Raw genomic sequence first — 93,508 nt, 5'->3', positions numbered from 1 at the left:
TGGAGGCGCCTCCCGGAGTCGAACCGAGGTCCACGGATTTGCAATCCGCTGCATAGCCACTCTGCCAAGGCGCCTTTTTATTACGCTTCAGGGCTCTACCCCGTTGCGTTGGTGGCTACTTTACGGATTGAGAGAAGATAGTCAAACAAAAACATTTCATTTTCTGTTCGTTTGATTTCTTTTAAGTCAATTCGACCAAAGTTCGATCTTATTGGCTTAAAACGAAGCAATATAAATCTCGCTTTCAGTTCGTTTTGTCCCATGAAACATTAAGGCGTTTAATAGTTGCTGACCCTTTTTAGCAATCTTCCCACAACATTAGGGTGATAAGACCAAGTGTGATCAAACATCGACATTAATGCAGGATTTCCGTATTTCGATAAGCTAATCGCGTGAAAACGGTTTTTCTTCGCTTTGAGCGCATCCACTTTGGCCAGTAACTCGTCTTGTTGTTTTGGCGCGATAAAGTCGGAAATGACTACCATGTCTGCGTTTTTATATTTATCACCGCTCATCAAGTCGATAGATTTAATCAAAGTTGGCTCTAAGTCTGTACCACCATGGAAGCTATAAGTTAGAAAGTCCGCCGCCTCGCGCAGACCATCTTGTTTGGTTAGTTCGTAGGTAATGTGTTCCGTAGAAAAAATAATGACATAGCAATCACGTTGCTCCGCTAGTGCGATTTGCATCAGAGCATAAGCCATGGCTTTGGCGCATTGCTCAGGAAAGCCACTCATGGAACCGGACGCGTCCACACAAACAATGAAGGGGCCTTTTTCGATATCTACCGCTTTATGGTCAGGTCGGTGAGCTTTAACTTTACGTAACGTGCGCGATTTGCCTTGTGTACGATAGTTCATGAGCCGTTTATCAACTAAGTGTTTATAGAACACAACTTCAAGTTCAGGATACGCCAAAAACATCGTTTCGTTGGGAAGTAGCTTATTTAGATCATCGCTTTCGTGAATACCGACAATATCATCCGTCGCCTCATCACTTTTCTCTTCGACCAATTGAAGTTCTTCAGTGGGCGCACGATTTAGTTCAGGATCATTTACTTGCCCCGCCATACGACCGAGTTGCTCCGCAATTTCTTGCAAGCCTTGGTGCTTCTTCAGAAACTCAGCATGGCGTTTCATCACCGTTAAGTCTGTTTTACTCAACTTGGCAGATGCCATATCCCACAGGCGCCCTACACTTTCAGCGTCACCCGACTCCGTGACTTTATCCATATTACGCATGGTTTCCATACGTTGATACAGGTCATTCAGCACCTTTTCTTTATTGGCTTCAAGCTCGCTTACTTGCGCTTGTTTTATAGCATCGGTGAGGCTTTTGTACCATTGATCACAAAAGTAATGAGGGAACATAGGGTTATTCATCCCTTTGTTCTTTTCCATCATTCGGCGAGCTTGCATGTAAAACGCAGAGTGCCATTCCAGCTTTTTAATCACATCTTCGATGTTTTCAAAAAACGCCTCTTCATCCCAATGAATAACCTCTTGATATAAAGACAGCTCTTGTTGGAAACGCTCTGTCTCACATACCTTGGTGATCCGTTTTTTGACGCTGCCTCGCCACTTTAACAAGTGACCTTTGACCGAAGATTTAACACCTCGGTTTTCTGCCATCATCATGACTTGTGAACGAGCCATCAAATCATTAACTGCGCTATCGATGATGCCGGAGTCGGCCACCATCAGCGCGAGGTTAAGTCCGTCTGCACCTAGCATGTCGTCTCCTTATGAGAAAAACTGATTTAAGTTTTTAAAGCGTTGGATAACTTTTTCACTTTCTGCTTGGATTGATTCAAGTCTCTGACTGACCTGTTGCAGACTCGACTCCATTAGGCGGGGTAGTTCAGGATCAACAAAGCTATGCGGAAGCGCATCATGAAAGTTCGCTTTCACCTTACGCATATGGTGTTCTGCCTCACTAAGCTGATTTACGGCTTTTTCGCTCTGCGTTAACCACTTTTGGTAAAGCTCTACATCCAAGCCCTCTTGAGTCACTAGACTAACCAGAATGCCTCGGTTCGCGATATCACGGATAACTAGGTTGTTCGCCGCGTCAACGTCAAATCGTAAACGGCACATGTTGGTGTTTTGATTGACGTAACCATACACATCACCGCTTCCCTCTTTAATGACTCGATCTAACTCATCTTTGGGTACATAAACCCAGCGGCTATCACCTTTTTCTGATTCTGAAACCGACATGTTGCTTTGCAAGACAACCAATTTAACTAAGTTAACGGCTGCGCCAACTTTGTACATCTTGGCTTTAGAGGTATCAAAGCGCATGGTTTCTTTACGCAAAATACCCGTTGCCGCTTCAGACGTTAACGTCATGCGGTAGGCATCTTCAAGTTCATGTTGAACATCAACCAAAGACTCACGGCAGTACTCAATTTCCTGCTCCGCGTCTTGTTGATCAAATGCATGTTTTAAGGCGAACTCTTGAACCACTTCACGTACCACATCTCGCGATTCAGGACTGTTCCATAAACAATCTTGCAACAGTAGAAGGTCAAGCGGATTTATTCCATCGCGACCATTAAAAAACGCGCTCGCTTTTAACAACTTCACGGCTTTCTTCCAGCGGCGGTCAGAGACATACATGTCGGTATTGGCCACATCACCAAACTGAGCTTCAACTTTGCTTTCTAACATCGTTTTAAGCTGGAAAAGCTTTTCGAATGCATTGTCGGTTAGCGTCAATTTGTCGAGCTGTTGTTGCCATTGATGATATTCTTCATCAGTTATCGCTAGGCCTTCTGGTACTTGTGCCTCTTGCGATGTGCCCACAGTCAACATCGACTTAAAGTTTTGTTTATTCTGAATTCGATTCACAAACACACGTACCAACATGCGGTCGTAGAGCGCATCCAATCCACTATCTTCATCGGGTAATTCATTGGAAGCCGATACCAACAAGCGCATTGGCACACGCTCGATATCACTACCATTTTTGAATGTTTTCTCATTAACCACTGTGAGCAATGTATTAAGAATTGCAGGGCCCGCCTTCCAGATTTCATCCAAAAATACGACTTGTGCAGTTGGCAAATACCCTTTAGTTAAGCGAACATAACGGCCGTTGTCTTTTAGCTCTTGGATACTCAGTGGCCCAAACACCTCTTCAGGGGTTGAGAAGCGCGTCATCAGGTATTCGAAGTAACTGCTGTTATCGAACGCTTGGATGAGTCGTTTGGCAATTAAGCTTTTTGCAATACCAGGCGGACCTAAAAGAAAAACACTTTCACCAGCAAGTGCAGCAAGAAGGCAGAGCTTGATCGTATGTTCACGCTCATAAACGCCATCCGTTAACGCTTTCGCCAATTTATTGATGCGTTCTGAGAGAAGCGCTTTTTCGGCATTTGAGGCAAATAAGGTTTGTGTCATACGTTCTCCGGCTGCTGAAGTGGTATTGCGTTAACATTTTTATACACTTGTTATAACTTTGTTACAAATGTATTTTGTCGAATTCCCCTTATAGCAGATGCTTTTCCCCTTCTTGACGAAGCAATCAAAGTTTCCATTTATGAGACATTGCTCACTTAAAGTGCAAACGCTTTCGTCGTGTTGCAGTATTTTTTGCTTTTGTTTCCCACCATTTGTGGTTAATGTCGAAAAACGTCAAAAATGCGGTAACAGCTAGGGTTCATAACTGCATGAGCAAGATAATTCATAAATGGAAGCAAATTTCTCTGATTGAAGAAGACGTTATGCTTCCTACAGGACAGGCAATTACGCACACTACAATCCATCATCCGGGCGCTGCAGTGATTCTCCCTATTACAGCGGAGGGTGAGGTTGTCCTTGTCCACCAATTTCGGCCTTCACTTAATAAATGGCTATTGGAACTTCCTGCTGGTACCAGGGAAGGCAACGAAGAGCCGCTCTGCTGCGCCAAAAGAGAGTTAGAGGAAGAAACTGGGTTTAGTGCAGAGAAATTCACGTCTCTCGGCCAAGTCACCCCTCTTGCCGGATTTTGTGATGAGATACAGTATCTATTTGTTGCCGAAAAGCTCAACAAAACAAACCGTTACGAGTGCGATGAAGACGAAGTGATTGAGGTCGTCACCTTGTCAATCAAGCAACTCGAAGAAAAGATTGTCGATGGCACGATCACCGATGCCAAAACGATCGCTTGCTTAAGCAAAGCGCGCCTTTGCGGATATATTTAGGACTTTGACCAAGGAGACATTCATGGATTTTCGATCAGATACCGTTACACAGCCCACCCAAGCCATGCGAGAAGCCATGTTTAAGGCCCCCGTTGGGGATGATGTTTATGGTGATGACCCTACGGTCAATGAGCTTGAAAAATTTGCTGCGCAGCTTGCTGGTTTCGAAGCAGCTTTGTTTACCACTTCAGGCACTCAAGCCAATCTGCTCGGTTTAATGGCGCATTGCGAGCGGGGAGATGAATATCTATGTGGGCAACAAGCACATAACTACAAATACGAAGCTGGTGGCGCGGCGGTTTTGGGATCAATTCAACCTCAACCAGTCGAAAATAACCCAGATGGCACGCTACCATTTGATAAACTGGCTGCTGCGATTAAACCAGATGATTGTCACTTTGCTCGCACTAAGCTTCTCAGCTTAGAAAACACAATTAATGGTAAAGTACTACCTCTGTCTTACTTAGCAGAAGCACGTGACTTCGTGAATAAACATAACTTGCAGATGCATCTAGATGGCGCTCGCGTTTTTAATGCAGCCGTTGCACTTGATGTTCCGGTAAAAGAGATCGGTCAGTACTTTGATTCAATGACGATCTGTCTGTCGAAAGGTCTGGCTGCCCCTGTTGGCTCGCTACTGCTTGGTAGCAAAGACTACATCGCAAAAGCACGTCGCTTAAGAAAGATGGTCGGCGGTGGTATGCGTCAAGCGGGTATTCTTGCCGCAGCAGGCAAACTTGCCCTTACCGAACAAGTGGAACAGCTAAAACAAGATCACATCAACGCAAAAACCTTAGCGGAAGGTTTAGCAGAACTGCCTGGTTTTTCAGTCAACGCTGAATTTGTTCAAACAAACATCGTGTTCGCGAAGCTTGATCCTCAAGTGGACATAGTAAGTATCGCTGCGAAACTAAAGGAACAAAACATCACGATAACCCCTGGAAATCCAATTCGTTTTGTAACTCATAAAGATATTTCAGCGAAAGACATCGACACTTTCTTATCAAGTATAAAATCTCTACTTTGATTTGATTTTGATCATTGAGCTTCCCCTAAGGGGAAGCTTTATTGTATCGGCATGATTTTTAGCGAATAGATAACCTCCATGCTCAGATTTGTACTTCTAATCTCTTTTATTTTCTCTTCCGCTATCCATGCCGAGCCGTTTGGTGATGCTGATAAAGGTAAAATCAAATCACCTAGCTGTGTCTATTGTCACGGTGTTAAAGGCATCGCAACGAACAACACCTATCCAAGCCTTGCTGGTCAAAATGCTCAGTACCTTTACAATGCAATGAAATCTTATCAAGCCGGTGAGCGTAAAGGGCCACTTGCAGAAATGATGGCAGCACAGTTAAAAATGTTAAATGATGAAGACCTTCGTGATGTCGCTGCTTTTTATGCAGAACAGACAGAAATCAAGTGATTAGATCACCTGTAGATGTACTATGAAAGCTCGTGAATCATCCAAACTCAACGCATATTGAAACATTAACCCAACATTTGACCACAAAACAATCAAATTAACTTCACTTCAAATATTTGATGAATTTATAGTTCAACATAAGCATTAATATTGACTTTTTATTCTATTTTATCGATATTTCATGCTTTATTGAATTTGACGTGAAGTAAGTTATGTCTCACACACATGCGCAACCAGCAGACTCGGTTGCTACCCCTAAGTCGTGGCAGATGCCAGATACCCTCATTTTGATCTTCATTGTTGGTATTCTTGCTGCGATTCTTACCTACTTAATTCCTGCTGGTCATTTTGATAGCCAACAGGTGACCTACATGGTCGACGGTGCAGAAAAAACTCGCACAGTTATCGATCCTTCTTCTTTCTCTTATGCAACCGACGAAAACGGTGAACTGGTTTACAACAAGGTTGGCCTGTTTGCTTCTGGTGGTGGCATTGGTTTGATGAACTTCCCTTTCGAAGGGCTAGTTTCTGGCTCTAAATGGGGCAGCGCAATCGGCGTGATTATGTTCATGTTGGTTATCGGCGGTGCTTTCGGCGTTGTAATGCGCACAGGCACAATCGATAACGGTATCCTGCGCCTTATCGATAAGACCAAAGGTAACGAAGTGCTATTCATTCCAGTGCTATTTTTGCTGTTTTCGCTAGGCGGTGCGGTATTTGGTATGGGTGAAGAAGCCGTAGCATTTGCGATTATTATCGCGCCGCTTATGGTTCGCCTTGGTTATGATGGTATCACTACGGTGATGGTTACCTATGTTGCGACTCAAATTGGCTTCGCTACTTCTTGGATGAACCCTTTTTCCGTCGCTATTGCGCAAGGCATTGCGGGTGTACCTGTTTTATCCGGCATGACAGTGCGCATGGGGTTATGGGCTGGCTTTACGTTAATCGGTATCGCTTTCACAATGATCTACGCCGCTCGTGTGAAGTCAAATCCTAAACTTTCTTACAGCCATCGCACAGACCAGTATTTCCGTCAGCAAGAGCTTGGCAATCAAGATTCTCGTTGGAACCTAGGTGACACACTCGTTATCCTTACGGTTATTGCGACCACGGTGTGGGTCGTTTGGGGCGTAGTCGCTAACGCATGGTACATCCCAGAAATCGCTTCTCAATTTTTCACTATGGGCTTTGTTGTCGCGATCATCGGTACGATTTTTCGCCTGAACGGTATGGCGCTAAACTGCGCAGCTGATGCATTTAAAGAAGGTGCAGCTATTATGCTTGCACCTGCCCTATTAGTGGGTTGTGCAAAAGGTGTATTGTTGATCCTTGGTGGTGGTACAACTGATGAAGCGAGTGTACTGAATTCAATTCTAAACAGTGCTGGCGGCGTGATCAGTGGGCTTCCTGACGTGGCTGCGGCATGGTTAATGTATGTATTCCAATCTATCTTCAACTTCTTCGTCACTTCGGGCTCTGGACAAGCGGCACTAACGATGCCTCTACTGGCCCCTCTGGCAGACATTGCAGGAGTTACGCGCCAAGTGGCAGTTTTGTCATTCCAACTAGGCGATGGCTTTACTAACGTTATCGTCCCTACTTCGGCATCTCTCATGGCAACGCTTGGTGTCTGCCGTATCGACTGGGGTGACTGGGCAAAATTCTGCTGGCGATTTATTCTATTACTCTTTACCCTATCAAGTATCGTCGTTATCGCAGCTCATATTATGGGTTTTGCGTAAAACGAAACCAATTGGTAATTAAGGCGAGACATGTTCTCGCCTTATTAATATTCATCGTATGACGACGCTAAGGTTTTAGATTAGCTTATGGTTTTGGAGTGGTAACTTTAATGGCAACACAATTTCTCGATGACGTGATTCAAGGTCATCAAGTGATTCAATCTCTCAATGTAGCAGACCTAAATTCGGGCGAGCATAAGTTTTGGTTTCGCATCGCAACGAATGCTCTCTCTCAGTGGCAACACCTACCTGTGCTAGTGTTCAAAGGTGAAAAACCTGGCAAGAAGATCATGATTACCGCAGGGGTTCATGGTGATGAGTACAATGGTGTGTTAGCAGCGCAGAAAACTGCTCGAGAGCTCATCGGCACTGAAGTCGCTGGTACTGTCACTATTGTTCCAACCATTAACATGCCTGGTATGCTAAACCACAGCCGCGATTTCTATTCCGCAGACCCTGATGCGTCTCCTGCAAACTTAAACCGCTTTTTTCCTGGTGACCAAAACGGCAATGAGGCCCAACGTTACTTATATGCATTGTGGAATGATTTGCTCAAGCCAAATGCTGATTTAGCCATTGACGTTCACACTCAAACCAGTGGTGCTGCCTATCCACTTTACGTGTTTGCAGATTTCCGAATCGAGCAATCATTAGAAATGGCTCGCCTCATTAATCCTGATGCGATTTTAAATGATCCTGGAGATGCTGGCGTCCTTGAAACGGTCTGGAATAACCATGGTGTCCCAAGCATTACTGTTGAAGTAGGTATGGGGCGATACACCGAGCGAGAACTTATCAGTCGAACTGTAACAGGCATTTTTAATGTGCTGAAAAAGCATAACATTGTTGAAGGTGATATGGACCCTATTACGTCATGCTTGGAAGGAAACGAAATCATCAGTGTGAAAGCGACACACGGCGGCTTTGTACTGCCTCATGTCAGTTTGATGGATTTTGTCGAGCAAGGTCAACTTCTTGCGATTCAATACGACAGCTTTGGCGCTGAGATTAAACGCTACACCGCCCCAACAAGCGGCACAGTACTTAGCCACAATGTTGAATCTATTCGAGCACCAGGTTCCCTGATCGTTCGTTTGATTAAGTAAACCATAACCGTTTGTTGATAGAGCAACCTTTCGACGCTCACTCAAATTTATATAAGCCCCATCACGAGTAATCACAAATGATGGGGCTATATCCATTTTGACCACATTAAGTTACGCCGTAACAAATTACTGTTAAGCGAAATGACAAACTGAGCTCTTAATTAGGAAGCTTCCCCTCTGTCCGCTTTTTCAGCCACGCTGATGAACTTAAAGCTGCCGTTGTTTCTCTTGTTCAACAAAAATGAGCTCGTCGATAGCGAAACCTTTCTCTTTAGCTACGTACTTAAAGCGCTCCACTACTTTCTCATCAACATTAGGAGTTCTAGACAATAGCCACAAGTAGTCGTGGTTGTAACCTGAGACAAACGCATAGTCATAGTTTTCACCTAGCTCAAACACAATGTAAGAAGAGTATATTGGCCCAAAAAAGGAAACCTTTAAGTGTCCCACCGTTTCATCTTCAACAAAATAAGCTTTGCCTTCAGCTTCTGACCACTGTCGCTCTTCTTCGGAATATCCACGGTTTATCACCTTGACCCCGCCATCCTCACGAACCTGATACTCAGCGGTAACGTTGGATAAGCCTCGCTCAAATGAATGGTCTAGGCGTGCAATCTCATACCACTTACCTAGATATGGCTCTAAATCGAAATTATTCACGGGTTCCACCCCATCCGGCTTCGAGGTACAACCAAATAAAGTTGCAAGTGACAAAAGTAAAAATATTTTTATCGATTTCATACAACACCTAAATTTTAATTAGTGATTGATTTTACTCTAGAAGATAACAAATCGATCACTAAGCCGCACCATCGCCCTCATAGGTACACATCACAATTCTTCATCATCAATAGCGCGCTGAACACCGAAACCTCGTCATCTCAGCAAATCGATAACAAGATTGCTCTATTTTTGACTTACAAGCTGACCATGCTTGTACATTTTGTCAGCATTTAACCCTATGCATATAGAAACTTTGCACAACATAGACATTCGTAGGCATATCACCCTCCTATAATACGTTGCGTTATAGACAGAGGTTATTGTTATGAAATTAAAAACAGTGTCAGTTTGTGCACTTTTGGTGTTACTTGCAGGTTGTCAGCAGGAAAAGCCGAGCGAAACGACACAATTAACGACCTCGGCAGATGTATGTAATGCACAAGGAAACATGCCAGGTGGGTGGAATGAGTTTAACGCGACCCCTGATGCACAAAAGGCAATGGCCTTTGTTTTAAAGAAAATGGACACAATAGCGTCGTTTAAACAAATACTGAATGTTCACGCGCAAATCGTTAGCGGCGTCAACTATGCTATTGAGTTTGAATTGGATGATGGCTCTGTTTGGAACACGATTGTTTATCGCAACCTCGATGGCGAATATGCGATTACCCAATCGCCAAAAGAAGGCCACTTTTGCGAACAGTAGCGACTTAGTCAGAAAGCCCCTAACAATAGGGGCTTTTTGATCTAACAGTAATCACTGAATTAGACAGCGAAGCGACATTGAGATTTAATCGACACCGTTGAACCAAGTCTTGATGGTTCAACATCAATCCTCTGCGCCATTTGCTCTTTCAGCTCAGAAACGTGAGAAATAACACCGATCATGCGCCCAGTCTGTTGCAGGTCCACTAGCGTTTGAATAGCAAGATCTAAAGACTCTGGGTCTAAACTACCGAAGCCCTCATCAATAAATAAAGTGTCTAAACGGATACCGCCACTATAGGATTGCACAACATCCGACAAACCAAGTGCCAGAGCAAGCGCTGCCATAAATGATTCACCGCCGGAAAGTGTCGCAACATCACGCGTTTTTCCTGTGTAGCCATCTTCAACCATTAAATCTAAGCCGCGACCCGCAGCGCCTTTGAAGCCCTCTGTTTTTCGAGCAAGAATATAGCGCCCTTTACTCATAAGGCTTAAGCGTTGAGAGGCCTGAATCAGCACATCATCCAACAGTACACCAAGAACAAAGCGATGTAGGCTAACCCTGCTGCCTGTTTTACCGCTAGCAACGTCGTACAACGTACCAAAGACTTTGTATTCTTCTTCTAACTTACTATTTTTCTCATGCAACACGGCAATATCTTTACGAACCTTTTCAAGACGTTCAAATATTGAGCGTGTGGTATCAAGTTGATTCCTTACTTCAATATATTGCGCCTGCAGAGTGGTTAACCTATCGTTAAACGACTCTAAATTAGGCCTTTCAAGATCTTTCAATGCATGATTTAAATCATGTAGTGTTTGCTCAAGCTTGGTTTGTGCCTGTTTGAAGCTGTCTATTTCTTGCTGCCAGGCTTGAAGTTCATCATCTCCCACTCGACTACTTAGATAATGGCTTTCATCCTCAAATTTACTCGCCTGTAGTGCCTCATTCCACGCTAATTCTGCTTGGCTAAGTTTTTGCTCTGACTCAGATAACCACTGCTTGTTCGTCGCTAAGTGACTTTCCGCATTTGATTTCTCCAATATCGCTTGCTGCAAAGCGGTTTGCGCCTTTTCTAAGCCTGTGTTCAAACTCAGAATTTGCTCTTTTGTCAGCAAAATTTCACGTTCAAGCAAGTCAGCGGAACTGTATTTTGGGTCAATAGAAGCTTGTAATTGAGCCAATTGTTCTTGGTTCGCTTTAACGGTTGATTCATTTGCCGCCATTTTATTCTGCAGCTCATGAATTTTATTTTCACCCACGACGCAGCGTTGATTAAGCTGTTCAACGTTCTTTTCTAGCTTTTCAATATCAATAGCTTGTAGACGTAGGAGTTGAGCATTGATCGCTTGCAAATCATTTTGAACCGTCGAGATCTCAGATGTAGCATACTCACCCAACTCCTCTTTCAACTGGTTACACTGATTCTGATACTGACTAATGACAACGTTATGTTGTTCTAGCTGATTGCTTAGTTGGTTCAACAAGGTTTGAGCTTCTCGCTCTTTAGCTCTAGCCGCCTGAACTTGCTCTTTTGTAACGGCTTCTTCAACAAACGTTGCGGGGTTAGGATGCGTTTCGCTACCACACACCGGGCATGCTTCACCTGCTTTTAGTCGCTGCGCTAATACTGCCGCTTGAGCGTTGTGCCACTTAAGCTCTATCGTATCAGCGGCTTGTTGACGCTGCATATAGCGCTGACTGGCTTCGTGTAGTGACTGCTGCTTGCCTACAGTTAGCGCATTGAGTTTAGAGAGCTCTAAAGTAAGATCATGCAGCTTTTGTAGATCCTGTAACAGCCGTTGTTTTTGTTTTATTTCCGCATCGATGCTGCCAATAAGCGCAACATCAACTCGTGCTTTCTCTAGCTCCTTCTGTCCCTGCTGGGCCTGTAACGTTAACTTATCTTTTAGTTCTATGTACTGTTTTAACGTTGCTTCAAATTGTTGTTTTTGTTGATAACCCGCCGTTATTTTACTTTCCAAATTGTCTTTCTCGACCAACTTGTTTTTCATACTTTCAAGCTGATACTGCAGTTGCGTTAACTGCGGGACCTTTGCCGCTGCCTCTTTTGCACTTTGCTGCAAGTTTTCTTGTTCTCTCGCAACGACATTAGCTTTTTCGAGACTCTCTTCCAAAGCTACGATTTTTTGCCTAAGCTCTTGCGTTTGAGCTTTTGCATTTTGTAATGAGATGTAGGGCAACTCTATCTTATTGGCATTTTTAGCGTTTTCTAATTGCTGTTGACGAGCTTTTATCGAATCTGCGTGTTCTAGATGCAGCTTGAGTGCGCTTTCTGCTTGCTCTCGTTTCGAAAACTCTCCATTCAAGGTTTCCGCTTTTTGCAATTCAGATTTAGCAGTATTGAGCTTATCTAACGCTGCTTGCTCATTCTTTTTATCAGACTCTAATTGCTTAGTTACTTGTTCCAGTTGTTGTAATAGTTCTTGTTCAGAACTCGCTTCTGCAACTTGTAAAGCACCTCGAATTTGATTATCAAATTCGCCTTTCGCTTTACTAATTGCACTCGCTTTATCTTTGAGCGCGTACTCAATTTTTTTATATATGTCAGTTTGAAAGAGCTGGCCAAAAATTTCTTCACGCTCTTTAGAGCTAGCAAGCAACAGTTCTCGGAATTTTCCTTGAGGCAACACCATAACTTGACGAAATTGAGTTTCATTCAAGCCAATAATATTGCTAACTTCAGTTTTAACCTGAGTCGTCTTGCTGGTGATAAGCGTTTCAGTCTCACCGAGTTCATAAAGAGCCGCAGTGTGCTTTTTAATCGTCATCCCTTCACCACGGGCCTTGGGCGCTTCCTGCTCAGGGGATCGAACAACTCGGTATTGTTTGCCGTGTAACGAAAATTCGAGAACTACTTCGGTTGGTAAGTCTTGCGCGGATAAGTCACACCGCATCTGAATACCTTGTCGCTCATTACCTGTGGTTTCACCATAAAGGGCGAAGCAAATGGCATCTAAGATCGACGTTTTACCGGAACCTGTAGGACCATTAATCAAAAATAGAGGGTTACTGCCAAGCTTCTCAAAATGAATGATTTCAGTTTTTGCAAACGGACCAAAGGCTTGCATGGTTAGTTTAATTGGTTTCATCTTTGGTCCCTATTGCTGTGATAATTGCTTAATAATGTCAGTAACAGCTTGCTTTTGCTCTTTAGACAACTGGCTATCTTGCGCCTCAATAAAAAAATCTCCGAACATATCAATTTCGCTTCGCGCCAACTTTGCTTGCGCCATTTCCTGCTCTACCCCAATTAACATGCCAGGTTTCTCAAGGTGTAAAACGTTTGGATACACTGAACGAAGTTTTTCCATTGGGTTTAAAATCGCATGTTTATCCATCAAACGAACTAACAAATAATCTTCATTCTTGGGGTCTGTTTTCCCTTGCTCAATAACTTTATCCAGCTCGCCCTCTACAATACGCATTTCATGAGGAGCCGTAAGATCAATATGCTTTGCAGAAACGAATCCTTTCTTGTCCAGTTCAACTAACGTGAAACCTTTTCTCTGGTTCTGTTCACCAAAGCTATACTTCATGAGAGAGCCAGAGTAACGGATATGCTCTGCGCCTTTCTTTTGAGGCTGATGCAAATGACCAAGTGCGACGTAGTCAAAATCTAAGAAGTGTTCATGACTCACGCGATCAGAACCACCAATAGATAATGGTCGTTCAGAGTCTGACTCGATAGCCCCATCAACAAAACAGTGACTCACGAGCACGCGCTTTTGCTTAGAGATAAAGCGCTCTTTAATTTGCTCAACAAGCAATTGATGAGCCTCATCATGAGTGGATACCGAGGCTTTGTAGGCAAACCTGACCTGTTCAGGGTCGTTATAAGGCATACCATAAAACGCGACCTCGTCCGCAGAGTCCGTTTTTATGATGATGGGAGTGAGCATATCTTCAAAGTTGCTAACAATATGGAGACCTGCATTTTTCATTTGCTCTGAGCCGAAACCTAGCCTTTCTGCACCATCATGGTTGCCAGATATAAATATCATTGGTGTTTCTAACTCGGTACAAATGCGTTTCACGACTCGATCTAACAGTTCTATTGCAACCGTTGGTGGCACCGAACGGTCATAGATATCTCCCGCCACTACAACTGCATCGACGGGGTTGCGTTCAATATAGTTAATCAGTTGTTCGAGTACTGCTTGTTGATCTTCGAGTAGTGATACGTTGTGGAATTGTCGACCAAGATGCCAATCTGAGGTGTGGATAAACTTCATTCGAATTCACTTTCCGCCAATTCTATGAGTAGGCTTGCTTCTGTCAGAGTCCATGTACCGTTTATAAAAAGGAATGCGTCACGGGTGGGATCTCGAACAAGCCAAAACTCAAGTTATTTTATATCGGTAAGGATATCTTGAGTCGAACAGCTTTTCATGTGGTTTGTGTTCTATGGCTGGCTATTTAATCAGAAAGCGAGAAGAACACTGTAAAAACGCGGTGAGCAAAGCTATTTTGAAAAGCAAGCTGCGCCTAGTCATTCTCCAAACATCATTAAAGGGCCAGTTTCGAGTCAATCCCCCATAACATTTGCATCACTAAAACCTCAGCTACTAGAAGGAAAAGCAATAGCCAGACCTATTCGCTACGCCAATTGTATATTACTCCTACCGCATAGCCATCTGGCTCGATGTCGGCTTGCAAAACGTGAAAGTCTGGGCAGGGGCTGCTTCTTTGAAGCTCATCAATCACTAACGCTTTTAAAACTCCGCCACATGCACCCAATCCGCCAAGTTTTATATCAACAAATTGATACTGAGTTTGATCGGTCACCCACGGAGACAAGAATTGCATTGAGTTTAACCATTGCGGCTCTTCCTCATTAACGGATAAATACAATTGACTGAGTGGATGTTCACAACTTACTCCTAATTGCTTAAACACCTTGTCCACGGCGATGCGTTGTTGTTTGGCATCTAAATCAATTCGAACAACATCAGGCACAAGACCTGAATGTCGAAAAAAACACTTGGTTAAAATGATAGAGCTTTGAGGTTTGACATGCCCTTCTACATCGCTCGTAACCTCTATAGCCAGTATCCAAGTCGCTTGCGTTTCATTAACTTCACGATTTATCCGATTTAGTGCCATCAAAAATGCAGCTTGGCCATAAGGATAAAAGTAAATTTCAGTATTGACAGTTTGGCCAACGAAAATAGAAAGCTCGCTTATCAATGCTTTAAGCAAGCTTTTGTCTACCGAAGATGGTAAAAGAACACAGAGATTCCCTTTGATATCAACTTGCTCAAGACTCTCGCGCTCAGAGCGCACGAGGCTTAATATATGCTCATCTATTGATTGAGCAAAGTCAGGGGGTCGGATTTCCTCGGACAATCTAAAAGAATCATCAGCTATCTCGCGAACGGTGTGTGAACGGCCATTAAAGGATAGAAGATGCGTTTGAAATGCGAGTGGCATCTAGCCTCCGATTAAAACCGTAGGCATACCAGATAGAATTTTGCCACCATGAGACGTTGAATCGCCGACTCTTGCGGCTGGTTTACCGTTGATTGTTACGCTAGAAGAACCTGCTGAGATACTATCCGGAGGACCGATACAAATAAGCTTGTCGCCTTGTCTTGCCGCAGGTATCCCGCCAATCGTTACGTTTGGTGAACCAACAACGACGGGACCACCGACATGCGGTATCTTTCCTGTTTTTTTAGGGCAAAGATGAAAGCTGCCCAAAATTGCGGCTGGTTTACCCACTTTAAATCACCTTAGTTCAATGAAATTTGCCCAGCTTTAAGAGCAATAGCTGAGCCGTTAATGGATATTTTATTACCTTTGATATTGATTTCTCCAGAGCTAGACATCTGAATAGAAGCACCACCTACTTTGATCTCGACGCTCTTTCCTGCATTAAAAGACAGTACTTCACCCGTTTCATTCGAAAAGTTTTTACCTACTTTCAAGCTCGCGTTCTGACCAACCTCTTGATTAACATCATTGGTCACTTTTTCGGTTTTACTGTTTTCAACGGCGATATCAACACAGTCTTCAACTAGCATTTGGAACAGTTTTTCAGCATGAAGATAAATGTGCTCTTCACCAGGCTTATCATCGAAGCGCAACTCATTAAAATTGGATGTACCTTTTTGTACAGAGCGTGATTTATAACCACTCTGAGAACTTTGCTCTGGTAAAGCGTAAGGAGGGAGTTGACTACCGTTATATAGTGACCCCGTAACGATTGGTTGATCAGGGTCTCCGTTGACAAACTCGACGATGACCTCTTGTCCGACTCTAGGGTGAAACACCGACCCCCATCCGTTACCTGCGATATTTTGCGCAACACGAATCCAACATGAACTATTTACATCGTATTTACCAACACGGTCCCAGTGAAACTGAACTTTGATACGGCCATGTTTGTCTATGTAAATTTCACCATCTTTGTTCCCCGTAACTATTGCAGTTTGCAAACCTTTCATCTGAGGTTTCGGATAGTTAACTGAAGGACGAAGGATTGTCTTTGAGTCAACACAACTAAACGAGACTTTGACACCTTGCGCACCGGTGCCACCTTGACCAGTCTGGTTATAAACAGCAGCAGACAAAAAAACAGAAGACAGTACATATTCTTTGCCAACTCGAGATTTATCTTCATGTTTTTTAAACTTGAAGCACTTGCCTACGCTGAATGTTCTGCACGTAGCCTCGCCACGACACAAATATGCATTTTGCTGTAGTGCTTCTATTGCATGCGTGTTTCTCAGTGCGTATTGATCATTGCTCTCCATTTCACCCATGTATTCAAAATACTCGCTTTCAGGCACTGTAAAAAAATCACTTTCACCCTTTGCAGTATTTTTAGGATTCGAAGAAGGCTTGAGCATGTTATAGCCTGACTTTTGACTCGCTTTAGTAGTCAGAATTTGCGTTTCATGCCAAGAAGAAATGTGGCTAGATTTCGCCGTACCTGTATCAAAATCGACTAAAAACTCAGTACCCGGCTTATAAAAACTGATGTCATCAAAAATATTGAGCGTATGGGCAGACTTAGTATGTGTAAAAAAAAATGATAGCCCCTCTTCCGATAACAGACGTCGAACAAATTCAAGATCTGATTCTTCATATTGTACTTTGTACGTGTATTTAGGATAGGACTTGGTTAGCTCAAAACTAAAGGCAACACTATGCTCCGATAGTACTTCAGAGATAATTTCCTTTATATCTTTATGCTGAAATATTCTGCAATTTTTTCGATATTCAGCGAAACGTAATTTAGGCTCTATTAATAATTCTATGTTTTTATAATTTTCGCCTTTATGTGTATTAGAAACCCTTTTCCCTTCTAATCTTGCAGCAGAAACGTAACCATGCATATAACGAGGATTTGAAGAAACATCCTCATTATTTTCAAGGGTAATGGTAACTTCCTTACCAATAATTTCGTTTAACTCACTTCGTTGATCATTAAAGTAAGCTTTAGCACGCAATGAAAAAAGTTCTGAGATCTCTTCTTTATACTCAAACGAGTTTAGTATGATGGCATCTTTACCGAATGGGGAAGAAATTCGGATGAAATTGTTATCTTGAGTTGCTCTTTTCATTAAATACTTCTTTCAAAAAAATGCGGAGGAATACTCCCCCGCATGAAAATTACATTTGTTGACCTTTAACACCGCTGTAGCCGTATACCAATGGAGCAGAAGTGTTGTTCTTATCGTCAGTAGGAGTCACTGTCATCATCATTTCTGTGTAAGAAATTGTGATAGTTTCAACTGGACGATCGTCTTGGATAGAAACTGAGTAGTTAGAAATCATCGCATCAGTCAGTTCGATCTTCATGATCTCTTCAACCTTCTCACCCTGCTTAGTAATATGGAAAACCGCTGGTTTACCTTTACCAATCGTCGCTTCTTTAAATAAGTCAGGAGAAGAACGGTCTTGAAGTTTAGTGATAGTCAAATCATATAGACGAGTAGCGCTCGCTTCACGGTCCATCGCTGTACCAGTGTATGATGAGATCTCACGACCTACACTCCAATCTACAGATAGTAGTGTAATCAAATCTTTGTATTGCTCGGCTGTTGCCTCACCCTTAATATCTGCGTATTTAAGATACGTATTAGACTGCATGCTAATCTCCTATAGCATTATTAATTGACATATATCGTAGTAATTTAATTATCTGACGTTTGGTGATAATTAGTGATTAATGTATCAAAAACTTCATTTTAAATACGCCCTGTTATATCTTTAAATAAGATTTAATTTAAGCGTTTTTTATAAAAAATAATAGTTAATATGAACCAACTCCCAATTATTATTGAGAGTGTAAAGGATGTTAAACTATTGAGACATCAAGTCCACTAGTTGTACCTTTAACAATAATTTCATCAAACGTCTTATCATTAAGAATTGCATGCAATATTTCATGAGAAATCTTCGGAAGCAATGTATTTTCTATGGTTGTTTGTACCACACGCGCACCACTGCCAGACTCATTGCTATTGTCTACAATATCATTAATTAGTTCCTCATCAAAAAACAGGTCAGCGTTATAGTGCTTACGAATACGAGTCGTAATTTTATCCAACTTTAATTTTGTTATTTCTATCAATACTTTTCTTGATAGAGGCAAATAAGGTAATACGTTCACACGCCCTAAAAATGCAGGTTTAAAGTCGACCAACAAATCATCGCGTAAAGCATCTTTTAGTGCTGACGGCTCAGGAGATAAATCAGGATCAGAATACAAAGACATCGTCGTTTCGGTCCCTGTGTTCGCGGTCATAATAATAATAGTGTTTTTAAAGTCTATATCTCGACCTTCACCGTCTTTAATTGAGCCTTTATCAAACACCTGATAAAAAATATCTTGAACACCAGGGTGCGCTTTTTCCATTTCATCGAGGAGAATTACACTATAAGGTTTACGTCTAACAGCTTCAGTCAGTACACCTCCTTCTCCATAACCGACATAACCAGGAGGAGAACCTAATAGCAATGAGACTTTATGCTCTTCCTTAAATTCCGACATATTGATAGTCGTGACATTTTCTTCACTACCATAGACTTTCTCTGCAATCGCCAAAGCCGATTCGGTTTTACCCACTCCGCTTGGTCCGGTTAGGAGAAATACACCATTTGGTCGTGTCTCATCCGTGAGCTGCGCACTCGCGGTTTTTATCACTTCAGACATGAGCTCTAAAGCGTGATCCTGCCCGACAACTCGCTTACACAAACTTTCTTTCAAACCCAATACTGCTTGGATTTCATCATCCTGAAGTTTACCTAGCGGTATACCGGTCCAATCCGAAATAACTTCTGCGATTAGCGCTTCATTTACATGCGAAAAAACTAAGGGCTGTGAGTTAGCGGAAAGGTTATTTTCAAGCTCTTGTAACTTGTCTCTAGCAGTTTCAGAACCCTCCTGGATTATTTGGGTTCTAAGTGACTTAGCTTCATTTACCCATTCTTTTTCTTTTTCCCAAAGTACTTCTAATTCAATAATGTCATTAGATAGCGCATCAATCTCTTTTCGGACACCTTGCAGCTGCACATCAAGAGATGCTCCTAGCCGACTCTCTTGGCTAAGATGCTCATACTCAGCTTGCTTTGCTTTAAGTTTGTTTCTTTTCGCATCTAGGCCTCCCGGTGTAGATGACTGACTTAACGCAACTCGAGAACAGGCCGTATCCAAAACAGAAACCGCTTTATCTGGCAGTTGACGACCATTAATGTATCGAGCTGACAGTTGGACCGCTGCATTGAGAGCTTGGTTAGTGATATGAACATCGTGGTGTTGTGCCATTACATCAAGTAAGCCTCGTAACATTTCGATCGCGAGTTCAGGGGCAGGCTCATCAACCTTTACGACTTGAAAACGCCTAGTTAAAGCTGCATCTTTTTCAAAATACTTTTTATACTCTGCCCACGTTGTTGCTGCGATCGTTCTGAGTTCACCTCTCGCTAATGCTGGCTTCAGAATATTCGCCGCATCACCTTGGCCCGCTTGCCCACCACCGCCAATTAGGCCATGAGCTTCATCAATGAACAATATAATAGGCTGTGGAGCGTCGTTTACTTCCTTAACAAGGTTCTTAAGCCTGTTTTCAAACTCACCTTTCATGCCTGCGCCGGCTTGCAGTAACGCCAAATCCAGAGACTTAATTGCCACATTTTGCAGAGCGGGAGGTACATCGCCATCAATGATCTTTTGCGCCAAACCTTCAACAACGGCTGTTTTTCCAACACCAGCTTCTCCCGTAAGAATCGGGTTGTTTTGTCGGCGTCTTAATAAAATATCGATCATTAGGCGAATTTCATTATCTCTACCAATCACCGGATCTATTTTACCTTCCCTAGCTTGCTCAGTAAGGTCTGTTGTAAATTGATTCAAGGCGGAATTCGCGTTTGACTGCGCTAAGTCATTCGATCTTGATTGAGGCGCATTACTTTCTTTAAAGTTCAATAAGCGAGATGGTTCTATCTTGTTTAGTTCAGGACTAATCGAACCAGCCATGTTGACTAACGTATCATCAGACAAGTAGGCAAATAAAAGATGGATGCACCCCAACTGTTCTTGATTGAATTCAATGGTTGCAGACAACAAGGCATTTTGCATAACAGTCACCGTATGAGCTGATAGCCCAGGCACCGACTGGCATCCTGTTTTGTATTTTTCTAATGCCTTTTGAATATCGGTTTCAACCTTGATTTTATCGACATCAAATTCGTCAAAAACTTCAGAGTAAATATCGTCAGGATGGCGGATAATCATCATTAACCAGTGAGACATTTCAATACTGTGATGAGTTCGGGAGCTTGCCATCGCAGCTGCCTGTTCAAGTGTTTCCTTAGCCTGAGGAGACAATCTTTCGACCAACGCTGAAAGTGAGAGTGAAGCCATTACATTTCCTTTAAATAGTAATTGTTATAGTTCGATCTTTTGTACGTTCGTGTTTTTTAAGCACAGAACCAATACCTAACTGCCCCTGCTGTTTCGATAAACAAGCTTGTGGTAGCAAACTATGTTTGGTGGTGAGCTGCCACTTCAGTTGTTTATGTTTTCCAATCAACTCATAAGCAGCGTTCTTAATGATTGCTATATTGGGTTGGTTAGGAAGCAATTTACTAACTAGCTGTTTATCTTTTGGCAGAAATTCTATTGTTGTCCCCGCGTTGATGTTCCATGCTTTCGAACCCAAAGACGCTCCTAAACCAAGTTGAGCAAACTGCCCTTCAGGCATAGTTCGGGATGCAAGGCGTGTTTGCTCTTCTTTCGTAAGGTGTAACCATTGTCCTTGAAATTCATGAACTTTTACTTGGCATCCAGATAAACATTCAAGAATACTTTTCAGTCCACCTTTACTTCTCACTGGTGAAGCAAACACACCACCATAGTGCCGGGACAGTGAACTCCCTTTCCCAGTTAATGCCGATTTACAGCTTTCTAACGGCGAACGCGCGCCCTGCGCATGCGCACGAGACTGAACAGTCAGCTGACTCAGTTGCCAACATCGATAATAAAGAGATAATAAGCGATGATTGAAAATATCGTAGAAGTCCACCATAGCCGTATCGCCTTCTTTTTGGCGATGTAAAGCTAATTCACTATAGTGCTGGGGAAGCACACCTTGCTCACCCGTTAGGCCTATTAAATTGGTCTCAATCTCTAACTTGCTGTCATCTATATTTTTCAGTTCACAAAGCTGAGCATTTTCAAAACCTAATGATGGATTAACCTTTAAGTTTAGCTTTTCATGCTTCGGTAACGCATCTGTTCCTATTTGCGCCTCTGCTTGCAGAACTTCGTGTTCAATAAGATGAATCGCTTCAAACAATGGATGTTGCTTTAATTCTCGATAAAATTGTTCCGCGCTCATAGCAACACCTTATCGCCAGTTAATGCGGGCCATCGGTGGAAAGACTTTCCCGTGGACTTAATTCTTATTTCTAACTGCGTAAAAATGTTAATTTCAGCATATTGCGAGAAGTAAACAGATAAAACACTACCTAAGAGAAAGATCTGCTCTTTAGGTAAAATTTGATCAGAAACCGTCAAAATAATTTTTATACCGTGCGCAAATCCAACTTTGCCTTTCTGACTAATTCTTCCTGTAGTAGGCTCAAACTCTAACTTAGTTAAAGCATCGATTACCGCTTTCGTTTCTGCTGTCCCAGAAAATGCATAGAGATTAAGGGTCTGCTTCAAAGTTGCTAAACCATCTTCCTCGGTAAAATGGTTTAAAGTTAAAAGCTTAGTTAACTGCCATCGTGTGCTTTCATCCATTTCTGGCCGAATAGTTTCTGATAAAGAAACTAAACAACGAACAGATTCGAAATTGTCATTTACCTCCGGTAAAGATACTTGCGGCAGCCCACCTCCAAATGGAAGTTTCTGCGCTAAGTTGCGGTTACAGCACTCAGCTTCCACGTACATTAACCAGTTTTCCCGGCTATCCGGGCTGAACAATTGATGTTTTTTATCAACAAAAGAAATGTAAGTTTCTCTACCTGGCTCATCATACCCACCAGCCCAGTTCTTATCCTCACGTCTCATCAACCAATAAATCTCACTAGTGTTTGTATAATGCGTGTGCTCACCAGCGTGATAACATGGCAAATTGTGGTACGTTTTGTTCCAGTTTCTCAACGTTACGTCAGAAATTGAGACAACCTCATTACTTTCAGATTCTTGGTATTGTGGAGACAAGTGGTAATCGTATTCAGTTGGTAGAATACGCTTAGGCTCCATAATACTTTTAAATAAGTTGATTACAGGCACACAACCTACCATTAAGCTTTCTTCGTCCACTTGCTTTGGAAGCCAGTCATCGTTGGTATCAAAGTAAAAATACAGTTCGACTTGCTCTCCAAGATCTAGCTCAGATAATCCAAGTTCGGTGATATCAAAGAACATAAACTTCTCAGGAAAGTGCAAATACTCAACAAGTAATCTTGCTCCTGAAAAGCTTCTTTTACTGTATGGCACAACTTTCTCATCTTCTGAAAATCCTACTTCAGAAAGATGTCTTTTGGTTAAAGGACGAACTTCTTTGCCATCCACAACAACAGATAAACCAATTAGGTTTTGAAACAGCATTTGGTAGAGCTTAAAAGTCAATTGAGATTGACCGTTTAAATAGAAGCGCAGCCGTTCTATCCCCATTTCACCAAGAGGAGTCTCTTCATCTTGAGCCGTGAGCTGTACTTTCAAAACTGAATGAGCATTGCTTTCCCATCGTGAGCCAACTGGCTTGAAAGGCGCATTTTTAAAAACGCCAGAGGTCACATCAACAGGATACATTCTGACCGGATAACAAGTTCTAAACTCGCATTCATGATATCCAGTAGCACCGATAACAACTCGCTCGCCTTCTTCTACATCAAAATAAGAGGAAGTGGAGTTAGAACAGCTCATTTTAATGACTGACATTGACGGGATTGGGGCGTGAAAATCCGGATATAACTGTCCCATCAAAGACTCTGTAAACTGAGGGTAACTATTGTCTAAGCTTTGTCTAATCCTTGCTGTTAGAAATGCGCAGCCTTCTAACAATCTTTCTACGTGTGGATCGTCAACCTGTTCCTCACTAATACGAAGTCTCGCGGCAATCTTGGGATACTGCTCACCAAACTCTTGCCCTTTGTGACGCAAATAAGCTAACTCGCGATTATAGTACTTGAGAAACTCTTCACTCATTTTGCTCTACTCAGTTTCATACCTAAATTTACCGGCTCTACTTCAGAATTGAATCGCACTTCATGAATACTGTTATCAATTAAGCAAGTGGCATTTATCTGTAACCTCAATACCCTATCAATAGCGTTTTTCTCGTCCGAAATCTGGACATGAGGGTTCCTTAACCTCGGCTCAAACTCTTTAATTGCATCATGAACGATGTCGCAAAGCTGATTCTGCCCTTCTTGGCTGCTATAGGGCATTGAGGAAAAATCTGGCAGCCCATAGTTCAATATTGAATAACGAACCTCTAGAAGATCATCAGGAATATTTTTCCATCCAATACGACTATTCAGCATCGACTCTAGATCTCTAAGTAAGCTGCTCAACATCTGTTGCTGGCTTGCAGGGAAGTCTTTCTCATCTCGAGTGAGAGGATCACTATCTATCAATTTGTCGAGCAGAGAAACGGTTAACGACATGATATTTCTACGCTATTTGTTTCTGTTCTAATAATGTAGTCAAATCACAGATTGGAAGCGCTGAGTCACCGACTAACCAACATTTTTGACCCAAGCCAACAAAAGATTCTTGCTCACCAATCTGCTTCCAATCCGTTTCTCGGCCTAACTTTTGTGCATCGGTCTCTGAGTCGACATACGTCAAAGGCATATGGCCTTCGCCTTCACCAAGTCCATCGATATCAAACTCGACAGGTCGCCAAATACTTTCTAACAAAGAAGTAGGTGCTTTAACTTCTAGCGTATGGATGCTCGATATGGGTACAAGAAAATAGTTACCTGCTGTAGAAAACAGTTCAATGTAACCACCTAAACGATCATCAATATCTCTAGCATCTTCGTAGTTTGTGCCGTTTACGTTAAACCCTTTAATAGTACGACGCTCTTCAATGCGATGCGATAGACGTGACGCTTCTTCGTACTCTTGATTTCCGAGAGCAAGATTAAATCGAACAAGCTCTTTAGTTAATTCCTCATCACCTAATACTTTGGCACTAGCCGCACCATTGATAAAATCCTTTCTAGCTTGAGCTGCTTTCACTAAATGTCGTAGCTGACTTGCACCAGGCAGATACTCAGGAAACAATTTAATCGATTGCATGAGCTGAGCGTCCGCACGCTCGAAGTCCCCATCAATGCAAAGAAGCTCAATGAAGGAACTTCTCAAGCTCGCATCTTTAGGGGTGGCTTTAATTTCATCAATTAATTGCTCTAGAGCGTGTTGCAATAGGCCTTGGGACAAAGCATTTTTCCATTGAGTCATTGTTATTTCCTTACACCATGTGCTCTGGTGATAATTCGGTAATTAATTTAATGCTAGATACCATTTGATCGAGTTGAAAATGCGGTCGCAAATGGATAACTGAGTAATAATGTCCAGGAGTTTCTCTTTTCTCTCGAACTGTAATTTTCGCTTCATTTAGGGGGTATTTAGCTCGAAGCTCATCAGACGCTTCATCTGATGCGGTAGTGTACTGGTGTAACCAGCGTTGAAAGTCACGCTCTAGGCTTTCTGCGTCTTGATACCCACCAATTTTGTCACGCCCCATAACCTTGAGATAATGTGCGACTCGCGATACACACAATGTGTATTGCAACATCGATGTCAGTTTTGCATTCGTTGAAATATGCTTTTCTGCGTATTGTTTGGGCTTGTAGAGAGATACATTCGAGGTCATCCCTACCATATCAGTCTCAGGTATTGGAGAAATAGAAATAAAACCGCACTCAGACAATTCTTGTTCTTTTCTCTCAGTGATTTTCAAGTTTAACGGACATCTTTCACGATCATTCTTGCCATTAACACGCATCGTGCTCCTTGTAGGAGCGACGATAATACCCTGACTGTAATCGCCTTGTTTAATCCCTCGCATATGCGTGAACCAACCATGTTCCTGAAATGCTCTAATTGATACAGCAGCAAAACAGTACGCACTACTCCCCCATAGCAAATCTCGGTTGGAGTCGTAGATGTGTTCTTGAAAATTGAATTTATCATTCCGCGAGCCATCACTTTTGTATGGCTGACGGAACAAGACGTTAGGTGCAGTCAAACCAATAAATTTAGCGTCATCGTTATCTCTCAAACTACGCCACTTTGCATAATCTTCCTGTTCAAATTGGGCTGCTATATCTCTTATCGCAGAGAGTTGAGCGAAACTATCAACACCAAACATCTCTGGCGATGCAGACATGATAAATGGGCTGAATGCTGCAGCTGCAGACTGAGAGATCTTACTCAACACAGACAGATCTCTATCAAAATAATTTTTACTAGGATCACAGCGAAGCTGATAATCTCCAACCACCACACCAAAGGGCTCTCCCCCTGCCATGCCATATTCATTTTGATAGAGCAACTTAAATAGTGCTGATTGGTCAAACTCGATGGCTTTTAAAGCATCTTTACTGATTTCATTCCATGTCGCCGTTAAAACCTTAACTTTTACAGAGTCCGATGAACGAGAATCAACCTGTTCACATAAATACCTAACTCCAACCCACCCCCTTTCGAGCTGTTGAAACTCAGGATGATGTAATATTTCATTTAGTTGAGATTCTAATAGCTCATCAATGCGGTTAATTGTGTTCATCACACTATGACGAAAGCTGTCCAAATCTCTTGAACGTGTACCTTCTAGCCAAATTCGAGCTGACGATACAAGATCAGAAGATTCATTGAATCGAGTCAACCACGGGCTATCAAGTTCAGCATAGCCTCCGGTACTGAACTCATGTTTTAGCTTGCTAGGGTCGCGAAAGTTAAGTGACACTGCTAATTCCATCTAGAACATAAAGATTGGTCATGGCTGGCCTTTCGACCAGCCAATTCATTTCTTATCCACCTGACTGAGGGATCTTTGCCACAAGTCGCAAAGATGTGGTCAGTTCTTCCATTTGTAACCAAGGCTTCAGCCATGCTACGGCATTGTAAGAACCAGGTGCGCCAGGAATTTCCTTAACCTGAACACGAGCGTCTGCTAGAGGGTATTTCGCTCTGATCTCTTGACCACCGCCTTCAGAAGCATTGACGTAACCTAGGATCCAGCGGTTCAGCCAAGACTCAACGTCTTCTGCTTCCATAAAGCTACCAATTTTATCTCGAGCCATTACTTTCAAATAATGCGCAAAACGAGATGTTGCCATCATATAAGGTAGGCGGGCAGAAATGGCCGCATTGGCCGTTGCTTCAGGGGATTCATGGTTCGCTGGTTTTTGACAGGTTTGCGCACCAAAGAACACTGCATAGTTGGTGTTTTTGTAGTGACAAAGCGGTAAGAAACCAAGCTTACCAAGCTCCGCCTCACGTCTGTCGGTAATACCAATCTCTGTTGGGCACTTGATATCAGGGTCGCCATCATCACTCATGAAGAAATGCGTTGGCAAGTTATCCACTCGACCGCCGCCTTCTGCACCACGGATGGCAGTACAAAATCCATATTTTGAAAATGCGTCGGTTAACTTAACACCAAGAACATACGAAGAGTTCATCCAACAGTAGTCGTTATGTTCAGCGTTAACAGCAATACCTGAAACAGGATCTACTTCGAACTCTTCAAACCCAAACTCTTCGACTGGAGCGGTAGCTTGTCCGTATGGCAAACGAGCAAGGACTTTTGGCATCGTCAGACTAACGAAGCGCGAATCGGCACTCTCGCGGAACGAACGCCATTGGGCGTATTCTAGTGATTCAAATACCTTATCTAGGTCGCGTGGTTTTGACAACTCAGTCCACTCATCAAAGCCGAATAGTGCTGGTGAAGCCGCGGACAAGAATGGAGAGAAGCCAGAAGCCGCTACATTTGACATTAGGCGTAACGACTCAATATCTTCTGGGTGGTTGGTAAACTCATAGTCTCCAATCAATGCACCATACGGTTCACCACCAGCACTACCAAACTCAGACTCGTAAACCTTTTTAAAGATCTGGCTTTGATCAAACTCAACAGCTTTGCTCAAGTCTTTATGTAGCTCTTTCTTGGTCATGCTCATCATGCGAACTTTCAGAGTAGAGCTGGTCTCTGAATTCATCACTAGATAATTTAAGCCGCGCCAAGAACCTTCGAGTTTCTGTAATTCTGGGTGATGCATTACTTCAGACAACTGATCAGAAATCTGCCTATCGAGCAAATTAATCGCTTCACGAAAAGTTACTGTTAGGTTTTTGTTCCAAGTAACTGTCCCTTTCATTGCTTCTTCAGCGAGCGTTTTAATCAGCTCCTCAGCACGAGAAGCTTCGGTCTGCTTAGTCGCACCAATAGCTTGATCTAAGAATGAAGTTGTCTGTTCATTAACAGTTGGATCTAACTGTTTTTCAGCTTCAGTCGTCATTATTCCGCTCCTTCAGTACTGTCTGACTTCGCTTTCTTGCCAAGATCTAACTCGCCTGCAAGTCTTGCCAGATTGTCTGTATTGTTCAAAACATCCTCTAGGATATTTTCAAGCTCTTCTGAGCGGTCAACTTTTGTCATCAAATCACGCAGTTTATTACGCGTTTCCATCAATTGGCGTAGTGGATCAACTTGATTTACGATCGCAGCAGGCTCAAAGTCTTGCATTGATTTAAAGTTTAAATCGACCTCAAACTGTGAATCGTCATTCGCAAGCTTATTCGCAACTTTAAACTTCACCGATGGATTCATTTTTTTGAGTACATCGTCAAAGTTATCTCGATCGATCTGAATAAAACGGCGGTCTTTTAATGGCTTCAACGCTTCTGTGTTTTGACCAGCGAAGTCACCCATTACACCTACAACAAAAGGCAGTTCTTTCTTAAGAGTCGTACCTTCAGTTTCAACATCATAGGTAATGTGGACACGAGGCTTCCGTACTCGTGATAGTTTCGAGTGGATACTCGTCATACCATTCTCCCTTTATTAATTTTCATTTTGTTCTGCTATGCCAACCAAACGGAAGTAGCTTTTCTTTGCATCCCCGTCGGAGATAAGTTCCGCCAGTAACTCCGGCAGAGGCATCCCACACCAACGAATAATCTGTTCGATGGAGTAAGAAACTGGTGAGTGAGGTTCACTCTCTCGGAAGAAATCAGCTACTTGCTGCAATTGTCTAATTGCCTGCTCTCGTGATTTCATGTTTGTCGCTAATAATGCATCACAACTTTGTGAACTTAACGGTTGTTCAGAAGAAGATTCATCAAGATCCTCTAGCTCTTCAAACACGGCTTGTGGTTGATTGAAACGATCTCCTAGAAGGTGCTTTAATGCCGAGTGTATTGATTCGAGTCTTTTTGATATATAAGAGCTAGGAGTCACATCACCGACCGCTTCGTCTAATCGCTGACTGAATTCATTAAATGATTCTGTAGCGAACTCCAAATCCGTGATTAATTCTTGATAAAACGTATCAGAAGTCGACTTAACCGTAGTTATAATTTCAGGTAGCTCAACAGCCCCAAGCTCGACTCGATTTCGGCGCTTATCTTCGTCTAAGCGCTCAAGCTCTATAGCTTGCTGATATTCCCAATAGGCATAAGCTTGCTCCACGCCTAAGTCAGTCAATGGTATACAAGCAATTGGAAAAATAAGTGTTCCTTCACTATCGATACCATTGAGGCCAATAATCGCCGATATTCTTGTCTCAATACCATCTTCATCAGGCATTGGGTACAGATCATCCCAAAAGTTCTCAATTAAACTGGTTGCGAGTTTGTAGCCAACGCCCATACCACGAAAACCATACAATCGAGTTAGGGCTTCTATAAGCCAGGCAACAAATTCCAAATCTTTAGACTGATTCGTGAGTATTTCTGGGACATCTTCAATAAATACTCGCCATAAATTACTGTGGGTATAGATACTTTCTTCTTCTATAAGAGCATTACGTTCAGCGTTGCGGGCGGCCATACGCTGATCTTTCAACCGATAGTAAGAAGACTGTGGTGATACATCCTCTCTAGGATCAATACCTGTAGGATTTTCTTGAGATATAGGAGCCAACGCTTGTTCATACCAATCAAACATTTCATTACTCATAAGCTCTCCCTCTTAGAAAGACAGGTATCGTCGCGTCTTCTCTAGTTACTGTTTCGCACTCCGTTTGCGCTTGGCGAACTTTGATCAAAGCACAAGTTACGTTATCACTTGCGCCCCGAACCAAAGCCGAATGCATGAGAGCTAATCCAGCTTGGTTGACTGAGTCTGCATACAATGTCCGATGAATTTCATCACTCGTAAGTTCCTTAGAGAGTCCATCGCTACAGAGTAGAAACTGATCGCCGTCAGCCAACTGCCCTGAAACTTGATCAATAGTGACACTTTCGTCGACCCCAACAGCTCTGGTAATAACATTTGCAAGAGGGTGCGATTCGGCATCTTCAAATGCCAATAAGCCCTGATCCACTAAGTCCATGACTTGACTATGATCACGTGTTTTTTGGACAAAATTACCACTTCTAAGCTGGTAAATTCGGCTATCACCCACCCAAAGACAGTGGTAATACCCATCCTGAATAAACAACAAAACAAGTGTTGTTCCCATCGTTTTACCGTCTAAGTGATTTTGTGCGTATTGGTAAATTTCTAAGTTCGCTTCTTGAACCACTCTTCGGATATCATCGATATTAGTATTGGAGACATCCTGCATGTGGCGCGCGACTCTATCCACTAGCATCTGGCTTGCTATATCGCCAGCACTGTGTCCACCCATTCCATCGGCAACCACCCAAATATGCTGTTCTGTCATATCCAACAGAGCATCCTCGTTATAAGGGCGTACTTTTCCTGCGTGCGATTTAGCAAAGGTAAAATAGTTCCAATTCATTCTTCTATCCTACCAATTCCACTTTTTCCAGCCGCCATCAAGCATGGCTGAAAACTGACCAATTGAAGGAAATCCACTAGTAATGAACATGCATGGTTCAACCTTCGTTGAACCTTCAGTCCACCAAAAACATGGTTTACTCAATTTTTCTTTAATGAGGTAATTCAAAAGCGTGTTTTGATCAGTATTGCCGTGATCATGAAAAACTGTAGATATTTGGCTTTGATAAAGAAACTCTAGAGGCTTCACTTCACTTGTTACATTCGCAACGAGGTCATTTTTTTCTTGAGTACTCTTATGCCAAACATCAAAGACAAAGTCGTCCTCAAGTACTGAAAGAGCAAGAGCGGCACTGTCCTCGGTCCAAGCTCTGTCACCCCAATATTGCGCAGCTTCACCTTTTACGGCACGAGCTATAGTAAAGAAAAAGTATCTACCGCATGCATCAACACTAGGAATCATGCTACCAATGTAGGTTGAGTCTTCTAAATAGCTAATATCCAAAGCAAAGTGCCACACAGGAGCCGTTAAAAAGTGCTCATTCCAGCTTTCACCCAGTTGTTCCCTGCTGACTGCAATAACCGCCTGTTGCCAATCATGCCAACGCTCCGAGAAATCTTGTGATAAACCATCTTTCACAAAGTCCCCTTTTGCAGGCATTTTACCGATATAGCCCCAGCCTGATGTTATAAGGTTCGTGGACATCTGAACCTCTCCATTTCATTTGACCAAAACGGATTAATGGCACTAGAAGGAATAAGCTCTAGCTGCACCTTATTTCCCTTTAAATCAATCATAACTATATTGTCTTTACGCGATTCTGGCCTTGCTTTAAGTGATTGATCCAAAAGCTTGAATATGCCCCACTCACCTTCATAGGTATGCGCAATTTCGCGTTTAGATTCAGGTGGTGTGAACACAATTCGAGTCTGATCTTGACCGGCAGGCCAACTCAACGATTTAGCTCTTGCTGGTCCATGCTTATAAACCAAATCTTGTCCACCCAACTCTAAGACAAATCGAGTAATGTGCTGGTCTAGATAAACAGGCTTCATCCCAAACTCTACGCGTAATGAATTATCAGATTCAAAGAAAGACTGCCTGATACGTTGCGCTCTTTGAAAGACCATTAGTGTTTCTGGACGAACTCCAATTTCCTTTTCTAATCGCCAACGACTTTTCGAAGTATCCACAAACGGTTCGAGGTATTCTTGGAAGAATGCGTCAAGCGTACCTCCATAACCAAAGAATCGCTTAAAGTCTTTCAATCTAACTTCTCTGCTCGCGTTGGGCTCGAATGGATATCTGCCAGCAATAGTCCGCTGATAAGGGCGGACCACCTGTGTTACCCAAAGTTGATTTAGATGATCCTTCGAACCGCTCTCCGCAAACTTAACCGACTCTTGAGAAAGCTCACCTAGCCATTGATTAAATGGTCTCGGCAAAAGTTCTTTAGCACGAGCGAAGGAAGCTGCGACATCTTGTGTAACGGTTCCATCTAAAATACTTTTGTAGGCAATTTTCTGATTGTTACCAGAGCTTGATAAGTCACTTAAATACGAACGCAAGTTAACCATTGCTTGTTGAATATCATCAAAGTCTTGCTCACCAAGGCGTAAGATCTCTGAAAAATGCGATTCGACTTCTTTACCTGGCAGAGCAACATTGAAGCCGTTTTCTTCAGGTAAATACATGTCTAGTCTATCTGCCGTATTTGAAAACTTAACTTTGGCAACTTTACCAGCAACTTCAGAAGCGGCTTTTTGATTTTCTGACAATGATACTTTTGATAGAGCAACCTCTTTTTGGATTGCTCTCAACAAAGATTCGATTGGTCTTTCAACTCCAGATAAAACCCTCGCTTGCTCTGTCGCAAGTTCTAGGCTCGGAGCCTGCTTCAATTGAATATCTTCGATCAACGTTTTCCATTCATTAACATAATCTTGATAGTATCGAGACTGAACGCCTTGGATGGCACTATCTTGATCAATTTCATGAGCCTTAAGATCGTCACCATAAACCCAGTTCTCTTCCATTAGGCTTTTTACTGTACGGTTGATCTGAATCTGAAAAATGCTATGAAAACCATTGTACGTGTAGAAACCCGAAATGCCTTGTGATAGCGGTTTTCCACTAGCTCGCTCGAACTGCTCAAGCCCTTTAGGTCCCAATACATCAGTCAAGCGAAATGAAGGTACATGACTCTTAGAAAATTGTATTTTCATTCGCTGATAAGCACGTTCAGGTAGAGACATTTGAGTCAACACTTCTCGAGCACTCGTCACGGCAGCAGTGTTGTAAGTAAAGCCTTGTCCATCGTTGCCTAATAAATATTGAGTGTGCTGTAGCAAACGTCTTCTTAAGTCTGCGTTTAGCTCACCCGGATATTGACGTTCGAAATAAAAGTTAAACCAAGCCAACACTTCATCTTGTTGATATTTGTCTGGATTGAATAACATCAAATACGTTTTTAACGTTTCGTACAAATACTCACGATGCTGTTGATTGCTCTCCATTTCTGACACCAAGCTATCAAGAAGCAGAGGGGCGTAATATTGGGTCAAAGCATCAGAATATGCATTGTTTGCCGCCTGAGACACTTTGTCTCCTTGATAGAGACCAAACCTCTTTACAGAGTCGGCATCACCGTAGTCGCTTTGCTTTCCGAGAGGAAGCGTCATCAACCTATCTAATGTTTCTACAGCTGAAACAATATCCGTTTCAAAATCTAAACTTTGAGCGCCAATCATTGCATCAATATGGCTCGCTTGTTCATTGGTATCGACAATTAACTGTGAGTTCCACTTATAACTCATAAACCAAAGCGCAGAAGCTCCTAGCAGTAGCGTTGTACATCCAATGTAAACACCTCGACGCATCCAACCTGACTGCTTTTGATAGTGACGATTAACTGTTCCTAACAGTTGCTCTTTGAAAATAACCTTGTCAAAAAGATTCTTTACGAAATAACTATGAGAACCAGTCTGACTCTTTGCTAGAGCTAAACGATTTAACCCAAGTCCATTGGTTGATTCATTCATCAGCTTATCGACTGGTAAGCCTTCTTGAACCGAACTCAACATAAACACACCACGAATCAAGGCAGGCTCTTCAAAACTGTTTTGTGCAAAAATTTCAGCTAAAAACTCGTCAAGATTAGCTTGTAGCACTCTTAATTGCTTTGGAAATTCAAAGATAAGCGCGCGTTTATCTAAATCGTCCTCTGTTTCAAGTATTCTAAGCATACGGGCATCAAGGCGCTCCAACATGCCATGAAATTCTTTGTTGAATAGAGAAATAACGCCTCTTTCATCATCCACTTCACGAGGGAACATGAAACCAAATAATTCCTCTCGCTCTTCCTTACTTAAATCGGCAAAAAACTCATTGAAACCGGCAACTAAATCCATTTTGGTGAGCAATACGTAAATCGGAAACTGCATGCCTAACTGGTTTTTCAGTTCTTGAAGTCTCGACTTAATTGCTCGAGCATGAAGACTTCGCTCGGTTCGAGTCTGAGACATCACGCTGGCTAAACTTATCGTAACAATCGCACCATTAATTGGTCTTTGCGTTCTATACTTTTTCAACAATCCTAAGAAACCATGCCACGCTTTAGAGTCGACCTTTTCTTGACTGTCTTGTGTCGTATACCGGCCAGCCGTATCTATAAGAACTGCTTTATTTGCAAACCACCAATCACAGTGGCGAGTGCCACCTACACCGGCAATAGAGTCAGAGCCAAGGCTGTCTCCTAATGGAAACTCTAACCCCGACTGCTTTAATACAGTTGTTTTCCCCGTTCCAGGAGGGCCAATCAACACATACCACGGTAAGTCATACAAGCTTCTCTTGCCTTTGTGTGTTTTCGTCACTACTTTGACAGCTTGCTCAATACGCTCGCGCATTAAGTCAATTTCACTTGCCGCTTCTTTATCTGATAGGCTATCAACCTCAAGCAACGTTTGAATACTTTCGTCTTCTCTCACCTTTTGCTTATGCTGCTTGGTAACGTTAAATATCGCCCAAAGCAACACCAACACTAGAATAGTGACTAGCCGTTGAAAGTCACTCTTTAGGGGCTCATATCCCGCTATCGCAATAAGTGGACCAACAACCCAAATGAAAATAGAACAAGCAGCGACACCTATAAGACCGAGAAACCATCTTTGAGTAAATATTCTGCCAATTTCTTTAATACGCATCTCTATCTACCTATTATTAATTCGCGACAAGAAGGTCGATTTCAATCCGGCGGTTAATAGCTCGGTTTTCATCACTACTGTTTTCAACTAATGGTCTTGCATCCCCCAATCCCTCGGGTATCACTCGCCCTTCTAATGCACTATTCGAGATCAGTTGTTCAGACATAGCAGTGGCTCGAGCTAATGATAGGTGCCAGTTCGAGGGATATTTACTCGTGAAAATAGGCCTATCGTCGGTGTGACCAGTAACAATGATCTTGCCTTGGGTCGACTCCAATGTTCTCGCAAGCTTAGAAATAACGGGTTGGATGTAAGCGACAACATCAGCACTACCTGATTCAAATAGATCTTGAGACTTTAACGAAATTCTTACCCTGTCTTGCAGCGGCTCAACATTGATTAGCCCCTTACCGATCTCAGTTGCTAGATACATTGAAATCTTTTCTGCAATTGGCGCTGATTTTGATTCTGACGTTGCATCTTGGTTAAGTTGTTGCGGTTGAATCAAATTGACTAATTGAGAAAAGGTGCGATTGGATGCCTTATTTAGCTCATAACTAAAATACATATATATGCAGACCAATAGTGCCGCCGTTACAGAACATACAACCCAAAGAGGAGCTCTATCAGAAGCCTTTGAGCCATTCAAAATGTGTTGGTCGATACTATTGCTTAGTTCCTGAGGGACTCCTCTCCCATAAGTCTTAAGAGTAGCAATAACCTGTCTTCTCAATTTCCGGTGCGATTCCAGTCCATTTTTTTCTAAACGGTATTGACCCAGAAACCCGAGAGATAAGCACACATACATTAGTTCAAGCAAATCTAAGTTCACATCTGGTTTCGCCATGCACTTATCAAGATGCTTAAAGAACGCTTCCCCACCTTGACTGCTAGCATAGAAGGAGCTAAGTAATGAATCGTGACTCCAGAATGAATTCCCACCCCAATTGGTGTTAAGGACAACTTCATCTAGTGAACAGCATAAACAATAACGAGCTGTATCAATGGTATCCAAATCAACGTCATGCTGACGTAATCGGTTCTCATAATCTCTAAGCTTTTGTGCCAATGTCTCTTTTAGAAACAACGGATCGGAATGAGTCGCTGTCGAGCGAATTTGACCGATAATAGATAACAGGCCATTCGCCTCTGCTAGTAGAGAGTTATTCCCATAAGCGACCACTGAATCATTGTTCACCAATTCAGGACTTTTTGAGATAACTACGGTATTATCCACAGACTTTTCTGATTGTGGTTTCGATGCGGGTGCTCTTCCACCCGGTGTTGGTTTTACTATCGTTTGTTCCATACAGAGCGCGCCTATTGATTAATACTCCAAAGCTCAAGTTCAGCGTTCGGAAAATGCCCTGATAGGTGAAGCGCAATACCGCCACTATCTTTTAGCCTCATCCAAAATGGCCCTTTCTTGACAACTTCGAAATAAACATAGCCCGTTTGGTAAGGAATCTGTCTCGGGACGACACTCAACGGCACTACGTTTATACCGTTGATCTGATTATTAATTAGATCGCGAATCTGTTCTGCCGGGCCAAACTTGAGTTGCGCTGGGACCAGGCGTCTTATTTCATCTGTTGTGGTGTCTGCTTTAATTGCTAGCACAAATTGGCATGACTCAAGCAAGCGTTTATCTGGAAGCGGCGTCACTTGAATACCGTATTGGCGAGGCTCCAACGGAAGTTTGGTCGCAGTTTGGTCTAGGACAACACTGAGGTACTGACTGAGTATCTGATTCAACTCGCTATAGACACTTGATACATCTAAGTGATCATACGCAAGCAAACTTGGGACTCTTTTAGTTTTATTAGAAAAAGTGGCTAACTCACCAATGTAACCTTTAAGTGTCGTCGCTAATTCCAGTGGATGTAACCTATCTAACTCACTGAAATGCTTTAACTTCGCCTCATATCGGTTCAGCATTTGGAGCATGATGAAATCAACAGCAGATGCCGATGCAGATTTACCCTTAATCAAGCGCTGTGCAATAACGTCAGCACGCATCTTTGTCATCGCGATAACGTTACGTAGATAAACTGACATAACTTTGTCGCTAAGGAGGTTGATAAGCGGAGGAACGTACTCATCGTCTAGTATAACTTCCCCTTCAGGAGTTACCTCTTTGATCCTTAAGATAGGTAACTCCACATAACCCGCTAATTTGTCATTACTCGCTTTCAACTCTAGGTTAAGGGCTGCAACTTGGATGGTTTCTTCATCTTGTCCTGTAAGGTTATCTATCACGTCGATATCTTGAAGTACATAACGAGAGACGATCGATTCGCTTACATCCGAAACGTTTTTACCTGTAACACTTGAAAGAGGGAGAGTTATTTTTACTAACGTATTTTCAGTGTTTTTATCAATAAGTAGAGGCGAAACTGAATCGTTGGATATTAACGTATTAACCAACGTCATATCTGGCAAAACAGCTTCAAGATGCTCAAGTTCAATAAGACCATCTTTTAGCGCGTGTTTTTTTACTCGACATTTCCAAACTCCCCAATTGTAAGCCCCACCTAACTGATGTAAGCCCTTGAATTCTTGAGAGGTTGCGCGTTCTTGTTGTTGGAAGTGCTGGGGACGTAAAAACATTCCTTCGCACCAAGCCGTCTTGGAGTATTGCGTCATTTATAATTAGCCAACTAAACGTTATTTAACGACCAAAGACAGATCTTCTAACAATACTTGATATGTGTTGTAACCGGTCTTATCCACTTTAATGACTTGTCGCCAATTTGAGTTTTCAATATCTCGAAACGCTACGACAATGCCTAAATATTCTGTCTTTGGAGACATACTTGCTTGATATGTTTCTTTCTGACCTGGAGTTAATGAAACTTCATATTTATTCACTAAATCAGGTCCTAAGACTTTTTCACTTTCTTCATAAATAGAAAAAAAGTCCTGGCTTTCGAAAATGGTATTTGACGTTAATTCAAATACATACACCACTACAGGAGAAGGCCTGCCGTTTGAATCAGGATTAATGTTATGACTTGCTGCTATTTCTAAATCTGAGTATGGATCAACAACTAGGTTCGCTGCTGAGCACCCAAATAAAGCTATTGAAATTAATAACAAAATATATTGGTAAAACTTTTTCATCACCCTAATTCCTAGCCTTTGTTTTTTAATGCTAATTCATAGTGCTTAGCGAAGTCTTCTAAATAGAACGGAGACTCTTTATTGATAATATCATCGGATAGCTTTTCATGAATATCCTCAAACCTCTTCCAACTTTGAGCATATTTCCTAGCTGGAATAACCTTATTAATAACCGTGTCTTTCGCTAAAGCATCTGAGTATATAGAAGTAGGTTCAACAAGTGACATAACACTCGAAACCGTACCTTCAACACCTTTCATTAAGGCTTGCTCATGACTTTCGATGTCATTAAATGCTTCTTTAATGGCTGCATTTGGCTTTAAGAAGCTAGCGGTTTGACGGTTATATAAGTTATGAATCGCATCTTCTAAGTTTGCAGAAAACTTTAAAGGGTTATTTTCTGACTTACGAAATGCGGTATGACTAAGTCGATTTGTTTGTTTAAACACTGCTCTGTTATGCAGTGTTTCCATTAAACCAACTAGCATCAAAGAAAATGACTCCCCCAGTTGTTCGAACCATTCCTCTCGGTTATCGCTGGGAATCATCATTGGATCTATACCCACCCCTCTAACAAAAGCCGCAAGTTCACCCCCATTGGTATCAAAGTTGGGAGTCGATAGGTGTTCTGATTGTCGGTTAACTTTCGGTAAAGTTTCAGATACGGTGCTCTGTTTTTCGGGCTTTGGGATATCAATAAAATCATCGACTAAACCAATATCTAGCTGAAAGTCAGAAGGAACACTTTCGTTTAAGAGTTCACTAGCACTAAGGCCTAGGTCAACAAATTCTGCTTCCGATGGACTTGAGACTACTTCAGGGGGTGCGCTAGAAAGACTTTTACTTGTCTCAAGACTGAATACATCTGTATCTGTTTGAATAGAAACTGAAATTTGATAATCCCCTAAGCTAACCATATCGTCATCGCTTAGTGCTATTTCATTTCCTTGACCCACAGGAGTTACAGCATTATTTACAAAAGTACCATTAGTTGAGAGGTCTTTTATCAAGTATTTGTCACCAAACTTAATCAGTTCTCCGTGGGTTCCGGATACCACTCTTTCAGGATCTGGTAGTGTCCAATCACATTGTTCAGACCTACCAAATGTAACCTTGGCATGTTCATCACTTGATTCAAACACGAACTCACTCTCAATCTCTGGAGTAAATTTGTGAAAACTTGTTATGGTTAAAACCAACTTCATGTAAACCTCGCCAAAGACCTGCTAGATATTATTTTTAATTTTATTATTAACTACTTTCTTATTAACAGTAAGATTAATAAAAATCTTAATACTGCCATTGAAAATCATGCACGGAATAATGAATCATTTTTTTATCAAAGCAATCACGTATTGTTCAACAATTTTAATTATCCAACCAAGTTCAAATTTTTGACACTTAGACTTTCATCAATAAAAAAACGAATGTTAGTTTGGCCGAGAAATTCTAACATAATGACTTTTCATTGAGCAGAAAGGTATATATTCCCCCATCATTTATACGGAGTTCTTGTGATGGAAGACAGTAATAAAAACAATTCTATAAATAACGAAGAAAGCGGAGATAAAACTAAAATTGTAAAGACTCAAAAACGAGACAATGCAATTAAATCAACCAAACTCACTAATAATGAAACCTCCGTTAAAAATAAAAATGAAACAAACACAAAACTGTCTCAAAAAGAAAACACTCCGTTAGTTAATAAGAAAAAAAACAATAAAGATGACTCATTAAATAATAACAAAGATGTTATTAACGAAAGCTTAATAGGAGCGTCCGTTAAAAATCGGTATGAAATTGAGTCGGTTATTGGGCATGGTGGGCTTTGCGATGTTTACTTAGCTAAAGATAGGATTCTTGAATCTTCAGGTTCAGAAACACCCTACGTTGCGTTAAAAATATTACAGAAAGAGTTTGCTTCTCAACCAGAGACTGCACGCATGTTAATACGTGAAGCTCAACAAACTCAAAGGTTAAGCCACCCTAATATCATTAGGGTTTTTGATTTTGGTGTTGATGGCGAAATATACTTTTTAGTTATGGAGTATATTAACGGAGAAACATTAGAGAGTTTAATACAGCGTTCTAGGCCCCATGGGCTGAAGTTTAATGCAACTTTATCAATCCTAAATCAGGTACTCGATGCACTCTCATATGCTCACTCTCTTGGTGTAGTGCACGCCGACCTAAAGCCCGCTAATGTGATTTTAACGTCTGAGGGTAACGTTAAACTGCTTGATTTTGGTGTATCTAAAACACATCAATTAAAGCAGGATCAATATGCGGCTAAACGTAAATCCGAAAATGTTGAAACGCTTGGTTATACTCCCAACTATGCATCACTCAACCTGTTATCCGGTAAGGAACCGAACTTAAGCGACGATATGTTTGCTCTATTTTGTATTGCTTACGAGCTATTGAGTTGCAAACACCCTTACGCAAGAACTCCAGTTAATGAAGCTCTCAAAAAGAAGATCAAGGTCTCTAAACCAACTAACATGCCTGCATCTAAGTGGCCAATATTTTCAAGCGTATTTTCAACTGGCATTATTCCGAACGAACTGACCCCTGAGCAGTTGAAACGCAAATTGAATATGCGCTATTGGCCTATCGCTAGCGGCGCGGCAGCGAGTATATTATTAGTTAGCGGCATTGTATTTGGTTATCAGCAGCAACAAGAAACCATCACCAATTTGGAAACCGTTATTAGCAAGCAAAATGATCAAATTGCCGGACAAGAGTGGCAGCTTGATACGCCAGCAGAAAAAAGTTTGGCACTGATTGATAGTGAAAAAAGCTTACATCCAGTCGTTAAGGCTGGCTTATTACGCTTACACAAGACCTATATTCTCAGCGAGTTTGAATCTGAAATTGATCAGGTTTTGAATTCTGATGCCAACAACTACCCGAATTATGATGAAATTGAGTCCATACTTGATAAAGCAAAAACCTACTACCCTGACTCACATAAAATAGAAGTTCTTGCCTTAGATATTCAGTCAAGCAAGCACTCCACGTTACTTTCGATAGCAAGGCAAATCAACAGTCAACTTGAAAAGTCTCGGTACAGTAAAGAAGACGGCAGTAAATCCATCTATGAGCTCAAGGATGAGTTAAATCAGATTCATCAAGGTTATCCTTTCACGCCAAGTTCGTTATCTAGCGATGTTTTCGGTCAGCACCTCACTGAAGCACTCAAAAAGAAAGACGCAGCTGCACTTGTTGCTCTTATTAAGGTTGGGAACACCTTCTTTTCAAACGTAGAAGAGCATCAAGAGAACTTACAGATAAGTAATGCGATGAAAGATGCAGTGCTGGAAATGAAATTATATGAGACAGCGCTAGATTCCAACAGCCCTCTACCGTTTCCAGAAGATGCCGCTAGAATCCTGTTCCAAGAAGAGTTTGAAAACTTTTATTCTCGCCTAGAAAAGGCAAGGACGACAACTCATCTCGATAACTTGGTGAAGGATGTGGATCTGTTCTCGAAAAACTTTCCTATTGGTTTTCAGGATGTTAACGATTTAAGATTCAAAACTGCTGATAAATACTTACGCTTCTCCGATATATTGCTTAATAAGCGAAGGACTTCAAGCGCAAGACGCGCTATGAAGAAAGCCAACGAGCTTATGAAGCAAATAGAACAGGACTCTAAGCAAAGCTAGTAATACAAAAGGGACGCGAGTCCCTTTTTTGCCGTAGATTACTTGCCAATATGCAACTAGATTGCTAATTTATACTTGTACTTAATGAGGAGAGTTAGCCTTGACTGAAGGAATAGTCAAAGTTGGCGAACGTCTGGCGTCCGTATGTAACGATAGCCTTAAACTAGGACTGCAAGACACTTACCGACTCGGCGTTTTACTTGGAAACATCCCCTTTGCTACTTGTGTTAAAAACACGCGAGTTGAAGTTTTTTCATCCCTACATTTCGACCATTGCCGTTTGGATATAAGTCAAAATATCTTTAACAATGACTTTCTTTTTGTAAGTTTATCTCAAGCGACAAGCAAACTATTTCTGCTCAAATACTGGTTATGCCATTCATACCTTCGGCTAAGCCTTCATTATCCGAAACATTCCTCTACCTCAACGTTTAATAGGGGTATACATGATTAATTTTGATGTTCTCAATACATACATGGATAACGACGTAGATCTGATCGTCACTGTTTTTTCTACATACCTTGAAGATCACACGAATGATATAGAGCGTATAGATGAGCTATATGCAAGCAAATGTTGGTCAGAACTCTATCTATTAGCTCATAGTTTAAAGGGCATTCTAGAGAGTTTCGGAGAAGACACCGCGGTCATTGCGTTTCAAAGAATAGAAGAAAAAACCAGAAACGATACAGCGCCAGATAGCTCAGATATAGCTATAGTTACTAAAGAGCTAGCTGCAATTAATCAACAAATCTTCACTTACTTGAAGAATATGCAATAAAGAAATTCAAGGCTTAACTGGGGGAAATATGGCAATGAATAATAGCAATTTCAGGGAGTTGATTGAGTCTCTCAAAGACTTAACACCAACTCAAAAAAGGTACTTACTTAGCCGTACAAAGATGGCGCTAGATGATGAAAGTAATATGTTAAACATCAGTGATATTCTAACACCAGAAGAGTTGGAGGCGTTACTATCACCGGCACCAACAACGAATACAAAATAACAATGATATACAACGCAACCGTCAGATTAACGCTAGGGACCAAGTGAAGCAAATCGACTTTGCTTGGTTGTTAGTTTATCTCCCTATTCCTTTTCACTACAACAAACGTATTGTTTTCGAAACCTTTTTCCAATGTAAACAGGTCAGATAATTGAGCGACTAACATCAGTCCGCGACCTGAGGAGGACCAACTATCGTCATCCATTAAGTTAGGTGCCTCAATCTGTTTATTTTTATGTTGGATGAACGTCTTTTCATTGATCGGCGCTCCGCAATCAGAGACTCTCAGTTCCACGAAACCGGACACTTGGTCATCCCCAACCCTACACTCCACTTCAATTGGTAGGCCATCTATTTCACTGTAAGAATGAATATAAGCGTTATTCATGAGTTCAACGACACAAAGCTCCAATGATTGAATTGCATTTAAGGGGATTTGATGACCCATCAAAAACCGAACAACGTCTTTGCTCGCACTTCGTGAGTGAGTAAGGGAGCTCCCGTAAGTTCGTTTAAATTCGCTCTTTGACATTCTTTTCCTTAAAATCGAGCCTCTCACCATGCCATTTTACCTGTAAAAGGCTGGCATCATCATCAAACTCATCTTCGTTATGCCAAGATTGTACTTTTTTAAAGACGTCTCCCACTTGGTCTTCAACTGTCAGCGTGCAAACAGCTTTTATACTCGATGCCAATCGTTGTAGTGAAAACATCTCCTCACCCTGCCTCGCTTCAATCAAACCATCCGAATAAAGCCACAATGCATCGCCCTCATCCAGACTAATTTGGTTACCGATATATTCCATCGGCTGCATTGCACCAACGATAAAGTTATCGTCACCTATCTGTTCCATCGTTTTCGTACTCGTTCGCCAAACTAAGATCCTGGGGTGGCCAGCCGTGCAATAGCTAAGTTGCCCTGATTTTGTGTTAAGAATGGCGTAAGCCATAGTAAAGTAAAGTTGACTGTTTCTAGTTTGCTGATAACGCCGATTTAGCCGTTCAATCACAGATGCAGGCTCACTTACGCAATAGCCGTCATCTCTCAACTCCATCGTGATCGAATCAGGCCCCTGACTTTGAGATAGCGTCTGTTGAATAGAAAAAGCCATCAAAGCTGAAGAAATACCATGACCAGAAACATCAAATACATAAAACGCAACATGTCGTTCATCGAGCTCCAAATACCCCAACATATCACCACCAATCTGGGAGCATGGTTTGTAGACATAGCTAAAATTTACATTCTGAATAGTTGATTCAGCAGGGAGTAGTTGCTCCATCAGATGACTAGCAGACTGTAGGTCTTGGTGAATTGTTTGATAGGCCGCATCTAGCTCTTTATTTCTCTCAACGAGTTTGTTGTGCAGTTCTAAAGTACGAAACCCCGCACGGATTCTGGCCTGAAGTTCCTCTACAGACGTCTTCTTATCTACGAAATCATCTGCGCCAGCATCAATGCCTTTCACGATCGAACTTTGGTCATTTCTAGAAGACAGTAGAACAAAGAAAATGTAACGTTCGCTAACTTTAGATTTTAATTGGCGACACAATTCAATACCATTAATTCTAGGCATCATTAAATCGCTCAGCACAAACTGAATATCAGGGCGGTGGGTTAGCACTTCAAGCGCCGCTCTTCCGTCTTCAACTGCAACCACTTCATAGCCTTGCTTTTCCAATGCACTGCTGATGTAAAGCAGTACTGTTTTACTGTCATCGACCAAAAGAATGGGTTTCATCTTCCTCCTTAATACAGTTGCTATACTGGCTAACGCAAAACACTAGTCACTGACTGCTCATTTCTAAAACGGCTGTAGTCTTCGGCTAATAATTGGTGTTGATATCGAGTGTAAGACAACGCTTCATTAGAAATTAGTATCTGATGCTCTTTTTCGATTAACTGACTTTGCAGCCTTTCAATCTGTTCATCCTGCTGTATGTAATTGAGGTACAGTGCGAATAGACCAAAAACCGAAACCATTAACAGGGCTATTAGAATATTATTGATAGTTTTCACTTGAATACTCATGACCTCTCCTTGTCTATTACTAGACTTTCCATGATGAAAGAGAGCGTCTACGGACCAAGAGCTCGAGGCTCTAAAACGCAACGAAGCAAATTGAGGTTGTTTTTCCAATTATAGGCGATAGGAGAAAAAATAAGAAAAATCTGAGAAAATTTGAATATCCTGCTGAGTTAAGAATCGGTAAGGTGGTAGCAGCGAGCTATCATCCACTCGCTGCAATACATTAACTCTGAAATGCAGGTCTAGCTAAAATTTGGTTATACCATCGAGCAATGTTTGGCGACGTCGATAGCACATCAATTTCTAGGCCTTTAATTGCGAAACTGATCAAAATAAAGCCTGTTATATCGACGATAGTAAAATGGTCTACGGCGATAAAATCATTATGTTCAAGACGCTTGTCTAAGACGGGCAGAAATTCGTAGACGCGTTGTTTTGATTCTTCGCCCCATGCTTCAACGCAACGTTCTCTGTCTCCATAAACTCCGGTCATGTTTCGAAACGCCTGAAATGCCGCATTTAGTCCTTGGAACTCCACCACACGATGCCACATTTCCACCTGAGCACGTTCGAGCTGGTTAGCACCAAACAGCGCCAGATCATTTTCAAACGCTTCATCTAGGTAGCGACAAATCGCCACGCTTTCACAGATCGTCGTACCATCATCCAGTTCTAGTAGAGGCACTTTGCCGTTCACGCTTTTCGATTTAAACGGTTCAGATAGGTTATCGCCCTCACGAACGTTCAGCGCAATTCGCTCAACCTCGCCACCGATTTCCTTTAGAAAAATGCTAACTCGCTTACAACTTGGAGTCATTGCGGTTTCATAGAGCTTCATTTCACATCCTTTTATCTTTTTCTAACCGATTGGTTAGGATATACTGTAGTCAGTTTATAAACGATCAGTCAAGAACTTCACTATCAAAAATTTTCAAACAGTTGTGGGTCTGTTTGCTGAGCGAGATTTTTGATGCCGTTTGTGAGTTCACATGAATTTGGGGGCTGATACCCAAGAATAGATGGGTATTCATCATATTGGTTCAGTTCGAACGCTAGAGGTTCTCTGTACCATCCCTCCAAAGCAATTTAATTACCCGATAAGCAGACCCAGGCAGGTAATTTATGGCAAGAAAAGCCAACTTCGACCGAGATGAAAAGCTTCTCGTGGCTATGGATGTGTTTTGGCGCAAGGGCTTTGCGAACACGTCTATCTCGGATCTCACCGACGAGTTGAACATCAACCGGTTCAGTCTTTATAACACCTATGGTGACAAGCAACAGCTCTACTACGAAGCGCTCGATACTTACTTAAAAAAAGTCTCGCTACCGTCACTGAATGATTTGGAAAAAGACGACGCGTCTTTACCTGAGTTGGAATCGTTCCTTAAATCTTTTGCTGAGCTGCAACGCAAACGGAACTGTGGGTGTTTTATTCAAAATGCGTTGATTGAGCACGCTGGCGAAGACGATGACGTACTGCGCAAAGGGCATTTTTTGTTTGACCATCTTATCGACATCATTGCGGATGCGCTGACCAATGCGCAAAAGGAAACCTTAGTGCCAAAAACGCTTAAACCAGAAGAGCTTGCTCGTTTTGTTCTCAACAACATGCAAGGTATGCGTGTACTTGGCAAAGCTAAACGTTATGCCGACTTGGATACCGCGCTTTCCTGCTTGCTGGTTTTGATTAGGAAGTGACATGTCGATTGAAGTGATAGCAGTACGTCTTACCAAAGGCATGGACTTAAAGCTGAGCCTTGCGAAATTGGTCAAGCAGCATGGTATCAAAGCTGGCTCGATTGCCTCATGCGTTGGCTGTGTCTCTGACCTCAACCTTCGTTTGGCAGGTGCAGAGAGTACGTTAACCAAACATGAGCCATTTGAAATCGTCTCTGTGATGGGAACTCTAACGCCTGAACATCAACACGTTCATATCTCGGTGTCTGATCGTGAAGGACGAGTTTGGGGTGGGCATTTAATGGAAGGCACTGTTATAGATACCACCGCGGAATTGATCATCCATTCTTACTCAGAACTTGAGTTCACTAGAGCGATGGACGACTCGACTGGCTATACCGAACTACAAGTGAACCCTTCCAAATAATTAAAAGCTCCAGAGCCATACTGTGCTGTCTCTGGAGCTTTATTCGCTTGTCTCTTACGCTAAGAATTTACTCATTTCGAGCAAGCTAGTTTCGAGGGTCATTCTTCGACTAAGTAACAAACCTGATTATCGTCGACTGTTACTTGCCATGTTTTTAGACAGTGCGCATCGTCTTCTAAACACTGCCCACTCTTTAAACTGAAGTGCTGTTTATACAGTGGTGATGCAACACACATCTCACCATCAATATCACCGACAATCCCTCGACTCATCACATAAGCCTTACCAATTGGGTCCCAATCCTGAACAGCGTAAACACCGTTATCAGGAATGTAGAATAACGCCACATGCTCGCCTTCAATCAATACAGTGGCACCGATAAACGGCATTAAGTCATCAAGCTGACACAATTTCACTTTGGTTAAAGCTGCCATTTACACCTCCTGTTTCACGGGAATACGCTGACCGCGCACACGTTGGTACGGCAAGACTTTGCTGCCCGACGTGCTGTTCAAGAAAGGACGGAAGCGTTGCAATTTTTGAGGATTATCCAACGTACTCTTCCACTCACATTGATAGGTATCTACGACTCGTGCCATTTGTTCATCCAAAGAATCACATAGGTTGAGAGAGTCATCCAAAATCACTTGTTTAAGGTAGTCTAGGCCCCCTTCCATGTTCTCCATCCACACTGACGTGCGCTGTAAGCGATCAGCGGTGCTGACGTAGAACATCAAAACTCGGTCAATCATGGTGATCAACTCTGATTTGGATAAGTCGGATGCAAACAAATCAGCGTGTCTTGGTCTCATGCCACCATTACCACAAACGTATAGATTCCAGCCGTTTTCGGTGGCGATCACCCCAATGTCTTTACTTTGCGCTTCTGCACACTCACGAGTACAGCCCGATACGGCAAACTTAAGCTTATGGGGCGCTCGCAATCCTTTGTAGCGGTTCTCTAACTCGATGGCTAATCCAACTGAATCATCAACACCATAGCGACACCACGTAGAACCGACGCAAGATTTCACGGTGCGGACCGACTTGCCGTAGGCGTGCCCTGTTTCAAAACCGGCATCAATTAAGGTTTGCCAGATTTCAGGAAGCTGTTCTAACTGCGCACCAAATAAATCCACGCGCTGACCACCAGTGATCTTGGTGTACAGATCGTACTGCTGAGCGACTTCACCTAGTACGATAAGTTTGTCTGGTGTGATTTCGCCACCCGGAACACGAGGCACAATCGAGTAAGAGCCATCTTTTTGTAGGTTCGCCATAAAGGCATCATTAGAATCTTGCAGAGATTGATGTTGAGGCTCCATGATGTGTTCATTCCACAAAGAAGCGAACACAGATGCCGCTGTCGGCTTACAGATATCACACCCATGCCCTTTGCCATGCAGTGCGATTAAGGTGTCGAAGTCTTTGATTTGTTCCACTTGGCAAATATGGAACATCTCTTGGCGACTAAGCTCAAAGTGCTCACAAAGGTGGTTGTTAACCTCTACCCCCATGGCTGCCAGTTGAGTATCCAATACCGACTTCACCATATTGCTACACCCACCACAGCCAGTACCGGCTTTGGTGTTGGCTTTAAGGTCCGTCAGGTTGGTAGTGCCGGCTTGAATCTCGGCAACCAAGTCACCTTTTGTGACGTTGTGACAAGAACAGATGATGGCGCTGTCTGGCATCTCTCCATCAAGCATTCCGGTATCAAACAACAGGTTCGCGGCGTGGTCTGGCAAGACTGTTTTGTTCAAATAACACTGTAAGAGCGCATCGTAATCGCTGTTATCACCGACGAGAATCGCACCAAGTAATTGGGTGCCGCTCGCATCAACCACCAGCTTTTTGTAGATGCCTGCTACCGTATCTTGCAAGACCATTTCTTGTGCGCCTTCGGTTTGCATTTGTGCATCTCCGATAGACGCCACATCCACCCCAAGCAGCTTGAGTTTGGTGCTCATGTCTGCACCTTTAAAACCTTCGCTTGGCATTCCAGTCAGGACATCAGCAGTGGTTCTTGCCATGGTGTAACCGGGTGCGACTAAACCAAAGATCTTTTGCTCCCAAAGAGCACATTCGCCAATCGCATAAATATTCTCATCGCTGGTTTGGCATTGATTGTTAATCACAATACCGCCTCGTTCGCCTACTTCCAGCTCAGCCAGTTTTGCCAGCTCATCTTGAGGGCGAATACCTGCGGAAAAGACAATCACATCCACTTCGAGAGGATCTTTGTCTTTAAACACCATACGATGCTTAGCCGTTTCACCATCGCAGATTCGTTCCGTACCCGTCGAGGTATGTACGGTTAACCCTAGCGCTTCAATCTTCTCTTTTAGCACTAAGCCAGCACCATCATCTAACTGTACGGGCATCAGGCGAGGTGCAAACTCAATGACGTGAGTTTCTAGCCCCAACAGTTTGAGTGCGTTTGCCGCTTCTAAACCCAACAAGCCGCCGCCAATCACTGCGCCTGTTCTTGCACCTTCACATGCCTTTTTGATCTGTGAAAGATCATCAAGCGTGCGGTAGACAAACACGTTGTCGCGGTCTTTACCTTCAATTGGCGGCACAAATGGGTAAGAACCGGTCGCGAGCACAAGTTCGTCGTAACCCAGCACATCTTCACCATCAAGGAGAATGCGCTTTTGCTCTCTGTCGATGCCTGTTACTTGGCTGCCAAGTACGAGTTGGATGCCATGCATGTCGTACCATTCTTGGTTACTCAGCATCAAATCATCATGAGACTTACCCGCAAACAAAGAGGACAACTGTACACGGTCATACGCGATAAAGCGCTCTGCACCAATCACGGTAATTCGGTGCTCCAAATGCGCGTTTTTCTGTACTAATTGCTCGACAAGGTGTTGCCCGACCATACCGTTGCCTACCACAACGATGTGGCTCAATGCGTTCTTTACTGGAATCGTTAAAGGACTGTTCATCGCTGCCTCCTTATGCCGTTTGCGCTGCGGTTTTGGGTTTGTCTTCTTTCGAAGCAGGAATCTCGACTTTGGATTGCTTCTCGTAAAGGAACTTCAACACCGCTTGTCGACACTTCTGATACTGCGCATCATCCGCCAGTGCTACACGCTCACGAGGGCGAGGTAGATTTACTTCTAACACTTCTCCAATGGTTGCTGCCGGTCCATTAGTCATCATCACGATTTTGTCAGATAGCAGCACCGCTTCATCCACGTCATGGGTAATCATGATGACGGTATTGTTTAGCTCGGCTTGAATCTTCATCAGTGCATCCTGTAAGTGCGCACGAGTCAACGCATCCAGCGCACCAAATGGCTCATCCATCAGCAAAACCTTTGGTTGAAGTGCCAGTGCTCTCGCAATGCCGACTCGCTGCTTCATACCGCCCGAGATTTCATCGGGCTTTTTGTGCGCAGCATGCTGCATTTGAATCAACTCCAAATAGTGGTTCACTTGTTCCTGAATCCACGCTTTGCCCTTTTTGCCGGCAATTTGTTTTACTGCAAGCTCAACGTTTTGATACACGGTTAACCAAGGCAATAATGAATGGTTTTGGAATACCACTGCGCGGTCGGGTCCCGGCCCTGCCACCTCTCGTCCATCGACTATTACGCCGCCGTCTGTTGGCATGTGTAGCCCTGCGACTAAGTTTAATACCGTTGATTTACCGCAGCCAGAGTGACCAATTAGGGATACAAACTCACCTTTATTGATTTGTAAATCGACGTTCTTAAGCGCGATGAACTCGCCATCTGGCGTTGGGAATCGCATCCCTAAACGCGTTAGATCTAATAATGCTTTTTCCATGATCGTTTCCCTTATCTCAACGCTTGTTGTTTATTCCAAGACAGCCACTTTTGAAGTTGCAGCATGCCTCTATCGAGCATCAAACCGATAAAACCAATGGTGATGACTGCCACCATGATGCGCCCCAATGATGCCGAGCTGCCGTTCTGGAATTCATCCCAAACGAACTTGCCTAACCCCGGGTTCTGAGCGAGCATTTCTGCCGCAATCAACACCATCCAAGCGATACCTAAAGAGAGACGTAAACCTGTGAAGATCATTGGAATGGCAGAAGGTAAAACGATAGTGCGAATGTGCTGCCACCACGAAAGTTGGAGCACTTTGCTCACGTTGATTAAGTCTTTATCAACGCTCGTTACACCCACAGCGGTATTAATCAGCGTCGGCCATAAGCTACATAGCGCTACTGTGATCAGAGAGTTAATGAACGACTTAGCAAACATCGGGTCATCACTCACATAAGTGGCACTTACAACCATGGTAACGATGGGTAGCCAAGCTAAAGGTGATACGGGCTTGAGCAGTTGAATGATTGGGTTGAACGCTTGATACAGCCCTTGATTAAGACCAAGCACGATGCCAAGCGGAATCGCGATAATCGTCGCCAGCAGAAAGCCCGCGGTCACAGTCACTAAGCTAGTCACGATTTGGTCGAAGAACGTCGGTTTACCTGTGTAAGGACGAATCTTCACTTCCGCGTCTGGATTCTTCGCTAACTTCGCAGCATTGCGCTTTTCCTGACGCTCGATAAACGCTTGTTCCTTTTCTCGCTCTTGCCAATGGTCATCGACAAGGTTGCTGAACTGCTGAAAAGTTTGCACAGGTCCCGGTAGCGTACCTAATGAAGTTTGCACTTCTCTCGCTGCTAAGTGCCACATTGCCAAAAAGATCAGCAAGCCAATGACGGGCAAAAGCACCAGCCGACTTCGGTTCACTACCTGCTTAGCAGGAAACAGGGAAATGACATTACTAGACATACTCACTCCTAAGAAATTTACATCCTTGTTGCCACAAGCGAATTCCCTCGCCTGTGGCGTTTATCGTTATGGTTAAACCTTGTCTTTTCCTTTAAGCCCGATAGAGAACTTCTCTAGATATTTATTTGGCTCGCGACCGTCATAAACGATGTTGTCGATAAAGTGTGTTTGTGGCGCACGGAAACCATCTTCAGCACTAAAATCTGGGAAGTCTTTTTTGCTCAACACACCATCTTCAATTAGCGCTTGAGCTGCTTGTTTGTAGATATCTGGACGGTAAACCTCTTTCGCCACATCCATGTACCAATCATCGGATTTCTCGCTTGAGATTTGTCCCCAACGGCGCATTTGAGTCAGATACCAAATCGCATCGCTGTAATACGGATACGTGGCGTTATGACGGAAGAAAACGTTGAAGTCTGGCACGTCTCGTTTGTCGCCTTTCTCATATTCAAATGTGCCCGTCATTGAGTTGGCGATAACTTCGGCATCGGCTCCGACGTATTCGCTTTTTGATAGCATCTTCACTGCCTCTTGGCGGTTGGCATTGTCGTTTTCATCTAACCAATGTGCCGCTCGAATCAAGGCTTTCACTACGCGAATGTGCGTGTTTGGATACTTCTCAGCCCAAGCTTTAGAAACACCAAATACTTTCTCTGGGTTGTTCTTCCAGATCTCGTAATCGGTCACGACTGGTGTACCAATGCCCTTGAACACAGCTTGTTGGTTCCATGGTTCGCCAACGCAGTAGCCTTTGATTGTGCCCGCTTCCATTGTGGCTGGCATTTGTGGTGGCGGTGTAACACTCAAAAGAACGTCAGCATCCAACTGGCCACTGTTATCGCCTGATTCTGGTGCGTAAAAGCCTGGATGAATCCCGCCTGCCGCTAACCAATATCGCAACTCATAGTTGTGCGTCGATACCGGGAACACCATGCCCATGTTGAACGGTTTGCCTTTATCCAGATAGCTGTCGACCACAGGCTTCAGTGCATCCGCTTTGATTGGGTGAACAGGTTTGCCATCTGGTTGTTTTGGAATGTATTGCTTCATCTGCTCCCAAGTATCATTGGAAACCGTGATTGCGTTGCCGTTCAAATCCATACTGAACGCGGTAATCACTTCTGCTTTTGTGCCGACACCAATCGTCGCGCCCAATGGCTGACCAGCAAGCATGTGCGCGCCAGCAAGCTCACCGTCGATGACTCGGTCTAAAAGCACCTTCCAGTTTGCTTGCGCTTCTAAAGTGACGTACAAGCCTTCGTCTTCAAAAAAGCCTTTCTCATAAGCAACCGCCAGCGGTGCCATATCGGTTAACTTAATAAAACCAAACTTCAGGTCTTCAATTTCTGGCTCACCCAACTCTGCCTTTACGCTGACCGTGGTGAATACCGATAACGAAATTGCTGACACTTTCAGCATCGAACTCCATTTCATTGGTTTGCTCCCATTAAAAAAGCGCCACTACTCCGAAGAGCAGTAGCGCCGTTGCTAAGTCTACAATTACCGCCGTTGATAATTGAGATAAGCGATTCAACAATAAACCCAATTCTACTAATCCAATTACTGTGCCAACTTATTTTTCACATTAAATACAATAAGTTGGTATATCTTGCCGTTTGTTATTCCCTGTTATTGCTTGCTGATAGTGCAACACGCACCACGTTAGAAAACGCACTCTAACCCCAAAGTGGTAGAGCAACTAATCAAGCACCTCCAAAGTAGTTATCAAATTCTTGGCAACTTGTGCGAGCGTTTGGCTCGATTGCATGGCTGAATTTCTAAGTGCTTTATAAGCCTGTTCTTCATCAACGCTGTGCATCTTCATCAGCAGACCTTTGGCTTTTTCCACCAGCTTGCGCTCTTCAATCTTATGGGTCAGCGATTCAATTTCCGATTGCATACTTTCGAATTTCGCTCTCACTAGTGTCGCATGTTCAATCCAAGGCTGAAGCGCAAACTCACTATCGTGCGGCATGAGCACATAGTCCATTTTTTCTGATAACCGATTGATATCATTAGATGATAACTGCTTTAAGACGATAAGAAGTGGTGCCGATTTTCTGCGGCAGAAATCGACGATCAAACGCAGTTCCGCGGTTGGTTGCTGCCATCCAACCACAACGCTTGCTGACGGTTCTCGTTGCATTAACGTTTCTAGTTGTGCCAATTGGCAACCGATGATGTTGTCGTAATCTTTGCTTAATAAGCCGGACAATCGAGCCTGCTCTTGGAGGCTATCACAACATACTATGATGGGTGTTTTTGACGTTGATTGAGTCATGCACATTCCTTGTTTATATCTCACTCACTAAGAGAGACATAACAAGGAATGTGCCAACTAAAATAGACGCGTTTTAACTAGAGGCGAGATGTTCTTTGAAGAAGCCGAGTGTGCGCTCCCAAGCGAGTGCTGCTTCTTCCGGTGCGTAGCGTGCTGTTGAGTCGTTATGGAAGCCGTGGTTGACGTTCTCATACATTAACGCTTGATACTGTGCGTCGGTTGCGATCAATTGCTGCTCATAAGCAGGCCATGTGTCGTTAACACGCTTATCGAGCCCTGCAAAGTGAATCATCAACGGCCCTTTGACTTGCTTTTGGATCTCTTGCGCAGCTGGTGTTCCATAAAAAGGCACACCTGCATCGAGCTCTTCAGGCATTACCGCTGCAAGCATATTGACAATGTATCCACCGAAGCAGAATCCAACCGCGCCCAATTTACCGTTGCCACCCTCGTATTGTTTGAGGAAGTTAGCGGCTGCAATAAAGTCTTGTTCGATCTTGGCTCTGTCCATCTCTTTCTGCATGGCGCGACCTTCATCGTCGTTCCCCGGATAGCCGCCGAGTGGATAAAGTGCGTCTGGAGCGAAAGCAATAAAGCCATCTTTTGCAAGTCGTCTTGCGACATCTTTGATATAAGGGTTCAGACCTCGGTTTTCATGAATCACCAACACAGTCGGCGATTTTAAAGTCTTCTTCTGTGGCATCACCAAATAGCCGCGACCTTCTCCATGTCCATTTGGAGATGGAAAGGTTTCGTACGTTGCCTTGATGTCAGGATCGTTAAATGAAACTTGTTCTGCGAGTGCGTAATTAGGGGTTAGCGCGTCGACCAGTGCTGTCATGCTAAAGCCAAGCACAGCAAGACCACCCAGCCTATTAAGAAACTCACGGCGCGAGATTTTTCCGTGGGCGTATTCGTCGTACCAATCGAAGGCTTCTTGCGGGATCGGGTGAGAAGCCTTTTCACTAGGAGTGGTATGCTTTAGAACCATTATCCATGTCCTCTGTGTCTTACCATATGGGATTTTCTCATTCTCAAAAGCGCAGCGAGAAACGAACGCGATTGAGGCTAAAACTGCGGTTTCACCACTCTGATACGGAGCAAGGTGGTGAAACACATCATTGGCGAGCTAGGATCTTTTACCTTCTTCAAACAATAGATAATGGATTCAGATTCAACAACTTTGCGTCGTTGGTTTTACATTAATTGACAATAGTGCGTTATTGCTGGCCACAATAGGCTTGCCAGTAGGAGAAGGCGCGTTCGAATGCTTTTTCCCTGTCGTGCATTTGTGCAAACAAGATCACTGTCATCGTAGCGAGAACCGTATTCGCCATTTGGTTCATGTCATCTTCTGACGTCCCAAACGGGCAGTTCGCAGGCATTGGCACCTCAGACAGCATTTGCTCCGTCCAGTAGTGCGATGTCACGCCGCTTGTTTGGCTTAACCATACTGTTTGGCTTACTTTCGGGTTGTATTCTGACTCACCCGATTGTCCTTTGAATGACACAACAGCGTGAGCGGTTTGACCGATCTCGTATTCGACTTCTGCATGAAGTTGTTGGAAACCAGGATGGAAGCTACCACGAATACCAACCGTTGCTTGCCCCGGATTCAATGCTCGAACCACGGTATTAATCGGCGTTCTAAGCCCATAACGATTCTTCCAACCGATCATGGTTTCTGCTTGTGGAGCAAATGCGCTGAGCGGTAGATACACGATGTTTTGTGTTTCTAAGACACGCTTTGCTTCTTCTGCTGATTCCGCTTTCTCGATAGCAAATTTGTCGAGGTAGTCTTCAGCGTGTAAACGACCAGATTGACGGTCGTGATATCCGTGCATCAGCACTTTGTGGCCATTATCGGCAAGGATTTTCGCTGCCAACAGATGCCAAGGCTGACCTGCCGCTTCACGTTTGCCCGCATAGCATGGCCAATCAATATCTGCACCAATAGCAGGCATGCGGGATTGGAATGCTTTCACAAAGCCAGCGATTTCTTGTTGAGTCTCGTTCTGTACGCGGATCAGCATCAATAACATCGCCATCTGATCATCATCGCACTCACCGTTTAGGTATTCATCCATAACTCGAAACGCTTGGTCAAAGTTCAGTGGTTTTCTACCACGTTCGCCACGACCGACTGTTCTAATACACTCCAAAATGCTGCTCATATTCCCTCGTATTCCGTCACTGACTGTACGGTTTCTATTAGTTGTTCGCGCAGTTTGACAACTTCTCCCATCACAATCAATGCTGGGCTCACGCCTTTAAGTGTAATCGATAAATCATTGAGCTGATTGAGTTGTGTAACGTGCACTTGTTGTTGAGGGCTGCAACCATGAGTGATGATCGCGACAGGGAAATCTTCTCTCAAACCAGAGCCTATTAAACCCGTTTGTATTTGCGATGATTTTTCTAACCCCATATAGAAGACTAACGTTTGTCCGCTTTGCATCAGTTGGCTCCACGCTTCAAATGCGCCTGTTACCACTTGCCCCGTCACAAAGGTAACGCTACGAGCAACGCCACGATGAGTCAGCGGAATCAAGCTGTTTGCTGAACATCCAATCGCAGCGGTAATGCCGGGAATGACTTCGTACGCGATTGAGTGTTTGACGAGTGCTAACGCCTCTTCACCTCCACGGCCAAATACAAAAGGATCTCCCCCTTTTAAGCGTACAACTCGCTTTCCTTGTTGAGCGAGCGATACCATCAAGTCACAAATTTCTTCCTGACCAATACTAGGTTGTCCGCATCTTTTGCCCACGTAAATCCAATCGGCTTGTGGCGAAGCCAACTCCAAAATATCTTTGTTAACCAAACGGTCGTACAACAGTACCTCTGCCGACATAATCGCTTTCACAGCCTTTACCGTTAACAAGTCAGGATCGTGCGGCCCTGCTCCGACAATCGAGACAAAACCTTTGTGGTTCGCGTCCAGGTCTAGTGAATGGTCTTCTAAAAGTTGGTTCAGTTTGCTTGCTTGATCATGCTTAGAAAAGCGAGACGAGCGTTCTTGTTTCTGACTCGCTTGTCCTTTCTTAAACCAAGACTTTTGATAAGGCGCTTCCATGTGCTTATCCTCTTTATGACTTACTTTATTTGAATAGCCAAACTTTGCTGGTTCGCTTGCTGTTTGCCCTTTTGATGCTGATGGCTGTCGACCATTTGTTTGATTTGAGAGACGCACGAGCCACAGTTAGTACCGCATTTGAGTTTGTTTTGAAGTTGGGTCACTGACGTGCAGTCTTGTTTCTCCATCGCGTCATGTATTTGTTTATCGGTAACGCGGAAACAACTACAAACCAGTTTGGCACTGCTTTGCGATTGAGTGATGGTAAGCAGTTGCGATAGCTCCATCGGCTTGCCAATCAAGCCGGTAAAGTTGGTGTAGTCGGTTTGAATCGGTTCACTAGACACCACCAAAACAGAGCGAATGATACGCACGTCTCCAACAAGGTCATAGTCCACCGCTAGCCAACCTTGGACAATATCTATCGTAATTCTGCGGCTCTTTTCCGTTCGACAAAAACTCTGCTTCTTTGGTCGCTTATCATGTGCAAAGCGCCAAATGCCCAAATTGCTTTCTGCTTGAAATGCGCTGTAGAGAAATTTACCGGAATCAAACTGTGTACCGATGAACATACCGTAGGTTTTGACCGCGGCGTCTTGCACTTCAACATAAGACGACTTAAATGCAGGCTGCCCTGAAATAGGGTCTTTTGCGCTGTTTACTATCGCATTAACACTGCTTTCACCGCCATATCGACCCGCCCAGTGCATTGACATAAACAGCTCCTGAAAACCCAAACCTTCATCAATGGCAACTTTGGCATAAATACCGGTGTTTGAAGCAGGCTGAAACAGCTTGGTGAGCTGTCCTGCTTTTAAGCGATTTTGAGTGGCAGAGAGCGTGTTCATGTACACGGTTGGTTCTAACTCTGAGGCGGCAAGGTGGGCGATATGCCCTGTGCGCGTCATGGTATGCCATTGGTCACGTTGCCTGCCCGTATTGAGCCACCAGCCTTTTGTTCTTTCTAAGCGCGTTGGAGATTCACTGGTCACGACAAAACGCGCTTTTCCATCTGGGTGTGAATAGACGCCATCAGCAAAAGGGCGCTCTCCTCCCCATTGTGTCGGCACCCACTCTTCGTATTCTTGCTCGGTTAAGTTGGCGTATTGAGAAAGATCTAGCTTCAATGGCGAATCTGCATTCATGCCTGTCATCGCGGCATATTCCCTGAATACCGCCCGCTCAGAAGTAAACGCAAAGCCATTTTGTGTCTTTTCCAATGCACACAGAGCTTGCCCAACTTGGCTTATCGCCCACCAATCTGATTTTGCTTCACCGGGAGGCGTTTGAAACTGGCGCTGCCTTGAAAGTCGACGCTCAGAATTGGTCACCATGCCTTGCTTCTCCCCCCAGCCAGCGGCGGGTAGCAATAGGTCCGCGTAATGCGCTACATCCGAATCCGCTGTGATATCGGAAACAATCACAAACGGACAAATCTCTAGTGCACGTTTTACCAATTGGTTATCTGGCAAAGAGACAACAGGATTGGTTGCCATGATCCAGAGAACTTTAATCTCACCACGTTCTACCGCCTCAAACAGTTCAACGGCTTTTAAACCGGGCTGAGTGGCAATTTCTGGTGAATCCCAAAACGCCTGCACTTGCTTTATAGACTTTGCGTCAAAAGCACGATGAACCGCTAACTGGTTTGCCAATCCACCGACTTCTCGCCCACCCATCGCATTGGGCTGACCTGTAATAGAAAACGGCCCACAACCTGACTTGGCAATTTTACCCGTCGCCAAGTGTGCATTAATGATTGCATTGCCTTTGTCGACGCCATTTTCGGCTTGGTTTACCCCTTGGCAAAACAACGTAATTGCGGTTGGGCTTTGCGCAAACCATTGGAAGAATGTCGTGAGTTTTTCTTCTGAAATGCCAATGGAAGACGTCAAATTAGTGACATCGTAACGCAAATCAGAAACTTCTTCTCTAAGTGCATTAAATCCGTCGGTATAAGAATTTATGTATTCAGAATCAATCAATTGTTGTTCAATAAGAAACTTGAGCAGCCCATTGAAGAGTGACACATCACCATCGTTTTTAATCGGTAGATGCAAATCCGCTTGCTGTGCGGTGACCGTTTCACGCGGGTCAATGACCACCAGCTTGAGGTTAGGATTGTTTTCTCTCGCTTGTTGAATACGTCGGAATAAAACAGGGTGCGTCCAAGCGGTATTAGCACCGCAAATGATCAATAGCTCAGTCTTATCAATATCGTCGTAATTGACGGGAACGACATCTTCACCAAATGCTCGTACATGAGCCGCAACCGCCGAAGACATACACAAACGCGAGTTCGTATCGATGTTTGCGCTGCCAACATAGCCTTTCATGAGTTTGTTGGCGACGTAATAGTCTTCCGTTAACAACTGCCCTGACACGTACATCGCGATGGAATCCGGTCCAAACTCCGCTTTCGCTTGATGAATCTTTTCAGCAATCAGATCCGTGGCTTGTTGCCATTGCACCTCTTGCCCTTGAGGTCGTTGCTTGGTGACAAGCTTTGGATACAACAAGCGCGAAGGCATATTCAAGCTCTCTGCCAGCGCGACACCCTTCACGCACAGTGATCCCGCATTTGCAGGATGACACACATCCCCAACGATTCCTTTCGTATTGACCTCGACACCACATCCAACACCACAATAGGGACAAGTGGTTTTTTTGCATCCTTGCGACATAACACCTCCAGTGCGATTCAGCCCAACTTACTAGCAAAAAAAAGCCTCTCCCGAATCGAGAGAGGCAGCAATGCCTTTAACGCTGTTAGTACATTTTCAAAAAGTAATACCCTATACCGCTCTCGCCTGCTATTAAGAGCGGCGCATCGAGTTATCGATGAACGTTTATGTAAAGCAAGTGAGGTGCCAAGATTAAAAACCCTTACCATACAAAGGGTTAGCTTAAAACCAATTATAGCAACGTAATGCTACGCACTGATTGTGTGCAAATTTCGGTCATTATCGTGCAGTATTACTTTACTAATTCCATAACTAACCTGGATTCTTCGTCACCAAAATAATGCGCTTCTTCTTCTAACGTTTTAAAGCCAAGGGAGAGGTATAAAGACAATGCAGGTTGGTTCTTAGGATCGACAGTCAATTTCACGCTTGAGCCTAACGTCAACGACGCAATAACGTTTTCTAGGAGGGAACGCGCAATACCTTTACCTCTATGTTGAATATCGACGGCCAATGACATGATCCAATATTGATGTGCATTTGTGCTAGTCGTTAGCAATATATACCCTGCGACCTGCTCTCCTTCTTTTGCTACCAGTAAACTCTCTCCCCAACAATCAAAAGCTTGCCGAAAGAAAAATTGAGGATAGGCGTGTTCTCCAAATAAAGTATTTTCGAGCTTATATATGGCAAATAAGTCCTCTTTTTGCGCAGACAAGATGTCCATTCAATGACTCCTTCTTTAACATGAATGGCAGCAGTATACCTAAATCTCATCTAAATGACGGGACACAAACATCTCAATTAAGTGCTTAAGAAATGTAATATTCTTCCTGAAAATTAGGCCTAACTCACTTAGAACATACATCCGTGATTAAGTTTTAACCGCAAAATCAAAAACCACACAAGATGAAAATTTCAATACATATAACCATTAAATGCATTACATTTAAGAACTTTATTCTGGTTTATTGAAAAATTCATAGTTGGATAATTTACAACCACCCCAAATTCACAGCATTATTCACCAAGCTTCGCGTGTGATAATAAACACTAAAACCTTTACCATTTTCAGCATTATTATTTTTATAAAAGCGAGTTTTAAAGTGAAAGAATCTCGAAATGCCTTAAATCCTAGTGAAATAAACACAACCACAGCTTGGTCAAAACATGATACACATTGGGTTCTTAGCCTATTTGGAACAGCCGTTGGCGCAGGCATCCTGTTTCTGCCAATTAACCTTGGGATTGGTGGTTTTTGGCCTTTAGTCGCGATGGCAGTACTTGCTTTTCCAATGACCTATCTTGCGCACCGTGGCTTAGCTCGTTTTGTACTATCTTCTAAGATCAAAAACGCAGACTTCACTGATGTAGTGGAAGAGCACTTCGGCGCAAAAGCAGGTCGTTCTATTTCACTGCTGTATTTTCTTTCGATCTTCCCGATCCTGTTGATATATGGGGTTGGAATAACAAACACAGTAGATAGCTTCATGGTAAATCAGGCTGATATGGCTTCTTTACCTAGACCTTTGCTTTCTGGCGTACTAGTGTTTGCACTAATTGCTATTATGATGGCGGGTGAAAAAGTAATGCTACGGGCCTTTGCCATCATGGTGTTCCCACTTGTTGCCATTCTTGCCTTTCTATCATTTTACTTAATACCGAACTGGACCATGCCTGTCATGGATGTGCCAGAAGCGTCAGCTTTTGCTAGCACTATGTGGTTAGCAGTTCCTGTAGTGATTTTCTCGTTTAGTCACGCAGCTGCAATTTCAAGCTTTGCAAATGTACAACGTCGCCATTACGGTAAGCAGGCAGATGCCAAATCCGAAGTTATTCTTCGTCGCACTAGCATTATGCTGATTGCCTTTGTTCTTATTTTTGTATTTTCCTGTGTACTAACACTGTCACCTGAACAATTGGCTCAAGCAAAAGAACAAAACGTATCCGTATTGTCTTACTTAGCGAACGCAACCGATAATCCATTTATTGCAACACTTGGTCCTTTAGTAGCGTTTGTTGCTATCACTTCATCTTTCCTTGGGCATTTTTTAGGTGCGCGTGAAAGCTTAAATGGTTTAATTAACAAGCATTTTAACCTATCTGAGAAGCGTGTTGATCGTATCAGCGTGGCAGCACTGTTCTTCTCAATCTGGGCGGCCGCGATCATGAACCCAAGTATTCTTGGTATGATGGAAGCATTGTCAGGGCCTGTTATTGCAATGATCTTATTTATTATGCCAATGTTAGCGGTGTATAAAATCGAGGCGATGAAACAATATCGAGGAAATGTCTCTACTTACTTTGTTCTAGCAGCAGGCATTGTGGCGGTAAGTGCATTGATTTTTAGCTTCTTCAGCTAATAACTAAAGACTAGCTTGGATTTTCAGGGGAATACCTTACACAAGGTTAAGGTGATTCCCTGAATTTTCTTACTCTTTAAAAGGTAATCATCGTTACCCTTGACTCTTAAATAAGAGCGAAAACACCCGCAATCATAAGTACTGAAGCGATGCAGGTACGGCCGATAATGCCGAAGTGCGAAGGTTGAATCATTTCATTATGCATAGTTAATCTCCTATTTATTATAAAAGCCATTTTTTATTGGCTTAATAACACTATGTCTAATATCCAGTTTTTTAACAACCCATACAAACATTAAATATTTATGACAGAAACGTAATTTTTTACACTTCGCCCTGATTTTGAGCGATGAATCCGCGGTTTAAATCATTAGATTGAGTCCACCGAATATGCTCGCCTACCTGTCATCGTTACCTTATCTATACCATCGCCTAATCATTGCATAAGTTTTCAATAGATTTTGTTTTATAAATCATAATATTATAGAGATCCTTCTCGTATCTCACTCCCAAAACACTTTGCCACTGGGAATCCATCCGCACTTAACCTACAAGAAATGGTAGACTTAACTGGTATTCGGTTAAGAGATCACATTTTATTAATACGCTCATGCACTTCTCAATTAAAAAACTGGCTTGCGCACTTTGTACTGCACTTGGACTTTTCTTGCATCCCACCAACGTACTGGCGAGTACCGAAAAGCAAGCTTATCTGGAAGAACACATTTCAGCAGAAAGCAAGCCCATGTTAAAACTCTACTTTCGCTCGATGGGTAAGCCGCGATCAATTCAAAAAGATGAGTTAAATGCGCCACAGAATGCATCAGCGGAGTCTCTTGCTCTGTATTACTTTGCACGAAAGTACCTTAAGCGTTACGAAGGAGTTCCATTACCGAAAGATATGCCCGATTTAATCGAATTCGGTAAAAAGCACCATTTGGAATGGGTCGTCGCTGAAGCACAGCTCAATAAGGCTGTAACAATGATTGAGCAAGACGATAACTGGAACGCAGAATTGTTACTCCATGACGTTGTTTCTACAGCCCGTGATCTTGGTTATCTAGCATTAGAAGGCCGTGCTTACCGCTGGTTAGGCAATCTAGAAGTATCTCGAAATCAACTACGCAGTGGCCTAAAATATTATCGCAATGCCTATGAGTTATTAGAAAAAACAGTGTTTGAAATACAAGTCGCGATGACACTGAACAACATTGGGACGGTCTACATCGACGCATCAGATTGGGCTCGGGCCAACAGTTACCTAACGCAAGCCCTCGACACTTACCTAGAGAGCGAATATCAATACGATAATAGCTTTTTTATGAGTGTTATCTACGCAAACCTTAGCATCGTTCACTCGAGCCTCGGAGATAACAAAAAAGCGGAATATTATTTCAATGAAGCCATTCGACTTTCAATGCAAACGGGGTCGGACACAGTCAAGCACCACTCTTTATCCAGCTTTTCACAAATGTTGAGCTCGGTAGGAAAAATTGATGATGCATTAATGGTCGCACAACGTTGCGTAGACCTGCCCATTCCAAAAAATCTAGAAATGCTAAAAACGTCTTGTTACGAGGCATTTGCAGAGGCTTACCTCGCAAACAAACAATACGATAAAGCTATTACAACAGCACTTAACATTCTAGAACAAACTAAATCAACCAGTGAATTAGAGCTGCGTCAGCGTATTGATATGCTTTCGGTACTGGTAAACGCTCATCAAATTCTTAATGACTATGAAGCGGCTTTTCATTATTTAACCCAATTAAGAGAGCTAGAGGCTGAGTTTTCTCATCATATTCATGGTGAAGAGATGATTAACATTAAGTTTGACCTCGAAGCTAAGTTAGCCCAGAAAGAACTCAAATTGCTAGAAACAAAAAATGCGCTACAAGCCTCTGAACTGCGTTCACAGCGCTATCGAGAAATGTTCTACTTTATCGCTATTGCGGCAATTGGAGTCGTTGGTTTTCGTTACGTACTGCGCGTTAGACGTATTAATAAAGCACTCACTCAAGAAAATACTACCGATCCATTAACTCAACTGCATAACCGTCGCTATCTTCACATTTGGTTGGACAAAATGGCTCGTAGAAGCCCAGATAGAACATTTGCCTTAGCCGTTTTAGATGTCGATCATTTTAAAACCTTTAATGATCAATATGGACACGATATTGGCGATAAAATGCTGACTCATATTGCCACGCTATTTAATGAATCCACTCGCTCTGGTGACCTACTCATTCGTTGGGGTGGAGAAGAGTTTGTCCTATTATTCGAAGTACAGCGAGTTGAAGATTGCGCTAAGTTTTTGGAGCGATTGAGATATACTGTTGAAAACACACCATTGGTGGTTGACTCTAAACCATTAAGCGCGACAATTTCCCTTGGAGCAGTGGACAAACTGTCGGCACAAACAATTAAACAAGAATGGGATCAGTGGTTTTTCTTGGCAGACCAAGCTTTGTATGATGCGAAGCAAGCTGGCAGAAACCAGTTCATCATTCACCCTACATCATAAAAAAGCACACATGAAAAAAAATCTAATCATTATTACTTTTGCGCCTCTATTTCTTATGGCGTGCAGTAATCAGCAAGCATCTCAACTGGGAATGCGCAGCAGCAGTGTCAACGTATATGCCCAGCAAATGAGTAACACTCAACTATGTGAAACTCTCTACTACAACCGTGCAACTAACCAAACCAAAGTGGCGATTGGTGCTGAGTTCAATCGACGTGGATTAAACAAAAAGTGGTGTGATAAAGAATTCGATAAGTTGTACATTAAAAAGTGGATTGATAACGTGCTGCCTAAGGAAAAAGCCAAACCTAAGAAACCAATGGCAACTATTCAACCCGCTTCAACTAAATAACTCCTCTCTTGAAGCAGACGGTACACTCGTATTTTCTGCTTTTCACTTTTCATGCATGTTCGATACGACATATAAAAACCTCATAGTTTCAGTAAATTAACAAAGACTTATGTTGTCCATCGAACTTTTAATGTAAACAAGTTGTAAATGGTTTTCGTCCTTATTCTTTGTCGTTAGCTTTGTTTGTTCCTGTTAGCGGAATATGAAACAGGAACTAAAAAATTCCAAACAAAGACATGAGGTCAAAAATGGAAATACGCATTAATCGCCTATTTGCCGCTATGTTGGCAGTAGGCATTGCACCTGCCGTCTCGGCGTTTGATCCACTCTATTCTGAACAATGGCACTTAGACAACACGGGGCAAACTGCGTTTGCGGCTAATCCTGCTGTTGCTGGGAACGACTTAAACACTAAGCTCACTCAGGCAATGGGGATTGCAGGTGTTGGTGTGAAAGTTGCCGTCATTGATTCTGGAGTGCAGATCGATCACCCCGACCTTGCAGGTAATATAGTTATAGGTAGCAGAAACTTCGTCGAAGACTCTTCATTCCCACTAAGTTATCCGGTTGATACTAATGGTCATGGCACTGCTGTAGCCGGTTTGATTAGCGCCGTCGGCAACAACGGTGAAGGCGGACGCGGTGTCGCTTCTCACTCTTCCCTCATTGGTTTTAACTGGTTAGCCAACCAGACATTAGAAGGTTGGTTAATCTCCCATGGCATGGACCCAGCAACACGTGATGTTCGCGTATTTAACCAAAGTTACGGTTTCAGCCCTATAAACCCGATTACTTTTGATGAAAGCGACCCTCAACTAAAACTTGAAATGGACGTGATGAAAAACGTCAGCGAGAGTAACGCCTGGGGTCGAGGTGCTGTATTTGTAAAGTCAGCAGGTAATGGTTACCGCTATTTCAATGCAGGGCGATTCTTCGTATTGCCAAGTAACTTCTTTGCTGGTGGAGACAATCAAGGCTTACCGATGCACAACTCTGCTCAGTCTTATGATAACGCCAATTACTTCAATTTAGTCACTAGTGCACTACGAGCGGATGGTACGCGAGCGAGTTACTCATCGGTGGGTTCGAACGTGTGGGTTGCAGCACCAGCAGGTGAATATGGGCAAGATTTCCCTGCTATGGTCACCACTGATTTAATGGGTTGTGAAGAAGGGCAAAATACCAGTGAAGGCCTTGGCATTAATGGGTTACACGGCGGAACGGAGCTCGATCCGAACTGTAACTATACCAGTACGATGAACGGAACCTCATCGGCTGCGCCAAACACATCGGGTGCCATCGCGGCAATCATGTCAACCAACCACGCACTTTCTGCTCGTGATGTACGTGCTTTACTAGCGGAGACAGCAAAAGTAACGGATAAAGCGCATCCAGGCGTACAGCTTGAATTTACTAACCATAAAGGTGAACAGGTTAGCTACGAGGCAATTGCCCCTTGGCAGAAAAACGCAGCAGGCGTAGATTTCCATACTTTTTATGGCTTCGGCGCTGTAGATTTAGATGAAGCGATGCAACGTGCTCGCATGACGAATCGTGTTTTACCAGCTCAAGTCATTACGCCATGGGTTAATAACGCTACAGAAGTAAGTGTACCCGATGCAAGTCTAGTTGGTGGTTCTTCAAGTATCGCCATTGCCGATGAGCTGACAGTAGAATCCGTTCAAGTGACATTGACATTGGACCACGCTCGTCTGCCCGACTTAGCTATTGAGCTCATTTCGCCATCAGGGACTCGTTCCGTTTTGCAAACACCGCGCAATGGTCTTGTTGGTCAATCTCTTGATCCAACGATTACAGGCTACAAAGATCAATTAATGTTGTCTAACCAATTTTATGGCGAAGATGCAAAAGGCGAATGGACGTTGCGAGCAATAGATACGAACGGCGATGAAGTCTATTCTTACATTGCATATTTCAACTCTTCCACCATCTATGACGTTCCGATGGCAAACAACGCTCAACCCGGTGTTATTAAGAACTGGTCGATGCGCATATTTGGACACTAAGGAGTCAATAACATGAAATACAAATCATTTTCTATGCTGGCTCTCGTTATCATGACGTCGAGTGTATACGCAGAGCAACAGCTCTCTCAACAACCTGCACCAGAACTGTTTGTGCCATCAGAAGCGGTTGAGATTAATGGCCAAGACTATCGAAAAGTGCAAACTGGCACTGTTAGAACCCTATCTGAAGACGTAAAACTTCAAGCGGGTGATGAGGTGTTTAAGAATGCGTTTAGTAACGTATCCAAAGCCACTGGACTGGTTTACATCACCGTAAACAATCCTAACGAAGCGAAAGCAGTCGCCAAAGAGTTAAAATTAGAAGTTATCTTCGCAGAGGGGGAATCAGCGGTGTTAAAAGCATCTCAAGATCAAGATCTGCTAAGTATTAGCGACTACCTAAACGCAGACAGCCGGGTAAAAGCGTCTAAAATTGAACTAAACAGCGGTAAATACCGTGCACAATAATTCTCTAACAAGAGAAGTTGGCCTGTAAAACCATGCCTCAGCGATTGCTGAGGCATTTTTATGGGTAGGAACAGATACGCTATTATTCTTTAGTAACATTTCGCATAACTAGTATGATACCTAAACACCCTACTCGCCTGCGCCTGTCATTTCTTAAACAAAATAATTTCCGTTCTTAGCTCTTCTTCCGTGGTTTCCTTCGGGCTATTCAGATAGCGTTCGATTCCTAAAGGACTGGTTTTGACTTTCATACCACTCTGACGAACCAAGTTCATCGCTAACGCCCATGCATTTCCCAAAAACTGATATTCACCTCGGTGTTCAACGACAAATGTTTCACTCTCAGGAATGGTACCGGTAACCGCCCCTTGAGGCGCTGGTACTGAGTTATGAAGAGGAAAGCAAGTGATAAACTCGAATGTTCCTTTCTGCATATCCATCGACTCGTAATAACAAAACAATTCACCATTCACGGATAGGGTTTCGTCACTAATTAACTGTTCTAGTTGCTGAACATGCTTCTCAATTACCGAACCTAATTCCTGCAAGCTAGCCACACCCTTGACCCCAATATAATGAATTTGAGGCAACGTTCGGTTACCAATTTCGACTAAGTCTGAATGCACTCTTCCGGTTTCAAGCTTACTTTTAAGCATGCGTAACCCACGTTGATAATCCATCTCTATCATCGACTTAAACATACTTTTCAGAAAGAACAGGTACCAAGGGACGCGAGATTGCATTTGCCATTCGACTAAACAGCCATTTTGTGACGGCGTCACGATTAGAGTCACCTTTCCATGGCTCTTGATTGGGCGAAAGAAATGCAGCTCCATATCTAATCGATGCTCTTGAGTACTTTCCAGTACAATCGCGCCAGTCCCAATACGCTGACCATTCCATTGATAACCAGCTCCAACGTGGCCCTGATTATCACTGAATGTCAGCTCGCAGCTTGGTTCAAGAATGATCCATGGTGACCAGCTGGGCCAGTTATTGAAGTTCTTGAGATAGCCAATAATTTCACTTTGATTCTTATTAATTTCAATACTTCGGCTGACCTGATAAGAGAGCATAACGGTTCCTCGAGTTTCCGCTTCACTAACTTCAGTCTAATTCAAATTCCAGTTTTTTCTTGTTTGACTGCGGGTTAGATGCGTATGACAAGAAAAATCCAGAGCGTTAATTCTCACTTGAATCAATACGCGCAAAGCTAAGAGCAGAACTCCACTTTTGCACTAAATCGAACACCATCATCGTCCAGTACTAACGCCCATCCCATCCGTTCACATATTCGTTGTACGATAACAAGCCCACAACCATAACCAGCGTTGTACGTCTCGTTGCCATCGTGACGATTTAGGATCTTAAGCGCATGACCTTTCAACTCAATTTCAATATCTCCCACACTATAGCTAAAGGCGTTTTTAATCAGATTGTTGATAACAATGGCCACAAAACTCTCTGGTGCCTTCACTACACCACTATGTTGTTCGTGCAAAGCGTAATTCGAATCTTGCTTGGCAAATAAAGGCGCTAGCTCTTCCAACTGTTTTTGTAAACAAGTGAGAAGCTGATGCTCTCCGTAATGCTGAGGCTCTATTTTCTCTTTACCAAGTAAGAGAAACGCTTCTGTCAGTACACGCATCTCGTCACAAGCTGACTGCATCCTCGTGATGGCTTTTTGCGCAATTCGAGGTTGATCAGGAATACGCGTCAGAATGTCTGTTGAGCCTTTTATCACCATAATTGGCGTTCTCAACTCATGTGATGCAAAACGACTAAATTCTTGTTCTCGTTTGAAATAGCCCGCGATATCGTTCTTATTATCCAGCAAAGTCTGCTCTATCTGGCGTGTTTCGCTGAACTTAGTTTCAACTTGGAAAGCGGGTTGATCCGGTGACATTTGGCTAATTTTGTCTTCAATTTGCGCTAATGGCCGAGACAATATTCGAACCATGTAAATGCCATACCCAACCATGACAAATGAAAACAAACCACCGAGCAGCAGCGTAAACTGATGCAGCGAGCTTTCGTATTCGTCCAAGTAATCATCTGAGTCATCTTGAAATACAATGTACATAAGCCCCTTCCCTGAGGGATGGTTCAATACAACAAAGTGTTTGTCTTCTTCACCAAGCAGGTATTCGTAAAAACCAGGTGAAGTAAAAGAGAGCAACCAATCCGGTGTCGGTGCTTCACTCCAATATGAGTTGAATTCCAATACGTTTGGCAATGGCGCATCCCAGCCCTGTTTCTCGAAATTCTCACTATAAAGCGCAGCTTCAGTATCTAGCCAGTGATGTAAACTCAGCACTTCCAGTTTGTTTTCTGCCACATAAATCAGCGACCAAAAAAGAGTAAACATCACAAACGTCATGACCCCAAAACCCCAACGGATCTTGCGATAAATGCTTGGATATTCGTTATGCTTTAAGTCGGTAACCTTGTCCATGAATAGTCTCTAATCGTGATTCTTCAAAACCTTTGTCTAACGCGGTTCTTAAACCGTAAATATGGCTACGAAGTGCATCACTTCCAGGTGGTTCGTCTCCCCACACACTATCGATCACTTCTGCGCGCGAGACCGCTGCTGGCGCACGTTGGAGGAGCAATTTTAAAATTTTAGCTTGAATTCGACTCAGCTTAATTTCTTTGTCTTTTCTCGTTACTTTTCCTGTACGTGCATCTAAACAAATATCTGCAAATTTGAGCGTTCCGATATCTTGTCTTGGACCACGATTAGCCAAAGCATGAACACGCAAACTGAGCTCTTCCATCGCAAATGGCTTCATTAAATAATCATCTCCCCCCGCTTTAAAAGCCGCGATTTTGTCATCTAGCGTATCTTTTGCCGTTAGGAAGAGAATTGGCGTTCCACATAACTTATCTTGTCGAAGCTTCTGTACCGTACTGATGCCATCGAGCTTCGGCATCATGATATCCATGATGATTACATCGTAATGATTTTCCTCGATTAACTTAATCGCAGCCTCTCCATGAAACGCACAATCGATAATCATGCCTTCGAGCTCAAGATAGTCTGCAATCGTCTCCGAGACGTTATGGTTGTCATCTACAATTAAAATTTTCATAAAATCAAATTTCTTCACGATCTCTTCACGATATGCCCAATAAGATACAGGCAATTTCCTAAACTCGCTCGTAAATTGAGGCTAATACAATGAAAAAACTCGCTCTTATTTCTGTAGTAGGTTTGGCATTGTCTGGTTGTGGTGGTTCAGGTGGTGGCACCAATAGCGATAGCACACAAACTCAACCAGCAGTGAAACCAAGTGTAGCGATTGGCTCTGTTGAAGCGGTCAACGCTGAAGAAAGCACGTTAACCGTCAATGGACATACGTATCGTGTGTCTGAGGTGGTTTATGACGACACACAAGTGCAATTGGCCGATGTAAAACCCAAAATGGTGGTTCGCGTGGGTTCAGATATTCGGCAAGCTTCGGGCAATGGCGTCCGAGTCACACTTGAACCAACCATTACTGGACGTGTGACAGCGATTGATCATGTGAAGAAAAAATTCACGGTAAACGGCATAGAGCTGCAGTTTGACGGTTTAAGTGATGATATAGAGATCAACGACTGGGTGATGGTGTCATCCTTACCGACTGCGGATGCGGGCTATCGAGTGTTGTCTGTGGTCGAAATCGACGTAGATAACGATTACCCAGCCCTTGGAAGCTACTACGAACTGGAAGGTCACATTACTAGTACCGATGAAAATGCTGGCACGTTTGAGCTTGGTACAAATATAACCGTATCTTACGACAACATTAGCCAACTTAGCATCGGCCAATGGGTAGAAGTAGAAGGTGAAATGCAAAACGGCATCTTCATGGCAAATGAGGTAGAAGTTGAAGACTACGACGATCTAAAAAATGACAGCGATGTGGAAGGTATCGTGACTTGGGTTGCCAAGGATTATAGTGAGTTCTCTCTAAACTACCGAGGAGCCTTCTTCATTGATAACGCAACACGCTTTGAGGATGGTAGCAAAGCTAATCTAGAACAAGGTCAAGAAGTAGAAGTGACCTCTGTGATGAAAAATGGCAAACGCACCGCTACCGTCATCGAATTTGAGCGGTCGGAGTTTGACAATGACAACCAATGGCGAGGTAAAGAGTTTGAATGTGAAGGCTATGTATCAAACTACGATGCTGATTCAAGAGCATTTAAAATCGAGCATTGTGAGAATGATGCTGATCAAGTACTAAGTAACACCACCGTTGTGATTGATGCGCAAACACGCTTCCAAGGCATTGAAGAACTTAACCTAAATGGTGCTCGTGTCGAAGTCGAAGGTGTGATCATTAACGACCAAAATATTGCCCGTGAAGTGGAGTTAGACGTTTACGACAACTAATCCCTTCTACGCTTAAGAAAAAGTGTCACTTCGGTGGCACTTTTTCTTTTCACCTTACTTTGCTTCCCAAGCTCAAACCAACAAATTCTCAGTCAAAGCCTTTTCTCTCCGTTACACTTTACCTATGTTTCACAACATTGGTGACGACTATGAAAAAACGCAACCTCATTTTGTTAATCTTGTTTTTTGGTTCAGCCACGAGCTTAGCTAGCGTTATGGATCCTGACTGCGATGCAGAAAAGGCAGCTAAAGCCGCTGCGACAAAAGCCGTGGTTGGTGTTGGGGGTCGCTGTACGCCTAAAGAGGCACTGAAAGATACCGCAGTTGATGCAGGAAAAGACAAATTGCCAGATGAAGGGATGGCGGGTAAAGCTGTTGATGCAATGACACCGGAAAAAGAGAAGAAAACGATGAAAGACGTAACCAAAAAGCTCAATAAAGATTGATACGCTTTCTTGTAGTTAACTTTAATAGCGAAACTCCCCCCTCCCAAAAAAAGAGCGCCGATTGACGCTCTTTCCGAACTCTAATAGATAACCAATTATGCGGTCTCTGCTTCACCTATCCAATGATAATGGTGGTTGGCTTTTTTCCCCACTAAACCGAGCTCTGTCAATTCTTCAAATACCTTGTCTACCTCTTCCGCAGACAGCCTAAACTGTTTAGCAACGGCTTTTTTGGTGCACGTAATTTGATGCGTTTTAAGTGCATCGCTAACTTGCTCTAACAAGGTTTTCGGTTCCTTTGGTTCTTCTGGCTCCGGCGCAGCTGGTATTTCTTGCTCTTCTTCCTCTTTTATATGAGGAAGATAACCCGCAGGCGCTGGGTCTATATCGCGAACTGTTTTCAATATCATGCCCTCATTTCTGCGATAGAAATATCGGAACCGTTGCTCTTCACCAATCAAGCCAACAAAAAATGCAGCAAAGAAGTCCAAAAGAATCGAAAGAAATACAACCAAGCCAAGCTGAGCTTGCTGAGAGGTGGTACCAAATGCGTTGGCTAGGCTATCAATCAAACCAATCACTGAGCCTTGCGTAACCGGCGGTAAACTATCACGCTCCATAGCCAAGCGTTGCTGCTCTTCACGTAAGGTTTTGTTTTGATCCTGAATGCGAGTTACACCAGTCGCGATACGCTCCATCTCGATGTATTTCTGCGCTGCCATATTGTTGAGCTCAATCTGCTTATCGATTGCCGCAATCTGACGATTAAACGCTTCCACTTTCGCCTGCTCTACCGAAATATGACTTTGTGCACTATTGGTTGCACTATTAATCCCACCAATACTACCGCCAATGGAAATCGCAGCTAAAACTAAATAAAACACGAGAGCGGTTGCTGCTCCTGTGTAGTTGCGATGGGCTCGGCGCTCACCGTATTCATACCAAGCGTAAAATTTACCCGCTTCAAAAATGATCGCTAAACCACCAAATAAGGTTTGCATCATCGGGTTTTCGTCGATAGACAAAAATAGCAATAGAGAAAAAATAGTCGATGCTAAAATCGCAGCACCGGTGAATGCATATACACTCACCATGGCAAATCGACCTTTAGGGTATCGATATCCAATCTGTTGTTCGTATTTCATTTGAGAAATTTCTTAAGATTAATCGCCCCTCCGACTAAGTAGGACGGACGTTTCTGGCATGTACAAAGGAGCGCAGAATACCGTATCCTTTATTAAATTACTGTCATAATTCCGTTAATGGAAAACAAGTGAAGATTCGGTGTGCATTTTGAATCGATATCAGCCAAATCTAGCACGTAAAAACACCACCACGACACCCACTAACCGAAGCTTCAGTGACATATAAGAGAGATTAATTCGGTATCTTCAGAAGCGACTAAGCAAGACTGACAAGTTGAATTGGAGGTTGTGAATGTCAGCCGAATCAAGACATTAAAGCGTTAAAAATAGGCAATAAAACAAATAATGCACACTTGCATCACCTTTTAGTAAACTGATAATTACATTGTTTGGTTAATTTGTTAGTATCCCGCGCCGAAGAAGATAAGCACTCAATTGTATGGAAAACACTCTAATACAGCACAAACACCATCGCTTGCACGCTATTGCGGTTATTATCGCGGTGTTGTTTCAGTTGTATTTAGCATCCACAGCCGCTCTTAACCCTACACAAGTTCACAGCACAACTTGGCTCAACAAAGTCCAAAGTGAAAAGGTTTTACTGTGTACCGCAGATGGTTTCAAATGGGTGGATATCAATACGTTGATTGAGGCTAACGCTCAATCTTCTTCTAAGCTCATCCAAGATCTTAACTTACACGACGGCTTCCAGTTTGAATGCCCGCTTCTTCAAGCTGTTCAATTCTTTCTTTTAGTTGCGATTGGGCTTTACCTGACAACGATCCATTGGCTGCGCCGAGTAAAGTATGCACTGACGACTTATCACTTTTCAAAATGCGATAAGCTCGTTTACAAACACATCGCGCCTAAGCACTCTCCGCCGAGTGTTTTTCCTGCCTAACAGGCATCTAATCATTAACAACTTTATCCAAAAATAACGATGACTCTGTTTGTTGTCCATTCAGAGAAGCTATTCATTCAAAAGGAAAAACACATGCTTAAATCATTAAAAACCGCCGCTATCGCGCTTATTGCTGTCATCGCTAGCCCACTGAGTTTAGCGCACGATTATGAAGCAGGAAAAATTCATATCGACCATCCATGGAGCCGCGAAGCGCCACCAAACGCACCTGTTATCGGTGGTTTTTTTCAATTAACCAACCACGGTGACAGTGAAGATACATTGATCGCAGCAGAAAGCCCAATCGCAGGACATGTCGAAATTCACACGCATAAGAAAGAAGATGGTGTGATGAAAATGATTAAGATTGACGAAGTGCGCGTTCCAGCCAATGAGTCTGTGTTGTTTAAACCAGGCAGCTTCCATTTAATGATTTTCAATCCAACACAAGCGCTCAAAGAAGGCGACCGCTTCCCTATGACGTTAACATTCAAAAACGCGGGTAAAGTGGAAGTAGAAATGGCGGTTGAGAAACAAGGCCACATGGAAAAACACATGCATCATTAATGACGCAAACAAAAGTGCCCGCTGATTTAGCGGGCATTTTTATCTCAGCTTAGTCAAAATCATTATCCAATAGGTCCTAACTCGATCTTCAGAACAATGGTGATAAATAACGCTTGGCGAAACGGGGTCATATATCATAACAGCGTGCTCGGGCAAGAGATTCTAAATCACGCTCGTTCCTCACTGTTCAGAATGACGTTAAAAGATTTAAGAATCCCAAATAGGTTTCCTACTCGCATGAAACTCAATCTCTCAGCGAAATCTTCCAACCATCATTTGATAAGCCTAAGCAAAGTCATAAATTTGGTAACAATGCCCATAGCGCAATTAGTTTTCTTTCTACTTGAAACAAACCTCAGCCCAACGAGCTAAGCCCGCAGTTACTGAGCCAAAATAGTTTCCACTGACAACCGGAATACTTGGCAGTACGGTTTGAACCGCATCGCGCAAGATTGGCGAGCGTGCCGAACCTCCAGTCATAAAGATAGCATCGGGGTTAACTCCAGCTTGCTCTACCGCTTCTGTCACCAACGCCGTCATTTTATTCTTTGGCGACTGGATCGCTTCGATCATTTCGTCACGTTGTACATCAACTTCAATCGTTTCTGATAGTAAGTTGATGCCAGTTCGGTAAGAAGCTTGTTCTGAAAGTGCCACTTTTGCCTCTTCGGCACGGCGAACAATGTTGTAGCCTAAAGACTCATGATACACCTCTAGCAAACGAGCAAGTTTTTCTGGCTCTTGAGCCTGCTTTTGAAGCAACTTTAACGCTGATAGGTTCTCTCGCGAATAGAAGTCACTCTGCGCTTCTACATTATTGATTGCTATCGGGTTCCAGAATTGGGTAGTCGGCATCACAATACCTGACTCCATTTTACTTCCCATGCCAAAAGGGAACATGAGCTGCTTAAATGCTAGCGCGATATCAAGATCATTCCCGCCGACACGCTGGCCACTGTGAGCTAACAAGCTTGCGGTCCTATCTGCTTTGCCGCGCCAAGACGGTCCCATTTGGATCAACGAACAGTCCGTTGTACCACCGCCAATATCGACTACTAGAATGATTTTATCTTCGCTGAGTGTCGCTTCATACTCTAGGCCCGCCGCGACAGGCTCAAACTGAAACTCCACATTTTGGAAGCCCGCACGTTTCGCTGCCCGCAACAAAATGCGTTCAGCCTGAATGTTAGCCGTTTCACCGCCACGCCCATGAAAGTTAATTGGTCTGCCGATCACAGCATCGGTAATACTTTGCTGCGCATCGTTTTCGGCTTGAGACTTAATATTGTCCATCATCGCGCAGACAAGGTCTTCGAAGAAAGCCAATTGCACATCACGCAAGCCAGATGCACCAAGAAAAGACTTCGGCGATTTCACATAATAGATATCGCGAGGATCTTCCAAATAGAGATTAAGTGCAGCCTGACCAAACGCGATGTCGTCGGATTCTAAGTCAATACTTTCTTCTCGGTTTAAATTGATTGCCCGGCGTAAAACCTGCTCACCAACTTGATCTAATGGTTTAATATCTCGATGGCGAAATAAATGCTCGGATACCGATTCACGAGTCGGTGCAGCAAGGGTGGAAGGAATAAAAGGGCTGTTTCCTTCCAGATTAAGCAGTACTGGATCACCCGATTCCATTTTAGCCACTGAACAGTTTGCAGTACCATAGTCAAAGCCGATAAACATTGTTTCTCCCACTGTCCCACTGATTAGTGGCCTTTTGAGCGTTAAAAAGCTGGCAATGCTAACTTAATGGCATAAGAATTACTATCCCAAAATCAAGTGTAATTTAACGTGGAAAATCTATCTAAGGTACACTACTTTCTCTTTTTGCAGATGGCACAACAACCGCTACCAGTAAAGCTAACAGCAGGAACACAGGGCTAAGCATTAATCCATGCCAGATTGAATACCCATCATGGAACAGCCAGAATATACCAAGCGTCAGTAGGTACGAAAAGTAGCTGCAAAACACCAAGCTAATCGCGACAAAGCGCTTTTGATTAATAATAAGAATCCGCACTAGATACTGGCTAAGAATACCAGAGCAGCGCATGGCAAGTTGCCAATTAATGATAAAGAAAGCTAGCGCAATAAACCCAGCTACGACCAGTGCATCATGCGTGCTTAAAATGAAGTAGCTACCAAATCGGCTTATGATGACCGGATAATCGCCTTCGTATATCGTTGACCAAGATATTGCGTTCGCTGCTGCTACGTAATTGGCAAAATAAGCAATGGCGTAGAAAGTCGTTTGAGAACTGAACGGCTGAAATACATCCGTACAAAATCCTCGCAACTCTTCTTTGTTGGCGGTAGGCCCAACCCAGTCACGTTTTTTTTGAGCGGTACGCCCGGCAAACGCAGGCCCGTTGCGAAACAACAGCCAAAATATATAGAGTGCAAGTATAACCAAGAGTATTGAAAACATACCCTTCCCCCTCATAAATTATCGGCGCCACTGCCAATGGCGTTGGGGTCGTAAACTGCACTTCCCTGCTATACCTATTTGATTTATCAAAGACTTATTATGTTATTACCACCAAAATTCATTTAATGGCATGCTAAACAGCAACATTTTCACGCTTTGTGCGTGAAGTTCGAAAGCCTACTTTTAGGTTTAGCACAAAAATAACTACAGCAAAGCGTAAGAAAGGGATTCCGCATCCATCAATGAAGATGAGGCGTTAAGCAGAAGCTGCGACCGCAATGAGAAGAGAAGGATTCAAAGCGGCCATGCATGGACGAGAAGAGCAACTATTTCTCTAACTTTTCTTCAAATACACCAATCTCTCTGCCCAACCAAATCGCGCGTTCTGTGTGATCAAGTAACTCTTCTTCGCTTACTGGGTGAATAAGCACAGAAAAATCGCCTCGAATCGTATCAAGCCACGCCAAGAACTCTTCACTCAATGATTCTAGGTGAATTTCAAACATCGGCATTTTGTGTGGGCCAACTAACCTTCCAACTAATGGAAACACACGCAGCACATCTTGACGCTCTTGACGGATGATCTCGTTCAAGGCTTGCGCTTTATCTTGTTCTCTTAGGGGAAAATAAACATGAGCGTGGTACATAACTTCTCCATAATCACTTCCACTTGAGCACCACCTACTTTGGATAAGCTCAAGGACTGCCGAGGGTATACATTTGTAATGCCGTCACCCTACCTTGATTCCACTCTGTTGGGAAGAAGTTATGCATTCTCATAAGGTCGAGGCTTCGAGCACAACAAAAATTTGCAATTCATCATATAGCAACTGTTTGAGTTGATTCATTAATAATGACTCACTTTGTCAAATTTTACAGCCAAATTTTGTTGCAAATATGTTTCATTAACCAGTAATTAAATTCGAGTTTAAAAATACCACCAACAAAATAGCAGCATATTACTCTGCAAAATCAGGGTGTAAGCAAAACTTTACTACTGAGCGAAAGTCAAAATGAAGCATAATTTAACAATTTGTTTACACTTATTGTATCTGGCTATACCACGAATTAGTTAGAGGGTTAGATACAGAAAAGCCTTTCTCTGTATCTTGCGGTGAAATAGTCGCAGCGATGTTATCGACAAATAGTTTAAGGGACGAACAGATGCCTACCGCTATCGAAAGCACACGCAACCTTAGGTATGGCCTTTGCGCTGATATCAGAGTTTGAGTACCCATACAAACTCTGGTTTTGTATGAACAGCTGCAGTCCAAAAGACCCGCAGCGTCAAAAGGAGCTTGAGATGAACGTTCAGGCATTACCCATGCATCGGTTTATCGACCATCGTGGGGACCTAGTCGGCCAACTACCCAACTGGGCTGACACTGAAACATTGGTCGGGTTTTACCGAGATATGGTATTAACTCGCACTTACGACAACAAAGCAGTTGCCTTGCAACGCACCGGTAAGCTAGGGACCTATCCCTCACACTTAGGCGCGGAAGCCATAGGCATTGCGGTCGGCAGAGCACTTAAAGCCGATGATGTGTTTGTCCCTTACTACCGCGATATGCCTGCGATGTGGTGTCGTGGCATTGGCATGGAAAAGAACCTTCAATACTGGGGTGGCGATGAGCGCGGGAGTGATTTTGCTCCTGAAGGCAGTCCGGTTCCTAGCCGAGACCTTCCCTACTGTGTACCCATAGCGACGCAATGTACGCATGCTGTCGGGGTGGCTTCCGCGCTAAAAATTCAAGGTAACCATGAAGCTGCGCTAGTCATGTGCGGCGATGGTGGTACATCCAAAGGGGACTTTCTTGAGTCAATAAACTGCGCAGGTACTTGGAATATTCCACTTGTTTTCGTCGTAAACAATAACCAGTGGGCAATTTCAGTGCCGCGTAGTCTCCAATGTGCCGCCGATTTCTTATCAGAAAAAGCGCAAGGTGCAGGTATACCGGGTATTACTGTCGATGGTAACGATGTCGTCGCCGTTTATGATGCAACTAAAACCGCCCTTGAGAGAGCAAGAAAAGGGAAAGGCGCAACACTCATCGAAGCGGTGAGTTACCGACTGAGTGACCACACTACGGCCGATGATGCGACTCGTTATCGTAAAGAAGATGATGTTCAAACTGCATGGCAATACGAACCTATCGCACGTCTTAAAACGTACCTCCTTAATCAAGGCGCTTGGAGCGACGAACAAGAACAGCAATGGCTAGATTACTGTAAAGAGCAAGTAGAGTTAGCTGTTGAACGCTATCTGAGCTTACCGCCACAAGCACCAGAAACCGGTTTCGATTATTTGTATGAATCGCTACCTCAAGAGCTTCATGCACAAAGAGATGAACTCATCAACAAGGCAATGAGAATGCAGGGAGGCAGACATGGCTGAGCTAACGTTGGTTGAAGCAGTAAACCTTGCCCTGCACCACGAAATGCAACAAGACCCCAATGTTGTCGTATTAGGTGAAGACGTGGGCGATAATGGTGGTGTATTTCGTGCCACTGTTGGACTCAAGCAAGAGTTTGGTCTTAAACGAGTCATCGATACGCCACTCGCTGAAGCCTTAATCGGCGGGGTTGCGGTCGGTATGGCAACGCAAGGATTACGACCTGTCGCCGAATTTCAGTTTCAAGGTTTCGTTTTTCCTGCGATGGAGCACTTAATGTGCCACGCGGCTCGAATGCGTAACAGAACTCGCGGTCGGCTCACTTGTCCCGCGGTTTTCCGTGCGCCATTTGGCGGCGGTATCCACGCTCCGGAACACCACTCAGAAAGCGTGGAAGCGTTATTTGCTCACACTGCTGGATTTAAAGTGGTGATTCCTTCTTCTCCACAACGCGCATACGGCTTACTTCTCGCTGCAATTAGAAGCAATGATCCCGTCATGTTCTTCGAACCGAAGCGCATATATCGCACCGTTAAATCTGAAGTCGTTGATAACGGCGAAGCACTCCCACTCGACACCTGCTTCACCTTACGCAAGGGGCGAGATATCACGCTCGTTACTTGGGGCGCATGCGTCGTAGAGTCACTTCAGGCCGCACAAACCTTGTCTAGTCAGGGAATTGAAGTCGAGGTGATTGATTTGGCGAGTATTAAGCCAATTGATACCGCGACGATTTTCAGCTCACTAGAAAAAACTGGACGTTTACTCGTTGTTCATGAAGCGAGTAAAACTTGTGGTGTGGGATCTGAGCTATTAGCTCGAACCGCTGAACACGCCATGTGCTTACTTAAAGCCCCACCTAAACGAGTAACTGGAATGGACACCATTATGCCTTATTACCGTAACGAAGATTATTTCATGGTTCAGAAAGAAGACATTGTGACCGCAGCGCGCGAACTCGTGGAGGATTGGAAATGAAGACGTTTAATTTACCCGATCTCGGTGAAGGTCTCGCTGAGTCAGAAATTGTCAAATGGCACGTTAATGTCGGAGACATGGTTAAATTAGATCAAGTGATCTTAACCGTAGAGACAGCAAAAGCGACGGTAGACGTCCCTGCCCCCTATTCGGGCCGTGTGGTCAGCCGTCATGGTGAGGAAGGTGAAATCGTCAATATTGGTGCATTACTGCTAGAGATTGATGAAACAGGTGCCGGGAGAGAAGTAACGGCAGAGAAAAAAGCCACTGCTGACGCTGCAACCGTCGTCGGCAGCGTTTCTCACCAAGCGCATCATGTAAACGTTGATGATTTCTGGATAGGTGGCAACCACAACACGACAGAAAGTAACCTCGTTACCGCCCTGCCTTCGGCTCGCTTGTTGGCACAAAAACTTGGGGTAGATCTTAACCTCGTGTCAGGTAGTGGCCCGAACGGACTTATCGTTGATGCCGATATTTACGACGAAGCCGGAAAACAGCGTCCAGGCACCGAAGTTTTGAAAGGCGCTCGACGTACCATGGTGTCGTCTATGACCGAATCGCACGAACATGTTGCAGCCGTAACCATTACGGAAGAAGCATTGTTGGAAGATTGGCTGCCAAACGAAGATATCAGTATCCGCCTTGTTCAAGCGATTGTTCATGCGTGTAAAGAAGAGCCTGCTTTAAACGCTTGGTTTGATGCCGAAACCATGACACGCTGTGTACACACAACGGTCAATGTAGGAATTGCAGTAGATAGCCGTCATGGATTGTACGTGCCAGTCTTGCGCCACGCAGATGAATACGAGCCACAAGATGTTCGTCGTTGGCTCGATCAAACCGTTGAAGGGATCAGAGAGAGAAAAATCGGTCGTGAGCAATTGCAGCACGCGACGATTACGCTTTCCAACTTCGGCGCGATTGCCGGTATTTACGCAACACCTGTCGTCACACCGCCACAAGTCGCTATTGTCGGCGCGGGCCGAATACTCGACCGAGTTGTGATAAGAAATGGTCAAGCAATTTCGGTGAAAGCAATGCCGCTATCCGTAACGTTTGATCATCGCGCTTGTACTGGTGGTGAAGCTGCAAGGTTTACGAAAGTACTTGCAGAGCACCTGCAACGTCCGAGCGAAAAGTGACTTATTAAAATCAAATGATAAAGGCTTCCAATTTGGAAGCCTTTTGTTTTAGGGAACAAGACTATATCTACAGCTTCTCTAACAGCTCAGGCATTACCACAAACAAATCGCCGACCAATCCATAATCTGCAATGTCAAAAATAGGAGCATCCGGATCGCTATTAATTGCAACAATCACCTTGGAATCTTTCATTCCCGCCAAATGCTGGATCGCGCCAGAAATTCCGACGGCAATGTATAACTCCGGTGCAACAATTTTGCCGGTTTGCCCGACTTGATGGTCATTAGACACATAGCCCGCATCGACCGCCGCTCGTGACGCCCCTACCGCTCCACCTAGCTTGTCAGCCAATTGTTCTACTAAAACAAACTTCTCTTTACTCCCGAATGCACGCCCCCCCGACACCACTACTCTAGCCGCTGGCAATTCTGGTCGCTCACTTTCTGGCGTTTGTTGCGAAACAAACTCACTAAGTTTATTGATAATCACCGTGTCGACTTGAGTAAGCTTAGGGACAACTGGCGTGTCAGATAGCTCTGCGGCATCAAAAGCCGTACTTCTTATGGTCATCACTTTATAGAGATCATTCGACGTGACTCTCGCCAATGCATTTCCAGCATAAATTGGACGAATCACCGTATCGATAGACTCGATTGTCATCACGTCAGAAAGTTGACCAACATTAAGCAACGCCGCCACACGAGGCATCACATTCTTACCAAATGTACTGGCAGGAGAAAGAATGTGTGAGTAGTTTTTGGCTACTTGTGAGATCAAAGGTGCGATATTTTCCGCTAATCCATGTTCATATCCCTTCGCATCAACCCAGATAATTTCTGCAACACCCTGAACGCAATTCAACTCATCCAAAACTGATTGGCACTGATAACCAATAAGCAACACAGAAACAGGAAGCGATTTATCATCATCCTTAATCTCAAATGCCGCTTTAATTGCACACAGCGTCCCTACAGCCAACGATTGGTTGTCATGCTCTGCGAGCACAAGTGTTGCTAATGGTCGGTCTTCCATGGTCATGCCTCATATAACACGTCAGATCCATTACTTGAGCTTAGTCCACTTCACGTTAACGTCAACTGAGCTATAGTTTTCTGTATAGAAACCAAAACCTGTCACGCAGATGACGATAATAGAAAGGAAGCATAAAGATGGAACGAGAATGCATGGAGTTTGATGTCGTGATCGTGGGGGCCGGACCTGCAGGCTTAAGCGCCGCTTGTCGGCTAGCTCAACTCAACCAAGACAGTGAAGGTGACGCACTTTCAATTTGCGTTGTAGAAAAAGGCTCAGAAGTGGGCGCACATATTTTATCTGGCGCTGTTTTTGAAACTAGTGCCTTAGATGAGCTTTTCCCCAATTGGAAAGAAATGGACGCCCCGCTAGCAGCCTCAGTTCAACGAGATGATTTCCTTTATCTTACTACTGAACAAAACCATATTCGCGTTCCCCACTTCCTTACACCGCGTCCAATGATAAATGGCGAGAATAATTACGTAATTAGCCTTGCCAACCTTTGCCGTTGGCTCGCTAACCAAGCAGAAAATCTTGGGGTGGAAGTTTTTCCGGGCTTTGCCGCTGCAAGCATCAATTATGATCAGACTGGCGCCGTGACAAGCATTAACACGAGCGATATGGGACTAGATAAGAACGGCCAGGCCAAACCTAACTTTGAACCAGGTATCGAGCTAAGGGCAAAATACACCCTTTTTGCTGAAGGTTGTCGCGGACATCTGGGTAAAGAACTTATTCAAAGGTTCGACCTAGACGCAGGAAAGCAACCACAGCACTACGCGCTTGGCCTAAAAGAGATATGGGAGTTACCCACTGACAGTAAGGATGTATCTGGCAGTGTTATCCACTCCGCTGGCTGGCCCTTGAGTGAAACAAATACCACAGGCGGCGGTTTTCTCTATCACATGGAGAACAACCAAATCGCCGTCGGGCTTATTGTCGACTTGAATTACAGCAATCCTTACTTGAGTCCGTTTGACGAATTTCAACGCTTTAAGCACCATCCTGCTATTGAAACACATTTGAAAGGTGCTCAGCGCATCGCTTACGGCGCAAGAGCCATTGCGAAAGGTGGGCTTTCCTCTCTGCCGAGACAGCAATTCCCTGGCGGTTTATTGATTGGTTGTGATGCGGGGACTTTGAACGTCGCAAAAATTAAAGGCAGCCACACAGCAATGAAGTCCGGAATCATTGCAGCAGAAGCGGTACATACGGCCCGACAAACTGGAGCTTCTGAGCCAGACTACCAGTCGTTGTTTGAATCATCATGGTTGTATGACGAACTCGCCGAAACGCGTAACTTTGGCGCGAACATTCATAAGTTTGGCAGCATACTTGGCGGTGCTCTTTCGACTTTTGAACACAACCTGTGGCAACCACTGGTTAAGAAGCCGTTACCTTGGTCTATCAAGGACTATTCGCACGATCATGAGCAGTTAAAACCTAAACAAGAGTGCCACCCAATTGCATACCCAAAACCAGATGGTGAAATCAGTTTTGATAAGCCTTCGTCGGTATTTTTGTCGGGAACACAGCACGAAGAGAATCAACCTTGTCACCTTGTTCTGACTTACCCTCACATTCCAATTGATGTGAATTTAGGTATGTATGACGAACCGAGTCAGCGCTATTGCCCCGCTGGGGTTTACGAAGTGGTGGAAGTGGACAATAAGTTGAAGTTTCAGATAAATGCCGCCAACTGCGTTCATTGCAAAACCTGTGACATCAAAGATCCTTCGCAAAACATCACGTGGAAAGCACCAGAAGGTGGCGGCGGACCAAGCTATCAAAACATGTAGATACGTTAGTATGTTGACGATCTAACAAATGGATAAACAAACCGATTGGCAGAGCCTCATTACTCCTGCCAATCGACAAAATGATCAAGCAAGAAGTCGATAGCCAATCGCGCTCGTAGTGGTAGAAAGTGACGATTCTGATAAACAATCCAGCTGCTGTTGCCGCTTCCCCAATACGGCTCTAGTATTGGCACCAAACGACCAGACGAAATAGCATCGTTGAAACTACTCTTCGGTAAGTACGCCACACCTAATCCTTCTGCACAGGCTTGCAAGACCGTGTGTGCGTTATTGCTCTTCCATCTGCCCTGCACTTTTACGCCATCTAAAGGCTTGCCGTCTTTTTCAAACAACCAAACGTCCTTATTGGCAATAATGCAGCTATGACGCTTGAGTTGCTCTGGGTGCGTTGGCAAACCATGTTCATCGAGATAACGCTGACTGGCTGCCGCTGCCATGGGACGATCCACCAGCTTTCTCGCAACCAAGCCTGAATCACTCAACCTGCCGTAACGAATGGCAAAATCGAAACCATCTTCAATAAAGTTGACCATGCTGGTGTTGAAGTTAATTTCAACCGTGAGATTAGGATGTTGCGTGGCAAACGCCATCAAGGCAGGCGCTACATGGTTCTCAGAAAACGCACCAGCGGCACTCACACGTAACGTACCACTCAATTGAGTTTGCTGCGTGGTGAGTTGCTCATTGGCTTGCTGAAGCCCAATCACCAACTCTTTACACTGTTGATAATACGCTTGCCCCGCTTCCGTTAGACTCACCATTCTTGTCGAACGTGCTAACAAAGCGACACCTAATCGCTCTTCTAGTCTTGTGACTTGGCGACTGACGTGACTGGTACTGCAACCTAACTGTTTTGCCGCTGCAGAAAACCCTAAGCTCTCAGCAACCGTAACAAACTCATTGATGCCTTCAAAACTGTCCATACTTACCTTTGCTATATAGCAATAATGTTTTGCCAATTAATCATATTATCACTTATTTGTTTAGCAATTAGTATGAAGGTGTTCAACAAATATACGTAAGCCAAAAAGGAAACCATCATGAAAAAAGTACTCATCATTGTGACGAACCATGCGACCCTTGGTGAAACTGACCAAGCAAACGGAACTTACGCGCCAGAGCTCACTCATGCGCTTAGCGAGCTACTAGGTGCAGGCTTCGATTACGACATTGCCTCTATCAAAGGCGGGCAAGCACCACTGTACGGAACCGACATCGAAGGCGACGCAGTCAACGAGAAAATCTTAGCGGATGATGATTTCCAGAACCGCATCAACAACACGATTCCAGTATCACAAATCAACGGTGACAACTACGATGCGATCTTCTATCCGGGTGGCTTTGGTCTTCTTTCAGACCTAGCGAGCAACGAAGATTTTGCCAAGATTTCTGCAAAACACTATGAAGATGGCGGTATTGTGGCAGCAGTTTGTCATGGTCCAGGCGCTCTTCTCCCTATCACGCTTAGCAATGGCGAAAAGCTGCTTGCGTCTAAATCAGTAACAGGTTTCACTCGCGAAGAAGAGATCGACTTCGGCACCATCAACGATATCCCATTCCTATTGGAAGAATCTCTTGCACGCAGCGCAGCGCGCTACTCTAAAGTGCAACCATGGCAAGAGTTTGTAATTGTGGACGACCGAGTCATCACAGGTCAAAACCCAACGAGCGCACACGGCGTAGGCAGAGCGATTGTTGAACACCTAGCTTAAACGCGCCGGAAACTACAACCATCCTAGAAGAGGAAAGCGTGCTTTGTCATGCTTTCCCTTGCTACAGGCGATCGCAAGATGCGCTTATACTTCTACCCCTGCTTCATCTTCTTCTACGATATCCGTTTCTTGGTTCGCCTCTTCCAACCATTGCTGTAAAGATTCACTTGCTAGCACCTTTTGTTGGTAAGCTTTGGCACCTTCCGATAACTCGATGCCGTAAGTTTGGAAACGCAATGCCACAGGTGCATACATAGCATCCGCTATCGACCATTCTCCAAATAGCCAACCGTTTGGATGCAGTTCTGCTTGCTCTGCCCAAATGGCGTCAATACGAGCAATATCTTTAAGCGCACCCTTCGTTAAGTCGACTTTTCTGTGTGCGCGGATGTTCATTGGGAGTTCGTTTCTTAAATCAAAGAAACCCGAATGCATTTCTGATGCAATGGCGCGTGCTTTAGCTCGTTCTGCGGAGTTGCTTGGCCAAGCTTTACCTTGTAAATATTGCTCGTTAACGTATTCCAAAATCGCTAATGAATCCCACACGGTTGCGTCACCATCCACCAAGGTAGGTACTTTCGCGGTTGGTGTAATACCTTCCAAGGTCTTATAAAAATCTTCTGTGAATAATTTGAGCTTGGTGACTTCGACATCTAGTTTGAATTGAGAAAAGATCAACCATGCGCGCAGTGACCAGCTTGAGTAGTTTTGATTAGCAATAAACAGTTTCATGACGCCTCCATGCGGTTCGTGTTTTGATTACCCATTCACAATATCTGATTGTATTTAAGGGGACTAACGGATAGTTTTGATGGAACACTTCAACAAAAACGATGGATGAGTTTTAGATATGGATATCGATGCGTTACGCAGCTTTCTGGCTTTTGTAGAAACGGGCAGTTTCACTCGTGCAGCCAAGCAGATTAATCGCACCCAATCAGCGTTCAGTGCACAAATGCGTAAGCTAGAAGACGAACTCAGCGTCAGCTTGTTTGAAAAAGAAGGCCGTAACCTCGTATTGAGTGAAGCGGGACTGGCACTGCGCTCTCACGCCGAGCAATTGGTCAGCTTGCACAATCAAGCACTGAAACAAGTGAGGCGCTATGAAAACAAGCGCCCTCTTCGCTTAGGTTGCCCCGAGGATTACAACGACAATATCTTGCCTAAAGTCATCCGCGTATTACAGCAATCTGAGCCCACATGTTCGATTCAAGTCTTTAGTGAGCCAAGCATCACCTTGAGAGAAAAACTCGATGAAGGAAAGCTAGACGCCGCTATTGTGACAAGAGCACCGGACAGTGAAGAAGGTTACTGGCTAGCAAGCGACAAAGGCGTATGGATTGCTCACCCTGATTTTGACATTGAGAACGCCCAACCTCTCCCTCTCGCCCTATTCCAAACCGACTGTAAATACCATGCGGCAGCAGTAGACGGATTAACCAAACGTGGCACTCCTTATCAACTACTGGCATGTTGCAATACGGCTTCTGCACAACGAGCAATTGTACGTTCATGCATGGCTATCGGTGCGATGGGCAGTATTAGCGTTAGCGAGGATCTTAAGATCTTAGACGATATGCCATCGCTACCTTCCGTGGATATCGTTTTGGTCACGGGCGTCGAGCCTCATCCGATACTGGATAAAGAATGCTTGGCGCAATTGGTTGAGTTAATGGCTTAACTGAATTCGCTAACCAATCACAAAGTTAAATTGGCCAGTTAATCGCCCGTCGGTTCGTATGGTTTCAAACTGTAGATAATCTCGGGCTTTGCCACCCCACCATTCATCACCAGTATTGCCTTTTAAGTACAACTGAGTGGTCAGAAGCTCTTGGTTATCCCGCCACAACTTAACGTGAATGTGCGGTGGACGAGAGGCATAAGGCACGGGGTACAAAGTCTGGAATAAGTAGCGACCATCCGATTGAGTTTCTACCGCGCCAAAACCTGCAAAGTGAGTATCAAACTTATCATTATTTGGCTGCTTAGGGTGATCGTAAATCCCCTGCCCATCGCATTGCCAGATTTCTACTTTGATGCCTGAAACTGGGTTTCCCGATGTATCTACGACTTTACCTTGCAACACGATAGCTTCACCGACCAAACCTTCTGATTGCAGAATCAAGTTTTGACGAAGAGGAATGTCCACTACTGGATAAAATGGCCCTTCAGTTTGTGCTGGCGTTGGCCGCATTGGTGTTTTCGCTTTTAATGAGGGTGCGAACAACAATGTCCAAAGCGCTAAAAAGTGTCTTCTTTCCATGGTGCCACCAATACAATTGCGTTGAATTAAGTTTGGGGGAACTTGAGGAATTTGCCATGACGAATATAAAAAATGCCCCTGCAAGAGAGCCATTCGCAGAGGCACTGTGGAACTAAATGATGAGTGTTGATTGAAGGATTATGCGGCTTCGAACGCCAATGCTTTCTTCTCTACCTGACGGAAAATGAGAGTTAGCACACCATTTACCGTTAAATAAAATGCGCCTGCAATACCAAATACCGTCAACGTATCGTAAGTTTGTGCGTTAATGCGCTGCGCGTAACCCATCAGATCCATGATCGTGATCGTGCTCGCTAATGACGTGCCTTTGAAGACCAAAATCACTTCGTTCGAATAAGCCGGAACGGCACGACGAATAGCGTATGGCAGCAGCACTTTTAGCGTTGCGGTTTTGTTCATCCCTAGAGCACGACACGCTTGCCATTGACCAGAAGGAATCGCGTTAAACGCGCCTTTAAACAGCTGAGTGCTGTACGCCGCGGTATTAAGCGCTAACGCTAACATCGCACAGAACCAAGGTTGGCTTAACCATGTCCAAAAAACACTTTCTCTCACTACATCAAACTGACCCGGACCGTAGTAAACCAAGAAGATCTGTACCAACAAAGGCGTACCAGTAAACAAGGTGATGATGCCACGGCTTACCCAATGCAAACCCGGAGTACGTAGGATCAGAGTCAGCGTCATCATCAAAGCTAAGAGGCAGCCGACAACCAAGGAAGCGGCGGTTAATTGAAGGCTAGTACCTAAGCCATCCACCATTTGCCAAACGTGTTGTTCGTTCATGCGGTTGCCTCCTGTCCCATGCTCATGCCTTGAATTGAGAACTTCTTATCAATCAGTTTGACGGCACGTTGTGTAATCAAAGTGATGCCTAGGTAAATCGCCGCAGCGGTTGCGTACCATGTAAACGCTTCATGCGTCGCAGCAGACGTTAGCTGCGCTTGTTTCAACAAATCCGTTACGCCAATCAGTGATACAAGCGCGGTATCTTTCAACAGAACCAACCATTGGTTAGTTAAACCTGGTAGCGCGTGTCTTACTGCTTGTGGCAAAACAATGCGAACAAAAGCATGTGCCTGACTGATGCCTAGTGCACTTGCTGCCTCTCTTTGCCCTCTTCCAACGGCTTTCAATGCGCCACGTAGAGTTTGAGAAGCATAAGAAGCGAAGATCAACGACAACGCCACTACACCAGACAAGAACGGGCTAACTTCAATAAAGTCGCCGGTGATTAAAAACAGAACCTGCGTCGAACCAAAATAGATAAACAACACGACAAGGATTTCTGGCAAGCCACGTACAATCGTCACAAATGCCGTCATTGGCCATTTAACGAAAACGCGGCGAGACATTTCACCACTGGCGAATACCACTGCCAGAATCAAACCGACTAAAAGGCTTGTGAAGGCTAGCTGGACAGTCATCCAACTAGCTTGAACAAGCGATAAAGAGTAACCCGTTAGTGCCATATTACTTACCGAAGTACTTGTTGTAGATTACGTCGTATTCGCCGTTCGCTTTCACTGTTTTCAGTGCCGTGTTCAGCTTGTTCACTAGCTCGTCGTTACCTTTGTTTACTGCGATACCGAAACCGTTACCGAAGTATTTAGAGTTAGTTACGTGCTCACCCACATACGCTAGGTTGTCTTCTTTCTTGAACCATTCTGCTACGACTGCTGTGTCACCGAATACAGAATCAATACGGCCATTCTTCATATCGATGAATGCGTCTTGGTAGCTTGAGTAAGGAACCGCTGTTACGCCCGGCATTTGCTCAATCAGGTAGCTTTGGTGTGTTGAACCGTTTTGAACACCAACACGCTTACCTTCTAGTGCTTTTTGGTCAGCCACTTTTTCTTTGATAGAAACAAACGCTGCTGAGTTGTCGTAGTAAGGGTCAGAAAAGTTCACTTGCTCCAAACGCGCGTCAGTAATATCCATTGCAGAGATAGCCGCATCGTAACGCTTGAATTTTAATGCAGGGATCAGGCTGTCAAAAGATTGGTTGTGGAAGGTACATTTTGCTTCCATTTCTTTACATAGTGCATTCGCCAGATCCACATCAAAACCTTGGATTTGGTTGTTTTCATCCATGTATTCGAACGGTGCGTAAGTCGCTTCCATCGCAAATTTGATCTCTTCTTGTGCTGCTGCGTTCGCTGCCATGGTTGCAGAAGAAAGGCCGATTAGTGAAGCTAGTAAAATCTTTTTCATTGCAATACTCCGTGTGTACTTAGTGGGCTGACACTCGCAATGACAGCCGAGCTTATCTGTTAAATAGACTGAACTTTAAAAACGTAATTTAGTGATTTAGGTAGTCAGCAAACTGGGCGGTTTGCGGGTTAGAAAACGAATCATTTGTGCCGTGCTCGACGATGTATCCTTTTTCTAGATACAGTACGTGGCTAGCGATTTTTTTAGCAAAATCGACCTCATGCGTTACTACGACTTGGGTGATGCCAGTTTCGCTTAAATCTTTAATAATCTTAACGACTTGGTTAGTAATTTCCGGATCAAGCGCAGCGGTCGGTTCATCAAAAAGCAAGACTTCCGGTTTCATCATCAATGCACGAGCAATCGCCACACGTTGTTGCTGACCACCAGAAAGCTGCATCGGCCATGCATCCGCTTTGTCTGCCAAATGCAGCGTTGCGAGAATTTGCATTGCTTGGTTCTTCGCTTCTTCTTTATCCATGCCAGATACTTTTACCGGAGCCTCAATCAGGTTCTCCATTACTGTCATATGCGGCCATAAGTTGTACTGCTGGAACACCATGCCTACTTTACGACGAAGTGCTAAACCTTGTTTCTCTTTGATTTCAGTAGAGAAATCAAAAACATCATTTGCGATGTTTAGCTTGCCGTTATCCGCCCCTTCAAGAAGGTTAAGAACACGCAGTAGAGAGCTCTTACCTGCGCCACTTGGACCAAGTAACACCAGTGTTTCCCCGCTTTCACACTTAAAGCTGACATCGTGAAGCACTTGTGTCTCACCGTAGGATTTATTGATTCCGCTTACCTGAATAGTCATGCTGACATACCGCATTAATTGTCACTTGGTATTTATATTACTCAACTGGACTTTTTATGCAATAAAAATGTATAAAAATTTAATTTGTTAATTTTTTGTATGATCTGCAACCACCAAGACAGAGTATCTGACTGGTTTGAAGAGTGAGTTTTAACTGAATTTGTTGAAGAAAATCCAACGACATGGTGACGACCGAAACAAGGTTAAAATGGTGGTTATTTTTGTGCTGACGTGTAGAGGAAGTTTTGAGTCTATGAGGATGATCTATTCCAAGTACACCCGCTCATTTTTGCACAGCACCCCCTATTAGTTTTCCTGTAAAGTCCTCTATGGCAGGGTCCTGATTACGACTTCGCGAATGGACTATAATTTCTCTTTGTATCTGACTCTTAATTTGAGTCATCTAAGTATTAATGGGATAACTCCATGTTGAAGTCGCATTGTTTTTCTCTCGTTACACTCATTTCTTTGAGCTTGCTTTCTGTGCCCAACGTTTGGAGTAGAACAGCAATCGTGTTACCTGGGTTGCATGAACAGGGTATTGATCTTCAAGATAAGCCTATCTCTGCTGCCGCTGCACTTGAATGGGAGTTGGATAATGCCGATATCGTGTTTGGAGCTTACGAAAATAAGAGTGATAACGAGCGTGTAAAAGCGCTTGGTTACATGTACAACCAAAAGCTGGAACTTAACTCAGGTTGGCTGGAAAGCGATATACGTAACCAAGCAGAAATAAATAACATCGATTATGAGGACTTTTTTCTTCATTTTTCGGAAGACACTATCCTAGCTGAAGTCGACTCAAGCCATGGTGAAAATACTCTGCTAAATCGCAAACCGATGATCGTTGGCTATACCGCCAGCGCTGACCACGCCGGTTTTTGGCTATATCAACCACCGCCATGGGATGCTGATGTATTCGGTCAGGCGAATAATGGTGGTGCCCTCTATGTTTATCACTCAGAGAAGTTCGACCGCTTAACCCTTACTTTCTCCCAGTTTGCTCAAGGCGGCAGCATCACTATTGAATACCCTTCTGCCATCGATTCGTTTGGTCTGGTAACAGAATGGAAAAGCTTCGCAATTAAAAAAGACAAGACTGAGAACATGACTAAAAACCAAACGGTAAACTGGTCTGTTCCTTCGGATTGGGTTCGCGCTACGACACACGATGGTAGCGGACAAACCTATGGTGGCGGTCAGTATTTTGGGTCCACTTTTTTACGCGACGGCGGCCGCCTTTACGTTGCGAAAATTACTTGGCATGACGACAACATAGAAAACCGCCCACGCCTCGAAAACATTCAACTCAAAGATAGCTTCCCTGTCGTCAATGTCTCAGGAGCACCAACGGAGACACCTGAAGGTCAAACCATTCAGCGCTGGCGACAAATTCGAGGTTTTGACGAATCAGCTGATCGAAACCAAGATAATTATCTTTCTTGGCAAGAGTTCAAGAGCCGCTCAAATAAGAATGCAACGGCACGATTTCGTTGGGAGTCACGCGTTATTCCATTTGGTCGCATGTGGAATCAAACCTCTTCTTGGGCATTAACCAACCTCGGCAATCCCGATCTTGCCAACGCAATACACCACTATTACCAAGCTGAATGGGCGAAACAAGGTTTAAACGGTGCGTACAACGACGATACGAATAAGTTACTCGGAGAAAATCAGTTCTACGTTTATTCCGGTGGTACGGTGGATGAGCTTGGTTTGGTGGCGGGAAGCCAAGCCGCTGATGATGCATACAAAGCGCAATTCTCGGCGTTCTTAAACAAATTGGCGACGCTGGATGCGGATGCGTTAATTGGCCTCAACATAGGCACGGCCAACTTATTCGGTCGTAACGGCCAAAACCACTTGGTTGGTGCTGGCTCCTTGTACTTGCGCGAGCACTACCTTTTCCCTTCCACTGGCTTTAGTGGCTATGCTGGCTTGGCTAAGTTTTGGGATAACGCTGCTCTCGCCAAAGTTGGCCAGAAAGTGATTTATCAAGCAACAACGCGTTATGGTCGCGTTCAATACTTTGGTAACACACAAAACAATTGGAAGCAGGACCAATATTCTGCACTAGCGGTGTTCTACTTAAACTATCACCCTGAGCGCAGTTACTTCAGTCAGTGGAATAATGGTTACGTATATGGAAGCAATAACACCACC

General features: G+C 43.7%; 83 protein-coding genes and 1 tRNA gene (1 of these 84 only partly in view). 27 read left to right on the top strand and 57 right to left on the bottom strand.

Features of this window, described 5'->3' with window-relative positions; all coding sequences use genetic code 11:
* From R7190_RS03965 to R7190_RS03955, 3 genes are all read right to left on the bottom strand, one after another.
* Window positions 1-74: transfer RNA gene (locus R7190_RS03965), tRNA-Cys, on the bottom strand.
* Between the two features lie 204 nt (window positions 75-278).
* Window positions 279-1,733, bottom strand: a complete 1,455-nt coding sequence (viaA, locus tag R7190_RS03960; protein ID WP_005375981.1) for an ATPase RavA stimulator ViaA — start codon at window positions 1,731-1,733, stop codon at window positions 279-281.
* A gap of 9 nt (window positions 1,734-1,742) precedes the next feature.
* Window positions 1,743-3,404, bottom strand: coding sequence for an ATPase RavA domain-containing protein (locus R7190_RS03955; protein ID WP_132936426.1), 1,662 nt, complete (start codon window positions 3,402-3,404; stop codon window positions 1,743-1,745).
* 269 nt (window positions 3,405-3,673) lie between these two features.
* Between R7190_RS03955 and R7190_RS03950 the strand changes: the two genes are divergently transcribed.
* From R7190_RS03950 to R7190_RS03930, 5 genes are all read left to right on the top strand, one after another.
* Window positions 3,674-4,189 (top strand): NUDIX hydrolase, encoded by a 516-nt coding sequence (locus tag R7190_RS03950; protein WP_186585271.1) that lies wholly within the window; start codon window positions 3,674-3,676, stop codon window positions 4,187-4,189.
* A gap of 22 nt (window positions 4,190-4,211) precedes the next feature.
* Window positions 4,212-5,216, top strand: coding sequence for a low-specificity L-threonine aldolase (gene ltaE / locus R7190_RS03945; RefSeq protein WP_186585270.1), 1,005 nt, complete (start codon window positions 4,212-4,214; stop codon window positions 5,214-5,216).
* A 78-nt stretch (window positions 5,217-5,294) separates the two neighbouring features.
* Window positions 5,295-5,615, top strand: a complete 321-nt coding sequence (locus R7190_RS03940) for a c-type cytochrome (protein WP_186585269.1) — start codon at window positions 5,295-5,297, stop codon at window positions 5,613-5,615.
* Window positions 5,616-5,827: 212 nt separating this feature from the next.
* Window positions 5,828-7,360, top strand: a complete 1,533-nt coding sequence (gene yfcC / locus R7190_RS03935) for a putative basic amino acid antiporter YfcC (RefSeq protein WP_186585268.1) — start codon at window positions 5,828-5,830, stop codon at window positions 7,358-7,360.
* Window positions 7,361-7,470: 110 nt separating this feature from the next.
* Complete coding sequence (locus R7190_RS03930) at window positions 7,471-8,466, top strand: succinylglutamate desuccinylase/aspartoacylase family protein (RefSeq protein ID WP_186585266.1); 996 nt, start codon at window positions 7,471-7,473, stop codon at window positions 8,464-8,466.
* Window positions 8,467-8,673: 207 nt separating this feature from the next.
* On the opposite strand, the gene R7190_RS03925 is transcribed toward R7190_RS03930, so the two are convergent.
* Window positions 8,674-9,207, bottom strand: coding sequence for a lipocalin family protein (locus tag R7190_RS03925; RefSeq protein WP_025767720.1), 534 nt, complete (start codon window positions 9,205-9,207; stop codon window positions 8,674-8,676).
* Window positions 9,208-9,514: 307 nt separating this feature from the next.
* Between R7190_RS03925 and R7190_RS03920 the strand changes: the two genes are divergently transcribed.
* Complete coding sequence (locus R7190_RS03920) at window positions 9,515-9,895, top strand: cystatin domain-containing protein (RefSeq protein WP_005387498.1); 381 nt, start codon at window positions 9,515-9,517, stop codon at window positions 9,893-9,895.
* A 59-nt stretch (window positions 9,896-9,954) separates the two neighbouring features.
* On the opposite strand, the gene R7190_RS03915 is transcribed toward R7190_RS03920, so the two are convergent.
* The 22 genes from R7190_RS03915 to tagH form a co-directional block, all read right to left on the bottom strand.
* Window positions 9,955-13,011 carry an AAA family ATPase gene (locus tag R7190_RS03915; protein ID WP_115386666.1) on the bottom strand — a complete coding sequence of 1,019 codons (3,057 nt, stop codon included), beginning with the start codon at window positions 13,009-13,011 and terminating at the stop codon, window positions 9,955-9,957.
* Between the two features lie 9 nt (window positions 13,012-13,020).
* Window positions 13,021-14,154: an exonuclease SbcCD subunit D gene (locus R7190_RS03910; protein ID WP_186585265.1), complete on the bottom strand. Its 1,134-nt coding sequence runs from the start codon at window positions 14,152-14,154 to the stop codon at window positions 13,021-13,023.
* Window positions 14,155-14,512: 358 nt separating this feature from the next.
* On the bottom strand, window positions 14,513-15,352 hold the full coding sequence (locus R7190_RS03905) for a hypothetical protein (RefSeq protein ID WP_054578967.1): 840 nt from the start codon (window positions 15,350-15,352) through the stop codon (window positions 14,513-14,515).
* Window positions 15,353-15,643, bottom strand: coding sequence for a PAAR domain-containing protein (locus R7190_RS03900; RefSeq protein WP_005375969.1), 291 nt, complete (start codon window positions 15,641-15,643; stop codon window positions 15,353-15,355).
* Between the two features lie 11 nt (window positions 15,644-15,654).
* Window positions 15,655-17,490, bottom strand: a complete 1,836-nt coding sequence (tssI, locus tag R7190_RS03895) for a type VI secretion system tip protein TssI/VgrG (RefSeq protein ID WP_186585264.1) — start codon at window positions 17,488-17,490, stop codon at window positions 15,655-15,657.
* Between the two features lie 49 nt (window positions 17,491-17,539).
* Window positions 17,540-18,019: an Hcp family type VI secretion system effector gene (locus R7190_RS03890; RefSeq protein ID WP_005375967.1), complete on the bottom strand. Its 480-nt coding sequence runs from the start codon at window positions 18,017-18,019 to the stop codon at window positions 17,540-17,542.
* Window positions 18,020-18,227: 208 nt separating this feature from the next.
* Window positions 18,228-20,795, bottom strand: a complete 2,568-nt coding sequence (tssH, locus tag R7190_RS03885; protein WP_017820212.1) for a type VI secretion system ATPase TssH — start codon at window positions 20,793-20,795, stop codon at window positions 18,228-18,230.
* A gap of 10 nt (window positions 20,796-20,805) precedes the next feature.
* On the bottom strand, window positions 20,806-21,771 hold the full coding sequence (gene tssG, locus R7190_RS03880) for a type VI secretion system baseplate subunit TssG (RefSeq protein ID WP_005375963.1): 966 nt from the start codon (window positions 21,769-21,771) through the stop codon (window positions 20,806-20,808).
* Window positions 21,768-23,591 carry a type VI secretion system baseplate subunit TssF gene (gene tssF, locus R7190_RS03875; protein WP_318137513.1) on the bottom strand — a complete coding sequence of 608 codons (1,824 nt, stop codon included), beginning with the start codon at window positions 23,589-23,591 and terminating at the stop codon, window positions 21,768-21,770. Before tssF ends, tssG begins: the two co-directional genes overlap by 4 nt.
* Window positions 23,588-24,052, bottom strand: a complete 465-nt coding sequence (gene tssE / locus R7190_RS03870; protein ID WP_017635621.1) for a type VI secretion system baseplate subunit TssE — start codon at window positions 24,050-24,052, stop codon at window positions 23,588-23,590. The genes tssF and tssE overlap by 4 nt, the downstream gene beginning before the upstream one ends.
* 7 nt (window positions 24,053-24,059) lie before the next feature.
* Window positions 24,060-24,854, bottom strand: a complete 795-nt coding sequence (locus tag R7190_RS03865) for a type VI secretion system accessory protein TagJ (RefSeq protein WP_017820215.1) — start codon at window positions 24,852-24,854, stop codon at window positions 24,060-24,062.
* Between the two features lie 10 nt (window positions 24,855-24,864).
* Window positions 24,865-26,376: a type VI secretion system contractile sheath large subunit gene (tssC, locus tag R7190_RS03860; protein WP_132936420.1), complete on the bottom strand. Its 1,512-nt coding sequence runs from the start codon at window positions 26,374-26,376 to the stop codon at window positions 24,865-24,867.
* A gap of 52 nt (window positions 26,377-26,428) precedes the next feature.
* Complete coding sequence (gene tssC, locus R7190_RS03855) at window positions 26,429-27,922, bottom strand: type VI secretion system contractile sheath large subunit (protein ID WP_318137512.1); 1,494 nt, start codon at window positions 27,920-27,922, stop codon at window positions 26,429-26,431.
* Complete coding sequence (gene tssB, locus R7190_RS03850; protein WP_005375949.1) at window positions 27,922-28,452, bottom strand: type VI secretion system contractile sheath small subunit; 531 nt, start codon at window positions 28,450-28,452, stop codon at window positions 27,922-27,924. Before tssB ends, tssC (R7190_RS03855) begins: the two co-directional genes overlap by 1 nt.
* A gap of 15 nt (window positions 28,453-28,467) precedes the next feature.
* Window positions 28,468-29,583 (bottom strand): type VI secretion system protein TssA, encoded by a 1,116-nt coding sequence (gene tssA / locus R7190_RS03845; RefSeq protein WP_186585263.1) that lies wholly within the window; start codon window positions 29,581-29,583, stop codon window positions 28,468-28,470.
* The gene (locus tag R7190_RS03840; protein ID WP_005375947.1) at window positions 29,576-30,370 is read right to left on the bottom strand and encodes a PP2C family protein-serine/threonine phosphatase; all 795 of its coding nucleotides are present in this window, start codon (window positions 30,368-30,370) and stop codon (window positions 29,576-29,578) included. Before R7190_RS03840 ends, tssA begins: the two co-directional genes overlap by 8 nt.
* Window positions 30,371-30,379: 9 nt before the next feature.
* The gene (gene tagF, locus R7190_RS03835; protein WP_005375944.1) at window positions 30,380-31,075 is read right to left on the bottom strand and encodes a type VI secretion system-associated protein TagF; all 696 of its coding nucleotides are present in this window, start codon (window positions 31,073-31,075) and stop codon (window positions 30,380-30,382) included.
* Window positions 31,057-34,575, bottom strand: a complete 3,519-nt coding sequence (tssM, locus tag R7190_RS03830) for a type VI secretion system membrane subunit TssM (protein WP_186585262.1) — start codon at window positions 34,573-34,575, stop codon at window positions 31,057-31,059. Before tssM ends, tagF begins: the two co-directional genes overlap by 19 nt.
* 16 nt (window positions 34,576-34,591) lie before the next feature.
* Window positions 34,592-35,884, bottom strand: coding sequence for a type VI secretion system protein TssL, long form (gene tssL, locus R7190_RS03825; protein WP_005375939.1), 1,293 nt, complete (start codon window positions 35,882-35,884; stop codon window positions 34,592-34,594).
* A gap of 11 nt (window positions 35,885-35,895) precedes the next feature.
* Window positions 35,896-37,221 carry a type VI secretion system baseplate subunit TssK gene (gene tssK, locus R7190_RS03820; protein WP_186585261.1) on the bottom strand — a complete coding sequence of 442 codons (1,326 nt, stop codon included), beginning with the start codon at window positions 37,219-37,221 and terminating at the stop codon, window positions 35,896-35,898.
* Window positions 37,222-37,242: 21 nt separating this feature from the next.
* Window positions 37,243-37,698: a type VI secretion system lipoprotein TssJ gene (tssJ, locus tag R7190_RS03815; RefSeq protein WP_005375933.1), complete on the bottom strand. Its 456-nt coding sequence runs from the start codon at window positions 37,696-37,698 to the stop codon at window positions 37,243-37,245.
* Window positions 37,699-37,709: 11 nt separating this feature from the next.
* Window positions 37,710-38,903: a type VI secretion system-associated FHA domain protein TagH gene (gene tagH / locus R7190_RS03810; RefSeq protein ID WP_005375931.1), complete on the bottom strand. Its 1,194-nt coding sequence runs from the start codon at window positions 38,901-38,903 to the stop codon at window positions 37,710-37,712.
* A 312-nt stretch (window positions 38,904-39,215) separates the two neighbouring features.
* Here tagH and R7190_RS03805 point away from each other — a divergent pair, with 312 nt between their 5' ends.
* The 3 genes from R7190_RS03805 (at window position 39,216) to R7190_RS03795 (ending at window position 42,374) form a co-directional block, all read left to right on the top strand.
* Window positions 39,216-41,366 carry a serine/threonine-protein kinase gene (locus R7190_RS03805; protein WP_165935321.1) on the top strand — a complete coding sequence of 717 codons (2,151 nt, stop codon included), beginning with the start codon at window positions 39,216-39,218 and terminating at the stop codon, window positions 41,364-41,366.
* Window positions 41,367-41,812: 446 nt separating this feature from the next.
* Window positions 41,813-42,148: an Hpt domain-containing protein gene (locus tag R7190_RS03800; RefSeq protein WP_031781126.1), complete on the top strand. Its 336-nt coding sequence runs from the start codon at window positions 41,813-41,815 to the stop codon at window positions 42,146-42,148.
* 34 nt (window positions 42,149-42,182) lie between these two features.
* A complete protein-coding gene (locus tag R7190_RS03795; protein WP_025767706.1) occupies window positions 42,183-42,374 on the top strand; it encodes a hypothetical protein in 192 nt (63 codons plus the stop codon).
* A gap of 70 nt (window positions 42,375-42,444) precedes the next feature.
* Here the strand turns inward: R7190_RS03795 and R7190_RS03790 are convergent, their stop codons facing one another.
* The 4 genes from R7190_RS03790 to R7190_RS03775 all read right to left on the bottom strand — a co-directional run bounded on the left by R7190_RS03790 (window position 42,445) and on the right by R7190_RS03775 (window position 45,241).
* Complete coding sequence (locus R7190_RS03790; protein ID WP_132936415.1) at window positions 42,445-42,906, bottom strand: ATP-binding protein; 462 nt, start codon at window positions 42,904-42,906, stop codon at window positions 42,445-42,447.
* Window positions 42,887-44,116 carry a PP2C family protein-serine/threonine phosphatase gene (locus tag R7190_RS03785; protein WP_132936414.1) on the bottom strand — a complete coding sequence of 410 codons (1,230 nt, stop codon included), beginning with the start codon at window positions 44,114-44,116 and terminating at the stop codon, window positions 42,887-42,889. Before R7190_RS03785 ends, R7190_RS03790 begins: the two co-directional genes overlap by 20 nt.
* Before the next feature lie 29 nt (window positions 44,117-44,145).
* On the bottom strand, window positions 44,146-44,406 hold the full coding sequence (locus R7190_RS03780) for a hypothetical protein (protein ID WP_132936413.1): 261 nt from the start codon (window positions 44,404-44,406) through the stop codon (window positions 44,146-44,148).
* 220 nt (window positions 44,407-44,626) lie between these two features.
* On the bottom strand, window positions 44,627-45,241 hold the full coding sequence (locus R7190_RS03775) for a glutathione S-transferase family protein (protein WP_005375905.1): 615 nt from the start codon (window positions 45,239-45,241) through the stop codon (window positions 44,627-44,629).
* Window positions 45,242-45,525: 284 nt separating this feature from the next.
* On the opposite strand from R7190_RS03775, the gene R7190_RS03770 reads away from it, so the two are divergent.
* Entirely contained in the window at window positions 45,526-46,101 is a 576-nt protein-coding gene (locus R7190_RS03770) for a TetR/AcrR family transcriptional regulator (RefSeq protein ID WP_005375904.1), read from the top strand.
* Between the two features lies 1 nt (window position 46,102).
* Window positions 46,103-46,507 (top strand): PPC domain-containing DNA-binding protein, encoded by a 405-nt coding sequence (locus R7190_RS03765; RefSeq protein ID WP_132936412.1) that lies wholly within the window; start codon window positions 46,103-46,105, stop codon window positions 46,505-46,507.
* Between the two features lie 98 nt (window positions 46,508-46,605).
* Here the strand turns inward: R7190_RS03765 and nirD are convergent, their stop codons facing one another.
* The 11 genes from nirD to R7190_RS03710 all read right to left on the bottom strand — a co-directional run bounded on the left by nirD (window position 46,606) and on the right by R7190_RS03710 (window position 60,056).
* Window positions 46,606-46,941 (bottom strand): nitrite reductase small subunit NirD, encoded by a 336-nt coding sequence (nirD, locus tag R7190_RS03760; protein ID WP_047123394.1) that lies wholly within the window; start codon window positions 46,939-46,941, stop codon window positions 46,606-46,608.
* A complete protein-coding gene (gene nirB / locus R7190_RS03755; RefSeq protein ID WP_186585251.1) occupies window positions 46,942-49,461 on the bottom strand; it encodes a nitrite reductase large subunit NirB in 2,520 nt (839 codons plus the stop codon). It abuts the gene before it with no gap.
* 10 nt (window positions 49,462-49,471) lie between these two features.
* Entirely contained in the window at window positions 49,472-50,308 is an 837-nt protein-coding gene (locus R7190_RS03750) for an ABC transporter ATP-binding protein (protein WP_005450080.1), read from the bottom strand.
* Between the two features lie 11 nt (window positions 50,309-50,319).
* Window positions 50,320-51,285 (bottom strand): ABC transporter permease, encoded by a 966-nt coding sequence (locus tag R7190_RS03745; RefSeq protein ID WP_053303689.1) that lies wholly within the window; start codon window positions 51,283-51,285, stop codon window positions 50,320-50,322.
* Window positions 51,286-51,357: 72 nt separating this feature from the next.
* Entirely contained in the window at window positions 51,358-52,722 is a 1,365-nt protein-coding gene (locus R7190_RS03740) for a CmpA/NrtA family ABC transporter substrate-binding protein (protein WP_130545592.1), read from the bottom strand.
* Between the two features lie 265 nt (window positions 52,723-52,987).
* Window positions 52,988-53,569 (bottom strand): ANTAR domain-containing response regulator, encoded by a 582-nt coding sequence (locus R7190_RS03735; protein WP_012842515.1) that lies wholly within the window; start codon window positions 53,567-53,569, stop codon window positions 52,988-52,990.
* Window positions 53,570-53,642: 73 nt separating this feature from the next.
* Window positions 53,643-54,560 carry a dienelactone hydrolase family protein gene (locus R7190_RS03730; RefSeq protein ID WP_009704599.1) on the bottom strand — a complete coding sequence of 306 codons (918 nt, stop codon included), beginning with the start codon at window positions 54,558-54,560 and terminating at the stop codon, window positions 53,643-53,645.
* Between the two features lie 229 nt (window positions 54,561-54,789).
* The gene (locus R7190_RS03725) at window positions 54,790-55,743 is read right to left on the bottom strand and encodes a glycosyl transferase family protein (RefSeq protein ID WP_130545591.1); all 954 of its coding nucleotides are present in this window, start codon (window positions 55,741-55,743) and stop codon (window positions 54,790-54,792) included.
* Window positions 55,740-56,645 carry a uroporphyrinogen-III C-methyltransferase gene (cobA, locus tag R7190_RS03720; protein ID WP_017634211.1) on the bottom strand — a complete coding sequence of 302 codons (906 nt, stop codon included), beginning with the start codon at window positions 56,643-56,645 and terminating at the stop codon, window positions 55,740-55,742. The genes R7190_RS03725 and cobA overlap by 4 nt, the downstream gene beginning before the upstream one ends.
* Window positions 56,646-56,665: 20 nt before the next feature.
* The gene (locus R7190_RS03715; RefSeq protein ID WP_186585250.1) at window positions 56,666-59,329 is read right to left on the bottom strand and encodes a nitrate reductase; all 2,664 of its coding nucleotides are present in this window, start codon (window positions 59,327-59,329) and stop codon (window positions 56,666-56,668) included.
* A 292-nt stretch (window positions 59,330-59,621) separates the two neighbouring features.
* Complete coding sequence (locus R7190_RS03710; protein WP_017634213.1) at window positions 59,622-60,056, bottom strand: GNAT family N-acetyltransferase; 435 nt, start codon at window positions 60,054-60,056, stop codon at window positions 59,622-59,624.
* A 379-nt stretch (window positions 60,057-60,435) separates the two neighbouring features.
* Here R7190_RS03710 and R7190_RS03705 point away from each other — a divergent pair, with 379 nt between their 5' ends.
* The 5 genes from R7190_RS03705 to R7190_RS03685 all read left to right on the top strand — a co-directional run bounded on the left by R7190_RS03705 (window position 60,436) and on the right by R7190_RS03685 (window position 67,063).
* Window positions 60,436-61,692 (top strand): aromatic amino acid transport family protein, encoded by a 1,257-nt coding sequence (locus R7190_RS03705; RefSeq protein ID WP_017820237.1) that lies wholly within the window; start codon window positions 60,436-60,438, stop codon window positions 61,690-61,692.
* Between the two features lie 610 nt (window positions 61,693-62,302).
* On the top strand, window positions 62,303-64,216 hold the full coding sequence (locus R7190_RS03700) for a tetratricopeptide repeat-containing diguanylate cyclase (protein ID WP_186585249.1): 1,914 nt from the start codon (window positions 62,303-62,305) through the stop codon (window positions 64,214-64,216).
* A 10-nt stretch (window positions 64,217-64,226) separates the two neighbouring features.
* The gene (locus R7190_RS03695) at window positions 64,227-64,568 is read left to right on the top strand and encodes a hypothetical protein (RefSeq protein WP_186585248.1); all 342 of its coding nucleotides are present in this window, start codon (window positions 64,227-64,229) and stop codon (window positions 64,566-64,568) included.
* 248 nt (window positions 64,569-64,816) lie between these two features.
* Window positions 64,817-66,595: a S8 family peptidase gene (locus tag R7190_RS03690; protein ID WP_186585247.1), complete on the top strand. Its 1,779-nt coding sequence runs from the start codon at window positions 64,817-64,819 to the stop codon at window positions 66,593-66,595.
* Window positions 66,596-66,607: 12 nt separating this feature from the next.
* Entirely contained in the window at window positions 66,608-67,063 is a 456-nt protein-coding gene (locus R7190_RS03685) for a hypothetical protein (RefSeq protein WP_025767689.1), read from the top strand.
* Window positions 67,064-67,209: 146 nt separating this feature from the next.
* On the opposite strand, the gene R7190_RS03680 is transcribed toward R7190_RS03685, so the two are convergent.
* The 3 genes from R7190_RS03680 to R7190_RS03670 all read right to left on the bottom strand — a co-directional run bounded on the left by R7190_RS03680 (window position 67,210) and on the right by R7190_RS03670 (window position 70,158).
* Window positions 67,210-68,139, bottom strand: coding sequence for an SRPBCC family protein (locus tag R7190_RS03680; RefSeq protein WP_186585246.1), 930 nt, complete (start codon window positions 68,137-68,139; stop codon window positions 67,210-67,212).
* A gap of 137 nt (window positions 68,140-68,276) precedes the next feature.
* Window positions 68,277-69,518, bottom strand: coding sequence for a sensor histidine kinase (locus tag R7190_RS03675; protein ID WP_186585245.1), 1,242 nt, complete (start codon window positions 69,516-69,518; stop codon window positions 68,277-68,279).
* Window positions 69,490-70,158, bottom strand: a complete 669-nt coding sequence (locus tag R7190_RS03670; protein WP_186585244.1) for a response regulator transcription factor — start codon at window positions 70,156-70,158, stop codon at window positions 69,490-69,492. Before R7190_RS03670 ends, R7190_RS03675 begins: the two co-directional genes overlap by 29 nt.
* An 89-nt stretch (window positions 70,159-70,247) precedes the next feature.
* Between R7190_RS03670 and R7190_RS03665 the strand changes: the two genes are divergently transcribed.
* Together R7190_RS03665 and R7190_RS03660 are read left to right on the top strand one after the other, a co-directional pair.
* On the top strand, window positions 70,248-71,447 hold the full coding sequence (locus R7190_RS03665) for a DUF5666 domain-containing protein (protein WP_186585242.1): 1,200 nt from the start codon (window positions 70,248-70,250) through the stop codon (window positions 71,445-71,447).
* A 149-nt stretch (window positions 71,448-71,596) separates the two neighbouring features.
* Window positions 71,597-71,893, top strand: coding sequence for a hypothetical protein (locus R7190_RS03660; RefSeq protein ID WP_053307751.1), 297 nt, complete (start codon window positions 71,597-71,599; stop codon window positions 71,891-71,893).
* A 95-nt stretch (window positions 71,894-71,988) separates the two neighbouring features.
* On the opposite strand, the gene R7190_RS03655 is transcribed toward R7190_RS03660, so the two are convergent.
* Window positions 71,989-73,038, bottom strand: coding sequence for a Preprotein translocase subunit SecY (locus R7190_RS03655; protein WP_171345427.1), 1,050 nt, complete (start codon window positions 73,036-73,038; stop codon window positions 71,989-71,991).
* A 439-nt stretch (window positions 73,039-73,477) separates the two neighbouring features.
* Between R7190_RS03655 and R7190_RS03650 the strand changes: the two genes are divergently transcribed.
* Both R7190_RS03650 and R7190_RS03645 read left to right on the top strand, forming a co-directional pair.
* Window positions 73,478-73,939 (top strand): hypothetical protein, encoded by a 462-nt coding sequence (locus R7190_RS03650; RefSeq protein ID WP_005388493.1) that lies wholly within the window; start codon window positions 73,478-73,480, stop codon window positions 73,937-73,939.
* Between the two features lie 93 nt (window positions 73,940-74,032).
* Complete coding sequence (locus R7190_RS03645; RefSeq protein WP_186585240.1) at window positions 74,033-74,506, top strand: copper chaperone PCu(A)C; 474 nt, start codon at window positions 74,033-74,035, stop codon at window positions 74,504-74,506.
* A gap of 339 nt (window positions 74,507-74,845) precedes the next feature.
* On the opposite strand, the gene yegD is transcribed toward R7190_RS03645, so the two are convergent.
* The 4 genes from yegD to R7190_RS03625 form a co-directional block, all read right to left on the bottom strand.
* Window positions 74,846-76,198, bottom strand: a complete 1,353-nt coding sequence (gene yegD / locus R7190_RS03640) for a molecular chaperone (RefSeq protein WP_025767684.1) — start codon at window positions 76,196-76,198, stop codon at window positions 74,846-74,848.
* A gap of 121 nt (window positions 76,199-76,319) precedes the next feature.
* The gene (locus R7190_RS03635; RefSeq protein WP_186585238.1) at window positions 76,320-76,943 is read right to left on the bottom strand and encodes a hypothetical protein; all 624 of its coding nucleotides are present in this window, start codon (window positions 76,941-76,943) and stop codon (window positions 76,320-76,322) included.
* A gap of 326 nt (window positions 76,944-77,269) precedes the next feature.
* Window positions 77,270-77,590, bottom strand: coding sequence for a DOPA 4,5-dioxygenase family protein (locus R7190_RS03630; protein ID WP_005375836.1), 321 nt, complete (start codon window positions 77,588-77,590; stop codon window positions 77,270-77,272).
* 396 nt (window positions 77,591-77,986) lie between these two features.
* Window positions 77,987-78,181: a hypothetical protein gene (locus R7190_RS03625; protein ID WP_186585236.1), complete on the bottom strand. Its 195-nt coding sequence runs from the start codon at window positions 78,179-78,181 to the stop codon at window positions 77,987-77,989.
* A 65-nt stretch (window positions 78,182-78,246) separates the two neighbouring features.
* Between R7190_RS03625 and pdhA the strand changes: the two genes are divergently transcribed.
* From pdhA to R7190_RS03610, 3 genes are read left to right on the top strand one after another with little or no spacing between them, the layout of a single operon-like run.
* Entirely contained in the window at window positions 78,247-79,341 is a 1,095-nt protein-coding gene (gene pdhA, locus R7190_RS03620) for a pyruvate dehydrogenase (acetyl-transferring) E1 component subunit alpha (RefSeq protein ID WP_025998586.1), read from the top strand.
* Window positions 79,334-80,317 carry an alpha-ketoacid dehydrogenase subunit beta gene (locus R7190_RS03615; RefSeq protein WP_042521051.1) on the top strand — a complete coding sequence of 328 codons (984 nt, stop codon included), beginning with the start codon at window positions 79,334-79,336 and terminating at the stop codon, window positions 80,315-80,317. Before pdhA ends, R7190_RS03615 begins: the two co-directional genes overlap by 8 nt.
* Window positions 80,314-81,462: a dihydrolipoamide acetyltransferase family protein gene (locus tag R7190_RS03610; RefSeq protein WP_175413489.1), complete on the top strand. Its 1,149-nt coding sequence runs from the start codon at window positions 80,314-80,316 to the stop codon at window positions 81,460-81,462. The genes R7190_RS03615 and R7190_RS03610 overlap by 4 nt, the downstream gene beginning before the upstream one ends.
* 67 nt (window positions 81,463-81,529) lie before the next feature.
* On the opposite strand, the gene R7190_RS03605 is transcribed toward R7190_RS03610, so the two are convergent.
* A complete protein-coding gene (locus R7190_RS03605; RefSeq protein ID WP_054574341.1) occupies window positions 81,530-82,495 on the bottom strand; it encodes an electron transfer flavoprotein subunit alpha/FixB family protein in 966 nt (321 codons plus the stop codon).
* Between the two features lie 137 nt (window positions 82,496-82,632).
* Between R7190_RS03605 and R7190_RS03600 the strand changes: the two genes are divergently transcribed.
* A complete protein-coding gene (locus R7190_RS03600) occupies window positions 82,633-84,294 on the top strand; it encodes an electron transfer flavoprotein-ubiquinone oxidoreductase (RefSeq protein ID WP_186585234.1) in 1,662 nt (553 codons plus the stop codon).
* A 59-nt stretch (window positions 84,295-84,353) separates the two neighbouring features.
* Here the strand turns inward: R7190_RS03600 and R7190_RS03595 are convergent, their stop codons facing one another.
* Window positions 84,354-85,238: a LysR family transcriptional regulator gene (locus tag R7190_RS03595; protein ID WP_186585232.1), complete on the bottom strand. Its 885-nt coding sequence runs from the start codon at window positions 85,236-85,238 to the stop codon at window positions 84,354-84,356.
* A 117-nt stretch (window positions 85,239-85,355) separates the two neighbouring features.
* Here R7190_RS03595 and R7190_RS03590 point away from each other — a divergent pair, with 117 nt between their 5' ends.
* Complete coding sequence (locus R7190_RS03590) at window positions 85,356-86,027, top strand: type 1 glutamine amidotransferase domain-containing protein (protein ID WP_005388562.1); 672 nt, start codon at window positions 85,356-85,358, stop codon at window positions 86,025-86,027.
* 84 nt (window positions 86,028-86,111) lie between these two features.
* On the opposite strand, the gene R7190_RS03585 is transcribed toward R7190_RS03590, so the two are convergent.
* Window positions 86,112-86,759: a glutathione S-transferase family protein gene (locus R7190_RS03585; protein ID WP_065275366.1), complete on the bottom strand. Its 648-nt coding sequence runs from the start codon at window positions 86,757-86,759 to the stop codon at window positions 86,112-86,114.
* A 118-nt stretch (window positions 86,760-86,877) separates the two neighbouring features.
* On the opposite strand from R7190_RS03585, the gene R7190_RS03580 reads away from it, so the two are divergent.
* Entirely contained in the window at window positions 86,878-87,708 is an 831-nt protein-coding gene (locus tag R7190_RS03580) for a LysR family transcriptional regulator (RefSeq protein ID WP_186585230.1), read from the top strand.
* Between the two features lie 9 nt (window positions 87,709-87,717).
* On the opposite strand, the gene R7190_RS03575 is transcribed toward R7190_RS03580, so the two are convergent.
* The 5 genes from R7190_RS03575 to artP all read right to left on the bottom strand — a co-directional run bounded on the left by R7190_RS03575 (window position 87,718) and on the right by artP (window position 91,345).
* On the bottom strand, window positions 87,718-88,290 hold the full coding sequence (locus tag R7190_RS03575; RefSeq protein WP_171345436.1) for a protocatechuate 3,4-dioxygenase: 573 nt from the start codon (window positions 88,288-88,290) through the stop codon (window positions 87,718-87,720).
* Window positions 88,291-88,428: 138 nt separating this feature from the next.
* The gene (gene artM / locus R7190_RS03570; protein ID WP_186585226.1) at window positions 88,429-89,097 is read right to left on the bottom strand and encodes an arginine ABC transporter permease ArtM; all 669 of its coding nucleotides are present in this window, start codon (window positions 89,095-89,097) and stop codon (window positions 88,429-88,431) included.
* Window positions 89,094-89,783 carry an arginine ABC transporter permease ArtQ gene (gene artQ / locus R7190_RS03565; RefSeq protein ID WP_005388570.1) on the bottom strand — a complete coding sequence of 230 codons (690 nt, stop codon included), beginning with the start codon at window positions 89,781-89,783 and terminating at the stop codon, window positions 89,094-89,096. The genes artM and artQ overlap by 4 nt, the downstream gene beginning before the upstream one ends.
* Window position 89,784: 1 nt before the next feature.
* A complete protein-coding gene (locus tag R7190_RS03560) occupies window positions 89,785-90,528 on the bottom strand; it encodes an arginine ABC transporter substrate-binding protein (RefSeq protein WP_186585224.1) in 744 nt (247 codons plus the stop codon).
* A gap of 88 nt (window positions 90,529-90,616) precedes the next feature.
* Complete coding sequence (gene artP, locus R7190_RS03555) at window positions 90,617-91,345, bottom strand: arginine ABC transporter ATP-binding protein ArtP (protein WP_101911867.1); 729 nt, start codon at window positions 91,343-91,345, stop codon at window positions 90,617-90,619.
* Between the two features lie 426 nt (window positions 91,346-91,771).
* On the opposite strand from artP, the gene R7190_RS03550 reads away from it, so the two are divergent.
* Window positions 91,772-93,508 carry the 5' portion of a hypothetical protein gene (locus R7190_RS03550; RefSeq protein WP_186585223.1) on the top strand. Its footprint extends 498 nt past the window's final position, so only the first 1,737 of its 2,235 coding nucleotides appear in the window; the start codon lies at window positions 91,772-91,774; its stop codon lies beyond the right edge, outside the window.

It is taken from the genome of Vibrio sp. 1078-1, from assembly GCF_033340475.1.
The sequence above is the reverse complement of the archived record's forward strand: the minus strand, read 5'-3'. Positions and strand labels throughout refer to the sequence as shown.

What these genes read in the sequence shown, in the direction of transcription:
- tssL (WP_005375939.1), bottom strand. Translation starts at nt 35,884, where the DNA reads ATGGAACAAACGATAGTAAAACCAACACCGGGTGGAAGAGCACCCGCA.
- R7190_RS03695 (WP_186585248.1), top strand. Translation starts at nt 64,227, where the DNA reads ATGAAAAAAAATCTAATCATTATTACTTTTGCGCCTCTATTTCTTATG.
- R7190_RS03905 (WP_054578967.1), bottom strand. Translation starts at nt 15,352, where the DNA reads ATGCCACTCGCATTTCAAACGCATCTTCTATCCTTTAATGGCCGTTCA.
- tagH (WP_005375931.1), bottom strand. Translation starts at nt 38,903, where the DNA reads ATGAAGTTGGTTTTAACCATAACAAGTTTTCACAAATTTACTCCAGAG.
- R7190_RS03795 (WP_025767706.1), top strand. Translation starts at nt 42,183, where the DNA reads ATGAATAATAGCAATTTCAGGGAGTTGATTGAGTCTCTCAAAGACTTA.
- tssI (WP_186585264.1), bottom strand. Translation starts at nt 17,490, where the DNA reads ATGAAAAGAGCAACTCAAGATAACAATTTCATCCGAATTTCTTCCCCA.
- R7190_RS03805 (WP_165935321.1), top strand. Translation starts at nt 39,216, where the DNA reads ATGGAAGACAGTAATAAAAACAATTCTATAAATAACGAAGAAAGCGGA.
- R7190_RS03740 (WP_130545592.1), bottom strand. Translation starts at nt 52,722, where the DNA reads ATGAAATGGAGTTCGATGCTGAAAGTGTCAGCAATTTCGTTATCGGTA.
- R7190_RS03590 (WP_005388562.1), top strand. Translation starts at nt 85,356, where the DNA reads ATGAAAAAAGTACTCATCATTGTGACGAACCATGCGACCCTTGGTGAA.
- R7190_RS03560 (WP_186585224.1), bottom strand. Translation starts at nt 90,528, where the DNA reads ATGAAAAAGATTTTACTAGCTTCACTAATCGGCCTTTCTTCTGCAACC.
- R7190_RS03715 (WP_186585250.1), bottom strand. Translation starts at nt 59,329, where the DNA reads ATGTCGCAAGGATGCAAAAAAACCACTTGTCCCTATTGTGGTGTTGGA.
- R7190_RS03790 (WP_132936415.1), bottom strand. Translation starts at nt 42,906, where the DNA reads ATGTCAAAGAGCGAATTTAAACGAACTTACGGGAGCTCCCTTACTCAC.
- R7190_RS03625 (WP_186585236.1), bottom strand. Translation starts at nt 78,181, where the DNA reads ATGGGTACTCAAACTCTGATATCAGCGCAAAGGCCATACCTAAGGTTG.
- tssH (WP_017820212.1), bottom strand. Translation starts at nt 20,795, where the DNA reads ATGGCTTCACTCTCACTTTCAGCGTTGGTCGAAAGATTGTCTCCTCAG.
- ltaE (WP_186585270.1), top strand. Translation starts at nt 4,212, where the DNA reads ATGGATTTTCGATCAGATACCGTTACACAGCCCACCCAAGCCATGCGA.
- R7190_RS03940 (WP_186585269.1), top strand. Translation starts at nt 5,295, where the DNA reads ATGCTCAGATTTGTACTTCTAATCTCTTTTATTTTCTCTTCCGCTATC.
- R7190_RS03580 (WP_186585230.1), top strand. Translation starts at nt 86,878, where the DNA reads ATGGATATCGATGCGTTACGCAGCTTTCTGGCTTTTGTAGAAACGGGC.
- artM (WP_186585226.1), bottom strand. Translation starts at nt 89,097, where the DNA reads ATGAACGAACAACACGTTTGGCAAATGGTGGATGGCTTAGGTACTAGC.
- tssC (WP_318137512.1), bottom strand. Translation starts at nt 27,922, where the DNA reads ATGACGACTGAAGCTGAAAAACAGTTAGATCCAACTGTTAATGAACAG.
- tssA (WP_186585263.1), bottom strand. Translation starts at nt 29,583, where the DNA reads ATGAGTAATGAAATGTTTGATTGGTATGAACAAGCGTTGGCTCCTATA.
- R7190_RS03595 (WP_186585232.1), bottom strand. Translation starts at nt 85,238, where the DNA reads ATGGACAGTTTTGAAGGCATCAATGAGTTTGTTACGGTTGCTGAGAGC.
- R7190_RS03730 (WP_009704599.1), bottom strand. Translation starts at nt 54,560, where the DNA reads ATGGTTCTAAAGCATACCACTCCTAGTGAAAAGGCTTCTCACCCGATC.
- nirD (WP_047123394.1), bottom strand. Translation starts at nt 46,941, where the DNA reads ATGGCAGCTTTAACCAAAGTGAAATTGTGTCAGCTTGATGACTTAATG.
- R7190_RS03910 (WP_186585265.1), bottom strand. Translation starts at nt 14,154, where the DNA reads ATGAAGTTTATCCACACCTCAGATTGGCATCTTGGTCGACAATTCCAC.
- R7190_RS03635 (WP_186585238.1), bottom strand. Translation starts at nt 76,943, where the DNA reads ATGTTTTCAATACTCTTGGTTATACTTGCACTCTATATATTTTGGCTG.
- tssJ (WP_005375933.1), bottom strand. Translation starts at nt 37,698, where the DNA reads ATGAAAAAGTTTTACCAATATATTTTGTTATTAATTTCAATAGCTTTA.
- R7190_RS03725 (WP_130545591.1), bottom strand. Translation starts at nt 55,743, where the DNA reads ATGAGCAGCATTTTGGAGTGTATTAGAACAGTCGGTCGTGGCGAACGT.
- R7190_RS03700 (WP_186585249.1), top strand. Translation starts at nt 62,303, where the DNA reads ATGCACTTCTCAATTAAAAAACTGGCTTGCGCACTTTGTACTGCACTT.
- R7190_RS03865 (WP_017820215.1), bottom strand. Translation starts at nt 24,854, where the DNA reads ATGACTCAATGGAAAAATGCTTTGTCCCAAGGCCTATTGCAACACGCT.
- R7190_RS03600 (WP_186585234.1), top strand. Translation starts at nt 82,633, where the DNA reads ATGGAACGAGAATGCATGGAGTTTGATGTCGTGATCGTGGGGGCCGGA.
- R7190_RS03685 (WP_025767689.1), top strand. Translation starts at nt 66,608, where the DNA reads ATGAAATACAAATCATTTTCTATGCTGGCTCTCGTTATCATGACGTCG.
- R7190_RS03840 (WP_005375947.1), bottom strand. Translation starts at nt 30,370, where the DNA reads ATGAATTGGAACTATTTTACCTTTGCTAAATCGCACGCAGGAAAAGTA.
- R7190_RS03770 (WP_005375904.1), top strand. Translation starts at nt 45,526, where the DNA reads ATGGCAAGAAAAGCCAACTTCGACCGAGATGAAAAGCTTCTCGTGGCT.
- tssG (WP_005375963.1), bottom strand. Translation starts at nt 21,771, where the DNA reads ATGAGCGCGGAACAATTTTATCGAGAATTAAAGCAACATCCATTGTTT.
- R7190_RS03890 (WP_005375967.1), bottom strand. Translation starts at nt 18,019, where the DNA reads ATGCAGTCTAATACGTATCTTAAATACGCAGATATTAAGGGTGAGGCA.
- R7190_RS03745 (WP_053303689.1), bottom strand. Translation starts at nt 51,285, where the DNA reads ATGTCTAGTAATGTCATTTCCCTGTTTCCTGCTAAGCAGGTAGTGAAC.
- R7190_RS03630 (WP_005375836.1), bottom strand. Translation starts at nt 77,590, where the DNA reads ATGTACCACGCTCATGTTTATTTTCCCCTAAGAGAACAAGATAAAGCG.
- R7190_RS03610 (WP_175413489.1), top strand. Translation starts at nt 80,314, where the DNA reads ATGAAGACGTTTAATTTACCCGATCTCGGTGAAGGTCTCGCTGAGTCA.
- tssC (WP_132936420.1), bottom strand. Translation starts at nt 26,376, where the DNA reads ATGGAATTAGCAGTGTCACTTAACTTTCGCGACCCTAGCAAGCTAAAA.
- yfcC (WP_186585268.1), top strand. Translation starts at nt 5,828, where the DNA reads ATGTCTCACACACATGCGCAACCAGCAGACTCGGTTGCTACCCCTAAG.
- R7190_RS03670 (WP_186585244.1), bottom strand. Translation starts at nt 70,158, where the DNA reads ATGAAAATTTTAATTGTAGATGACAACCATAACGTCTCGGAGACGATT.
- R7190_RS03785 (WP_132936414.1), bottom strand. Translation starts at nt 44,116, where the DNA reads ATGAAACCCATTCTTTTGGTCGATGACAGTAAAACAGTACTGCTTTAC.
- R7190_RS03750 (WP_005450080.1), bottom strand. Translation starts at nt 50,308, where the DNA reads ATGGAAAAAGCATTATTAGATCTAACGCGTTTAGGGATGCGATTCCCA.
- R7190_RS03800 (WP_031781126.1), top strand. Translation starts at nt 41,813, where the DNA reads ATGATTAATTTTGATGTTCTCAATACATACATGGATAACGACGTAGAT.
- artP (WP_101911867.1), bottom strand. Translation starts at nt 91,345, where the DNA reads ATGACTATTCAGGTAAGCGGAATCAATAAATCCTACGGTGAGACACAA.
- R7190_RS03920 (WP_005387498.1), top strand. Translation starts at nt 9,515, where the DNA reads ATGAAATTAAAAACAGTGTCAGTTTGTGCACTTTTGGTGTTACTTGCA.
- R7190_RS03930 (WP_186585266.1), top strand. Translation starts at nt 7,471, where the DNA reads ATGGCAACACAATTTCTCGATGACGTGATTCAAGGTCATCAAGTGATT.
- cobA (WP_017634211.1), bottom strand. Translation starts at nt 56,645, where the DNA reads ATGGAAGCGCCTTATCAAAAGTCTTGGTTTAAGAAAGGACAAGCGAGT.
- tssB (WP_005375949.1), bottom strand. Translation starts at nt 28,452, where the DNA reads ATGACGAGTATCCACTCGAAACTATCACGAGTACGGAAGCCTCGTGTC.
- R7190_RS03665 (WP_186585242.1), top strand. Translation starts at nt 70,248, where the DNA reads ATGAAAAAACTCGCTCTTATTTCTGTAGTAGGTTTGGCATTGTCTGGT.
- R7190_RS03655 (WP_171345427.1), bottom strand. Translation starts at nt 73,038, where the DNA reads ATGAAATACGAACAACAGATTGGATATCGATACCCTAAAGGTCGATTT.
- yegD (WP_025767684.1), bottom strand. Translation starts at nt 76,198, where the DNA reads ATGTTTATCGGCTTTGACTATGGTACTGCAAACTGTTCAGTGGCTAAA.
- tagF (WP_005375944.1), bottom strand. Translation starts at nt 31,075, where the DNA reads ATGTCCACGAACCTTATAACATCAGGCTGGGGCTATATCGGTAAAATG.
- R7190_RS03615 (WP_042521051.1), top strand. Translation starts at nt 79,334, where the DNA reads ATGGCTGAGCTAACGTTGGTTGAAGCAGTAAACCTTGCCCTGCACCAC.
- tssK (WP_186585261.1), bottom strand. Translation starts at nt 37,221, where the DNA reads ATGACGCAATACTCCAAGACGGCTTGGTGCGAAGGAATGTTTTTACGT.
- tssF (WP_318137513.1), bottom strand. Translation starts at nt 23,591, where the DNA reads ATGAGTGAAGAGTTTCTCAAGTACTATAATCGCGAGTTAGCTTATTTG.
- R7190_RS03650 (WP_005388493.1), top strand. Translation starts at nt 73,478, where the DNA reads ATGGAAAACACTCTAATACAGCACAAACACCATCGCTTGCACGCTATT.
- R7190_RS03605 (WP_054574341.1), bottom strand. Translation starts at nt 82,495, where the DNA reads ATGGAAGACCGACCATTAGCAACACTTGTGCTCGCAGAGCATGACAAC.
- R7190_RS03710 (WP_017634213.1), bottom strand. Translation starts at nt 60,056, where the DNA reads ATGGACATCTTGTCTGCGCAAAAAGAGGACTTATTTGCCATATATAAG.
- artQ (WP_005388570.1), bottom strand. Translation starts at nt 89,783, where the DNA reads ATGGCACTAACGGGTTACTCTTTATCGCTTGTTCAAGCTAGTTGGATG.
- R7190_RS03775 (WP_005375905.1), bottom strand. Translation starts at nt 45,241, where the DNA reads ATGAAGCTCTATGAAACCGCAATGACTCCAAGTTGTAAGCGAGTTAGC.
- R7190_RS03780 (WP_132936413.1), bottom strand. Translation starts at nt 44,406, where the DNA reads ATGAGTATTCAAGTGAAAACTATCAATAATATTCTAATAGCCCTGTTA.
- R7190_RS03735 (WP_012842515.1), bottom strand. Translation starts at nt 53,569, where the DNA reads ATGACTCAATCAACGTCAAAAACACCCATCATAGTATGTTGTGATAGC.
- R7190_RS03575 (WP_171345436.1), bottom strand. Translation starts at nt 88,290, where the DNA reads ATGGAAAGAAGACACTTTTTAGCGCTTTGGACATTGTTGTTCGCACCC.
- R7190_RS03675 (WP_186585245.1), bottom strand. Translation starts at nt 69,518, where the DNA reads ATGGACAAGGTTACCGACTTAAAGCATAACGAATATCCAAGCATTTAT.
- R7190_RS03765 (WP_132936412.1), top strand. Translation starts at nt 46,103, where the DNA reads ATGTCGATTGAAGTGATAGCAGTACGTCTTACCAAAGGCATGGACTTA.
- tssE (WP_017635621.1), bottom strand. Translation starts at nt 24,052, where the DNA reads ATGTCGTTAACCGTTTCTCTGCTCGACAAATTGATAGATAGTGATCCT.
- R7190_RS03950 (WP_186585271.1), top strand. Translation starts at nt 3,674, where the DNA reads ATGAGCAAGATAATTCATAAATGGAAGCAAATTTCTCTGATTGAAGAA.
- R7190_RS03680 (WP_186585246.1), bottom strand. Translation starts at nt 68,139, where the DNA reads ATGCTCTCTTATCAGGTCAGCCGAAGTATTGAAATTAATAAGAATCAA.
- R7190_RS03645 (WP_186585240.1), top strand. Translation starts at nt 74,033, where the DNA reads ATGCTTAAATCATTAAAAACCGCCGCTATCGCGCTTATTGCTGTCATC.
- tssM (WP_186585262.1), bottom strand. Translation starts at nt 34,575, where the DNA reads ATGCGTATTAAAGAAATTGGCAGAATATTTACTCAAAGATGGTTTCTC.
- R7190_RS03915 (WP_115386666.1), bottom strand. Translation starts at nt 13,011, where the DNA reads ATGAAACCAATTAAACTAACCATGCAAGCCTTTGGTCCGTTTGCAAAA.
- nirB (WP_186585251.1), bottom strand. Translation starts at nt 49,461, where the DNA reads ATGAACAGTCCTTTAACGATTCCAGTAAAGAACGCATTGAGCCACATC.
- R7190_RS03925 (WP_025767720.1), bottom strand. Translation starts at nt 9,207, where the DNA reads ATGAAATCGATAAAAATATTTTTACTTTTGTCACTTGCAACTTTATTT.
- viaA (WP_005375981.1), bottom strand. Translation starts at nt 1,733, where the DNA reads ATGCTAGGTGCAGACGGACTTAACCTCGCGCTGATGGTGGCCGACTCC.
- R7190_RS03660 (WP_053307751.1), top strand. Translation starts at nt 71,597, where the DNA reads ATGAAAAAACGCAACCTCATTTTGTTAATCTTGTTTTTTGGTTCAGCC.
- R7190_RS03955 (WP_132936426.1), bottom strand. Translation starts at nt 3,404, where the DNA reads ATGACACAAACCTTATTTGCCTCAAATGCCGAAAAAGCGCTTCTCTCA.
- pdhA (WP_025998586.1), top strand. Translation starts at nt 78,247, where the DNA reads ATGAACGTTCAGGCATTACCCATGCATCGGTTTATCGACCATCGTGGG.
- R7190_RS03585 (WP_065275366.1), bottom strand. Translation starts at nt 86,759, where the DNA reads ATGAAACTGTTTATTGCTAATCAAAACTACTCAAGCTGGTCACTGCGC.
- R7190_RS03690 (WP_186585247.1), top strand. Translation starts at nt 64,817, where the DNA reads ATGGAAATACGCATTAATCGCCTATTTGCCGCTATGTTGGCAGTAGGC.